The sequence below is a fragment of the Streptococcus sp. CF8_St5-17 genome, assembly GCF_024295665.1.
Taxonomy (GTDB): Bacteria; Bacillota; Bacilli; order Lactobacillales; family Streptococcaceae; genus Streptococcus.
This window is the reverse complement of record NZ_JANCOU010000005.1, coordinates 1-115,343: the sequence shown is the minus strand read 5'-3', so window position 1 is coordinate 115,343 and position 115,343 is coordinate 1. Positions and strand designations below refer to the sequence as shown.

89 protein-coding genes, 2 tRNA genes, 1 other RNA gene, 5 pseudogenes and 1 other annotated feature (1 of these 98 running past the window's edge) are annotated in these 115,343 nt (G+C 38.8%); of the genes and pseudogenes, 71 read left to right on the top strand and 26 right to left on the bottom strand.

Annotation, left to right across the window (positions count from 1 at the left end; all coding sequences use genetic code 11):
* Nucleotides 1-462 carry the end of a DUF389 domain-containing protein gene (locus tag NMM19_RS05730; RefSeq protein WP_254730456.1) on the top strand. It extends 588 nt beyond the left edge of the window, so only the last 462 of its 1,050 coding nucleotides appear in the window; its start codon lies off the left edge, out of view; the stop codon is at nucleotides 460-462.
* A gap of 200 nt (nucleotides 463-662) precedes the next feature.
* Here NMM19_RS05730 and thrS read toward each other — a convergent pair whose 3' ends face one another.
* Together thrS and NMM19_RS05720 are read right to left on the bottom strand one after the other, a co-directional pair.
* Nucleotides 663-2,606 carry a threonine--tRNA ligase gene (thrS, locus tag NMM19_RS05725; RefSeq protein ID WP_254730453.1) on the bottom strand — a complete coding sequence of 648 codons (1,944 nt, stop codon included), beginning with the start codon at nucleotides 2,604-2,606 and terminating at the stop codon, nucleotides 663-665.
* A 316-nt stretch (nucleotides 2,607-2,922) separates the two neighbouring features.
* Nucleotides 2,923-3,294 (bottom strand): hypothetical protein, encoded by a 372-nt coding sequence (locus NMM19_RS05720; RefSeq protein ID WP_178894735.1) that lies wholly within the window; start codon nucleotides 3,292-3,294, stop codon nucleotides 2,923-2,925.
* A gap of 204 nt (nucleotides 3,295-3,498) precedes the next feature.
* Between NMM19_RS05720 and rpsO the strand changes: the two genes are divergently transcribed.
* The 6 genes from rpsO to NMM19_RS05690 all read left to right on the top strand — a co-directional run bounded on the left by rpsO (nucleotide 3,499) and on the right by NMM19_RS05690 (nucleotide 9,326).
* Nucleotides 3,499-3,768 carry a 30S ribosomal protein S15 gene (rpsO, locus tag NMM19_RS05715; protein WP_001018251.1) on the top strand — a complete coding sequence of 90 codons (270 nt, stop codon included), beginning with the start codon at nucleotides 3,499-3,501 and terminating at the stop codon, nucleotides 3,766-3,768.
* A gap of 553 nt (nucleotides 3,769-4,321) precedes the next feature.
* Nucleotides 4,322-5,368: an iron ABC transporter permease gene (locus NMM19_RS05710; RefSeq protein WP_247922176.1), complete on the top strand. Its 1,047-nt coding sequence runs from the start codon at nucleotides 4,322-4,324 to the stop codon at nucleotides 5,366-5,368.
* A gap of 1 nt (nucleotide 5,369) precedes the next feature.
* Complete coding sequence (locus tag NMM19_RS05705) at nucleotides 5,370-6,125, top strand: ABC transporter ATP-binding protein (protein ID WP_254730450.1); 756 nt, start codon at nucleotides 5,370-5,372, stop codon at nucleotides 6,123-6,125.
* Nucleotides 6,126-6,143: 18 nt separating this feature from the next.
* Nucleotides 6,144-7,154: an ABC transporter substrate-binding protein gene (locus NMM19_RS05700; protein ID WP_254730447.1), complete on the top strand. Its 1,011-nt coding sequence runs from the start codon at nucleotides 6,144-6,146 to the stop codon at nucleotides 7,152-7,154.
* Nucleotides 7,135-7,830 (top strand): alpha/beta hydrolase-fold protein, encoded by a 696-nt coding sequence (locus NMM19_RS05695; protein ID WP_254730439.1) that lies wholly within the window; start codon nucleotides 7,135-7,137, stop codon nucleotides 7,828-7,830. The genes NMM19_RS05700 and NMM19_RS05695 overlap by 20 nt, the downstream gene beginning before the upstream one ends.
* Before the next feature lie 152 nt (nucleotides 7,831-7,982).
* Nucleotides 7,983-9,326 (top strand): DEAD/DEAH box helicase, encoded by a 1,344-nt coding sequence (locus tag NMM19_RS05690; RefSeq protein ID WP_254730435.1) that lies wholly within the window; start codon nucleotides 7,983-7,985, stop codon nucleotides 9,324-9,326.
* A 232-nt stretch (nucleotides 9,327-9,558) separates the two neighbouring features.
* Here NMM19_RS05690 and NMM19_RS05685 read toward each other — a convergent pair whose 3' ends face one another.
* The 4 genes from NMM19_RS05685 to NMM19_RS05670 all read right to left on the bottom strand — a co-directional run bounded on the left by NMM19_RS05685 (nucleotide 9,559) and on the right by NMM19_RS05670 (nucleotide 13,358).
* A complete protein-coding gene (locus NMM19_RS05685) occupies nucleotides 9,559-10,797 on the bottom strand; it encodes a site-specific integrase (protein WP_254730432.1) in 1,239 nt (412 codons plus the stop codon).
* Nucleotides 10,797-10,991, bottom strand: a complete 195-nt coding sequence (locus NMM19_RS05680; protein ID WP_254725260.1) for a DUF3173 domain-containing protein — start codon at nucleotides 10,989-10,991, stop codon at nucleotides 10,797-10,799. Before NMM19_RS05680 ends, NMM19_RS05685 begins: the two co-directional genes overlap by 1 nt.
* 259 nt (nucleotides 10,992-11,250) lie before the next feature.
* Nucleotides 11,251-12,642, bottom strand: a complete 1,392-nt coding sequence (locus NMM19_RS05675) for a hypothetical protein (RefSeq protein ID WP_254730429.1) — start codon at nucleotides 12,640-12,642, stop codon at nucleotides 11,251-11,253.
* A 407-nt stretch (nucleotides 12,643-13,049) separates the two neighbouring features.
* Nucleotides 13,050-13,358, bottom strand: a complete 309-nt coding sequence (locus NMM19_RS05670; protein WP_254730426.1) for a helix-turn-helix domain-containing protein — start codon at nucleotides 13,356-13,358, stop codon at nucleotides 13,050-13,052.
* Between the two features lie 182 nt (nucleotides 13,359-13,540).
* On the opposite strand from NMM19_RS05670, the gene NMM19_RS05665 reads away from it, so the two are divergent.
* Entirely contained in the window at nucleotides 13,541-18,574 is a 5,034-nt protein-coding gene (locus tag NMM19_RS05665) for an SEC10/PgrA surface exclusion domain-containing protein (RefSeq protein ID WP_254730423.1), read from the top strand.
* A 148-nt stretch (nucleotides 18,575-18,722) separates the two neighbouring features.
* The gene (locus NMM19_RS05660) at nucleotides 18,723-19,109 is read left to right on the top strand and encodes a hypothetical protein (RefSeq protein ID WP_229102044.1); all 387 of its coding nucleotides are present in this window, start codon (nucleotides 18,723-18,725) and stop codon (nucleotides 19,107-19,109) included.
* 90 nt (nucleotides 19,110-19,199) lie between these two features.
* On the opposite strand, the gene NMM19_RS05655 is transcribed toward NMM19_RS05660, so the two are convergent.
* Complete coding sequence (locus NMM19_RS05655; RefSeq protein WP_254730415.1) at nucleotides 19,200-20,210, bottom strand: site-specific integrase; 1,011 nt, start codon at nucleotides 20,208-20,210, stop codon at nucleotides 19,200-19,202.
* A gap of 943 nt (nucleotides 20,211-21,153) precedes the next feature.
* On the opposite strand from NMM19_RS05655, the gene NMM19_RS08370 reads away from it, so the two are divergent.
* The 3 genes and pseudogenes from NMM19_RS08370 to NMM19_RS05645 form a co-directional block, all read left to right on the top strand.
* Nucleotides 21,154-21,282 (top strand): hypothetical protein, encoded by a 129-nt coding sequence (locus tag NMM19_RS08370; RefSeq protein ID WP_302851387.1) that lies wholly within the window; start codon nucleotides 21,154-21,156, stop codon nucleotides 21,280-21,282.
* On the top strand, nucleotides 21,269-21,655 hold the full coding sequence (locus NMM19_RS05650; RefSeq protein WP_254730412.1) for a hypothetical protein: 387 nt from the start codon (nucleotides 21,269-21,271) through the stop codon (nucleotides 21,653-21,655). The genes NMM19_RS08370 and NMM19_RS05650 overlap by 14 nt, the downstream gene beginning before the upstream one ends.
* Nucleotides 21,656-21,894: 239 nt before the next feature.
* Nucleotides 21,895-22,159 (top strand): annotated as a pseudogene (locus NMM19_RS05645) (helix-turn-helix domain-containing protein); the annotation flags it as partial.
* Between the two features lie 196 nt (nucleotides 22,160-22,355).
* Here the strand turns inward: NMM19_RS05645 and NMM19_RS05640 are convergent.
* Together NMM19_RS05640 and NMM19_RS05635 are read right to left on the bottom strand one after the other, a co-directional pair.
* Nucleotides 22,356-23,432 carry a sensor histidine kinase KdpD gene (locus NMM19_RS05640; protein ID WP_254730409.1) on the bottom strand — a complete coding sequence of 359 codons (1,077 nt, stop codon included), beginning with the start codon at nucleotides 23,430-23,432 and terminating at the stop codon, nucleotides 22,356-22,358.
* Nucleotides 23,417-24,088, bottom strand: a complete 672-nt coding sequence (locus NMM19_RS05635; protein WP_254730406.1) for a response regulator transcription factor — start codon at nucleotides 24,086-24,088, stop codon at nucleotides 23,417-23,419. The genes NMM19_RS05640 and NMM19_RS05635 overlap by 16 nt, the downstream gene beginning before the upstream one ends.
* Nucleotides 24,089-24,859: 771 nt before the next feature.
* Here NMM19_RS05635 and NMM19_RS05630 point away from each other — a divergent pair.
* Genes NMM19_RS05630 through NMM19_RS05620 form a run of 3 tightly spaced genes read left to right on the top strand, consistent with a single transcriptional unit; the run spans nucleotide 24,860 to nucleotide 27,056 of the window.
* Entirely contained in the window at nucleotides 24,860-25,567 is a 708-nt protein-coding gene (locus NMM19_RS05630; RefSeq protein ID WP_254730391.1) for an ABC transporter ATP-binding protein, read from the top strand.
* A 6-nt stretch (nucleotides 25,568-25,573) separates the two neighbouring features.
* Nucleotides 25,574-26,374, top strand: coding sequence for a hypothetical protein (locus tag NMM19_RS05625; protein WP_254730388.1), 801 nt, complete (start codon nucleotides 25,574-25,576; stop codon nucleotides 26,372-26,374).
* Nucleotides 26,367-27,056, top strand: coding sequence for a hypothetical protein (locus tag NMM19_RS05620; protein WP_254730385.1), 690 nt, complete (start codon nucleotides 26,367-26,369; stop codon nucleotides 27,054-27,056). The genes NMM19_RS05625 and NMM19_RS05620 overlap by 8 nt, the downstream gene beginning before the upstream one ends.
* A 379-nt stretch (nucleotides 27,057-27,435) precedes the next feature.
* Here the strand turns inward: NMM19_RS05620 and NMM19_RS05615 are convergent, their stop codons facing one another.
* Together NMM19_RS05615 and NMM19_RS05610 are read right to left on the bottom strand one after the other, a co-directional pair.
* Nucleotides 27,436-28,047: a Fic family protein gene (locus NMM19_RS05615; protein WP_254730382.1), complete on the bottom strand. Its 612-nt coding sequence runs from the start codon at nucleotides 28,045-28,047 to the stop codon at nucleotides 27,436-27,438.
* Complete coding sequence (locus NMM19_RS05610) at nucleotides 28,040-28,228, bottom strand: hypothetical protein (RefSeq protein ID WP_000171300.1); 189 nt, start codon at nucleotides 28,226-28,228, stop codon at nucleotides 28,040-28,042. The genes NMM19_RS05615 and NMM19_RS05610 overlap by 8 nt, the downstream gene beginning before the upstream one ends.
* A gap of 147 nt (nucleotides 28,229-28,375) precedes the next feature.
* Here NMM19_RS05610 and NMM19_RS05605 point away from each other — a divergent pair.
* Nucleotides 28,376-28,649 (top strand): annotated as a pseudogene (locus NMM19_RS05605) (hypothetical protein).
* Between the two features lie 368 nt (nucleotides 28,650-29,017).
* On the opposite strand, the gene guaA reads toward NMM19_RS05605, so the two are convergent.
* The gene (guaA, locus tag NMM19_RS05600) at nucleotides 29,018-30,580 is read right to left on the bottom strand and encodes a glutamine-hydrolyzing GMP synthase (protein WP_254730377.1); all 1,563 of its coding nucleotides are present in this window, start codon (nucleotides 30,578-30,580) and stop codon (nucleotides 29,018-29,020) included.
* Nucleotides 30,581-30,720: 140 nt separating this feature from the next.
* Here guaA and NMM19_RS05595 point away from each other — a divergent pair, with 140 nt between their 5' ends.
* Nucleotides 30,721-31,419 (top strand): GntR family transcriptional regulator, encoded by a 699-nt coding sequence (locus NMM19_RS05595; protein WP_254730375.1) that lies wholly within the window; start codon nucleotides 30,721-30,723, stop codon nucleotides 31,417-31,419.
* A 236-nt stretch (nucleotides 31,420-31,655) separates the two neighbouring features.
* Entirely contained in the window at nucleotides 31,656-32,846 is a 1,191-nt protein-coding gene (metK, locus tag NMM19_RS05590; protein ID WP_254730373.1) for a methionine adenosyltransferase, read from the top strand.
* 44 nt (nucleotides 32,847-32,890) lie between these two features.
* Here metK and NMM19_RS05585 read toward each other — a convergent pair whose 3' ends face one another.
* The 5 genes from NMM19_RS05585 to NMM19_RS05565 all read right to left on the bottom strand — a co-directional run bounded on the left by NMM19_RS05585 (nucleotide 32,891) and on the right by NMM19_RS05565 (nucleotide 37,318).
* Nucleotides 32,891-33,523, bottom strand: coding sequence for a GNAT family N-acetyltransferase (locus NMM19_RS05585; protein ID WP_254730371.1), 633 nt, complete (start codon nucleotides 33,521-33,523; stop codon nucleotides 32,891-32,893).
* A 172-nt stretch (nucleotides 33,524-33,695) separates the two neighbouring features.
* Entirely contained in the window at nucleotides 33,696-33,995 is a 300-nt protein-coding gene (locus NMM19_RS05580; protein ID WP_254730369.1) for a DUF1827 family protein, read from the bottom strand.
* Between the two features lie 63 nt (nucleotides 33,996-34,058).
* Nucleotides 34,059-34,508 carry an NUDIX hydrolase gene (locus NMM19_RS05575; RefSeq protein ID WP_254730367.1) on the bottom strand — a complete coding sequence of 150 codons (450 nt, stop codon included), beginning with the start codon at nucleotides 34,506-34,508 and terminating at the stop codon, nucleotides 34,059-34,061.
* An 89-nt stretch (nucleotides 34,509-34,597) separates the two neighbouring features.
* Nucleotides 34,598-36,847, bottom strand: coding sequence for an ATP-dependent Clp protease ATP-binding subunit (locus tag NMM19_RS05570; RefSeq protein WP_254730365.1), 2,250 nt, complete (start codon nucleotides 36,845-36,847; stop codon nucleotides 34,598-34,600).
* 240 nt (nucleotides 36,848-37,087) lie between these two features.
* Nucleotides 37,088-37,318 (bottom strand): DUF1797 family protein, encoded by a 231-nt coding sequence (locus NMM19_RS05565; protein WP_004253825.1) that lies wholly within the window; start codon nucleotides 37,316-37,318, stop codon nucleotides 37,088-37,090.
* A 205-nt stretch (nucleotides 37,319-37,523) separates the two neighbouring features.
* Here NMM19_RS05565 and NMM19_RS05560 point away from each other — a divergent pair, with 205 nt between their 5' ends.
* The 6 genes from NMM19_RS05560 (at nucleotide 37,524) to NMM19_RS05535 (ending at nucleotide 49,217) form a co-directional block, all read left to right on the top strand.
* Nucleotides 37,524-38,207, top strand: coding sequence for an amino acid ABC transporter permease (locus tag NMM19_RS05560; RefSeq protein WP_254730351.1), 684 nt, complete (start codon nucleotides 37,524-37,526; stop codon nucleotides 38,205-38,207).
* Nucleotides 38,207-38,941 (top strand): amino acid ABC transporter ATP-binding protein, encoded by a 735-nt coding sequence (locus NMM19_RS05555; RefSeq protein ID WP_254730349.1) that lies wholly within the window; start codon nucleotides 38,207-38,209, stop codon nucleotides 38,939-38,941. The genes NMM19_RS05560 and NMM19_RS05555 overlap by 1 nt, the downstream gene beginning before the upstream one ends.
* A gap of 137 nt (nucleotides 38,942-39,078) precedes the next feature.
* Nucleotides 39,079-39,936: a bifunctional methylenetetrahydrofolate dehydrogenase/methenyltetrahydrofolate cyclohydrolase gene (locus NMM19_RS05550; protein WP_302851386.1), complete on the top strand. Its 858-nt coding sequence runs from the start codon at nucleotides 39,079-39,081 to the stop codon at nucleotides 39,934-39,936.
* A 237-nt stretch (nucleotides 39,937-40,173) separates the two neighbouring features.
* Nucleotides 40,174-47,412, top strand: a complete 7,239-nt coding sequence (locus NMM19_RS05545) for an SIALI-17 repeat-containing surface protein (protein ID WP_254730345.1) — start codon at nucleotides 40,174-40,176, stop codon at nucleotides 47,410-47,412.
* Nucleotides 47,413-47,540: 128 nt separating this feature from the next.
* Nucleotides 47,541-48,365 (top strand): phosphate ABC transporter ATPase, encoded by an 825-nt coding sequence (locus tag NMM19_RS05540; RefSeq protein ID WP_254730343.1) that lies wholly within the window; start codon nucleotides 47,541-47,543, stop codon nucleotides 48,363-48,365.
* A gap of 3 nt (nucleotides 48,366-48,368) precedes the next feature.
* Complete coding sequence (locus tag NMM19_RS05535; RefSeq protein ID WP_254730341.1) at nucleotides 48,369-49,217, top strand: NAD(P)H-hydrate dehydratase; 849 nt, start codon at nucleotides 48,369-48,371, stop codon at nucleotides 49,215-49,217.
* Between the two features lie 23 nt (nucleotides 49,218-49,240).
* On the opposite strand, the gene NMM19_RS05530 is transcribed toward NMM19_RS05535, so the two are convergent.
* Complete coding sequence (locus NMM19_RS05530; protein WP_006148859.1) at nucleotides 49,241-49,426, bottom strand: hypothetical protein; 186 nt, start codon at nucleotides 49,424-49,426, stop codon at nucleotides 49,241-49,243.
* A 121-nt stretch (nucleotides 49,427-49,547) separates the two neighbouring features.
* On the opposite strand from NMM19_RS05530, the gene NMM19_RS05525 reads away from it, so the two are divergent.
* From NMM19_RS05525 to pyk, 18 genes and pseudogenes are all read left to right on the top strand, one after another.
* Nucleotides 49,548-52,019 (top strand): bifunctional DnaQ family exonuclease/ATP-dependent helicase, encoded by a 2,472-nt coding sequence (locus NMM19_RS05525; RefSeq protein ID WP_254730331.1) that lies wholly within the window; start codon nucleotides 49,548-49,550, stop codon nucleotides 52,017-52,019.
* Between the two features lie 11 nt (nucleotides 52,020-52,030).
* A complete protein-coding gene (locus NMM19_RS05520) occupies nucleotides 52,031-53,254 on the top strand; it encodes an FtsW/RodA/SpoVE family cell cycle protein (protein WP_254730328.1) in 1,224 nt (407 codons plus the stop codon).
* A gap of 10 nt (nucleotides 53,255-53,264) precedes the next feature.
* Nucleotides 53,265-53,813, top strand: coding sequence for a DJ-1 family glyoxalase III (locus NMM19_RS05515; RefSeq protein ID WP_254730325.1), 549 nt, complete (start codon nucleotides 53,265-53,267; stop codon nucleotides 53,811-53,813).
* Nucleotides 53,814-53,923: 110 nt separating this feature from the next.
* Nucleotides 53,924-54,487 (top strand): HAD family hydrolase, encoded by a 564-nt coding sequence (locus NMM19_RS05510; RefSeq protein WP_302851385.1) that lies wholly within the window; start codon nucleotides 53,924-53,926, stop codon nucleotides 54,485-54,487.
* A gap of 14 nt (nucleotides 54,488-54,501) precedes the next feature.
* On the top strand, nucleotides 54,502-56,448 hold the full coding sequence (gene gyrB / locus NMM19_RS05505) for a DNA topoisomerase (ATP-hydrolyzing) subunit B (RefSeq protein WP_254730320.1): 1,947 nt from the start codon (nucleotides 54,502-54,504) through the stop codon (nucleotides 56,446-56,448).
* Between the two features lie 80 nt (nucleotides 56,449-56,528).
* Entirely contained in the window at nucleotides 56,529-58,256 is a 1,728-nt protein-coding gene (ezrA, locus tag NMM19_RS05500; protein WP_178894765.1) for a septation ring formation regulator EzrA, read from the top strand.
* A gap of 115 nt (nucleotides 58,257-58,371) precedes the next feature.
* On the top strand, nucleotides 58,372-59,766 hold the full coding sequence (gene pgdA, locus NMM19_RS05495) for a peptidoglycan-N-acetylglucosamine deacetylase PgdA (protein ID WP_254730317.1): 1,395 nt from the start codon (nucleotides 58,372-58,374) through the stop codon (nucleotides 59,764-59,766).
* Nucleotides 59,767-59,873: 107 nt separating this feature from the next.
* Nucleotides 59,874-60,004 (top strand) — a sequence feature (ribosomal protein L20 leader region).
* A 15-nt stretch (nucleotides 60,005-60,019) separates the two neighbouring features.
* A complete protein-coding gene (infC, locus tag NMM19_RS05490; RefSeq protein ID WP_006149857.1) occupies nucleotides 60,020-60,550 on the top strand; it encodes a translation initiation factor IF-3 in 531 nt (176 codons plus the stop codon).
* 33 nt (nucleotides 60,551-60,583) lie between these two features.
* Nucleotides 60,584-60,784 carry a 50S ribosomal protein L35 gene (gene rpmI / locus NMM19_RS05485; protein ID WP_003003453.1) on the top strand — a complete coding sequence of 67 codons (201 nt, stop codon included), beginning with the start codon at nucleotides 60,584-60,586 and terminating at the stop codon, nucleotides 60,782-60,784.
* 50 nt (nucleotides 60,785-60,834) lie between these two features.
* Complete coding sequence (gene rplT / locus NMM19_RS05480; protein WP_000124830.1) at nucleotides 60,835-61,194, top strand: 50S ribosomal protein L20; 360 nt, start codon at nucleotides 60,835-60,837, stop codon at nucleotides 61,192-61,194.
* A 105-nt stretch (nucleotides 61,195-61,299) separates the two neighbouring features.
* Nucleotides 61,300-61,533: pseudogene (locus NMM19_RS05475) on the top strand (deoxycytidylate deaminase); the annotation flags it as partial.
* A gap of 109 nt (nucleotides 61,534-61,642) precedes the next feature.
* Entirely contained in the window at nucleotides 61,643-62,074 is a 432-nt protein-coding gene (locus NMM19_RS05470) for a hypothetical protein (protein WP_254730314.1), read from the top strand.
* Nucleotides 62,074-62,193: pseudogene (locus NMM19_RS05465) on the top strand (Hsp70 family protein); the annotation flags it as partial. The gene NMM19_RS05470 and the pseudogene NMM19_RS05465, both read left to right, overlap by 1 nt.
* A gap of 767 nt (nucleotides 62,194-62,960) precedes the next feature.
* On the top strand, nucleotides 62,961-63,341 hold the full coding sequence (locus NMM19_RS05460; protein WP_178894767.1) for a VOC family protein: 381 nt from the start codon (nucleotides 62,961-62,963) through the stop codon (nucleotides 63,339-63,341).
* 206 nt (nucleotides 63,342-63,547) lie between these two features.
* A complete protein-coding gene (locus tag NMM19_RS05455) occupies nucleotides 63,548-63,982 on the top strand; it encodes a hypothetical protein (protein WP_178894768.1) in 435 nt (144 codons plus the stop codon).
* Between the two features lie 157 nt (nucleotides 63,983-64,139).
* Complete coding sequence (locus tag NMM19_RS05450; RefSeq protein WP_254730311.1) at nucleotides 64,140-67,241, top strand: DNA polymerase III subunit alpha; 3,102 nt, start codon at nucleotides 64,140-64,142, stop codon at nucleotides 67,239-67,241.
* Nucleotides 67,242-67,322: 81 nt separating this feature from the next.
* The gene (pfkA, locus tag NMM19_RS05445) at nucleotides 67,323-68,330 is read left to right on the top strand and encodes a 6-phosphofructokinase (protein WP_254730308.1); all 1,008 of its coding nucleotides are present in this window, start codon (nucleotides 67,323-67,325) and stop codon (nucleotides 68,328-68,330) included.
* Between the two features lie 65 nt (nucleotides 68,331-68,395).
* Nucleotides 68,396-69,901, top strand: a complete 1,506-nt coding sequence (gene pyk / locus NMM19_RS05440; protein ID WP_254730305.1) for a pyruvate kinase — start codon at nucleotides 68,396-68,398, stop codon at nucleotides 69,899-69,901.
* A gap of 291 nt (nucleotides 69,902-70,192) precedes the next feature.
* On the opposite strand, the gene NMM19_RS05435 is transcribed toward pyk, so the two are convergent.
* Nucleotides 70,193-70,265: transfer RNA gene (locus NMM19_RS05435), tRNA-Thr, on the bottom strand.
* A gap of 106 nt (nucleotides 70,266-70,371) precedes the next feature.
* The gene (locus tag NMM19_RS05430) at nucleotides 70,372-71,121 is read right to left on the bottom strand and encodes a 1-acyl-sn-glycerol-3-phosphate acyltransferase (RefSeq protein WP_254730301.1); all 750 of its coding nucleotides are present in this window, start codon (nucleotides 71,119-71,121) and stop codon (nucleotides 70,372-70,374) included.
* A gap of 131 nt (nucleotides 71,122-71,252) precedes the next feature.
* Between NMM19_RS05430 and NMM19_RS05425 the strand changes: the two genes are divergently transcribed.
* From NMM19_RS05425 to galE, 5 genes are all read left to right on the top strand, one after another.
* Nucleotides 71,253-73,589 carry a cation-translocating P-type ATPase gene (locus tag NMM19_RS05425; RefSeq protein ID WP_254730298.1) on the top strand — a complete coding sequence of 779 codons (2,337 nt, stop codon included), beginning with the start codon at nucleotides 71,253-71,255 and terminating at the stop codon, nucleotides 73,587-73,589.
* Between the two features lie 101 nt (nucleotides 73,590-73,690).
* On the top strand, nucleotides 73,691-74,368 hold the full coding sequence (locus tag NMM19_RS05420) for a tRNA (adenine(22)-N(1))-methyltransferase TrmK (RefSeq protein WP_254730295.1): 678 nt from the start codon (nucleotides 73,691-73,693) through the stop codon (nucleotides 74,366-74,368).
* Entirely contained in the window at nucleotides 74,355-75,152 is a 798-nt protein-coding gene (locus NMM19_RS05415; protein ID WP_254730292.1) for a Nif3-like dinuclear metal center hexameric protein, read from the top strand. The genes NMM19_RS05420 and NMM19_RS05415 overlap by 14 nt, the downstream gene beginning before the upstream one ends.
* 16 nt (nucleotides 75,153-75,168) lie before the next feature.
* Nucleotides 75,169-76,269, top strand: coding sequence for an FAD-binding oxidoreductase (locus NMM19_RS05410; RefSeq protein WP_254730289.1), 1,101 nt, complete (start codon nucleotides 75,169-75,171; stop codon nucleotides 76,267-76,269).
* A gap of 100 nt (nucleotides 76,270-76,369) precedes the next feature.
* Complete coding sequence (galE, locus tag NMM19_RS05405; protein WP_254730287.1) at nucleotides 76,370-77,389, top strand: UDP-glucose 4-epimerase GalE; 1,020 nt, start codon at nucleotides 76,370-76,372, stop codon at nucleotides 77,387-77,389.
* Between the two features lie 225 nt (nucleotides 77,390-77,614).
* Here the strand turns inward: galE and NMM19_RS05400 are convergent, their stop codons facing one another.
* Entirely contained in the window at nucleotides 77,615-77,818 is a 204-nt protein-coding gene (locus NMM19_RS05400; protein ID WP_178894778.1) for a ferredoxin, read from the bottom strand.
* Nucleotides 77,819-77,863: 45 nt separating this feature from the next.
* Here NMM19_RS05400 and NMM19_RS05395 point away from each other — a divergent pair, with 45 nt between their 5' ends.
* The 6 genes from NMM19_RS05395 to pdxT all read left to right on the top strand — a co-directional run bounded on the left by NMM19_RS05395 (nucleotide 77,864) and on the right by pdxT (nucleotide 81,729).
* Nucleotides 77,864-78,352 (top strand): SAG1386/EF1546 family surface-associated protein, encoded by a 489-nt coding sequence (locus NMM19_RS05395; RefSeq protein WP_254730284.1) that lies wholly within the window; start codon nucleotides 77,864-77,866, stop codon nucleotides 78,350-78,352.
* 8 nt (nucleotides 78,353-78,360) lie between these two features.
* Nucleotides 78,361-79,032 (top strand): (d)CMP kinase, encoded by a 672-nt coding sequence (cmk, locus tag NMM19_RS05390; protein WP_254730282.1) that lies wholly within the window; start codon nucleotides 78,361-78,363, stop codon nucleotides 79,030-79,032.
* A 137-nt stretch (nucleotides 79,033-79,169) separates the two neighbouring features.
* Nucleotides 79,170-79,508, top strand: coding sequence for a zinc ribbon domain-containing protein YjdM (locus NMM19_RS05385; protein ID WP_214261677.1), 339 nt, complete (start codon nucleotides 79,170-79,172; stop codon nucleotides 79,506-79,508).
* A gap of 2 nt (nucleotides 79,509-79,510) precedes the next feature.
* Nucleotides 79,511-80,143, top strand: coding sequence for a Pr6Pr family membrane protein (locus NMM19_RS05380; protein WP_251935471.1), 633 nt, complete (start codon nucleotides 79,511-79,513; stop codon nucleotides 80,141-80,143).
* A 137-nt stretch (nucleotides 80,144-80,280) separates the two neighbouring features.
* On the top strand, nucleotides 80,281-81,156 hold the full coding sequence (gene pdxS / locus NMM19_RS05375) for a pyridoxal 5'-phosphate synthase lyase subunit PdxS (RefSeq protein WP_006153788.1): 876 nt from the start codon (nucleotides 80,281-80,283) through the stop codon (nucleotides 81,154-81,156).
* Nucleotides 81,157-81,729, top strand: a complete 573-nt coding sequence (gene pdxT / locus NMM19_RS05370) for a pyridoxal 5'-phosphate synthase glutaminase subunit PdxT (RefSeq protein WP_254730279.1) — start codon at nucleotides 81,157-81,159, stop codon at nucleotides 81,727-81,729.
* Between the two features lie 33 nt (nucleotides 81,730-81,762).
* On the opposite strand, the gene NMM19_RS05365 is transcribed toward pdxT, so the two are convergent.
* Both NMM19_RS05365 and NMM19_RS05360 read right to left on the bottom strand, forming a co-directional pair.
* Complete coding sequence (locus NMM19_RS05365; RefSeq protein ID WP_254730276.1) at nucleotides 81,763-82,410, bottom strand: hemolysin III family protein; 648 nt, start codon at nucleotides 82,408-82,410, stop codon at nucleotides 81,763-81,765.
* Entirely contained in the window at nucleotides 82,400-82,855 is a 456-nt protein-coding gene (locus tag NMM19_RS05360; protein WP_254730274.1) for a DUF1836 domain-containing protein, read from the bottom strand. Before NMM19_RS05360 ends, NMM19_RS05365 begins: the two co-directional genes overlap by 11 nt.
* Nucleotides 82,856-82,989: 134 nt before the next feature.
* Between NMM19_RS05360 and NMM19_RS05355 the strand changes: the two genes are divergently transcribed.
* The 7 genes from NMM19_RS05355 to trxB all read left to right on the top strand — a co-directional run bounded on the left by NMM19_RS05355 (nucleotide 82,990) and on the right by trxB (nucleotide 87,345).
* On the top strand, nucleotides 82,990-83,490 hold the full coding sequence (locus tag NMM19_RS05355; protein WP_254730502.1) for a GNAT family N-acetyltransferase: 501 nt from the start codon (nucleotides 82,990-82,992) through the stop codon (nucleotides 83,488-83,490).
* Nucleotides 83,483-83,995: a methylated-DNA--[protein]-cysteine S-methyltransferase gene (locus tag NMM19_RS05350; RefSeq protein WP_254730271.1), complete on the top strand. Its 513-nt coding sequence runs from the start codon at nucleotides 83,483-83,485 to the stop codon at nucleotides 83,993-83,995. Before NMM19_RS05355 ends, NMM19_RS05350 begins: the two co-directional genes overlap by 8 nt.
* Nucleotides 83,996-84,007: 12 nt before the next feature.
* Nucleotides 84,008-84,364, top strand: coding sequence for a Spx/MgsR family RNA polymerase-binding regulatory protein (locus NMM19_RS05345; protein ID WP_254730268.1), 357 nt, complete (start codon nucleotides 84,008-84,010; stop codon nucleotides 84,362-84,364).
* 156 nt (nucleotides 84,365-84,520) lie between these two features.
* Nucleotides 84,521-85,321: an amino acid ABC transporter permease gene (locus NMM19_RS05340; RefSeq protein WP_254730265.1), complete on the top strand. Its 801-nt coding sequence runs from the start codon at nucleotides 84,521-84,523 to the stop codon at nucleotides 85,319-85,321.
* Entirely contained in the window at nucleotides 85,321-86,064 is a 744-nt protein-coding gene (locus NMM19_RS05335; protein WP_254730262.1) for an amino acid ABC transporter ATP-binding protein, read from the top strand. The genes NMM19_RS05340 and NMM19_RS05335 overlap by 1 nt, the downstream gene beginning before the upstream one ends.
* 79 nt (nucleotides 86,065-86,143) lie before the next feature.
* Nucleotides 86,144-86,368 carry a DUF4059 family protein gene (locus tag NMM19_RS05330; RefSeq protein WP_254730259.1) on the top strand — a complete coding sequence of 75 codons (225 nt, stop codon included), beginning with the start codon at nucleotides 86,144-86,146 and terminating at the stop codon, nucleotides 86,366-86,368.
* Nucleotides 86,369-86,433: 65 nt separating this feature from the next.
* Nucleotides 86,434-87,345: a thioredoxin-disulfide reductase gene (trxB, locus tag NMM19_RS05325; protein WP_178894788.1), complete on the top strand. Its 912-nt coding sequence runs from the start codon at nucleotides 86,434-86,436 to the stop codon at nucleotides 87,343-87,345.
* 183 nt (nucleotides 87,346-87,528) lie between these two features.
* On the opposite strand, the gene rlmB is transcribed toward trxB, so the two are convergent.
* A complete protein-coding gene (gene rlmB / locus NMM19_RS05320) occupies nucleotides 87,529-88,257 on the bottom strand; it encodes a 23S rRNA (guanosine(2251)-2'-O)-methyltransferase RlmB (protein ID WP_254730256.1) in 729 nt (242 codons plus the stop codon).
* A 44-nt stretch (nucleotides 88,258-88,301) separates the two neighbouring features.
* Nucleotides 88,302-88,913 carry a peptide deformylase gene (def, locus tag NMM19_RS05315; protein ID WP_251935501.1) on the bottom strand — a complete coding sequence of 204 codons (612 nt, stop codon included), beginning with the start codon at nucleotides 88,911-88,913 and terminating at the stop codon, nucleotides 88,302-88,304.
* A gap of 147 nt (nucleotides 88,914-89,060) precedes the next feature.
* Here def and NMM19_RS05310 point away from each other — a divergent pair, with 147 nt between their 5' ends.
* The 5 genes from NMM19_RS05310 to NMM19_RS05290 all read left to right on the top strand — a co-directional run bounded on the left by NMM19_RS05310 (nucleotide 89,061) and on the right by NMM19_RS05290 (nucleotide 94,010).
* The gene (locus tag NMM19_RS05310) at nucleotides 89,061-90,380 is read left to right on the top strand and encodes a CapA family protein (RefSeq protein ID WP_254730253.1); all 1,320 of its coding nucleotides are present in this window, start codon (nucleotides 89,061-89,063) and stop codon (nucleotides 90,378-90,380) included.
* 24 nt (nucleotides 90,381-90,404) lie between these two features.
* On the top strand, nucleotides 90,405-91,232 hold the full coding sequence (locus tag NMM19_RS05305; protein WP_254730250.1) for a Cof-type HAD-IIB family hydrolase: 828 nt from the start codon (nucleotides 90,405-90,407) through the stop codon (nucleotides 91,230-91,232).
* Between the two features lies 1 nt (nucleotide 91,233).
* Nucleotides 91,234-91,869 (top strand): SGNH/GDSL hydrolase family protein, encoded by a 636-nt coding sequence (locus tag NMM19_RS05300; protein ID WP_254730247.1) that lies wholly within the window; start codon nucleotides 91,234-91,236, stop codon nucleotides 91,867-91,869.
* 60 nt (nucleotides 91,870-91,929) lie between these two features.
* Nucleotides 91,930-92,277: a transfer-messenger RNA gene (gene ssrA / locus NMM19_RS05295) on the top strand.
* 398 nt (nucleotides 92,278-92,675) lie between these two features.
* Nucleotides 92,676-94,010 carry an Nramp family divalent metal transporter gene (locus tag NMM19_RS05290; protein WP_254730244.1) on the top strand — a complete coding sequence of 445 codons (1,335 nt, stop codon included), beginning with the start codon at nucleotides 92,676-92,678 and terminating at the stop codon, nucleotides 94,008-94,010.
* A gap of 79 nt (nucleotides 94,011-94,089) precedes the next feature.
* Here NMM19_RS05290 and NMM19_RS05285 read toward each other — a convergent pair.
* Nucleotides 94,090-94,177, bottom strand: a tRNA-Ser gene (locus tag NMM19_RS05285).
* Between the two features lie 161 nt (nucleotides 94,178-94,338).
* Between NMM19_RS05285 and NMM19_RS05280 the strand changes: the two genes are divergently transcribed.
* The 6 genes and pseudogenes from NMM19_RS05280 to NMM19_RS05255 form a co-directional block, all read left to right on the top strand.
* Complete coding sequence (locus NMM19_RS05280) at nucleotides 94,339-95,079, top strand: DeoR/GlpR family DNA-binding transcription regulator (protein WP_225750160.1); 741 nt, start codon at nucleotides 94,339-94,341, stop codon at nucleotides 95,077-95,079.
* Nucleotides 95,076-95,987 (top strand): 1-phosphofructokinase, encoded by a 912-nt coding sequence (gene pfkB, locus NMM19_RS05275; RefSeq protein ID WP_225750161.1) that lies wholly within the window; start codon nucleotides 95,076-95,078, stop codon nucleotides 95,985-95,987. The genes NMM19_RS05280 and pfkB overlap by 4 nt, the downstream gene beginning before the upstream one ends.
* Nucleotides 95,984-97,939 (top strand): annotated as a pseudogene (locus tag NMM19_RS05270) (fructose-specific PTS transporter subunit EIIC). The gene pfkB and the pseudogene NMM19_RS05270 overlap by 4 nt, the downstream one beginning before the upstream one ends.
* A 140-nt stretch (nucleotides 97,940-98,079) precedes the next feature.
* Complete coding sequence (locus tag NMM19_RS05265; RefSeq protein ID WP_368407197.1) at nucleotides 98,080-100,365, top strand: DNA translocase FtsK; 2,286 nt, start codon at nucleotides 98,080-98,082, stop codon at nucleotides 100,363-100,365.
* 326 nt (nucleotides 100,366-100,691) lie between these two features.
* On the top strand, nucleotides 100,692-107,432 hold the full coding sequence (locus tag NMM19_RS05260; RefSeq protein WP_254730238.1) for a SpGH101 family endo-alpha-N-acetylgalactosaminidase: 6,741 nt from the start codon (nucleotides 100,692-100,694) through the stop codon (nucleotides 107,430-107,432).
* Nucleotides 107,433-107,585: 153 nt separating this feature from the next.
* Nucleotides 107,586-115,343: beta-N-acetylglucosaminidase domain-containing protein (locus NMM19_RS05255; RefSeq protein WP_254730235.1), on the top strand; the 7,758-nt coding region annotated here is incomplete at its 3' end.

The window sequence follows — 115,343 nt, the reverse complement described above, 5'->3', positions numbered from 1 at the left end:
ATGAGAAAATCTCCCTTAAGTTCATTTAAAGAGCTAAACATTAAAATGAAAATTGGCTTGATATCCTTGATTGTATTATTGGTTCTTCCAGCAAGCTATTCAGCAGTCACTCTGACGATGGATCAAGCTCGAAAAGAAGGGATCAAACAGTTTGTAGGAAAAGAGTTCTCTAATCATACGGTCATTAATCAAGTCTACAAGTCAAGTAGCAATGAATTAGTCCTGACAGTTGTTGGAGATCCGATTTCAGAAGAAGAATTAGAAACAATCCGCCAAAAACAAGCCTCTTACGGTATTCAATCTGTTCAATTGAAAGTCAATCAAGTCCATAATTCGACAAAATTAGATAGTGAGATGACCAAGGAATTTTATGAAACCATTAACAAGTATATCGATCAAAAACTCTCTGAAAAAGATTCACAAAAAGAACTCGTAAAAGAGAATGAAGCAGACAAGGATTGAGGATATTGAACTTATCTAACTCATGGAAGTAAATCTTATAACTAAAAGTTAGTGGATAGAAAGGATCGTTGACGAGGATACTATTTGTGGTAGTTTTACCAATCACTACTAGCTCAGCTTAATCAAAATATAAAAAAGCAACAACTGAAATAGTTGTTGCTTTTTTAGGTAGCTGGAATTTTTATCCCAGGTTTTATCGTTTATTTCTCAACACGAGATTTATTTGCGATGTCTGCAAGAATCAATTCTACAAATGCATCTACCGACATAGTTTCAGTTTCTTTTTGACCATAACGGCGAACGTTTACGGCTTGCTCTTCCATTTCCTTGTCACCAACGATCAATTGGTAAGGAATTTTTTGAGTTTGTGAAGCACGGATCTTGAACTGCATTTTTTCATTGCGCTCATCCACATCTGCACGGACTCCACGGTCACGAAGTTTCTTAGCTACTTCCCAGGCGTAATCTACGTGTTTTTCGTTAGAAACTGGGATAAGAGTTACTTGGTGTGGTGCAAGCCATGTTGGGAAGGCACCCTTGTAGTTTTCAATCAAGATAGCTGTGAAGCGTTCCATAGTTGAGATAACACCACGGTGAATCATAACTGGGCGATGTTCTTCACCATCAGCTCCGATGTATTTAAGGTCGAAGCGTTCTGGAAGCAAGAAGTCAAGCTGGATAGTAGAAAGAGTTTCTTCTTTACCAAGAGCTGTCTTGACTTGGATATCCAATTTTGGTCCGTAGAAGGCAGCTTCACCTTCAGCTTCAAAGTAGTCAAGTCCCATGTCATCCATGGCTGATTTCAACATACGTTGAGCGTTTTCCCACATTTCATCATTATCAAAATATTTGTGAGTATCTTGAGGGTCACGATATGATAAACGGAAACGGTAATCCGTCAAGTTGAAATCTTCGTAAACATCGATAATCAATTGAAGCGTACGTTGGAACTCATCTTTGATTTGTTCAGGTGTTACGAAAGTGTGACCATCATTAAGTGACATTTCACGTACACGTTGAAGCCCTGTGAGAGCACCAGATTTTTCATAACGGTGCATCATCCCAATTTCAGCGATACGGATTGGCAATTCACGGTATGAGTGTACATGGTGTTTAAAGACCTCGATATGGTGAGGACAGTTCATTGGACGAAGGACGAATTCTTCACCATCCCCCATATCCATAGTTGGGAACATATCTTCACGGTAGTGATCCCAGTGACCAGAAGTCTTGTAAAGTTCAACTGAGGCAATTGGTGGAGTGTAGACGTGTTGGTAGCCAGCAGCGATTTCCTTGTCGACGATGTAGCGTTCCAATTCACGACGGATAGTCGCACCATTTGGCAACCAGAATGGAAGACCTTGACCAACTTCTTGAGAAATCATAAAGAGGTCAAGCTCTTTACCAAGTTTACGGTGGTCACGTTCCTTAGCTTCTTCACGCATTTGAAGGTAGTTCTTCAAGTCTTTCTTGTCAAACCAAGCTGTACCGTAGATCCGTTGCATCATAGCGTTGTCGCTATTTCCACGCCAGTAAGCACCTGCTACATTGAGAAGGTGGAAGATTTGGATATGACCAGTTGATGGGACGTGTGGGCCACGGCAAAGGTCTACGTACTCACCTTGACGGTAGATGGTCAAGCCACCTTCGTCTTCTGAGTGTTCTTCAATCAATTCCAATTTGTATGGATCGTTTTTGAAGATTTCACGCGCTTCATCTTTGGTCACTTCTTCACGAATAGATGGGAAGTTTTCTTTCACGATTTTCTTCATTTCTTCTTCGATACGAGGAAGATCTTCGTTAGAGATTTGACCCGCTTCATTGTCAGTATCGTAGTAGAAACCATCTTCGATAGCTGGGCCGACACCCAAGTGAATGTCTGGGAAAAGGCGACGAGCGGCTTGGGCAAATAAGTGTGCAGCTGAGTGACGCAAGATTGGAAGGGCATCTTCGTGATCAGGTGTCACAATTTCTATGCTTCCATCTTCAGTGATAGCACGAGTAGTGTCAATCAATTTGCCGTTGAATTTACCAGCAAGAGCTTTTTTAGCTAGGGAATTGCTGATAGATTGGGCAATTTCAAAAGTTGTAACGCCAGATTCGAATTCACGAACAGCGCCATCTGGGAATGTAATTTTGATCATGGTTTTCTCCTTATATTAGTTATCCATTATTTCTAAAGCAGAAGTGTTTCTATTTTGCAGTCTTAAATCAAGAAAAACAAAAAGCGACCTCCTCAAAAGGACGTCGCAACGTGGTTCCACCTTCATTTATGTTCCTCAAAAAAGAGGGACACCTCTGATTGGCTTTAACGTGGCCACCGTTTTATGTTTGCATAAAAGTCAGTAGAGTAGTATCAGTTTAGACTTCCTATGCGTTCTCAGCAACCACGCACTCTCTAAAAGAAAGATTCTAAGTGACTTGTCTCTATGCATTATTATAGCATGATTGCGAGATTTTTCAAGGATTTTGTGAAAGTTTTTTGTTTTTCAGTTTTTGAACCAGATACTTGATAGTGGCACCAATAACTGTACCTAGTAGAATAAGAATTTCATAGGCTAGGAAATAAACAATGATAAATTCTCTGAATGGAATAATAGTAAAGCCATAGAGCAAGCAACTACCTAGAAGCCAATAGAGTGAAAAACCAAAACGGTAGCTATAAAGAAGTGAAACTATAAAAATTACAATGGGTGAAAGGATGAATATATTGAGAAGATAGAGACCTGTTAAATCAGGATTTGATAATAGTAGTATAAATAATCCATAAAGTGGACAATAAAAGAAAAATACGACCAGATAGTAGGGAAGATATTTAAAGAATTTACGCATGGTAATCACCTCGTTTTAAAACTATCAGCTTAGATATCCTTCCTATAACTATTATAGCACTTTTGCGGTAAGAATAGTAAATCAGTTGACAAAGAAGTTAGTTATTGGTAGAATAAGAACTGTCGTAAAGACAAATAACTTCTTCTTGGTTACAGGCATGCCAACCTGTCACTCGGATGAAGCCAAATAAAAAGGAGAAACATCATGGCAATCTCAAAAGAGAAAAAAAATGAAATTATTGCACAATATGCACGTCACGAAGGTGATACAGGTTCAGTAGAGGTTCAAGTTGCTGTTCTTACTTGGGAAATCAACCACCTTAACGAACACATCAAACAACACAAAAAAGACCACGCTACATACCGTGGATTGATGAAAAAAATCGGTCGCCGTCGTAACTTGCTTGCATACTTGCGTAAAAACGACGTTAACCGTTACCGTGAGTTAATCAACTCTCTAGGACTTCGTCGCTAATCTGCTTTATTTTCCACTTATATTGCGTTGTCACCTTACCTCTATATACTCAAGTATAATCTTCGGTTACGGTTCCTAGCACTGTAAGGTAAAATAAACCAGATCATCTCCCTTCGGGGAGATTTTTTTGTTTCATTAAAAATTTTGTACAATCTTCGACTTGCCGCCTAGTCTATAAACGTTTTATCCAGTAAGAATCATGATGCTAAGGGCGATAAAAATTAGTATGAAAATAGGGAAAGGACACAGTGTTCGATGAACACAAGGAGTTTCATCTTTTTCACTAGGATTTTAGCCCAAGCTCAAATCGGCCCTCTGAATTCGGGGGCTTTTTATTTTTTGCCAAGTGCTTAGGCCGTGTTCAATCGAGCATATCTTGAAATAAGGCTACTCGATTGGGTAGTCTTTTTGTTTTTTATGGATTTTAGCCCAAGCTCTCTGATTTCAGAGTGCTTTTTTCTATATTTTTCTAGTCTTGTTCCTTATTTGGAAATGTGGTATACTAATTATGAAAATTGTCTAAATTTTTAATATTTGATTAAGGGAGGGTTTCATGCTTTCCAAATTTTCTGGAAGCCATCAAAACCTGCGATATTTTTTTCTCCTTGCTATTTTGCTCGGAGCACTGGGAGTCTCTCTGTTTTTAGCTGTTTCGATGGGGTCAGTTCAAATTAGTTTGAGTGATACCTATCGGATAATTTTGAGTAAGATGGGAGCTCCGTTGGATATAGGAGACATTTCGAAGTCGACACTTGCTATTGTTTGGAATATGAGATTGCCACGGGTCTTTCTAGGTTTGATAGTTGGTGCTGGCCTTTCCATGTGTGGTAGTGTCATGCAGTCAACGGTCAATAATCCAATCGCAGAGCCCTATGTGTTAGGAATTTCTGCTGGGGCAACCTTTGGAGCAACGCTGAGCATTATTCTCGGTTTTAAGGTCATGATTGGTGTTGGTTCTTTCCTTGGAGCGCTTTTGGCAACAGTTGCAGTCTTACTCATTGCTTCCATGCAAGGCAGGATGACAACTTCTAGCCTCATTTTATCAGGGACGGTAGTCAATGCACTCTTTTTGGCTTTTTCAAATTTTATTATCTCAATTGGCGCTAATGCTGACAGTGTCATGACCATCAAGTTTTGGACCATGGGTTCTCTAGCAGGGATCTCATGGGCTCACTTAACCCTGCCAGCAGTAGTCGTGGGAATAGCCTTTTTATTTTTCTCTACCCAATACCGTGTTTTTAATGCCATGATGATGGGAGATGAGGCAGCCTTGACCTTGGGGATTCCCCTACGTTTTTATTGGTATCTCTATGTGGCTATTGTGGCTGTGCTGACAGCTATCTTGGTATCAACCTGTGGAATTATCGGCTTCGTTGGTCTTATTACCCCACATTTGGCGAGAAGTTTGGTGGGTACAAACTACAGAAGGCTTTTTCCGATAGCAACCTTGCTCGGCGCCCTCTTTGTTATCTGGGCAGATGTTCTTGCTCGTGTTTTAATCCAAAATGCTGAGCTGCCGATTGGTATTTTCACGGCCCTAGTAGGTGCACCTTTCTTTATCTACATGGTTGCAAGTAGACGAAGGGAGGTGAAGGTCTGATATGGACTTAATGTGTCAGGATATTCACTTTGGAATCGGAGAAAAAAAGATTCTCAAAGGAGTCTCACTCAAACTGGAGGGCAACCAATTTCATACGATTTTGGGACCCAATGGAAGTGGGAAGACTAGTTTGTTGAAACTCCTCTATCGACAGGAAAAGCCTGATCAGGGCCTGATTTCCCTTGATGGGAAACCCTTGGAACAAATGAGCGTTAAGGAAACGGCAAAACAGATGGCCGTCATCACGCAGTTTAATCAACTCCAGTTTGATTGTACGGTTGAAGAAATTGTTATGCTGGGTAGAACGCCCCATCTCTCTTTCTTACAAAAGGAAAAAGAAAAAGACTTTGCCTTGGTTGAGGATGCTTTGGTCAAGGTAGATCTGCTCGAAAAGAGAAGTCGTCTCTACTCTTCTCTATCAGGAGGAGAGAAACAACGGGTTTTATTGGCACGCACCTTGGCCCAAGAGCCGACCCTCTTGCTCTTAGATGAACCGACCAATCATTTGGATATCAAGTACCAGCTAGACTTGTTAACCATTGTCAAACACCTCCATATCAATGTGTTAGCCGTCTTGCATGATATTCAGCTAGCTTGTCGCTATTCAGACTATCTCTATCTAATGAAAGAAGGGGAGATTGTTTACCAAGGTACTCCAAAAGAGACCATCACACCCGAGTCATTGCAGGCTGTCTATGGCGTTCAAAGTAAGATTACTTGGACAGAAGATCAGCAAGCCATGATTCACTATTTATAAAATTTAAAGGAAATTAACATGAAAAAATCACTCAGTATTTTGCTCCTAACAGTAGCAACCTTATCTTTGGCAGCTTGTGGTAACGCATCTAAAGAAACAGCAACGGCACCAGCTACAACAGAAGCTAGTCAAAAAGCTACTACAGAAACCAGCTATCCTGTAACCATCAAAACTTATGATGCTAAAGGAAATGAAGTCGAACAAGTCTTTGAAAAGGCACCTGAAAAAGTTATTACCAACAACCTTTCAACAACTGAAATCCTACTTGAACTCGGTTTGAAGGATAAAATTGCTGGTATGCTCAATCCTGATAATGCCGTAACTGGTAAATACAAGGATGCCATTGAAGCTATCCCTCATATTGGGGATAAGAAATCAGTCTCACAAGAAACAGTTCTTTCTTATGAACCAGACGCTTTGATGGGACGTAACATGATGTTCTCTGAAAAGTCAATGGGAACGATTAGTGCTTGGAATGAAAATAAAATCCCTGTTTATACGCAAAAAGCCTCACTATCAAATATTCAACAGGATTTGGGAAATATCGTAGAAGATGTGAAGAATCTAGGAACAATTTTCAATGTTCAAGACAAGGCCAACCAATACGCAGAGCAATTGCAAGCTAAAATCGATGCGGTTAAAAAAGCCAACCCAGAAACACAGGGTGAAAAGAAAAAAGCTTTAATTATGGTTGCCTACAATGACGAAACCTTTGGTGCCTACAAGTCAGCCCTTCAAGAAAGCTTGCTTAACCAACTTGGTTATACTAATGTTGCAACAGGAACATCTGGCTTGACCTTGGAAAATCTAGTATCAATGGATCCAGAGTTGATTATCTATGTAACTAGCGATCGCAACAAAAAATTGGATGAAAAAGCAGTGGATTTGATGAAGGCAAACACTGTTTTGGAAAATGTCCCAGCAATCAAGAATCAAAAAATCATGACCATCTCTTACGATGAGTTGATGGACTACGGTCCTGCAGTGATTGATTCACTTGAAAAAATTAATGACTTTATCAAGAAATAAGGAGTTTAACTGGGAAGGAATTCAGGTTAGGGTCAGCCTTCCTTCAAACTATGACTCTAAACAAGCCTACCCAATTGTACTTCTAAACGATGGGGAACTGGACTATTTGTCAGACCTATCTCAATCCGTGATTTTAGTGGGTTTGATCCCAGAAAGCCGTCTGAACGACTTCACACCCTGGCAGGCTAGAGCTTTAAAAGAAAGGGCTCCGGATTTTGGTGGGAAGGTAGAAGCCTATCATGAGAAGCTCTTTCAAGGAATTCTAACAAGTCTAAAAAAAGACTACTTGATAGATGAAAACAAGATTGCTTATGGTGGTTATTCACTGGGTGGTCTTGCAGCTGTCTATAGTCTCTATAGCAATCATCTCCCCTTGGCCTGTATCTTCTCTATCTGTGGTTCATTCTGGTATCCAGACTTTACAGAATTTTGTAGGGAACATGAGCTGATACAGAGTCAAAGTCTGATTTATCTGCAAAATGGTCAGATAGAAGGTGCCAATCATTCTAATCGTCTGTCTAAGGCTCCGATGTTTGCAAGGGAACTACATAACCTGATTTCAGAAGCAGTTCCCTCAACTTATTCCACTTTTGATGCTTATGGACATCATGATGCTCTTAAGGAACGTTATCATCATTTTAGTGATTGGCTAAGAGAACAGTGGGAACTCGAGTAATCTTATAACACTCCTTGTTCATGGTAACTAGGAGTGTTTCTCTTATATGCTGAGTCACTAGAATTTTCAAGTTCTCGTCCTTGACGGAAAGCCATCCCCTGTAATAGACTAAATTATGGTATAATGAATAGATAGATAGAATCGAGGAAATTATGTCATTTACACAATTTAAATTTAAGAAATATATAGAAAAAGCTTTGGAGGAGTTGAAGTTTACGACTCCTACCGAGGTGCAGGAAAAGTTGATTCCTATTGTCCTAGCAGGTCGTGACTTGGTTGGTGAATCAAAAACAGGTTCAGGGAAGACTCATACTTTCTTGTTACCGATTTTCCAACAACTGGATGAAGAGAGCGATAGTGTGCAAGCAGTTATCACAGCTCCTAGTCGTGAGTTGGCGACTCAGATTTACCAGGCAGCTCGCCAGATTGCGGAACATTCTGAAGTAGAAATTCGTGTTGCCAACTATGTTGGTGGAACAGACAAGGCGCGTCAGATTGAAAAACTTGCCTGCAATCAGCCCCATATCGTTATCGGAACTCCAGGTCGTATCTATGATTTGGTAAAATCTGGTGATCTAGCTATTCACAAGGCTAAGATTTTTGTTGTCGATGAAGCTGACATGACCTTGGATATGGGATTCTTGGAGACAGTTGATAAGATTGCAGGAAGCCTTCCAAAAGACTTGCAGTTTATGGTCTTTTCAGCGACAATTCCGCAAAAATTGCAACCATTCTTGAAAAAATACTTGTCAAATCCTGTCATGGAGAAAATCAAGACCAAAACAGTCATCTCTGATACTATTGATAACTGGTTGATTTCGACTAAAGGTCGTGACAAGAATGCTCAGATTTATGAGTTGACTCAAATCATGCAGCCATACTTAGCAATGATTTTTGTCAATACAAAAACGCGTGCAGATGAATTGCATGCTTACCTGACTGCACAAGGCTTAAAAGTGGCTAAGATTCATGGAGATATTGCGCCTCGTGAACGCAAACGGATCATGAATCAGGTGAAGAATCTTGATTTTGAGTACATCGTTGCGACTGACTTGGCTGCGCGTGGGATTGATATTGAAGGAGTCAGCCATGTTATCAATGATGCTATCCCACAGGACTTGTCCTTCTTTGTTCACCGTGTCGGACGTACTGGACGTAATGGTCTGCCAGGTACAGCTATTACCCTTTACCAGCCTAGTGATGACTCTGATATTCGTGAGTTAGAGAAATTAGGAATTAAGTTTGTACCTAAGGTGGTTAAAGACGGAGAATTCCAAGATACCTATGACCGCGATCGTCGTGCCATTCGTGAGAAGAAACAAGAAAAACTGGACATTGAAATGATTGGGCTGGTTAAAAAGAAAAAGAAAAAAGTCAAACCAGGCTATAAGAAGAAAATTCAATGGGCTGTCGATGAAAAACGCCGTAAAACCAAACGCGCAGAAAGTCGTGCCCGTGGACGTGCAGAACGTAAAGCTAAACGTCAAACATTTTAGAATTGAGACAGTAGAACCAAGTGGTTTTACTGTTTTTTTGATACAGGAATTAAGACTTTTGTTGTTAAATTGTTGTTAAAGTAAAATAAAAAGCCTTAGAAATATTGATTTCTAGGCTTTTTTAGCTCATTAACTCTATTCCCACTCAACGGTTGCAGACTCCTTGAGAATTGCTATATAATAGGCTTTTTAAGGAGTTAGTAATTCTTTGGTGGGGTTTTTGGTGGGAATGTTATTTTGAAATTGATTGGTTCCCGTTGAAATTTACTAAGCTAGAAGATGGGAAAGAAACATTAATAATTCCTACCATTTCATTAGTGATAACTTCATCAGCGCCATCCCATAGATGCGAGTAGTGTTTCAAGGTGATTTCAGGAGAAGAGTGTCCTAAACGTTTTGATAGAATAAGTACAGAAGCATTTAATTCATTAATTAGCAGTGATGCATGGCTATGCCTAAAACCCTTCGCTTGGATAGGTTTTACGTGAGCAATCTTGGCGTATCTTTTAATAATCCTTGAAATTGTAGATTTCAGCATAGGCAAGCCATCGTATGAAAAGATAAGATCGTTCTCGTGTCCTAGTCCAATCTTTTTTTGAGCTTCACGCCATTTTTTTAACACATCAATTGTATCTTTATCTAAACTAATCATCCTTCTTCCGTCTTTCGTTTTCGTATAAAAATTACGAGTCCATTCTTTTTTGTTTTTAACAATAAGCATATGATGAACTCGTAAGCGTTGCTTATCAAAGTCAACATCATTCCATTGAAGAGCACAACCTTCATTTACACGTACGCCAGTCATGAAATATACCCAAATCATCACGAAGTTTAAATGTTCATATACATCTTCAATGTAAATTTGCGAAATAACAGCTTCAAATTCGCTCTTAGTCCAATATGGGACATTACTTTTCCCTTTAGGAATTGCATTAGATTGCTTAGAAATGTTTTTTTCCACATATCCCATTTGCAAAGCATAGTCCAATGATTTCCTAAACATGCCAAAGATGAGGCTAGCATATCCTTGTGAATATCCGGCACCATCCTCATCTTGACTAGTCAGTAACCATGTTCGAAACTTCTGGACTTGTTCGAGGGTAATCGAACGAAGTGTAATGTCACCAAAACGATCACAAAGCTGTAAAAGGTTTTTCTCTCGAACTAAAAATGTGCTGTGCTCAACTGTTGTTCTATAATAAGGAATGTAATGTTCCTCCATAAATTGCCGATATTTCATCTGGTAGTTAGAATAACCTTGAGATTGATGATATTCATATTTCAGTCGAGTTAATTCCTTATATGCTTCTGAAGCTGAATTAAATGGATTTCCGTGTTGATCTTTCCTTGATTTCTTTCGTACACGTTTCCCGGTTACTCTATCTATACCAAATTCGGTTTGAATAAAAAATTTTCCGTTTTTGTCAGTATAGACTCCAGGAAATTTAGTTTTCTGTTGATTTTGTGGCATTATTCCTCCTTGTGAAGTGAAACACCCAGAATTTCTTCAACAGCAACGATAGGGACATGCCCTAAACGTCGATTATTATAAAAGGCATATCCCTTTTGTACCATAATTTGCTTAGCTTGTCTAATAATTGTAACGGCAGTATAGGGATTGTAACCCATTTTAATTAAATCTTCTTTGTTCATTGTTTGTTTCATAATTAATAATCCTCTTGAAATTTCTAAATTTTATTGCGATAATAGAAGAAGGTAATAGATATTATTACTAGTATATTTTGAGTTTGTTTCTGACACCGACCAAAGTTTGGAAACAAGCTCTTTTTTTGTTCTAAAAAATTTACACATATCTATTTCCTTTCTCAAATATTAAACTCAAACTGTTTACATATAAATATATGTTCGTTGTTATATCAAGGTTTACAGCCATAAATATAAAAAAGTTATTATTTAATTTACTTTATTTTTTTTTATTCTTTTTATTCATTTTATTATTGTTATTGATATCTAAATATTTATCAGGGAATTCTTTTAAAACATGATTTCTAATTTTATTTTTTTGATTTCTAGTATTAGTTTTTATAATTTCATCGAAAATGTTATTTCTATAATCTAATGAATAATCTTTTAAAACGTGTTTATATGTATGAGCTGATGTAGTATCTTTATGACATCCTAACCCTTTTTCTCTAGCAACTTCTAGTGATTCATAAAGTAGTTTAAATATATCTCGAACGTGCCAAGTAATCATTAATCCAGTCTCGTTTTTTTCAGAATATTTTTTTTCACTATTTTGGAAGGAGTCTATTATTGTTCTTTTGGTTCTACCTTTATTTTTGAAAGGAGAAATATTCGTCAATGCTATAATTTCTTCGTCTAAGACCAAAGGAGACAAAAATCTAAGAGAATGATTATTTACTTGATTTAATAGTTCTTTAATATAATTTTTAGAACCGTATTTGTTATATACATCTTTAATCACTTTTTTAGTTTTTGTACTTGATTCTTCAATTAACTTTATATACACATTTATTGTCGAATGAAGTTTTGATTCCAGATATTCTATCAATTGTGCATCATTCAGTAAATCTAAGGAATTGGTTCCCAAAAATTTTTCTATTTTTTTTTTCTTTAATACTAGTTCAAATCTTTGGACATTAATATTATCTAGTTTTGAACCTTTTCTTCTGATTTGTCTTTTTCTTTTTGCTTTTTCAATTTTATCGTAAGTAACAGTTAATTCTTCATTACTAATCTTAGAACTCAAAATTGGATAGTCATAGTTGTTCTTTTTACTTTTCTCATTTCCAAAATTTGGAGGGTATCCTGATGAAAGACATTTGTGTAGAAAACTTCTGAGCTGTAGGTTTGGAGTTTTATCAAAGGCAATAGTATAAGCGAGCTCAATTTCGAGAAAAAGAGCAGTCGAGTATGTAATGGTAATACCGTAAATTTCTTTAATAAAATCGATTGCATATGCTAATCTATTTTTAATCTCCTTAATACCAACCGTCTCGAAATTTAATCCTCCATGAATTAATTCAATGTAACAATAGGGTGTTTTATAATCTGATGTATCAAAAGAAATAGTGATTTTCCCGAAAAATTCTGATTTAATTTCTAAATTAAGTAACTTTCCATCTATAGTGGTTTTTAGATTACAAGCACTATAATTCATTAAACTCTTCATTTCTATACCCTTTACAGAGAAACCCTGTAGGGATACTTTACATTTATCTATTCCAGCAAAACAAGACTTTGATGAGAAAACCTCTAATATACTATTTTCATTATTGATTTTTTCTTCTAAACGCCTTTGTTTTTCTTCCGGTGTTAATTTTCTTCCAGCCATTCTATTAAGTTCCTTTCATATGGTATTTTGATAAAGTATGTTATTTGAACTAAGTTCAACATCTTTTTCTAAAGATTAGTTAATTTTTTTAAGTTTCCATTTATTTACCTCCTTCTTTCTTATATTGGTTAGTATGCCATAAATCATGCAAAAAACGTCCAAAAACAAAAAAAATTGAATTTTTTTTTTAAACAAAAAAAACACTCAATTAAGAGTGCTTAAAAAACGCGTCGTAACAAGGTTTTGAAGAAAAAAGTAGGCTCTTACCTACTTTAATTTTTTTAGTTTTGAATAAGAATGTTAAGAAAGAAATCAATACTTTCAGTACGATATTTTATTGATGTGACAAGGTTTTGAAGGAAAAAGTAAGTTTTTATCTACTTTATTTATTTTTAAAAAAAATTTTTTTATTTTTCATTAAATTTTAGAATGTTGAGAAAAAGTTCAATAATTTCAGTACGATTGTTATTGAGTTGAATTTTTTCAATCAAAAGTTGAAGATTATCATCTGAAGTTTCGGAAAGTGGTCTAAAAAAATCAGAAGGATCTATATCCATGGCAGATAAAATTTTTAGTAGAGTATCGACAGATAAGTTTCTTCTATTGTTTTCAATTAGATTAATAAAAGGTAAGCTAAGATCACTTTTTTCAGCAAGCTCTTGCTGTGTTAGCTCTTTACTTAGTCGATATTCCCTGACCAATTCTCCAATCTTCATTTACAAATTCTCCTTTTAATTATTGTATATATTTTTTGTTGATATTTATATAAACAATAGTATTCAAAATATACGTTTTTATTTACAATAGTAAATAAAAATGGTATAATGAGAGCGTTTGTAATATTATAAGAAGGGCTTGGATTTGGGGCAGATACGCTTCAAATTTTATGTGGGTAAAAATGAAATCAAGAAAAAGTAAAAATAATAAGAAAAAAATAACCCTTGCTCTAGCGGCAGGAGTTGCTTTAACAAGTTTTTCAACACTATCTGTACAAGCAGATGAACAAGTTGATGTAAAAACAACGGACAATTCAGTAGCTGAAGAAAAACATGTACAAACTTCGCCTACAACTTCCATCACTCAAGTCGAGGGCGTTGAAGTTTCAAATGGAACTGCTCTTGTAACTAAGACTCCAACTCAAGAAGTTGTTGGACAAGCAAAAGAAATCAAAGACCAAGCTGACCAAGCTGTTGAAACTCAAGCTCCTATTGTTGAAAAAGCTAAAGAACAAGAAGTTACAACTTCTGCGACAGAAAGTTCTGCCAAGCAAGCGCTTGAACAAGCTGAACAAAAGAAAAAGGCTGCAACTCCTGAAGCAATTGAAGGGACAAAAAATGCGATTGACGCTTCTAAGAAAGAAGTGACTGCACAAACAGAAAAAATTGATTCCTTGAAAGAACAGCAAGAACAAGTGCAAGGAAAGAAAAATGCACAAGAAGCTGTTGTTAAAGATGCTACGGAAGCTACAAACAAGCAAGCTGAAAAGGTTGCTGGTGCAGAAAAGAAAGTTCAGAACGCTCAAAATGTTCTAAATGGAACTGGTGCTGATAAGGTTATCAAAGAAGAAACAGATGCTAAGAAAGACTTGGGAGCGAAACAAACAATTGTTAAAGGTGCTAAAAAAGCTCTGACTCAAGCGCAAAATGCAGATGCCGCAAAAGCTCGTAATTTAGATGATGCTAAAGAGCTTAAAGCAAAACAAAAGAACACTTTTGACCAAGCGGCTGATGTTCTTTCAAATGCAACTAAAGCTAACAACGAAGCTACATCTAAACGTAATGTTGCTAAACAAAACAAGGACAACGCTCAAGCTGTTTTGGATGGAACTGGTACAACAGCTATCCTAGATGAGCGTAAAAATGCACAATCTGATTTAGCTACTAAAGAAGCGACTCTTCAAGACGCAACTAAAACTTTAGATGATGCTAAAAAGACTGATGCTAAAAAGAAAGAAGATATTGCTGGGTTAGAAAAAGCGAAAACAGATGCCGAACTCACAAGTGCTTCTACGGCAAAAACTCTTCAAGATGCGACTGATGAAGCAAATGAAGCTACATCTAAACGTAATGTCGCTAAACAAAACAAGGATAATGCCCAAGCAGTTCTTGATGGAACTGGCACAAAAGCCATCTTTGATGAGCGTGATGATGCTGAGTCTGATTTAGAAACTAAAAAATCAGAACTTGAAGATGCTACTACAAACTTGGAAAATGCTAAACGTGCAGATGCTAAACGTGCAGAAAAAATTGCTGGAGCAACAACCGTTCTGAACCAAGCTAATGCTACCTTTAAGCAAGCAGAAGGCGATTTGCTTGATGCTCAAACTGCCGCAAACCAAGCTTCTGATGACTTGAAGAATAAGAAAAAAGCTGAAAAGACAGCTCAAGAAACTCTAAATGCTTCTAAAGGAAAGGTGGCTGGAGTTACAAAAGAACGTAACGATGCCAAGTCTGACTTAGCAACCAAAGAAAATACTCTTACAAATGCTACTGCGAACTTGGAACATGCAAAAGGCAAAGATGCTGAAAAAGCTGAACAACTTCGTTTGTTGGATGAAGCTAAAACTCAAGCTGAAGATGAAGAAGCTAAAACTAAAAGAGCTGAAACAAAAGCTCAAGGTGGCGCAAACCTTGCTTCCGCTAAACTTCAAGAAACTACCGCAGATGAAAAAAATGTAAAAGATAGTCTTGCTTCATCTGAGAACCGTTTGCCAGGTGTTACAGAAGAGCGTGACAATGCTAAAGCTGACTTAGATACTAAGCAATCTAAAAAAGAGGATGCTGAACGCAAGTTAGAAAATGCGAAAAAAACAGATGCTCAAAAACGCTCTGACATCCAAGAGTTGAAGACTCTAAAAGGTCAACAAGAAGATACTAAGCGCACAACTGCTCAAGAATTGCTTGATGCAACAACTGATGCTGGAAATGCTGAAAAAGCTAAGAATGAGGCAGATAAAGCTGTTGATACGCTTGAAAAACAAATCTCTGCTATCAAGAATTTGACCATTCCTCAATTGCCACAAAATGTCATTGCGGCATATAAGACTTACTTGAATGATGATAGTGAAGCCAACAAGCATGCCTTGAATAACGCTATCCAAGCATGGTACAAGGGTGGTAAGTATGATTTCGGAAAACCACAATTCGTCTGGAATCCAGAAACGAAGAAAAATGTCTTTACTGGCTGGGACAATAAAAATATTGTTCTTCCAATTGACGACACTCTAGTAGATTTGGATAACATCACTAACGAGCAAATTAAAGCTTTGAGCCACTATTATATCCTCATGGCAAATAACCTCCAAGACCAAATCTGGGGAACACATAATTTTGTTGTTACCAAAGAGTCTGTTCAAGGGGTTAAGAAGATTGCCCAAAATTACGCAAAAGAAAATAAACCTTATAACAGTGGACATAGCTTTGATGCACTTAATAATCACGGTGTAGATGGCGTTCGTTTCAATGGTGAGGTTATGAGTTCAACTTTCAATCTTGGAATTTCAGGTTCTCTCGGAGGAAGAAATATTCAAGAAACTCGTAAAGCTACCATGTCTCAACTCTATCGTGAAGTTTATGATGCAACTCTTGATTTTATGGCAAACGATATCCATGCTAACTTTGGTCACATGGAAGGTATGGTTGGACGCGAAAAACCAGTCGGTAAAAATGCAGTTAGAGGCAATGTTAGCTATACTGCAAATAATGTTGGGCGCATGCACTTCGTCCGTTTTGCAGGAAAAGATGCTCGTACTGTTATTTCAAGCAATCCACAAACTGGAGAACCCACAGAAACTTATGTGGATGAATACTTTGATAATGGTATCGCAAAACCACTCCCAACTCCATTTGACACCAGCAAAATGGAAAAAGCCTTGGCGCAAGCTAAGAAAACTCAGGTTTCTGCCCTTGCCACTCACAACAACGCTCAACGTCGTTTAAGTGCTGCTAAACGTGCAGATGAAACTGCAAAATCTAATCTAGCAACTACTACAAGTCGTCTTAACACCTTATTGAATACACAAGACTTGACACCTAATGCAGAACGTGTTCTTAATACTGCTAAGTCAGAATTAAGCCAAGCTGAATTGCGCAACACAAACGCAAAAACTGCTTATGCAAATCTCACAAAAGAGATTAACAACAAACGTGCTACTTACAAAGAAGCAGAAAAAGCCTTGTCTAAAGCAAAAATCGCAAACAAGGTTGCGCAAGAAAGTCTTGAAAAAGCAACGACTGAGCATAACAATGCAGTTGACAAACTTAACAGCATTAAAGATGCTATTAAGCGTACCAAAGCCATTAAAGACTTGACTCCTGATGCTCAAGCTAAGCTCAATACAGCACAAGCAGAACATCAAGCCGCTGAAAAACGACTTGCAAGAGCTGAGAAAGCCTTGACTGACCTTAACAACGAGATTAAGACGAATAGTGAAGCTCTCGACACAGCTAAGTCAGAATTGCGCCAAGCAGAACAAACTGATAAGGATGCACAAGCTACTCTTAAAGAAGCAACTTCTGTTAAGAATAACGCTTCTACCGCACTTGATAACGCAAAAGATGCTCTTTATAAAGCAAATGCGATTAAAGAGTTGACTCCTGATGCACAAGTTACATTTGACCAAGCACAACTAGCCTACAACACAGCTAAAACTCGTTTGGAAAATGCGGAAACAGCCGTCAACAACCTCAACGCTGACCTTGCAGTGAAACGCCAAGCTTTGGCTGATGCTATTCAAGCTTTGAAAGATGCTGAGAAAGCTAACACGACTGCTCAAACTAATAAAGCTAACGCAGAAAAAGCACACGCTAAAGCAACAAGTACGCTTTCAAACATCCAAAATGCTCTTGCTTCACTCCTTGCGATTAAAGACTTAACACCTAATGCTCAAGCTAAATTTGACCAAGCAACAGTAGAGTACAAGGCTGCTCAAACTCGTTTGGAAAATGCAGAAACAGCCGTTAAAAATCTAAACGCAGGATTGCAAGAAAAACGTAAAGCTTTGGCAGATGCCATTCAAACCTTGAAAGACGCTGAAGGTCTTGTTAAAACTACACAAGCTGAATTGGAAGTGGCACAAGCTACTTACAAAAAAGCTAATAATGAGCTTACAGCTACTCGCAAAGTGATTGCAGAGTTGGAAGCAACTAAGGACTTAACTCCTGATGCCCAAGAAGCTTATGACCAAGCTCTTGAAGCTGAAAAACTTGCAGAGAAACGCTTGTCAGATGCTAAAGTAGCTGTTGAGAACCTAACTGCTGATGTGAAGACTAAACAAGAAGCTTTGGAACAAGCACAAGCTGAACTTGCACAAGAAGAGAAAGTTCTTGAAGAACTCAAAGCAAAACAAGCCGAAGAGGAAAAAGTTCTAGCAACTATTCAAGCTCAACTAGATGACTTGAAAGCTCAAGAAGAAGCTGTTCGTGCAGAGATTACTAAAATCGAAGACAGCATCAAAGAGATGGAAAAACTCCTTGATAGTCTCATCCATGCTTCTGAAAACTACGAAGTTGCAAAAGATGAGTACGAAAAAGCTCTTGAGGCTCACCGCCTAGCTCTTCAAACACTTGAAGTAGAACAAGCTAAACTAAATACTCTTCTCCAAAACCAATTGGATGCCAAAGCTCAGTATGAGGCTGTTCTACTTGCATATCAGAAGGCATATAATAAACCTCAAGAATCATTGAATCATAGACATGATTCTAAGGTAGAGAAACTAGAGCATAAAGTAGAAAATATAGAGCATAAACTGGTAACAGATAAACTTAGAACTGCTCTAAGTAATCCAGCTTATATCTATGTTGGAAATAAACCTAGATATGGTGTCCATACGACTTTACCAAATACAGGTTCAAGTGAAAATATGTTTATGGTAGTTCTAGGAACTATACTTAGTGGAATTGGTCTAGCATTACCACTTAGAAGACGTGATTAACTGGGATATACTAAGTTAAAGTTCTGTTAGAATAGTAAGTTATTTATAAGGGCAGAACGAATACAACATAAAATTTTTAGTATTTTAATTTCTATAAAAAAGATTTAAAATTTTTATTCAATACATTTTAGTATTTTAGGAGGAAAAAATGATGAAAAAAATTATTGTGATAGTAGCTTCTGTACTTGTAGCACTTTTAGTGGCGGGTGGAACGTTCTTTTACCTAAATCAAAAATCTGATCCAGCAAGCCAGTTCGTTGGCTCATGGTATGATAAAGAGCATGATGTTATGATAGAATTTAAAAAAGATAACAGCCTTGAAGTGACTAATGATAAAGATGAAACTAAAGAAGGAACATGGAAAGTAGCTGGTAAATATATCAAATTTACTATCGATGGTGCATCTAGTGCAAAAGCAGAATTGCCTGAAGAAGGTGCTAAAGAAGTGAAAAAACTTGATTTTAAGTTTGATACAGCTAAAACATTACAAAGTAAGTTTCTTATAAAAGATGGGACATTTGAAAAGCAAAAATAACTAAATAGTATTAAAAAAAGGTAGTTCAATAATTTGAACTACCTTTTTTATTTTAAGGAGAGATATACCATTATTTTTTAGAAGTGCTGATTAGTTTGCTTGTGCGATTAACTTATATGCATAAGACTTTTGAAACTCTTCTGGTCGATTGTGTCCGAGAGCCCGAGATACAATTAAACAAGCCTTTCGATCAAGGACAACGCCTTTTAATTCCCCTCGTAGATAAATTTTTTCCTTTTTATCCTTGATGTCTTTTGGGTCTCGTGCGACAAGAAGATAAAGGCGTTTTGCGTATTCAGCACGATATTTGTGAGGTTTTAAAGCAGATGGAACTTGAAATACACGCTTTTTACCAGCTAGCCTAAATTCTTCAACAAGCCTCTCTAATTCTTCTTTGTCTCGCGTAATAATCGGAACCCAACGATCTCGGGCTCCTTTTGATTTATGCTTTTTACCAATGATTTTAAGATAGTATCGACCATCTTCACGTTGATGTAGAGAATCACCTGTAATAGCTTTTAATTCATTTTTACGTAGCCCAGTGGCAGATACGATTGAGAACCAGCGATTATTTGTTTCTTCAGACATCCTGTCGTCATTAGACTTCAAACGATTATTCTTTTTGTCGGCTCGATATCGAATATCTGTTGCAACAAAAGCAGTAGAAGATACACCTAAGACTTTGGCTAATGCTGCTTTGTAGGTTGACTGAGTTGGAGCAGAAAGTCCTAATTTCTTACAATGTTCTAAGTATTGATTTACTAAGTCAATACATCCCTCAATATTGTTAGATTTTTCAAGAGCTTCTAAATCTTCGGCAGTAGTTATTGAGGCAACAAAGGAAGCAAATCTGCTCCAGGACCCAGCGTAGTTATGAAGAGTGCGGTCGGTATGGATTAAATGAATGTCCTCTCCCGTTTTTTTGGATTCATTGCGCTTGATACCCTTTCCTTTTTTAAAGCGCGTGACTAGATTAGTTAGTCCTTTTGATTGGACGAATTGTTTCCGACCCTCAAAAGTTGTTAGAGAATCTATCTGTTGTTTCTTAGCTTTCTCTTTAGCTTCTCGTCGATCAGCACGACTACGTCTCTTCTTTGCCATAGTTCTTTCCTTTCTATATGTATATTGTCTACTTTTAAAGAAGATCTTAAGAAAAATCTTAAGGTCTTTTTTATTCAAGTTGAAGTAGTGCAGTGACTTAAGCTTATATTCACTGATGTAGTATCTTCCCTTTGCTGAGGGCGCTTCTTAATTGATGGCTAAGAAGATAACCAAGTCATTTTACAACATGACAAGTTGACTCAATTCAAATAAGATGTAGAGTTCCATCCTACAGATAAAAATCTGTTGTTTTTTCTTGTTAGTCTTTTTCAGGTTTAATTGCTCTGAATTTAGCGACTGAGCTAAGCTAGTTTTTGTATTTGATTTTTAGACTTTTGTTATTTACTTTCGTTTTTATACTTTGATTTTTTACTTTGTTATGATCAAAAAATTTTTTTTAAACTGCTGTTGACATTACTTTTATTATCTATACATTTATTTTTTATTGGTAAATGAAATACAAAAATTTTTTTTAAAAATGCCATTGACATTTCTTTTAATATCTATACATTTATTTTTTATTAGTAAATGAAATACAAAACTGGTTCTTTCCTAACACAGCTTAAACCTACTGTTTCCACGATAGCTACCTCCTTTCAAACATAAAAAAACGTAGCTATATTAGTTACGTCTCTACTCAATCAATTATTTATATATTATTAGTATGCCATAAATCATAAAATAAAAAAATTAGGATAAGATTTTTTACGTTATTCACTTTTACCTAGTACTGTGTGTTTAGCGTGACTTACACTTACGTTTCTGTCAACGCTAAACACACAGAAAAATTAAAATTGCAAAAAACTGAGGGATGAGAGAAAGAGAAAAAACTACAAAAAAATTTAGAAGTAAACAATACCTTTATCAGTTTTTTTAATTTTTTATTTTTATAATTTGAAATTTATGGCAATCTATATATAGAGAGAAAAAAAGGAGGTTACATATGTATGAAGCATATGCTTTTTTTATTACAGGCCTAGTTTATGAACTTGGCCCTCCAGAGATTGGCATCATTCAATTTATTTTTAAACTCAATAAACAATTAAAGGAGAAAAAATATGCAAATTTATAAAAATTATTTATCTAAAAAAATTTTAGAGACTGTAAATACCGAAATTGAAACAGGAGCGGATTTTGATGTTACTGTTAATTTTTGCCGTGATGAATATAATTTTTATCTAACTTTATCTCGCGAGGGAGAGGAGCTAGAATTTGATTTCATTGATGATAGGTTGAACTTGATTATTTATCACTGTTGCCATGATAAACTTTATTATAGTATTACAGAAATGGATGAGATTTTAAATTTCAAATACGCAATTGATATGTTAGTTGAGTTATTCGTGGCTAATAAATGGTATACGTTTGTACCAGATTTAACTACTCATAATCTATGGGAATTGGTTGAACAGTACAAAACAGGTAAATTAAGAGATTATGAATAGGAAAAGATAACATTTTGTTATCTTCCCATTAATAGGTATATAAAAACAGGCCTAAGCCTGCTCTGTTTTTCGCCCTATTTCTACCAAAGTTTATTCTTTAAGAATAATTAGAAAAAACACAAAGGGTAACAAAAAAGATAATTAAATTGATGAGTTCAGTAAAAAAGTAAATTGCGCCTGTTATGAACTGCACCCCAAAAGTTAGACAGAAAAAATCTAACTTTCGGGGTATTTTTATTATGAAATTAACTTATGAAGATAGAGTTCAAATATATGAATTAAGAAAACAAGGACAAAGCTTCAAACAGCTTCGAAAAGATTTGGTGTGAATGTTTCTGGTCTAAAATACATGGTGATATTAATTGACCATTACGGAATAAAAATTGTCAAGCAAGGTAAAATTGTTACTATTCTCCAGAACTAAAACAAGAAATGATTGATAAAGTGCTACTTGAAGATCGTTCACTAAGAAGTGTAAGTCTTGATTTTGCTCTTTCAAATCAATGAAAAAATCGCCACCTTAAAGAGGAGCTAGAGCATTATCTTTATGAGTACGAGGGACTTGCTAGAAGATTGGAAGAATTTGTAAAAATGTTAAATAGTACTACTAATAAGGCTAATCCAAAATTTCAAGAGAATATTTTGATAGACTAATCTCTATAATTAACATATTGGCATAAAAATATTTGAAAACTAAAGGTTAGACTGGCATACAAATAGTGACAAGAGCACCGTTCTCAAAATTACTCAAATTTACTTGTCCTCCATGAATTTTTGCTACCCGCTTAACAAATGCTAATCCAATTCCGAAATGACTTCCTTTCTCTGAATTTGTTGCCTGTTTGTCTTGATAGAATAGTAACCCGTATTTCTCAAGTAAATTCTCCGAGAATGAAGAATCGCTATTCCATATGGAAATGTAAAATTTATTATCTATTAATTTGTAGTCTACTCTTATTACTGGATAATTGCTTTTTGAATGGTCAATCGCATTATTGATAATATTTAGGATAGCTCGTAGGAATAAATTTAGATTAAGTGTTAAATAGATAGGAGTTGGTAGGTTGTTTGAAAATTGAGTATTAGCCTTTTTATCAGTAATTAGCTTAATTTCTTGTTCAAATAATTCAAGTAAGTAATCCGAAGATAAACTCTCCCAATTGGAAGTATCATTATAGAATGTTTTAGAGTAATTGATAAGCTGGTTAAAGTATCTATTAAGTTGTTGGCTGGCAAGTTCGATGTCTGCTAAACATTGCCCAATATTTCCAGTAATATCCATAGATTGTAAAAATTGAGCATTTCCTTGAATAACTGTTAAAGGTGTTTTCAAATCATGTGCTGCAGCTGATACTTGAAACATCAGTTCCTTTTTTTGCTGTTTTTCAGATTGAATCATTTTTTTAATCGTTGACTGCATTTCCTGAATTTTTTGTCTTGTTTCAATCAGTTCGATTAAAGTTAACTTAGATAGGTCAGGTTCATTTGTATCAACCAGTATACTTTGATTATAAACAATGTTTGTTTCTCGCTTTATCTTTTCTAAAAGATTACTAATATTTTTAGCAATAATTGAAAACAAAATTAGACTAATATAAATCCAAGAAATCGTACTGAAATAGATGGTAAATGCACCTGCATTTTTTTCAGTAATGTTAGAAAATGCAGTAAACAACATTGGTAGCAAATAAAATAGGAAAAGACTAATAAGGAATTGCCTTAAAATCTTAAAATATGTCTGTTTAATCAGTTGGTTAAAAGTCAGAGCGTTACCCATTGATAACCACCTCCCCAGATTGTTTTAATTGGATTAATGTCATAAGGTTTTAATTTTTGCCTTATTTGGTATACATACTCTGTAATTGATCTCCCCTGTGTTTCAGAATCATGAGGATAAAGGTAATCAAAGAGTTCGTCGTTTGAAAATGTTCTATTTGGATTGCTGGAGAGTAACAAAATTAATTGGAACTCTCTTTTTGTAGTGGGAATATGTATATCCATAATTCTAAGTTCTTCTTTAATTTTATCAATTGCAAGAGGTCCAAATTGTAGAATATCACTAGAATCATTATTGCGTACGTCTCTACGGATATGCATCTGTACTCTTGCTACTAGTTCAGGTATGCTGAATGGCTTTGTGATATAGTCATCTGCACCGGACTGTATGCCATATACAATATCTTCTTCTAAATTTTTGGATGTTAAAAATATGATTGGAACAGAAATAAATTCTCGGATATACTTACAGATTTCAATTCCATCGTGGGGCATCATGATATCTAAAATAATTAAATCATAGCCGATAAAATGACAGATATCAATTTCAGGAATAGCAGTTCGTGTCTCCACGACAAAGTTTTTACTCTCTAGAACATTTTTAATGAGTCTTAAAATAGCAATATCATCATCTACGACTAGAACTTTATATTTCACAATTGACTCTCCCTTGAAAATATATTCTAATCATATTGTACCATATTTACCCTCAAGTAATGATATGGGGTGATAATAATCTAAATAATACATTCTTCTTATGGAAATGAGTATATAGTCTGTTACTTCTATCACTAGTATATGACAATGCGATAATCTGGAATCAAAAAATTACATAGAAATCAGAAATTCTGATATTTTTCCGATATTTGTTTTGTAGAATATGAAATGTAGATGACAACTTATCATCTGCCCTAATAGTCACTATGAGGGATTTGGAATTATTCTATAGCATATTTTTCTGAGAGTAGTTCAAAACTCCAAATCAGTAATATATGTGGTAAGTTAAATCAATTTGCTCAGGGTTTAGCAGGTAAACATAGTTGTTACTCGATTGAAATTGCTATAGGGTGATATGAATAATAGGAAGGAGATCATTTTTTTAATTAAATTACCTCCTAAGAAACTATCTAAAATTATTGAGAAATTAAGTAAAAGCACTCAAAGTGCTACTCCAGCGGAAGTAGAACAATGGCGTACATCTATAAATTCAATTAATGTTAGATGTGCAGGGAATGGTTGTCTACAAAGGTCCGTTGCAGTTATACTATGGGGAATAATAGCTAAGCGAACTCCAGATTGGATTTCGTGATTTCAGGTATCACCATTTATAGCTCATGAAAGGGTTAAAATTGATGGGGTACCAATTGGTGAAGAAATAGATTTATATAAATTTCAAAAAATTATATTTGTAAAAGGTGGAAAAGATAAATGATACAAATTGAGAAAATTAGCAAAGGTTTTAGTAGTAAGAGTGTTCTTTCAGAGGTTTCGTTTACAGCAAAAGAGGGAGAAGTAACGGCACTAATTGGGCCAAATGGATCTGGTAAATCAACTTTAATAAAAATATTGCTTGGCTTGATTTCACCAGATGAAGGCAGAGCGACTTTTGATGGAAAAGTTTATGAAGAATTGGGAAAATATCCCTTCAGATATGTAGGTGCATTCCTAGATAATATTCAACCCAACCCAACAAGGACGGCCTATAGTCACTTAAGGTGGATTGCTTTAACTAGTGGTATAGATAAGCAAAGATGTTTAGAATGTTTAAAAATAGTTGGTCTTCAAGATGTTGGCAATAAAAAGATAAAAGACTACTCTCTTGGAATGAAGCAAAGACTGGGGCTAGCTACGGCTATTTTAGCGAATCCTAAGATACTTATTTTGGATGAACCGATTAATGGACTCGATCCAGATGGAATTAGATGGGTTAGAGAGTTTCTAAGAGAATTTGTAAGAGACGATAAAATTGTTTTAATCACAAGCCATTATATGAATGAGTTAGAACTTACGGTTGATAAAATTGTAGGATTATCTAATGGTAAGGTTGTTATTGATGGTAGCAGCAAAAATATTCTTGAAAAATATGGCTCTTTTGAGGAAGCATATTTTAAATCTGTCACAAATGAGATGGGGTAATGCTTTATGAAAAATACGCGTAGTGAACTATACAAAATATTATCATTGCCACTCTTTTGGATGGGTGTAGCAATTGTGATTGGAATCAGTGTATTCTTTACCTTTCAAAATATTCAAGTCATCAATGCGATAGCAAATGGTAATACAGAGATCCTTATGCTTGAAGAAACAACTAGTCAATTAACGAAGTTTCAAACAGTAAGAGATGCTGTATTATCTTCCCCTTATCAATCTAGTATTCTATTTTTTCCAATCTTATTTGCACTGATTCTATCTACGGAGTACAAATTTGGTCAGGAATCATTAACCAAATTACTAACACCAAAATGGCAGACGATTTTAACAGGTCAGATTTGTTCTGGAATTATTGTAGCCAGTACGTTGACAGTTGTTCTATCCCTAATAAATAGTGCAATGCTCTATGTGATGTTAGATGAAACATTGCAAAATTATCTTAGCCTAGGTCTTGTTTTAGAAGTGACGTTAAGAATCATTATCTTTGCCATAACATTGACATTGCTTTCAATGTTTTTAGTAAAAATAACAAGAAAGCCTATTCCATCTGTCATTGTTATTGTAAGTATTCTTATTATAACTTTATCAGGCATATTGAAAGTCGTTTCTCCGACACTTGAAAATTTACTCCCTCTAATAGGTGCAAAGTCATTTGCATTTGGAAGAGTAGAAAATAACAATCCTTCGGAAATGTATGGTTTGTTATTATTATTATCTCAAGCATCAATAATAACTATTTTGATGTATATTAAAGCTTGGTATAAAAATCAGAAGGACAAGAAATATGGATGAAATAGTATATGCTCTTATTTATAAAAAATATAGTTTGAATGCAGTGAAAATACAAATTTTAAGTCAGTTATTGCTTGTTCTATTTACCTGTATTCTTAGTTTGATAACATTTGAAATCAATGATAATTATATTGTGTTATCAATTAATCAAATTTTGGTAATTACATCTTATTTATTTATGATAGGTGGACTGATAAATGGCTCTCTGGAAGTCGAGAATCCAGAATCTAAAATAGTCTATTTATTAACCGGAAACAAGAATAGCAGTACACAAAAAATCATTATTGTTGAGATGATAGACTGTGTATTACAAGCCATTCTATCATTCTTGGTTATCGTAAGTTTCTTCATTTTTAAAGGAACTATTAAAGAAGTTAGCGTAATACAGTTTATCTCTTATCTATTTAGTAGCGTTTTGTGTTTCTTCATTGCATATTATTTAACTTTATTTTTTAAGAGTTCGATGACAGCATTAGCTGCTTTACTGCTATTTCCAATATTAGTTATACCCTATATTGAACGTGTATTTCCTGGAGCTTTACCATATATTTATTATGAAACTATTTCTGAAAGTTTTAAAATATCAGCAATATCTGCTAGTCATATCATATTATTATTGTGGAATTTGATTTTACTACTATTAATATATTTGAAAGTCAAAAAGAGGTTGAAAAATGAATAGTCAAAAACATTCAGAAGTCACGTTCGGAGAATTTTTAAAATATTGATTCAAATTTTATGAAATCAATCAGTAAATATCGTTCTGAAAAAACTTGATATTATGCTATTTTTAGTCCAACTGAAACTCATACTTTCCAAGCCAGGTCATACGATTTATAAGTAAAAGAACAAATAAGAAAGAGGAGCTTCACACTAAAGTTCCTCTTTTTTTTAAATATCCGAATCATTATTCTTATTTCAAAAAAGGTAGAGTTTGAATTAAAATACAGTTCAATATATCGCATTTAACAAAAAGAAAAAACGCTTGAAATCAGCGTTTTTCTTATGTATTGATTCGTATTGAATGCTTACTTCACTTCTGTAATTGTCAAGTATTAAACCTATATTTCTTTTAATATTTTACCAAATAATTCTTCTAACTTCCCTAAGTCTCCATAGACGGTTCCGTCCATATAAAGGTTGTAAACTTCATCATCTTGTTCCACTCGTATTTGTGCAGAATACCCTTTTGATAATGCTAAGGAACGAATAACTTCTCGTTGAGTTCGTCCATTACCTTCTCGAAAGGGATGGAAATAATTAAGATTATCAAGAATTTTTGCTAAATGTTTAATGATCTCATCTTTTGAGTTGGCAGTTTGATAATAGGAGTGAATGAGATGATTTATATAGGTTTCTGCAGCATTAAACGACTGTATCGACATAAAAGGATTACCACTTTTAGAGATATTCACCTTGCGATATTGTCCTGACCAGGCATAAACATCTTGAAACAAATAGTTATGAATGGCTAAAATATTACTCATGGAATAGACTTTAATGGCTTTCAAGCGCAAGTCTGCAAGTCTTTTAGTAACGAATAAGTGTTCATTTCGGTAGGCTTCTTCAATATTTGTAACATTTTGTTTATTGATTAAGACTGTGGAATTTGGATAGGTATATTCGTGATTAGGGTCAATGTACTTATAGCCTTCGTATTGATTTTTAACCAATATTCAATTCCTTTCGTCTATTGACAACATAAGTTTTTAAATCAATCACATCTTGAACAGTAGGTTCATAATTTTCAATCATTGATGATCCAATAGCATACCAGACGGTATCGAAATCTGAAAAATTATCAAAGGGAATCCCTAAAATTGTTAATTCTTCTTTATTTACATCAAGAGTCATGGCACACCTCCTTATATAACGTTACCTTTATTATACCATAAAATCGGTATTTTTACCTAAAGGGATAGAGACTAAAAGATATATTATGTTTAATGTAGATTTATGATAAAATAGTTTTATTATAAAAAGAAATAACAGCGGTATAGCATGGAGCCATATATTACAGAAGCTTTAGTAAAAGCAGGGATTGAATTGGGAACTCTAACATTTAAGGGAACAACAACACTAGTGAATAGTAAAATTCAATCATTAAAGGAAGAACGTAACGCCGATAAATTACGAAATTTTAAAGACTATGCAACTATTAGGATTTAATTACAAGGAGGCAATAGGAGAACCTTTAACGGAGGTTTGCTCAAATGCTATAAGAAATACATTAGGAAGTCTATCATCTAAGAAAAACGTACGTAACAAAAGATAATTGAACCAATGGTGTGAACTTTTTGGTAAAATCTAGCTCAATTTGTGTATTTTTAGGGTAAAATTCACACCATACAACTGAAATTGATTCAAATTAGATGAAATTCTGTTTTCTGTAAATGTGGAAAAACATTGATTTTAAGCGGATATTGAAACTTATTCAAGTAAAAATGTTTCCAACCAGGTCTTAAGAAAGCTCGTAAAGCATCAAATAATAGAAGAATAAAATTTAATATAAAAAAATCCCATCAGAATATTTCTGGTGGGATTTTTGGTGGGGAACCAATCAATTTTGATTTATTTTTAACCTTTTATAACAACTGAAAATGCTGTTAAATCAACCATTTCACTTCAAATCATGTTTATAAATCATTCCCACTCAACGGTTGCAGGTGGTTTACTTGTAATATCGTAGACGATGCGATTAACGTGGTCAACCTCATTTACGATACGTACTGAGATCTTTTGAAGAACTTCCCAAGGAATCTTCGCAAAGTCAGCTGTCATTCCGTCGATAGAAGTGATAGCACGGATAGCGATGGTGTAGTCATAAGTACGGCCATCTCCCATAACACCTACTGAACGAACGCCAGTGTTAACAGTGAAGTATTGCCAAATGTCGCGGTCAAGACCAGCTTTAGCGATTTCTTCACGAAGGATAGCGTCTGATTCACGGACTGTCTCAAGTTTTTCTTCAGTGATTTCACCCATGACACGGATAGCAAGACCTGGACCTGGGAATGGTTGGCGCCATACGATATTATCTGGCATACCAAGCTCAGTACCGAGGGCACGAACTTCATCCTTGTAAAGAGTATTTAGCGGCTCGATAAGTTCAAACTGCATGTCTTCTGGAAGTCCACCAACGTTGTGATGAGACTTGATGGTTTGAGCAGTATCCGTACCTGACTCGATAACGTCTGTATATAGTGTTCCTTGTGCCAAGAATTTCACGTCTTTTAGCTTGCTTGCTTCATCATCAAAGACATAGACAAACTCGTTACCGATAATCTTACGTTTTTGTTCTGGATCAGACACACCAGCCAATTTATCAAGGAAGCGTTTGGCAGCATCAGCTTTGACAATGTTCAAACCAAACTTACCACCAAGCATATCCATAACTTGGTCAGCCTCCTCTTTACGGAGAAGACCGTGGTCTACAAAGATACAGATCAATTGATCGCCGATTGCTTTTTGGAGAAGAACCCCAACAACAGAAGAGTCAACACCACCTGAAAGACCAAGGAGAACACGTTTGTCTCCAACCTTTTCACGGATTTGTTTGATTTGCATCTCGATAAAGTTATCCATAGTCCAGTCACCTTTGGCACCACAGATATTCAAGGCAAAGTTACGAAGGATATCATAGCCGTGAACTGAATGACGAACCTCTGGGTGGAATTGGATACCATAGATTTTCTTGTCTGGATTTTCGATTGATGCATAAGGACAGTCAGCTGATGTACCAGTACGAATGAAATCAGCAGGAATTTCTGTAACAGCATCTCCGTGGCTCATCAAGACAAGTTGTTCTTCTGGAGTTCCAGCAAAAAGAGCAGATTCTGTGTGAGTCAATGTTGATTGACCGTATTCACGGTTACCAGCGTCACCTGCAGGAACAACTTTTCCTCCAAGCTTGTGAGTCAATAGCTGCATACCATAACAGATTCCCAAAATCGGAATTCCAAGTTCAAAAATTTCTGGATCAATATCAAACGATCCTTCTTCGTAAACAGAGTTTGGACCACCTGAAAGTACAATCCCGATAGGATTGATAGCACGGACTTCGTCAGCCGAAATCTTGTGACTTTTTAGTTCTGAAAAGACACCAATCTCACGGATACGGCGTGAGATAAGTTGGTTATACTGGCTACCATAGTCCAGTACGATGATCTTTTCGACATCTTGCAAATCAGTTGAAATGTTGCTCATCTTTTCCCTTTCTTAAAAGAAATATCTTCTTGAATATTCTATCATAAAAGGGTTAGAATTACCAACTAAACAAGTGCGGTTTGACTTTTCCCTATGAGTTACGGTACAATGGAAAAAATAAAGAAAAGAAGTGATCAAGCATGTTACCAGCTTATATGAAAATCCACGACCAAATCAAAAAAGACATCGATGAGGGACATTGGAAGATTGGAGAGAGACTTCCTAGCGAGCGAGATTTAGCTGAGGAATTTGAGGTTAGTCGCATGACCTTGCGTCAGGCTATTTCTCTTCTAGTCGAAGAGGGGGTTTTGGAACGTCGTGTCGGTAGCGGGACCTTCGTTTCAAGTACTCGTGTTCAGGAAAAAATGCGTGGAACCACTAGTTTTACGGAAATTGTTAAAGCTCAAGGGAAAACGCCATCTAGTCATCTGATTTCCTACCGTCGTACGATTCCAAATGAGCAAGAAGTGGCTAAACTAGGTATACTGCCAACTGATAACATCATTCGTATGGAACGTGTTCGTTATGCGGATAAAGTTCCTGTTGTCTATGAAGTGGCATCGATTCCTGAGAAATTTATCAAAAATTTCAAAAAAGAAGAAGTAACCAAGCACTTCTTTCAAACCTTACAAGAGCATGGTTATCGAATTGGTAAATCTCACCAGACCATATATGCGCGTTTAGCAAAAGAAAAGATAGCTCATTACTTAGAAGTTGAAAAAGGGCATGCTATTTTAGGTTTGACTCAGGTTTCTTACTTTGATGACGGAACGGCTTTTGAGTATGTAAAGAGCCAATACGTCGGAGAACGGTTTGAATTTTATCTAGAAAATAATTAGTTTATAACATCACTCTTAAAGTAGAAACTCATCTACTTTAAGAGTTTTTATTTGGTTAAGATTAGAAAACATTTTCCTAATAAGAAAAATAGCAATCATACGAGTATTTTTCAAAGATTCGTGTTATAATAGATAGGTTATATGGTCCCGATAAGGTGGTGGGATTGATTGTAAATACTCTTCCTACCAGTTCTTTGTAACTCTATAACGAATATTTTTTAAGGGGGGACATTTTTATGTCAGAACGTAAATTATTCACGTCTGAATCTGTATCTGAGGGGCATCCGGATAAGATTGCAGACCAAATTTCAGATGCTATCTTGGATGCTATTTTAGAGCAAGATCCAGAGGCCCACGTTGCTGCTGAAACTGCTGTTTATACAGGTTCAGTCCATGTCTTCGGTGAAATTTCAACAAATGCTTATGTCGATATTAACCGAGTGGTTCGTGATACTATTGCAGAGATTGGTTATACCAATACTGAGTATGGTTTTTCTGCGGAGACGGTGGGAGTTCACCCATCACTTGTTGAGCAATCACCAGATATCGCCCAAGGTGTTAATGAAGCCTTGGAAGTTCGTGGAAACGCAGATCAAGATCCACTTGACTTGATTGGAGCTGGAGACCAAGGTCTCATGTTTGGTTTTGCGGTGGATGAGACAGAAGAACTCATGCCATTACCGATTTCACTTAGTCACAAACTGGTTCGTCGCTTGGCAGAGCTTCGTAAGTCTGGTGAAATCAGCTATCTTCGTCCAGATGCCAAATCACAGGTCACTGTTGAGTATGATGAAAATGACCGTCCAGTGCGCGTGGATACAGTTGTTATTTCAACCCAACATGATCCAGAAGTGAGCAATGAGCAAATCCATGACGATGTGATTAACAAGGTTATCAAAGAAGTCATTCCAGCTTCTTACCTAGATGATGATACTAAATTCTTTATCAATCCAACAGGTCGTTTCGTTATCGGAGGACCTCAAGGAGATTCAGGTTTGACTGGTCGTAAAATAATCGTGGATACCTATGGTGGTTATTCACGTCACGGTGGTGGTGCCTTCTCTGGTAAGGATGCGACTAAGGTTGACCGTTCAGCTTCTTATGCAGCTCGCTACATTGCTAAAAACATTGTTGCTGCAGGTCTTGCTAAGAAAGCTGAAGTGCAATTGGCTTACGCAATTGGGGTGGCTCATCCAGTATCTGTTCGTATCGATACCTTCGGTACGGGAACAGTCGCTGAAAGCAAATTAGAAGCAGCAGCGCGTCAAATCTTTGACCTTCGCCCAGCAGGAATCATCCAAATGCTAGATCTCAAACGTCCAATCTACCGTCAAACAGCGGCTTATGGACATATGGGGCGTACAGATATTGATCTTCCATGGGAACGCTTGGACAAGGTAGAAGCCTTGAAAGAAGCTGTTAAGTAACATAAAAAAGATTGGTCTAAGGACCAATCTTTTTTAGTTTATAATTACTTATCTAGTATTTTTACAAAAGCCCAGTTTCCAATTGACTTTGTTCCGTAGTCTAATATCATGGAATCCAGTAATTCATACTTGTTTTTTTCATAGAAACACACATTTTTCTCAGTGCTGGTGATTAAGCCTAGACGTTTGCAACCTTTGGCTTTAAGATAGGGTTCAACACCTTCTTGTAGGAATGCACTCCCGATTCCTTGGTTTTGGATTGAAGCGTTGACTCCTAACATCATCAAATACCAATCAAAGTTCCCAGATTTTTTCAAATGTTGTTCAGAGCGATCGACTAAATCAAGATATTTCAAGAGATTGCGTGGGCTAATAAAACGGAAAAGCTTGACAATCCCATTCAACAAATAAGATAAGATGGAAAAATCCTTTTGTTGTAGAAGTGCGATAGCCAGAATTTCCCCGTCTCGTTCAGCGACTAGACAGGTCTCTCCTTTGATGTAAAGTCTGGTCAAAAGGCTATACAACAATTCTAAGAATGCTGGGTAATATTCTGGTTTCTTTAAATCATCTTTGATAAGAGTCATGAAAGGGTAGTCCATAAAGGCACCAGCCAACACTTTTCCAATTTTTTGATATTCATCTAGCTTGGCTTCTCTGTATACTATTTTTTTCATATCATACTCCTTCATTAAAATCTCTCTATCTATTATAACGAAATTTCTCACATTTTTCGATTGAAATGTGAAATTTTCACAAAAAAGCTTTATTCACAATAATTTATTTAAAGATATAAACAAGAAAAGGTATTAAAAAACCCCGCAGTTTTAACTGTAGGGTAGATTAATTCTATTTTGTAGGGATTGAAATCTCAATCAATTTATCAGAATAGAGGGTTTTAATATTTGCCTTATCAATAGCCTGTTGATTAATTTTACGACTGAGGAAAAATTCTTTGATTATTTCCATTTCTTTTTCACGGATTGCCCGATGTTTATTGGAAATGAGGATTTCGTAATGAAGTGGAGCCTGAGTAAAAATAACATCTGTATTTCCCGCAGAATAAACCTCTACAAGCGTTGCGTCTGTGTTTTCTAGCTGACTTTTAACAAGTTGCGAGTGTGAATTTGTAGTATTGATAAGCTTCATAGGGTTTCCTCCTGTATTTCTATGTCTATTATAGCACTTTTTGGGAAATTTGGTAAAGATAGTTTAAATTTGATGTTGTTTTTTCCAAGCTTCGATCGCCCATTTGTGACTTCCACGTTTTAAGTTAGTAATAGCTTCATCGACTAGGAACCAAGCTAGATGATTGAAGTCTTCGAGAGGTTTTTGGATTTCTTGGTAAGAAGTGGCTTCGTAGAGATAGGCTGGATTGTAGTAGTAGGTATCACGATGGCTGGAATAGAAATATTCATCCGCTTGTCCGTAGTAGGTGCCGATTTCAGCTGTAAATCCTAATTCTTCAATCAATTCTCGCTTGAGAGCTTCAAGGTGATTTTCACCTTCTTCAATTTCGCCTCCTGGTAAGAACCATGCACCATTTGGAGCTTGTACGAGGATAATCTTTTCATGGTTTGCATCAGGTATGACTGCATAAACGCCATATCTATTTTTGTAGGTTACTCCCTCTTTTTTTTCTCCAAATGTTGGATTTGCCATAAATTTCTCCTTCGTGAGTGCGCTTTCTTTCTATAATAGTAAAGAATGTTCTCACTGTCAAGCAAGAACATTCTTTTGTATGTGAGGAACTAGTCGTTTGACTCGACCGTTTCCGTTTTATTTTTGGACTTAATCACGATTTTACCTTTACTTGTCATGACTGCCTTGAGGTCTTTTTCACTTGGATTTTCAAGGTAGTAGTCTGTAATGGCATCTTCGATATAGTCTTGGATGGTACGACGGAGTGGACGAGCTCCCATTTTTGGATCGTAACCAAGGTCTACAAGTTTTTCTTTAACCTTATTTGTTACATCTAAATGGATGTTATTACTTGAGAGACGTTTATTCACATCATCCAACATAAGGTCAACGATTTGAAGGAGATTTTCCTTGCTGAGGGCTTTAAATTCGATAATACCATCAAAGCGGTTCATGAATTCTGGGCTAAAGAAGTTGCCTAATTCTCCAAGGACAGAGTTGGTACGGCCTTCTCGAGTAGCACCAAATCCGACGCTTGCTTCAGCTTTTCCTGTACCTGCATTTGAGGTCATGATTATGATGGCGTCTTTAAAGCTAACGGTACGACCTTGCCCATCCGTTAAACGACCATCATCCAATACTTGAAGGAACATATGCATAACATCTGGATGGGCTTTTTCAACTTCATCTAGGAGGATCAGTGAGTATGGATTACGACGGACCTTTTCAGTCAATTGACCAGCTTCATCATAGCCAACATAACCTGGAGGAGCACCGACCAGTTTAGCAACACTGTGTTTTTCCATGTATTCACTCATATCAAAGCGAATCATGCTGTCAGCAGAGCCAAAGAGTTCGATAGCTAGTTGTTTAGAAAGTTCTGTTTTACCGACACCAGTAGGACCAACAAAGAGGAAGCTACCAATTGGACGGTTTGGAGTGCCTAGACCAACACGGTTACGACGAATTGCCTTGGCAATCTTATCAACAGCATCGTCTTGACCGATAACATGTGCCTTGAGATCATCTGCTAGGTTGATCAGTTGAGACTGTTCTTTTTCTTTAAGGTCGCCAACTGGAATATTGGTCTTTTGTTCAATGATGTGTTCAATCGTCTTTTCACTGATGATTGGAGTATCCTGATCCGTTACCTTTGTCTTTTGCATTTCCTTATATTTGGCAATCTGATCACGGAAGTAGGCGGCTTTTTCAAAATCTTCGTCACGAGTTGCTTGAGCCTTGAGATTTTCCGCTTCGATTAAGCGTTGGTCGATAACCTTTGGATCCACAAAATTCAAGGTTAAGTTCATTTTTGAACCAGCTTCATCTAAAAGGTCAATAGCCTTATCTGGCAAGAAACGATCTTGGATGTAGCGATTAGAAAGAGTAGCAGCGGCTTCGATAGCTCCGTCAGTATAATGAACGTGGTGGTAATCTTCGTATTTCTTTTGAATACCTTTAAGAATAATAATGGTCTCTTCCACAGTTGGTTCATCAACTTTGACAGGTTGCATACGGCGCTCAAGGGCAGCATCTTTTTCGATGATGCGGTATTCATTGAGAGTAGTAGCACCCACTAACTGAAGTTCGCCACGAGATAGAGCTGGTTTGAGGATATTGCCTGCATCCATATTCCCGTCACCAGCAGAACCTGCACCGACAATCTCGTGAATTTCATCGATAAAGAGGATGACATCTTTGCGCTCACGAATTTCTTCCATGAGTTTTTGCATGCGTTCTTCGAACTGTCCACGAATTCCTGTGCCTTGAACAAGACTCACGACATCTAGGCGGATGACTTCTTTCCCTTGAAGTTTGTGGGGAACATCACCATCAACAATTTTCTGTGCTAAGCCTTCGACAACTGCTGTCTTACCAACACCAGGCTCCCCAATCAGTACTGGGTTGTTTTTAGTTCTACGGTTGAGGATTTCAATGACACGGATGATTTCTTCGTCACGGCCGATAACTGGGTCGACATTTCCACGACGGGCAATCTCAGTTATATTGATACCATACTCATCCAAGAGGCCCTTTTCTTGGCTAGGAGGAGGTGTTTGAGCTGGTCCACGATTTTGAGAACCATAACCCCCATTACCACCGTATCCGCCACCTGACTGGGTTGGAGGAACATTATTATTAGAAGAAGGTCTAAAGTTGTTCAGGTCGTTAAAGAAGTCTCCAAATGGATCAAAATCACGATTGTTTAAATCTGTAATGCCTTTGAACAAGCTATTGTTAGGATCTGTTTTGATAATTTTGTAGCAATTTTGGCAAAGATCGATTTGCTTTTGTTGCCCATTAAGATTAGTGTAAAGATGGATCGTTGAGTCATTGATTTTACAATTTTGACAGAGCATACCTCTACCTCGTTTCTTTCTTGGCTTTGACTAAAATAGAAAGGTCAAAAATAGTCAAAGTTCTTTAGTCTCATTATATCATGATTAAAGGGGAAAGCAAGCAAAAAGATTGCTTGTTACAATTAAACATTCCAGGCAATTCTTACTAGACTTTAGTGATAAAAATAAAAATCCCATTTGTCATGCAAAAAGGATTTTCATTGGTCAAAGCAGGAGTATTCTCCAGCCCATATTCAACTATTAGTATAAAAGTTCGTAGATTTCCATCGCAATGAGGTCGATGCTATCAAATGTATATGTTTCACGAGCTTCAACGTCACGAAGTGTGAAAAGTGGTCCATTTTCTTCGTCGTGGTTAAAAGCAACCTCTGCGACAACAACTCCTTCGCGCTCAAAGTTACGTTTTAAATTACCACCATCTTTAGTCATTGCTTCTAAGCGATTGATGATTCTAACCAAATGTGATTCCATTTTGATTCTCCTCCATTTCTTATCTTTACTATTTTACCATAAACAGACTCCACTTGACTAGAAAAAAACTAAGATTTCTCGCTATTTCTATCGTCTTTGAAAATTTATTGAAAATATTAGGAGAAAATGTTGAATTTTTATGCAAAATATGTTATCCTTATACAAGTTTTGAGTTTAAATATTAAAAATAGAAAGTAGAGTATCCATGAATTTTTCTTTTTTACCGAAATACTTGCCATATTTTAACTATGGTGCCATTGTTACGATTATCATTTCTATCTTAGTGGTCTTTTTGGGGACTATTTTAGGGGTAGTGTTGGCCTTTGCACAACGTTCGAAGATTAAACCACTTGCTTGGTTTGCTAATCTATATATCTGGGTGTTCCGTGGGACACCGATGATGGTGCAGATTATGATTGCTTTTGCCCTGATGCATATTAGTGCTCCAACGATTCAAATTGGGATTTTAGATGTTGATCTTACTCGTTTGATCCCAGGGATTATCATTATCTCTATGAATAGTGGTGCCTATGTATCAGAAACTGTTCGTGCTGGGATTAATGCAGTGCCAAAAGGACAACTAGAAGCAGCCTATTCACTAGGTATTCGCCCTAAAAATGCTATGCGCTATGTCATTTTACCACAGGCTATCAAGAATATTTTACCAGCCTTGGGGAATGAGTTTATTACCATTATCAAGGATAGCTCGCTCTTGTCAGCTATCGGGGTTATGGAGTTGTGGAATGGAGCTACTACGGTGTCAACAACCACCTACTTACCTTTAACTCCACTTCTATTCGCAGCCTTTTACTACTTGATTATGACCTCTATCTTGACGCTGGCCTTGAAAGCTTTTGAAAATCGTATGGGACAAGGAGATAAAAAATAATGACTGAAACACTTATAAAAATTGAAAACCTTCATAAAAGTTTTGGAAAGAATGAAGTTTTAAAAGGGATTAATCTTGAAATTAAAAAAGGGGAAGTAGTGGTCATTATTGGACCATCTGGTAGCGGTAAGTCAACCCTCCTTCGCTCTATGAATCTCCTCGAAGAAGCGACAAAAGGAAAGGTTATCTTTGAAGGAGTAGACATTACAGATAAGAAAAACGACCTCTTTGCTATGCGTGAAAAGATGGGAATGGTTTTCCAACAGTTCAATCTCTTCCCCAATATGACAGTTATGGAAAACATTACACTTTCTCCGATTAAGACTAAGGGAGAAAGTAAGGAAGTGGCTGAAAAGAGAGCGCATGAGCTCTTGGAGAAGGTTGGTTTGCCAGATAAGGCCGATGCCTATCCACAAAGTTTGTCTGGCGGTCAGCAACAACGTATTGCTATCGCGCGTGGTCTTGCCATGGAACCAGATGTCCTACTCTTTGATGAACCGACTTCTGCCCTAGACCCAGAAATGGTAGGAGAAGTACTAGCAGTTATGCAAGAACTTGCCAAGTCAGGTATGACCATGGTCATCGTAACACATGAGATGGGCTTTGCACGTGAAGTAGCAGACCGTGTCATCTTTATGGCTGACGGTGTAGTTGTCGAGGATGGAAGTCCAGAGCAAATTTTTGACCAAACACAAGAACAAAGAACCAAGGATTTCTTGAGTAAGGTTTTGTAAAATATCGTTTATTAGAAAAGCTCCAAGGGGGCTTTTTCTTATAGTCTCAGACTATAGGGTATCTTAGGTAAGAAGTGTTAGAATGCAGAACGATTTTTTGTTATAATAGAGGATATTTGTTAGAAAAGAGAAAATACATGACACAGATTATTGATGGGAAGGCTTTAGCAGCCAAGCTACAGGGACAGTTGGCTGAAAAAACAGCCAAATTAAAGGAAGAGACAGGTTTGGTTCCTGGTTTGGTGGTTATTTTAGTGGGAGAAAATCCAGCCAGTCAGGTTTACGTTCGTAACAAGGAACGTTCAGCAATAGCTGCAGGCTTCCAAAGTGAAGTTGTACGTGTTCCGGAAACCATTACTCAAGAAGAATTATTGGAGTTGATTGCCAAATACAACCAAGATCCAGCATGGCATGGAATCTTAGTCCAGTTGCCATTGCCAAAACACATCGATGAAGAGGCAGTTTTATTGGCTATTGACCCTGAAAAGGATGTAGATGGTTTTCATCCGCTCAACATGGGGCGTCTTTGGTCTGGTCACCCAGTGATGATTCCTTCAACTCCAGCAGGGATTATGGAGATGTTTCATGAGTATGGGATTGACTTAGAAGGTAAAAATGCAGTAGTTATTGGTCGTTCAAATATCGTTGGAAAACCAATGGCCCAGTTGCTGTTGGCTAAAAATGCAACTGTAACCTTGACCCACTCTCGCACTCACAATCTAGCCCAAATAGCTTCTAGAGCTGATATTCTTGTAGTAGCAATCGGTCGTGCTAAGTTCGTGACTACTGATTTTGTCAAATCTGGGGCAGTTGTCATTGATGTGGGGATGAACAGAGATGAAAATGGCAAACTCTGTGGAGATGTTGACTACGATTCTGTAGCCCCAGTCGCTAGCCATATTACACCTGTACCTGGTGGAGTAGGACCTATGACCATTACCATGCTGATGGAGCAGACTTATCAGGCTGCTTTAAGAACGCTGGATAAAGATTAATCTCGAGTACAATCATTAATAGGTATTTAAAGAGCAAGTTCTAAAAAGGGCTTGCTTTTTTTTGCTCGATTTCTACTAAAATTCCAGTAAAACTTCTACAAATTATTGAAAAAGTTCTACTATTTTGATATATTAAAAACATCAATATGTATATGCAAAAATAAGTAAGCGTCTAGAGGGAGGTTTATTTTTTGAAGAAAAATGTAATCGCTTACTATAACTTAGAAAGGAACCATAATGGATAAGAGATTTTTTGAAAAACGGTGTCATTTTAGTATTCGTAAGTTTGCAATTGGTGCGGTTTCAGTTATGATTGGAGCTAGTATTTTTGGTCTTCAGGTAGCGCAAGCAGCTGAAACTGAAACGTCAAGTACCAGTGAAGAAACAATTCATCAAGTTCAACCTTTAGATAAACTTCCAGATGATCTAGCTGCAGCCATTGCAAAAGCTGAGCAAAATGGCCCACAAGATAAGGCTACTGAAAAAGAAGAAAATGATGCGGTTGAACCCGCAAAACCAGCAACGGAAGAAAAAGAGCCTGAGGTAACAAGTCCTAAGGAAGAAAAGAAAGCGGAAGTAGTTAGTCCTAAGGAAGATAAAGCTGAAAAACCAGCAACTGCAGTGGATGAAAAAGCGCCTACAGTTTCAGAAGCTAGTTCTGAAAAGCCAGCAGTTTTGGAAGAACATGCTACTGAAGCTAATCAGAATAAACCAGTAACTAATGATAAAGTTAAGGAAGAAAATACTTCTGCAACAGCATTACCTCAAGTCACTAAGGAGAAAGAAAAAGAAGACCAACTTTTACAGGAAAGAAAACAAAATTTCAACAAAGACTGGTACTTTAAATTAAATTCTCAGGGTGATTTTTCTAAGAAAGATGTAGATGTTCATGATTGGTCTAAGTTGAACCTTCCTCATGACTGGAGTATTTATTTTGATTTTGATCATAAGTCTCCTGCCCGAAATGAAGGTGGCCAATTAAACGGTGGTACTGCTTGGTATCGCAAGACTTTCACTGTAGATGAAGCTGCAAAGGACAAAGATGTTCGTATCAATTTTGATGGAGTTTACATGGACTCTAAGGTCTATGTAAATGGTAAATTTGTTGGCCATTATCCTAGTGGTTACAATCATTTTTCATACGACATCACTGAATTTTTAACTAAAGATGGTAGTGAAAATACCATTGCTGTCCAAGTTACCAATAAACAGCCAAGTAGTCGTTGGTACTCAGGAAGTGGTATCTATCGTGATGTGACGCTAAGCTATCGTGACAAGGTGCAAGTAGCTGAAAATGGAAATCATATTACAACTCCAAAATTGGCTGAACAAAAAGATGGCAATGTTGAAACACAAATCCAAAGCAAGATTAAAAACACTGCCAAGACTCTAGCCAAGGTATTTGTAGAGCAACAGATTTTCACCAAAGAAGGAAAGGCTGTTTCAGATTTAGTTCGTTCTGTAACTAAGAATTTATCAGGAAATGAGACAGCAGACTTTAAGCAAACGATTTTGGTTAACAAGCCAACTCTCTGGACAACAAAAAGCTACCATCCTCAGCTCTATGTTCTAAAAACAAAGGTTTATAATGAAGGTCAGCTAGTTGATGTAACAGAAGATACTTTTGGTTATCGTTATTTCAACTGGACAGCCAAAGATGGATTCTCTCTAAATGGTGAGAGAATGAAATTCCATGGGGTTAGTATTCACCATGACAATGGAGCCTTGGGAGCAGAAGAAAACTACAAGGCAACCTATCGTAAATTAAAACTCCTGAAAGATATGGGAGTTAACTCTATCCGTACAACCCATAACCCAGCAAGTCCACAGTTGCTCGATGCTGCTGCAAATCTAGGACTTTTGGTGCAAGAAGAAGCCTTTGATACTTGGTATCGTGGTAAGAAAACGTATGACTATGGACGTTTCTTTGACCAAGATGCAACTCACCCAGAAGCTAAGAAGGGTGAAAAGTGGTCTGATTTTGACCTCAGAACCATGGTCGAACGAGATAAAAATAATCCATCCATCGTCATGTGGTCACTCGGTAACGAAGTGGATGAAGCAGATGGTGGTGAGCGCTCTTTAGAAACAGCTAAGCGCTTGAAAGCTGTCATCAAAGCAATTGATACAGAGCGCTATGTGACCATGGGTGAGAATAAATTTAGTAATAGGTCTACAGGAGAGTTCTTAAAATTGGCAGCAATCATGGATGCTGTCGGTATGAACTATGGGGAACGGAACTATGACGCTGTTCGTAGGGCTCATCCAGACTGGTTAATCTACGGTTCAGAAACCTCTTCAGCAACTCGAACTCGTGATTCCTACTTTGACCCTGCTCATTTACTCAGTCATGACAACCGTCGTAATCGTCATTATGAACAATCCGACTACGGAAATGACCGTGTTGGATGGGGTAGAACAGCTACTGAGTCTTGGACTTTCGACCGTGATCGTGCCGGATATGCAGGTCAGTTCATCTGGACTGGTTTTGACTATATCGGTGAACCAACACCTTGGCATAACCAAGATAATACACCAGTGAAAAGCTCATTCTTCGGTATTATCGATACTGCTGGTTTGCCTAAGAATGATTTCTATCTCTACCGTAGTGAATGGTATAGTGCAAAAGAAAAACCAACAGTTCGTATCATGCCTCACTGGAATTGGACTGATGAGACACTTAGAGAGCGCAATATGCTAGTCAATGGCAAGGTTCCTGTACGGACCTTCTCAAACGCTGCTAGTGTAGAATTATTGTTGAACAACAAGACTCTCGGCAAGAAAGAATTCACCAAGAAAACCACTGCGGATGGTCGACCTTATCATGAAGGTGCTAACCCTGGTGAATTGTATCTTGAGTGGTTGGTGGAATATAAACCAGGCACCTTGACTGCTATTGCTCGTGATGAAAATGGTAAAGAGATTGCGCGTGATAGTGTAACAACAGCAGGAGAACCTGCTAGAGTTCGTCTCACTAAGGAAGAACATGTTATAACTGCAGACGGTAAAGATTTGTCTTATATCCATTATGAAATCGTTGATGAAGACGGCAATGTTGTGCCAACTGCAAATAATCTTGTTCATTTCAATCTTCATGGGCAAGGGCAAATCGTTGGTGTGGACAATGGAGAACAAGCTAGCCGTGAACGTTATAAAGCTCAGAAAGATGGTACATGGCAAAGAAAAGCCTTCAATGGTAAAGGTGTTGTCATTGTAAAATCTACTGAAAAAGAAGGCAAATTCACTCTTTATGCGGATTCTGCAGGCTTGGCTTCTGATCAAGCAACAGTCACAACCGTTTCAGGCAAGAAAGAAAATCGCCACTTTGTCGCTTTTGCCCCTGTTAAGGCAACTACTGATGTCAGCGAAAATCCTAAATTGCCAGAAACTGTGACAGCTATTTATAGCGATGGTAGTGTCGAAGAAAAAACAGTGACTTGGGATATTCCAGACAATCTTCGTGCAAGTGCTGGTGTGAAAAAAGTCCTAGGTAGTGTGGAAGGAATCGAAGCTAAGGCTGAGGCCCTTGTCAAGGTCATTGCCCTTGATAAGTGGTTGCCTAAGGTAGCAACTGTTCCTGTTGGTACAGCTGTTGAAGATTTGGATAAGACTGTTACAGCTGTTTTGTCAGATGGGAATTTGGTTGATGCGGATGTCGTTTCTTGGACCTTGAAAGATCCTGATGCCTTGAAAAAAGAAGGTGGACGTACTGAAGCAACTGGTAAATTAGTAGGTAATGACTATGAGGTGAAAGCGACCTTTATCGCAAGTAATCAGGAAACCGAAAGCACTGTTACAGGTCTCACTGTTGGTGACAAGGCTCTTGCTGACTTTGAATCTGGAAAGACCTATTACCGAGTAACCCTTCCTTACAGTGCTGAGATTCCAAGTGTGGGTGCACAAACTACTGGCTACCAAGTAACAGTTCAACAGGCTTCGGCTGCTAATGATTATCAGGCTTCTGTGTTCTTGAGTAACCCAAAGGGTGATTTGGTTCAAACTTATTTGATTCAATTCGTGAAGGAAGCCCCTGCCTTGACACGCTTGGAAGTAAGTGTAGAAGGTAAAGAAAATGCAACAGAAGATCAAGTCCTCCCTTATCATGTCATTGGACATTACGAAGATGGTTCGCAGAGTGAATTTTCAGCATCAGATATTCACTTGGATGCTAGCTCTACTGATGGTGGACATCTTGAAGTAAACGGACAGAACTTGCTACTTTACACTAAAGGAAGTGTGACGCTTACTCCTCGTATTGACAATCAAACAGAGAAGACACAATCTGTAGCCACCGTAGTGGTCATCAAAGAAAACAAAGTAGCGAAGAAAATTGTTAAGCTTCATCCTGTTTCAATCTCTACAGATATCAATCAGCAACCGAATTTGCCTGCTCAAATCGGAGCAGAATTTGACCAAGGTTTGCCTCGTAAGGTAGCTGTAACTTGGGATAAGGTGGATGAAAAAGAACTCGCTAGCTATCATAGCTTTACCCTTAAAGGGCATGTAGAAGGTACAGACATTGAAGCTACTGCGAATGTGACTGTTGAAGGTTTGCAGGTCGCAGAAGAAATTAGTCTCACTCTTCCTAAAGGTGAAACTGTTCAATTGCCAGCTAATGTACGCGCCTACCATTCTAATGGAACAACTGTTTATAAAGATGTCGTTTGGGACAAGGTTCCAGCTAACTTTAGCCAAACTGAAGGAATCTTTGAAATCAAAGGTCAATTGGTTGGAAGTCATTTGACTACCAAGGCTCATGTTCGTGTTTCTAGTCAAGTTGTTGCTGGAAATAATATTTCGAAACAATGGACTGGTTCTCAATTGCCAGCTGCTATTGTATCCAATACCGGTGGGGATGATTCAGCTAATACTTTGAACGATTTGACGGTTTCAAGAGCCAATACAGATGTCAAGAATCGATGGACTACATGGCAAACAGGTACAGATAATGATTGGGCGTCTATCTTATTTGGTAATTCAGGAGATTTAACCAAACGCTTTGTCGATAATCTCTCAGTTGATTTCTACACAGATGGTGCAATCGGACTTCCAAAAGAATATGTCATTGAATACTATGTTGGTCAAGAAATTCCAGATCTGCCAACTGATGTCAACCATGCTCAAGGAGATGCCAAACATCCATTTAACAATGCTGCTAACTGGAAAGAAGTTGAACATCTCAAAGCACCAGGCCAACTATCCGCAAGCCAAACTAACCACTTTACATTTGACAAGGTTGAGACCTATGCAGTTCGTATTCGCATGAAGAAAGCAAATGGAACTGCCGGTGTCGGTTTGACTGAAATTACAATCCTAGGAAATAAGGTTCCAAGTGCTACAAGTTCAGACATTACGATCAAAGTAGACGGTCATAATCTTGAACATTTCAATCCAGCTAAGACAGACTACCATATTGCTCAAACTAGTAAAGAAATCACTGCAACAGCTAGCAACAATGGTGTAGTAACGATTGTCCCTGCCACGAGTTCAACAGGAGCAACTCGTCTCATTTTGAAGGCAGAAGACGGAACCATCTTGAAAGAATACCGTATCTTCCGCGATGGCGAAAAAGAATCTACACAACCAGCAGCTGCAGAAAATGGTGCTGTGACATTAAATGTTGGTGATAAGCTTCAACTACCTACAGAAGTGACAGTCTATTATCCATCACAAACAGATTGGACAACAGATAAACTAGCCGTAGAATGGGATGCAGTCCCTGAACATGCGACAGACCAAGAAGGTACCTTTGAAGTGCTTGGTCATATCCTAGGAACAGACCTGACAACTAAGATGCAAGTAACCGTTCTTGCAAGAGGAAATCAAGTTATCTCAGAGAATGCAAGCAATAATGCGACTGACTCTAAAGCTTTTGCGTCTACCACAAACGATACCCAGGCCGCTTCTAATGATAGAATCTTCTATATCAACGATGGTCGATTTAATGAAGATGGACGTTGGACCAACTGGTCTCGTACTCCAAAAGACCAAGAGGTATCTGTAGGAGTACTCTTTAAGAAGAATGGTCAGATTACACCTCAATCGGTTGGAAAAGTAGCTATTCAGTTCTTCAAAGACAGTGGTACAGATGCACCAGCGACAATGGTACTCGAAAGATATGTTGGACCAACTTATTCTGAACCAAGCACTATTTCACGTTATGAGGAAAATGCGGATCATCCGTTTAACAAGGCAGATAATTGGCAAGAAATTCCTTATAAGGCATCTAGCGCAATCGAGGCTGGTAAACCAATCGAATTTACCTTTGATCCAATACAGACAACCGCTATTCGCGCACGTATGACTCGCAAATCAACCACTAATGGCCTCGCAATGGTTGAGTTTAGTGCTTATTCTCCAGCTAAAGCAAGTGATTCAAAAACACCTGCAGTGACTATTTCAGTTGCTGGAAAAGCATTGGAAAACTTTGATCCTACTGTTTCAGAATATCGATTGACTTCAAATGGAGCGAAACCAAAAGTGACTGTCCAAACAAGTGGTCATGCTGTAGCGACTGTCGTTGAGTCAAGCCAAGACAATCTTCCAACACTTGTTCGACTTCTTGCTAAAGATGGTAGTCTCGTTAAAGAATATCGTCTATACTTCCAAGCTGGTTCTGAAGCTAGTCATGCAGTAGATGATCAAGCTCTTGTCTTAGATCGTCCAAGTCTGGAAGTTGAGAAATCTGTCATTCCATTTAAGGAAATTATTCGTGAGAATAGTGATTTAGCTAAAGATGAACGTCGTATCGTATCAGAAGGCAAAAATGGAGAAAAAGTAGACTATGTCGAAGTTTTAGGAACAAGTCGTAAAATTGTTCACACTGAAACAAGTGATGCAAAAGATCAAATTGTTGAAGTAGGAGTAAAAGCACTTGTTACAAGTAGCAAGGGTGATGAGCCGGCTCCTGTTCTTGAAATTCCAGAATACACAGCCCCTATTGGAACTGTAGGTGAGGATCCTGCCCCAGTAGTAGAAGTCCCAGAATATAGCGGCTTTATCGGTACTGCAGGTGACCAAGCAGCCCCAATCGTTGAAGTTCCAGAGTTCAAGGGTGGAGTTAATTGGGTCGAAGCCGCTAAAAATGAAGTTCCAGAGTTCAAGGGCGGAGCTAATTGGGTTGAAGCTGCTAAAAATGAAGTGCCTGAATTCAAGGGTGGAGTCAATGCTGTGCAAGCAGATAAGAACGAGCTCCCAGAATACACAGGTCCTTTAGGTACCTCAGGGAATCAAGCAGCTCCAACAATCGACAAACCTGTTGCCGATATTCGAGGTTTATCTGATAAACCTTCAGAAACTCAGGCTTCTGCTAAACAGACCCAGGGTTCACAAGTCCTTGAAAATACTTCAGGGAAAGCAGACTCAGCAAGACTTCCAGAAACTGGTGAAAGTCAATCTGATACAGCAATTTTCCTAGCAGGTCTCAGTCTAGCCTTATCAGCAGCATTCCTAAATGGGAAACGCAAGGAAGAATAATGACTCATAACTCATTATTCTTAAAAGGCTAATCATTATGAAAAAAGGAGAAGACTATATAGTCTTCTCCTTTATTAATTGGGTAGTGAGGTGTATAATGAAAGTAAGAGAATGTGAGGAGAAGGACCATGATTGTAAAAGTTTGTAATGCAGATTTTAGTCTCCAGTGGGATGGGATATATCAATTTGCTCTTGAAAACTATCCTAAGATTAAAGAATGGGAATTGGAGAAGCTAGCAAAGTTTATTGCTTACGAACAGGACCATCATCGTCAGACCATTGTGGAATGTGAGAATCATGAATTAAATATACAAATTCATGATTATTTGCAAGACCATAGCTATTTTCCTCCCTACAGACCAAGTCATCGCCTTGTAGCTTCTACCTATGATATCCAGAGGAAGTTGGTTACTTCCAATTATTGTAGTCATACTTGTACAGTTGAGGCGGCTCAGGATATTTTTCAGACTGGAAAAATCATGTCGGCGGTAAAAGTATTTGGTAAAAGTGGGGCTGAGCTAGTTACAGATAGTCGTAATGCAGCTTCTGATCCAGCAGACTATTTTGACTATATCATGTTCGGATGGTCTAATACGACTTCGGGTTACCGACTCGCTATGGAGCGTTTGTTAGGACGTGCACCGTCTGAGGAGGAATTGCAAGAAAAGTTCATTCCTGGAGTTAGTTTTCATTTTCTTTATGAAGAATTGATTCAAGCACCAGGTTATATATTTGATGGCTATCATGTTGCGAAGGTAAAAGATAGTTTAGATTTGGATACCTTTCTTCATTTGTGTGTTATTCCTTCAAAAGATAAGGCTTGTTTTGAAGGTTTAATTCCTTATCAATTACAAGATAGAGTGATTTACCTAGACTATGAGGGAGAAGGGTTACAGGCTTGGAATACTAAGGTTAATCAAGTACTACATGGTACGGATAAGTTGAAGGAGTAGTGTATGAAAGTCATTGATCAAGCTCTACTGAAAAAAGTAATCATCGAGCGTCCTCGTTCTAGTCATAAGGGAGACTATGGTCGTCTTCTCTTGATTGGGGGAACGTATCCTTATGGTGGAGCGATTATTATGGCTGCCTTAGGGGCTGTTAAAAGTGGCGCAGGCTTGGTGACAGTAGCAACGGATAAAGAAAATATTCCAGCTCTGCATAGTCATCTTCCTGAGGCTATGGCTTTTGACATCGATGATAAACAATTACTGGAGCAACAGTTGCAGAAGGCTAGTATTGTCTTAGTTGGACCTGGACTAGTAGATGATGGGCGTGGAGAAGAGCTTCTCCAAACAGTGTTTTTTCATTTAAAGCAAAATCAGATCCTCATACTGGATGGTGGTGCCCTATCCATTTTAGCGAAGACGAGAATGAAATTTCCTAAAGCCCATCTTGTCTTAACTCCTCATCAAAGGGAATGGCAAGCCTTGTCAGGTTTAGATTTGGCTTCTCAAGGAGTTGAGGAAACAGGAGAGGCTTTGACGATATTTCCTTTAGGGACGATTTTAGTCCAAAAAGGTCCTGCGACTCGAATCTGGCAAGCTGGTCAAGTTGATTGTTATCAGCTGAGTGTTGGTGGCCCCTATCAGGCAACTGGAGGAATGGGTGATACTTTGGCGGGAATGATTGCTGGTTTTGCAGGGCAATTTCCACAAGTTAGTCTCTATGAAAGGGTGACGGTAGCAACATATCTGCACTCAGCAATTGCTCAAGAATTAGCTGAGGACAACTTTGTCGTTCTACCAACCACGATTAGTCAACATATTCCTGCATTCATGAAAAAAATACAAAAAGACACCTGAGTTTTTCAGGTGTCTTTTGATGATTAGAAGAGGCCTTTGACCTTATCTACAAGACCGTCAAGGCCTTCTGATCCTGAGACCAAAGCCTGTGCTTGGCTAAGGTACTCACCGAGTTGATCCTTGTTTTCTTCAACAAATGTTTTTGCTGCAGAAAAATCTTTGTTCTCAATGAGTTCTTTTACTTGATTAAACAAATCTAATGGGTTCATGAGTTCGCTCCTTTTCTACAAATCTATTCAATCATTTTTTTTCAAATCTTACAAGAAACTTGACTCTTCAAATGAAGTTCATGGGTGTCAAATGGTTCAAATTTTGATATAATTTTTAGTGATGAATTTTAGAAATGATCGGTACGTAGTTGTAGATTTAGAAGCAACAAGTACTGGAAGTAAGGCAAAAATCATCCAAGTGGGAATTGTAGTCATTGAAGATGGTGAGATTGTTGAGCAGTATGCTACTGATGTCAACCCTCATGAACACTTGGATTCTCATATAAAAGAACTAACGGGTTTGACTGATAAACGTTTGGCAAAGGCTCCAGAGTTTTCTCAGGTAGCTGGAAAGATTTTTGAACTGGTCAAAGACGGTATTTTTGTTGCGCACAATGTTCAATTCGATGCTAATTTGTTGGCAGAATTCCTCTTTTTTGAGGGTTATGAATTGCGTACGCCTCGTATCGATACAGTGGAGTTAGCTCAAGTATTTTACCCTCAACTTGAGAAGTATAATCTCGGCATTCTTTGCCAAGAGTTGGGGATTCCTCTAGAGCAAGCCCATTCAGCCCTATCTGATGCCCAAGCAACAGCAGAACTCTTTCTTTGTATGAGACAAAAGATGTTTGAACTGCCAAAAGGGTTGTTGGAGCGCTTATTGAGTTTATCAGACAGCTTACTCTATGAATCTTACCTAGTCATCGAGGAAGTTTATCAGAAACAGTCCCTCCTCGTTGAGCACGATTTGGTAGAAGTGCAAGGTTTATTCTTAAGAAAAGAAAAATCAGCTCTTTCTCCGCGAAAACTATCTAAAGATTTCCAGACTAACATTGCCTTGTTGGGTTTGGAGGAAAGAAGCCGACAAGAAGAATTTGCTCAAAAGGTCCAAGAGTTTTTACAAGAGGAAACAATTTCTTTTATTCAGGCTCAAACGGGGATCGGAAAAACCTACGGCTATCTCCTGCCAGCCTTGTCACTTGAAAACGAAGGGGGAATCCTACTTAGTGTTCCGACTAAAATCCTTCAAAATCAGGTAATGCAAGAGGAGGCTAAAAGACTAGAAGAGATTTTCCACATTTCTACTCATAGTCTCAAAGGACCACAGAATTACTTGAAGTTAGATGCCTTTCATGCAGCACTAGAGGAAGAAGAGTCCAATCGTTTGTATACGCGTTTCAAGATGCAACTCCTAGTTTGGCTGACTGAGACTGATACTGGAGACTTAGATGAAATTGGTCAGCTTTATCGCTATCAGCAATTTTTACCAAACTTGGTTCATGATGGAAATCTTCACAAAGATTCTCTCTTTTGGCTAGAGGATTTTTGGAGACGTGGTCAGGAAAAAGCGCGTTCTTGTAAGTTGCTAGTGACAAATCATGCTTACCTCCTTACTCGACTTGAAGATGATCCGAGTCTTTTAGAGGGACGTCTCTTGATTTTGGATGAAGCCCAGAAAATCTTGTTGACCTTGGAAAATCTTTCTCGAAAATCTTATTTGCTAACGGATTTGCTAGATCAACTAGACCAAGCTCTATCAAGGGAAGAAGGCATGCTTGAAAGACGCTTGCTAGAGAGTATTCGTTTTGAGCTTTCTTATCTGCTGGAGCAGTTTCTATCTGGCAAACGGAAGATGTGTCCAGCTAGTAGCATTGACAAGCTCCGACAAGATTTTTCTGAGTTGAATTTACCAGAATTTAAAGACTATCAGAGATTTTTCTCGTCTGAAGGAGAATTTTGGTTATCAGTTTCAGAACTCTCTAGTAAAAAAATCGAGATTACTTCTAGTCGCGATCAACGTTTGCTATTTTCTCAGATATTTCCAGAATCCTGCCAGCTTCTCGGAATCTCTGCAACCCTAGAAATTAGTAGCAGAGTTTCTTTGCCAGAATTGTTAGGATTCCCGCAAGCAAACATTTATTACCTAGATGAACAATTTCAGGAAAATCAGGAAATTTTGTTGGTGAATGATTTTCCGTTGGTGACAGAAATTTCATCTGAGGAATATGCACAAGCAATTGTAGAAGTTCTAGAAGAATTATTCCAGTTTGAAGAACCCATTCTAGTCTTGTTTACTGCGAAAGATTTATTATTGCAGGTATCTGATACTTTAAGAATTCCCCATCTAGCCCAGTACAAGCATGGGGAACCAGCTCAATTAAAAAAACGTTTTGAAAGAGGCGAGCGTGAGCTTTTGCTTGGTGCGGGAAGTTTTTGGGAAGGTGTCGATTTTTCAAGACATCCGCGGGTTATTGAAGTGGTGACTCGTCTACCTTTCCAAAATCCAGAAGATCCTTTTACTAAAAAGATGAACCAAGAGCTCCGCCTTGAAGGGAAAAATCCTTTTTACGATTATCAGCTTCCTATGGCCATTATTCGCCTCAAGCAAGCGATTGGAAGAACCATGCGTCGAGTGGGGCAACGCTCTGCAGTTCTGATTCTAGATAGCCGCATGGCAAGTAAACGTTATGGTAAGCAAATCAGCAAGGCTTTGGCTCGAAGCAATCGCGTTAGAGTCATTAGCAGAGAGCAAATTTATATCAATGTTCAAGATTTTTTACATAAACAACGAAATGAATACCAGAAAGAATGAAGGAGACCGTTATGAAACGTTCATTCGACTCTAGGGTCGATTATAGTTTAATATTACCAGTGTTTTGTTTATTGGTGATTGGAGTTGTAGCTATTTATATAGCAGTTAGTCATGACTACCCAAATAATGTTTGGCCCATACTTGGACAACAACTGGCTTGGATATCGCTAGGGATTGTTTTTAGTTTCATAGTCATGTTTTTTAACACAAAGTTTCTCTGGCAGTCCACACCTTATTTATATGGACTCGGTCTAGCCTTGATGGTCTTGCCTTTGGTCTTCTACAACCCGAGTTTAGTAGCAGCAACAGGTGCTAAAAACTGGGTATCAATCGGTGGTTATACACTTTTTCAACCATCCGAATTCATGAAGATATCCTATATTTTGATGCTGGCATACGTTATCGTAACCTTTACCAAGAAACATAAAGACAAAGAACGAACTATTGGCTTAGATTTCCTTTTGATTCTTTGGATGATCGTTTTCACGATTCCAGTTTTAGTGTTACTAGCCTTACAAAGTGACCTTGGAACGGCAATGGTTTTTGTTGCGATCTTTGCAGGTCTTGTCTTGTTGTCAGGTGTTTCTTGGAAGATTATCATTCCAGTCTTTGTAACAGTTGTATCAGCCATTACAGGATTTTTAGCCATCTTCATTACAAAGGATGGGCGTGCCTTTATGCATCAAATTGGGATGCCGACATATCAGATTAACCGTATCCTTGCTTGGCTCAATCCCTTTGATTATGCCCAAACGACTACCTATCAACAGGCGCAGGGTCAAATTGCGATTGGTAGCGGTGGAATTTTTGGTCAAGGCTTTAATGTGTCTAATCTCCTTATTCCAGTCCGCGAGAGTGATATGATTTTCACAGTAATTGCGGAAGATTTTGGATTTATTGGTTCAGTTGTTGTGGTTGCACTCTATCTACTCCTCATCTATCGTATGTTAAAGATAACCCTCAAATCTAACAATCAATTTTATACCTACATCTCAACTGGATTTATCATGATGCTCTTGTTCCATATCTTTGAAAATATTGGTGCGGTTACTGGTCTTCTGCCTCTGACAGGGATTCCTTTGCCCTTTATTTCCCAAGGGGGATCCGCTATTATCAGTAATCTAATTGGTGTCGGTTTGCTTTTATCGATGAGCTACCAAACCCATTTGGCTGATGAAAAGAGTGGTCGAACAAGATTCAAACGTAAAAAAGTTGTACTGAAGAAAGTGAAATAAGGAGGTCGCTATGCCTAAAGTTGCAGTTATCCTAGCAAATGGCTTTGAAGAAATTGAAGCCTTGACTGTCGTAGACGTCTTGCGACGCGCAAATATCACCTGCCATATGGTAGGATTTGAAGATACAGTGACAGGTTCACATGCCATTCAAGTTCAAGCTGATCGAGTGTTTGATGGTAATTTATCAGAGTATGACATGATTGTCCTTCCAGGAGGTATGCCTGGTGCTGCCCACTTGCGGGACAATGAACAATTAATCACCGAACTTCAAAAATTTGATACAATCGGTAAAAAGGTTGCAGCCATTTGTGCGGCTCCAATTGCATTGAAACAGGCAGGTCTACTAGAAGGTAGAAACTTCACCTGCTATGATGGAGTTCAAGAACAAATTGCTGACGGTCACTACCACAAAGAAACAGTAGTCGTAGATGGAAATATCATTACGAGCCGTGGGCCAGCAACAGCTTTAGCCTTTGCTTACTACCTGGTTGAAACACTGGGCGGAGATGCTGAGTCTCTAAGAAATGGCATGCTCTACACAGACCTATTTGAAAAATAATGAACAAACTGAGGAGAATCTTTCTTGATGGAGAAGATTCTTCTCTTTTTTAATGGCAAAAACCAAGGTAAACATCGCTTTTTTTATAAAAAAATGGTATAATGAAGGGTATGAAATATCACGATTACATCTGGGATTTAGGTGGAACCCTGCTTGATAATTATGAAACTTCTACAGCAGCTTTTGTAGAAACATTAGCAGAGTTCGGGATTGAGCAGGAACACGATAGTGTTTACGAAGCTTTGAAGGTTTCGACTGCCTTTGCTATCGAAAAGTATGCTCCAGGTATTGAAAACTTTCTTGAAAAATATAAGGAAAATGAAGCCCGAGAGCTTGAACATCCAGTTTTGTTTGATGGGATTCCTACTCTTTTAGAGAATATTTCGGACCAAGGTGGCCGTAACTTCTTAGTTTCTCATCGAAACGATCAGGTATTGGAGATTCTAGCGAAAACTGAGATAGCTCCCTACTTTACAGAAGTAGTGACGGCTAGTTCAGGTTTTAAACGCAAGCCTGATCCTGAATCGATGATTTATTTACGTGATAAGTATCATATAACGTCAGGTCTAGTCATTGGTGACCGTGCCATTGATGTAGAAGCAGGCCATGCTGCAGGCTTAGATGCCTATCTCTTTGAGAACGTTGTAGCGTTAAAACAAGCAATAGACATGTAAGAAAAAGGGGAAACATGACAGAAGATATTAAAAACCAACAGGCACAAGATTATGATGCTAGTCAAATTCAAGTTTTGGAAGGTCTGGAAGCTGTTCGTATGCGTCCAGGTATGTACATCGGTTCAACTTCGAAAGAGGGTCTTCACCACCTAGTCTGGGAAATCGTAGATAACTCTATCGACGAAGCCTTGGCTGGATTCGCTAGTCATATCGAGGTCTTTATTGAGCCAGATGATTCGATTACAGTTATTGACGATGGTCGTGGGATTCCTGTTGATATCCAAGAAAAAACAGGACGACCTGCCGTTGAAACAGTCTTTACTGTTCTTCACGCCGGAGGGAAATTCGGAGGTGGCGGCTACAAGGTGTCAGGTGGATTGCACGGTGTGGGCTCATCCGTTGTAAATGCTCTTTCAACACAGTTGGATGTTCGCGTTCATAAAAATGGAAAGATTCATTACCAAGAATACCGTCGTGGACATGTTGTTGCAGATCTTGAGGTGATTGGAGAAACAGATAAAACAGGAACAATCGTTCACTTTACTCCAGACCCAGAAATTTTTACTGAGACAACGACATTTGATTTTGACAAATTAAATAAACGGATTCAAGAGTTAGCCTTTTTGAACCGCGGTCTTCAAATTTCTATTACTGACAAACGTGAAGGACTTGAACAAACCAAGCATTATCACTACGAAGGTGGGATTGCGAGCTACGTTGAGTACATCAACGAAAACAAGGATGTTATCTTTGATACACCAATCTACACAGATGGTGAAATGGATGATATTACAGTGGAAGTTGCGATGCAGTACACAACGGGTTACCACGAGAATGTCATGAGTTTCGCCAACAATATTCATACTCATGAAGGTGGAACACATGAGCAAGGTTTCCGTACAGCCTTAACTCGTGTTATTAATGACTATGCTCGTAAAAACAAACTTCTAAAAGATAACGAAGATAACTTAACAGGTGAGGATGTCCGTGAAGGATTGACAGCCGTTATCTCTGTGAAGCATCCAAACCCTCAGTTTGAAGGACAAACTAAGACCAAACTTGGAAATAGTGAAGTTGTGAAGATTACCAATCGCCTCTTCAGTGATGCATTTTCTGACTTCCTCTTGGAAAATCCACAGATTGCTAAGCGCATCGTCGAAAAAGGGATTTTGGCTGCCAAAGCGCGTGTTGCTGCCAAGCGTGCGCGTGAAGTTACACGTAAGAAATCTGGTTTAGAAATTTCAAACCTTCCAGGAAAATTAGCGGACTGTTCATCAAACAATCCAGCTGAAACTGAACTTTTTATCGTCGAAGGAGACTCTGCAGGAGGTTCTGCAAAATCAGGACGCAATCGTGAGTTCCAAGCCATCTTACCAATTCGTGGTAAAATCCTTAACGTTGAAAAAGCGAGCATGGATAAGATTTTAGCTAATGAGGAGATTCGCAGTCTTTTCACAGCTATGGGAACAGGATTTGGCGCTGAGTTCGATGTTAGCAAAGCTCGCTATCAAAAACTGGTGATCATGACAGATGCCGATGTCGATGGAGCCCATATTCGTACTCTCTTGTTAACTCTGATTTATCGTTATATGAAACCCGTTCTAGAGGCAGGTTATGTTTATATCGCTCAGCCACCAATTTACGGTGTTAAAGTCGGTAGTGAGATTAAAGAATATATTCAACCTGGTGCAGACCAAGAAACTCGCCTACAAGAAGCTTTGGCTCGCTACAGCGAAGGTCGTTCAAAACCAACCATTCAACGTTATAAAGGTCTTGGAGAAATGGATGACCACCAACTTTGGGAAACTACTATGAATCCTGAACATCGCCTTATGGCCCGTGTATCAGTAGATGACGCTGCAGAAGCAGATAAGATTTTTGATATGCTCATGGGTGATCGAGTAGAACCACGTCGAGAATTTATCGAAGAAAACGCTGTTTACAGTACTCTTGACGTATAAAAAAATTGGGAAATAGTTCCCAAGGTTTGAAAAATATGATATAATCATTACAATTGTGTCATGTATAAAAGGAGTTTGATATGTCAAATAATCAGTTGATTATTACTTTGATTGGAATTGCAGTCCTGCTTCTTATTGCTTTTGCAGTAGCAATTTTGCTACGTAAACGAAATGAGAGTAGACTTGCAGCTTTAGAAGAAAGAAAAGAAGAACTATATAACCTTCCTGTTAATGATGAGGTAGAGGTTGTAAAAAACATGCATCTGATCGGTCAAAGTCAGATTGCTTTTAGAGAATGGAACCAAAAATGGGTAGATTTGTCTCTTAACTCTTTTGCAGATATCGAGAATAACCTCTTTGAAGCTGAAGGATACAATAACTCATTCCGTTTCTTGAAAGCTAAGCACCAGATTGATCAAATTGAAAGTCAAATCCAACTTGTTGAAGAGGATATTGCAGCAATTCGTAATGCCTTGTCTGAGTTAGAAAAACAAGAGTCAAAAAATAGTGGACGTGTTCTGCATGCCCTAGATTTATTTGAGAAACTACAAAACACTGTAGCTGAAGATCCTGAAAAATATGGTCAAGCTCTTCCAGAAATTGAAAAACAATTGGAGAACATCCAATCTGAGTTTTCTCAATTTGTAACCTTGAATTCATCGGGAGATCCGGTTGAAGCAGCAGGCATTTTAGATAACGCTGAAAATCATATTTTAGCTTTGACACATATCGTTGAAAGAATTCCAGCGATTGTCACTAAGCTTACTACTGAATTGCCAGAACAACTTGAAGATTTAGAAGCTGGTTACCGCAAACTTTTAGATGAAAACTACCATTTTGTAGAAACTGATATCGAATCTCGTCTTCAACTTCTCTATGAAGCCTTGAAGAATAATCACGAAAATATCCGTACATTGGAGTTGGATAATGCAGAGTATGAAAATACTCAAATCCAAGAAGAAATCAATGCACTTTATGATATTTTCACTCGTGAAATTGCAGCCCATAAAGCTTTTGAGAAATTGGTAACTACCCTTCCTACCTATCTTAAACACTTGAAAGAAAACAATCAGGTACTAGTTAAAGATATCGAACGTCTTGGGAAAACCTATTTGATTTCAGAAAGCGATGTGAATCGAGTTCGTCGTCTTCAAGCTGATATCTCAGCCTTGAATGCTACTATTGAAGAAATGAATAATGCAGAGTCAGAAGTTTCAGAAGCATATTCTGTCTTACAAGAACGTTTGGAAAATCTCCAATCTACATTAAAAGATATTGAAGATGACCAAATCGGTGTTAGTGAGCGTCTCGTTCAAATTGAAAAAGATGACATCAATGCTCGTCAAAAAGCAAATGTATATGTCAACCGTCTGCATACGATTAAACGCTACATGGAGAAGAGAAATCTTCCAGGAATTCCTCAAAAATTCTTGAAACTCTTCTTTGATGCAAGTCACAGTACAGAAGACTTGATGGCTGAGTTGGAACAAGCGCAAGTGAATATCGAATCTGTGAATCGCATCCTTGAGATTGCGACAAATGATATGAATATGTTGGAAGAAGAAACATACAGTATTGTTCAAAATGCAACATTGACGGAACAATTGCTTCAATATTCGAACCGTTACAGATCATTTGATGATCGTATTCAACAAGCTTTCCAAGAAGCTTTGAATATCTTTGAAACAACATTTGATTACCAAGCATCTTTCGAAAAAATCTCTCAAGCATTAGAAGTTGCTGAGCCTGGTGTTACCAATCGCTTCGTTACTTCTTATGAAAAAACAAGAGAAAGTATCCGTTTCTAATTTATAAAAGAATCCTAGATTTTCCTAGGATTCTTTTACTTTTCTTTACCTATTTTAAATATTTCCATGCCATGTTTTCATTGAAATTATAGTTTATATTTGATATGATATGACTATGACAAGAAATAGAAAAAGACGTAAAACAGTTGAAGACAAGAAGCAAAGAAATTTATGGATAATAGTGGCTTTGCTTTTTTTTACAATGGTGGCTTTGCAAGGCATCATAACTTATAAGGTAACAAATAAAAAAGTTTTTGAGGAAAAAATTGAAGCACTGAAAAAGGAAAAAGATGATTCCTATTCACAAGGAAGTCGGAAAGATCATTTTCGTAAGGGGCAGGCAGAAATCATCACCTACTATCCTATGACGGGGGACAAGGTCATTACCTCTGTTCAGGATATCATTGTAAAAGATATTACGGATAAGGTAGAAGATAAAGAACATTTGATTTTTTACTACTCTGAAAAAGATTCTTCCTCTATCAAAGGTGTGGAGAGCCATCTTGTAAAAAAACAGGCCTATGATTTGAGTGATTCTACTGTTGTGGAATTAGAAAATACATCGTTAGATCAGCTTTATCTTAAGGAAGATGGGACCCTGTTTACATTAGATCAGCTCTTTACAGATGCTAGCAAAGCTAAGGAAAAGTTTCTTGAGGATATCAAGTCAACACTTCTTGATAAAAAGATTGAGCAAACACTTGTTGATCAAGTAATAGCCGATTTTACAGCTAGCGATTTATCATCTTGGAAGTTTGCATACAAAGATAGTCAATTGGTTCTTTATCCAATCAAAGTAACCAATAATGTAGAAGAAATAGCTTTGCCTATTTCAGACTTCTTTGATGTTATCCAATCGTCCTATCTAACTGAAAAGGATGCAGAACTTTATAAGAAAGCTCAGGCTGAGAAAAATAAAAAAGTAGTAGCTCTTACCTTTGATGATGGACCGGATGGAAATACAACTCCACAAGCTTTAGATATTCTAGCCAAGTACAAGATCAAAGCAACCTTCTTTGTACAAGGAAAAAATATTGCAGGCAATGAGTCGATTCTTAAACGTATGCAGTCTGAAGGTCATGAAGTTGGAAACCATAGTTGGAATCACCCGGTTTTAACAAAACTGTCATTGGAAGACGCTAAGAAACAGCTTACAGATACCGAAGATGCTATTACAAAAGTTCTTGGCAAAAGCTCTAAATTGATGCGTCCACCATACGGTGCAATCTCAGATGATATTCGTAATAGCCTTGATTTAAGCTTTATCATGTGGGATGTGGATAGTTTGGATTGGAAGAGTAAAAATGAAGCTGCGATTTTGACAGAAATTCAGCGTCAAGCGACAAATGGATCTATCATCCTCATGCATGATATCCATCAAACATCCGTTAACTCATTGCCAAAAGTTATTGAGTATCTGCAAGGACAAGGATATAGCTTTGTTACAGTATCTGAATTGCTAGGTAACCATGTGAAACCACATGAGATTTACTATTCACGGAATCAGTAGAGTCAATACCTAAGGATGTGACTTGAATCAAAATTCCATCAAGAAAAAATAAAAAAGATAAATTTTTATCTTGACAAGTAGGGGAAAACTTGATATTATATACAAGATGAGAAAAGCAGAAGTGAGAACTTCTCGCCTTGCGACTAACGTTGTCTGGCCCCTACAGATCAAGTTTCAGGAATGAAATATAATCATGTAGTGCGGATTTGCGTTAGCAAGTCCGCTCTTGTTTTTCTCTAAAATAAAAAAAGAGGTGAAAACCATAGCAAAGCAAGACTTATTCATCAATGATGAAATTCGTGTACGCGAAGTTCGCTTAATCGGTCTTGAAGGTGAGCAATTGGGTATCAAACCACTAAGCGAAGCGCAAGCACTTGCGGATGAAGCTAACGTGGACTTGGTTCTCATTCAGCCTCAAGCTAAACCTCCTGTTGCGAAAATTATGGACTACGGTAAGTTCAAATTTGAGTACCAGAAGAAACAAAAAGAGCAACGCAAAAAACAAAGCGTTGTGACCGTGAAAGAAGTTCGTTTGAGCCCAGTTATCGACAAGGGTGACTTCGAAACTAAACTTCGCAATGCTCGTAAGTTCCTTGAAAAAGGAAACAAAGTAAAGGTATCTATTCGCTTTAAGGGACGTATGATTACCCATAAAGAGATTGGTGCAAAAGTTTTAGCAGACTTCGCTGAAGCAACTCAAGATATTGCTATCATCGAACAACGTGCTAAAATGGATGGTCGTCAAATGTTCATGCAGTTGGCACCAGCAACTGACAAGAAATAATCTGTCAGAAAGTTAAAAAAAGGAGAAAAAATCATGCCAAAACAAAAAACACACCGCGCATCAGCTAAACGTTTCAAACGTACAGGTTCTGGTGGACTTAAACGTTTCCGTGCTTATACATCTCACCGTTTCCACGGAAAAACTAAAAAACAACGTCGTCATCTTCGTAAAGCATCTATGGTGCATGCAGGAGATTTCAAACGTATCAAAGCAATGCTTACTCGCTTGAAATAATCGCGTATTTGTAAGTAAACAATTCTAGGAAATATTTGGAGGAAATATAAATGGCACGTGTTAAAGGTGGCGTTGTATCACGCAAACGTCGTAAACGTATTCTTAAATTAGCTAAAGGTTACTATGGAGCTAAACATATCTTGTTCCGTACTGCAAAAGAACAAGTAATGAACTCTTACTACTATGCATACCGTGACCGTCGTCAAAAGAAACGTGACTTCCGCAAATTGTGGATCACACGTATCAATGCGGCAGCTCGTTTGAACGGACTTTCATACTCACAATTGATGCATGGTTTGAAATTGGCTGAGATCGAAGTTAACCGTAAAATGCTTGCTGACTTGGCTGTTAACGATGCAGCAGCTTTCACAGCTCTTGCAGACGCAGCTAAAGCAAAACTTGGTAAATAATTATTCATAAGACTGGGAAGATTTTCTCAGTCTTTTTTTCTTGCTGATTTCATGCTATAATGAAAATAATCGTAACTATTACGAGGAGAAATAGAGGATACAAAGGTGATACACAATCGACTAGCATGGGATGAGTATCTTGCAGCACAGGCTTTATTGATTTCGAATCGGGTAACCTGTAATCGTGCTAATGTGGGGGCTGTTCTTGTTAAGGATAACAAGGTCATCGCAACCGGGTATAATGGATTCGTTTCTGGGACAGATCATTTTTTAGAGTATGGTTGCCTCATGGTCGAGGGACACTGTGTCCGGACGATTCATACGGAAGTAAATGCTATTTCAAGAATATCATGAATGAAACACATGAATATCGTGGAAATAGTAGTAAAATTTTGTATAATTGTTTTAAAGAGACCGTGAAAATTAAGATAAAGGTTGGGTGAGAGTCATGACAGATCAACAAAAAAATCCTGAAGTAGATAAAGAAAAAGAGGCATTTGTTTCAGATGAAAGTCTTTTTCAGAACGATGAAATGAAGTCAGAAAAGAGAGTCGGAAATTCTGTAATCCTTTCTATTGCTTTGTTCTTAGCCATTGCTTATATAGTTTTACTTTTATTTGCTCTCTTTGCAATGGGAGCGTGGATTGGTGGCTTTTTGTACTTTTTGGGAATCCATATTATTAGCTTTGTGATAGCAACTATCCTGCTTTGGAATGGAATGGTGAATAGCAATAAAGCAACTCTTTATATCGCAGCAGCTATTTATTTTTTTTCATTTATTGCTGCGGGTGATCCGGATTGGGTGATTAATCATATACCACCGCTTGTGGAAGCGATACTGGTATTTATTGGAACTATATTATTTAAAAATGGAGAGTGATGATAGTAAGTATTGATTTAGGAACGACTAACTCTTTGGTTGGCGTTTATCAAGATGGTCAAGTAAAACTGATTCCAAATGCATTTGGAGAATATTTAACGCCATCTGTTGTTCCGCTTGGACTCATCTCTTGTTTATTATTTATAAGCATTTTTTCTATTGTCGATGGTTTCCATGTGCATCACGGTTTGAGAGTGGCTGTTTCTTTAAACAAGTTGGTTCCACTGGGGCTGTTTCTATCAGCTGGCTTTCTAGTTGCTTTGGCTACCGAAAATGAACTGAGTTTTAGTTTAGTCTTAAACTATCTTTATATTCTAATTTCTGTTATTGCTGTGATTTTCTATACAAAACTGAAATCAGGTTTTCCATCTTCAGTTATAAAAGTTTTCCTTCCAGCCTTGTTAGGGATTCTTGTGTTTTATCTAGTTCCTTATATCCATGTTCGGCTAGCTTTCTTTGATGCTGTTATTCTCAGTGGAGATACATTTAAGATAACGCTGATTTTATTCTTAAATGCCATTGCCTTATCTTATTTCACAAAGGAGCAAAGTTCAAGCGCTGCGGTAATGAAAATTCATATGTTGTATGGTGTCCAGATTTTTATTTTCCTCCGACGTCTATTGATTATCTTGATTGGTCCGGTAACGGATCTACTTGGTAAGCGAATGGAAGTGGATGTTCTCTTGATGAACAATGAGTTTGCATTTTATTTTCTAGAATGGCTCTTCATCCTTATCCTACTTTTGGTTATGCGAAATATTCGTAAGGAAAATCGTGAAAGTATTGATTGAGACTGAAATACAGAGTAGAGACTATCGTTCTAGTTTCTAGTAAATTTTTCTAATTAAGGGTATAATGGAATTAGTAAAAAGAAAGAGGTAATGATATGGCTTCAAAAATGTTACATACTTGCTTGCGAGTAGAAAATCTTGAAAAATCAATTGCTTTTTACCAAGATGCTTTTGGATTTAAGGAATTGCGTCGTAAGGATTTTCCAGACTATGCTTTTACGATTGTTTATCTAGGTCTTGACGGTGATGATTATGAATTGGAGTTGACTTACAATTATGATCATGGGCCTTATGTTGTGGGTGACGGCTTTGCTCACATCGCTCTAAGTACACCTGACCTTGAAGCTCTTCACAAAGAACATAGCGAAAAAGGTTATGAAGTAACGGAACCTAAAGGGCTTCCAGGTGCTCAACCAAACTATTACTTTATCAAAGATCCAGATGGATACAAGGTAGAAGTGATTCGTGAAAAATAATAAAAACTCCTCATTTGTCAAATTGAGTTAGACAATTTCACCTGACTCAGAAAAACCTGATACGGAGTAGTGTAGGTCATTTATGTTAGTCTCAGACAAATGTGAGCGTTTGTCTGAGACTAACATAGATGGCTTTTTTCTATCTAGCTTAATTTGATAATTTGGGATATAATAAAAATAATTAAACAAATTAGTGGGAGAAAAAGATGTCAGACCAAAATCCAAATGTAGAGCTAAACAAAGAAGAAGATAAACTAATTGTAGAAAATAATTCGGTGGAAGATATGAAGAATGGTCCAAAAGCAGTCAAGAAACCCTCGGCTCTTCTATCTTTCTCATTTTATTTGGCACTTACCTATATTCTTCTATTTTTAACTCTTGCTTTATTTACTGCTCCATGGGGAATTGTATTCTTGATTTTTCTAGGTCCTAATTTAATTGCTTACGCTGTAGCAACTGTTTTAACACAGATAGGAATCAAGAAAGTAAATAAAACTGTCTTGTATACAAGTGCAGGATTTTATTTGCTTTCAGGACTTTTAGCATTCGACCCGGATTGGCAGATTTTTAGAATTTTTCCTTTTCTCTCCCTAGCTCTAGTTTTAATCGGGATATTTTTAACGAAAGATACAAGTAACTAAGTTAAAAAAGCTAGGCGCAACTCTTCTTCGAACTTATTTCATATCATAAAACCATAGCTTTTAAGGCTGTGGTTTTTTAGTTTAATGATTAGAAAGAAATTATGTTTCTATTTTTTAAAATGGTATAATAGAGAAAGAATAAGGGAGGTGAGAAAGAATGATTGCCCAACTGGATACCAAAACAGTCTATAGTTTCATGGAGAGCATGGTTTCGATTAAGAGATATGTCAGTCAAGGGAAGGAATATGGCTATTCATCACTTGGAATCATGGATGAAGATAATCTCTATGGAGCTTATTATTTTATCAAAGAGTGCCAAAAGCAAGGGATTCAGCCTGTATTAGGTCTTGAGATGACTGTTCATCATAAAGATGAATGGATTAATCTACGTTTTCTAGCCCTGTCAAACCGAGGTTATCAAAACCTGATGAAGCTGTCGTCTTTAAAGATGACAGGTAAAAAGGAATGGACTGATTTTTCTCCCTATCTAGAAGATATTTGTGTTATTGTTCCCTATTATTCTGCAATTGATTCCTTGGATTTAGGACATGACTACTATATCGGAGTGTATCCAGATACACCTCAGTCGAATTTTTCTCACCCCATTCTCCCACTTTATCGTGTTAATTCCTTCGAATCTGAGGATTTAGAAACGCTTCAAATGCTCAAGGCGATTAAGAAAAATGTGACCTTGCGAGAGGTTGATGTTCAATCTCAACAGGGTTTGTTTTTGCCTGCTGACCGTCTAGAACAGGTTTTTGTAGAGAAGTTTCCACAAGCACTCGAAAACCTAGCAAGATTGACCAAGGGTACTTCCTACGAGATTGATAGTAGTCTCAAACTTCCACGTTTCAATCCAGAGAGACCTGCTGTTGAAGAACTCCGGGAACGAGCTATTCAGGGTCTGAAGCAGAAAGGGTTATGGAATCAAGATTATCAGGCTCGTTTAGAAGAAGAGCTATCTGTGATTCATGATATGGGATTCGATGACTATTTCTTGGTTGTCTGGGACCTATTGCGTTTTGGTCGGTCTCAGGGATATTACATGGGAATGGGACGTGGTTCTGCAGTTGGAAGTTTAGTAGCCTACGCTCTAGATATTACAGGAATTGATCCTGTAGCAAAAAATCTCATCTTTGAACGCTTCTTGAATCGTGAACGCTATACCATGCCCGATATTGATATTGATATTCCTGATATCTATCGTCCAGAGTTTATTCGCTACGTTCGTGATCGATATGGTAGTATCCATGCTGCGCAGATTGTTACTTACTCGACCTTTGGTGCCAAGCAGGCTATCCGAGATGTTTTTAAACGGTATGGTGTTCCTGAGTATGAATTGACGGCCATTACGAAAAAAATAGCCTCTAAAGATACTCTTACGACAGCCTATGAAGGCAATCTAGGTTTTAGACAACTTATTCAGAGTAAGATGGAGTACCAAAAGGCTTTTGAAATTGCTAAGAAGATAGAAGGCTATCCACGACAGACTTCTATCCATGCAGCTGGTGTCGTTATCAGTGATAAAAATCTAACAGATTATATTCCTCTCAAGTATGGAGAGGATATGCTGATTACCCAGTATGATGCCCATGGAGTTGAAGGAAATGGCTTGCTCAAGATGGATTTCTTAGGCCTTCGAAACCTAACCTTCGCTCAAAAAATGCAGGAGCTCTTATATGAAACTCAAGGTATTTCACTAAGAATTGAAGATATTGATCTTGAAGATAAGGAAACCTTAGCCCTCTTTGCTACAGGTAAGACCAAGGGAATCTTTCAGTTTGAACAACCTGGGGCCATACGATTATTGAAACGCGTGAAACCACAAAATTTTGAAGAAGTAGTGGCGACGACTTCCTTGAACCGACCAGGTGCGAGTGACTATATCGACAACTTTGTGGCTCGAAAACATGGTAAAGAAAAGGTGACAGTTCTGGACCCTGTGCTAGAAGATATCTTAGCTCCGACTTATGGTATTATGCTCTACCAAGAGCAGGTGATGCAAGTAGCTCAGCGATATGCTGGTTTTAGCCTTGGGAAGGCCGATATTTTACGTCGTGCTATGGGGAAAAAGAACGCAGCTGAGATGCACCGAATGGAAGAAAGTTTCATCCAAGGTGCACTCGAAAAAGGACACAGCAAAGAACAGGCGCAAGAAGTTTTTGCTGTCATGGAGAAATTCGCCGGTTATGGCTTCAACCGTTCGCATGCTTATGCTTATGCGGCTTTAGCTTTTCAACTTGCTTACTTTAAGACACATTTTCCAGCCATTTTTTATCAAGTCATGCTCAATTATGCGAGTGGAGATTATATTCTCGATGCACTTGAAATGGGATTTGAACTAGTACCGCTTTCGATCAATACAATTCCATATCAGGATAAATTAAAGGATAAGACGGTTTATTTGGGTCTTAAAAGTATTAAGGGAATACCTCGCGACTTTGCTTATTGGATAATCGAGAATCGTCCTTTTAGCAGTGTTGAAGATTTTATCACACGATTACCCAAAAATTATCAAAAGATTAGCCTCTTAACCCCTTTAGTGGAAGTAGGACTTTTTGACGGATTTGATAAAAATCGTCAAAAAATCTTAACCAATCTACCAACTCTATTTATCTTTGTAGAAGAATTAGGTAGCCTCTTTGGGGATTCTAGCTATAGTTGGACAGATACAGAGGACTTTTCAAATATTGAAAAATTCCAAAAAGAGCAAGATTGGTTAGGCGTTGGAATTAGCCAACACCCATTGCTAGTTTTAGCGAAGAATCCTTTGTATCCAATCGTGAGTTTATCTGAGCTTTTCGAGGGACAGACAGCTACAGTGCTCGTTGAGATTCAGTCTATCCGAGTGATTCGAACTAAAAAAGGTGAAAACATGGCCTTTTTGAAAGTTACTGATAGTAAAACAAGTCTTGAGATCACTGTTTTTTCTGAACAGTACCGCCAATTTAAAAATCTCTTGCACGAAGGAAGTTTCTATTACCTAAATGGGAAAGTTCAGGCTAGGGACGGACGTCTTCAATTAGTTTTAAATAATTTAAAAGAGGCAGTGAGTGAGCGTTTTTGGATTCAAGTTTCCAATCATGACCACGATGCTGAAATTTATCATATTTTAGAGCAATACAAGGGACAAATTCCTGTCGTTATTCGCTATGAGGATGAACAAAAAAATGTCCTTTTGCCAGATTATTTTGTAGCAAAAGACGCAAGCTTACAAGAATCTTTAAGTCAAATGACAATGAAAACGATTTATCGTTAAAAATCAATGAAAATAAAAGAATTTTAACTTTAAATATGGTATAATCAGTTAGAATGTTAAAAGAAAAAGGAGCAAAACCAAATGAAACGTATTGCTGTTTTGACTAGTGGTGGAGACGCCCCTGGTATGAATGCTGCCATCCGCGCTGTTGTTCGTCAAGCAATCTCAGAAGGAATGGAAGTTTTCGGTATCTATGATGGATACGCTGGTATGGTTGCTGGTGAGATTTATCCTCTTGATGCTGCTTCTGTAGGAGACATCATTTCACGTGGTGGTACTTTCCTTCACTCTGCTCGTTACCCTGAGTTTGCACAACTCGAAGGTCAACTTAAAGGGATTGAGCAGTTGAAAAAACACGGTATCGAAGGTGTCGTGGTTATCGGTGGTGACGGTTCTTATCATGGAGCTATGCGCTTGACTGAGCATGGATTCCCTGCTATCGGACTTCCAGGAACAATTGATAACGATATCGTAGGTACAGACTTTACAATCGGATTTGACACTGCAGTAACAACTGCAATGGATGCAATCGATAAGATTCGTGATACATCATCAAGTCACCGTCGTACTTTCGTTGTTGAAGTAATGGGACGTAACGCAGGTGATATCGCTCTTTGGGCAGGTATCGCAACTGGTGCTGACGAAATCATCATCCCTGAGGAAGATTTCAAATTTGAAGATATCGTAGCAAGCATCAAAACTGGTTATGAACACGGTAAAAAACACAACATTATTGTTTTGGCAGAAGGTGTTATGTCAGCGGCTGAATTTGGTCAAAAACTAAAAGAAGCTGGAGATACAAGTGACCTTCGTGTCACAGAACTTGGTCACATCCAACGTGGTGGTTCACCAACTGCTCGTGACCGTGTATTGGCATCTCGTATGGGCGCACACGCTGTTAAACTTCTTAAACAAGGAATCGGTGGTGTCGCTGTCGGTATTCGTAACGAGAAAATGGTTGAAAATCCAATTCTTGGAACAGCAGAAGAAGGAGCTTTGTTTAGCTTAACAGCTGATGGTAAAATTGTCGTTAACAACCCTCACAAAGCTGATATTGAACTTTCTGACTTGAACAAGAGCTTGTCATAATCAACTTTAACTAATCTGGTAAAATGACCATTAAAGGTCGAATTATATAAAGGAGTCACAAAATCATGAACAAACGTGTAAAAATCGTTGCAACTTTGGGTCCTGCGGTAGAAATCCGTGGTGGTAAAAAATTCGGTGATGACGGATACTGGGGTGAAAAACTTGACGTTGAAGCTTCAGCTAAAAATATTGCTCAATTGATTGAAGCAGGAGCTAACACATTCCGTTTCAACTTCTCACACGGTGACCACCAAGAACAAGGTGACCGTATGGCAACTGTTAAACTTGCAGAAAAACTTGCAGGTAAAAAAGTTGGTTTCCTTCTTGACACTAAAGGTCCAGAAATCCGTACTGAATTGTTCGAAGGTGAAGCTAAAGAGTACTCATACAAAACTGGTGAAAGAATCCGTGTTGCAACTAAACAAGGAATCAAATCAACTCGTGAAGTGATTGCATTGAACGTTGCTGGTGCTCTTGATATCTATGATGACGTTGAAGTTGGTCGCCAAGTATTGGTTGACGATGGTAAACTTGGTCTTCGCGTTGTAGAAAAAGACGACGCAAATCGTGAATTCATCGTTGAAGTTGAAAACGACGGTGTTATCGCTAAACAAAAAGGTGTAAACATCCCTAACACTAAAATTCCTTTCCCAGCTCTTGCTGAACGTGATAACGCTGATATCCGCTTCGGTCTTGAACAAGGTATCAACTTTATCGCGATCTCATTCGTACGTACTGCAAAAGACGTTAATGAAGTTCGTGCAATCTGTGAAGAAACTGGTAACGGTCACGTTCAATTGTTCGCTAAGATCGAAAACCAACAAGGTATCGATAACTTGGACGAAATCATTGAAGCTGCTGACGGTATCATGATCGCTCGTGGTGACATGGGTATCGAAGTACCATTCGAAATGGTTCCAGTTTACCAAAAAATGATCATCACTAAAGTTAACGCTGCTGGTAAAGTTGTTATCACTGCAACAAACATGCTTGAAACAATGACTGAAAAACCACGTGCGACTCGTTCAGAAGTATCAGACGTATTTAACGCTGTTATCGACGGAACTGATGCTACAATGCTTTCAGGTGAGTCTGCAAACGGTAAATACCCACTTGAGTCTGTTCGTACAATGGCTACAATCGACAAGAACGCTCAAACTCTTCTTAACGAATACGGACGTTTGAACTCAGATTCATTTGAACGTAACTCTAAGACAGAAGTTATGGCTTCAGCAGTTAAAGATGCTACAAACTCAATGGACATCAAATTGGTTGTAACTCTTACTAAGACTGGTCACACAGCACGTTTGATTTCTAAATACCGTCCAAATGCTGATATCTTGGCATTAACATTTGACGAGTTGACAGAACGTGGATTGATGTTGAACTGGGGTGTTATCCCAATGTTGACAGAAGCTCCATCATCAACTGATGACATGTTTGAAATTGCTGAACGTAAAGCAGTTGAAGCAGGTCTTGTACAATCTGGTGACGATATCGTTATCGTAGCAGGTGTGCCACTTGGTGAAGCAGTTCGTACAAACACTATGCGTATCCGCACTGTACGTTAATCAAAAAAATAAAAACCTATCACTTCAAGCGTTCGAACTTGGGTGATAGGCTTTTTTGTTGTGGAATATAAAAGAATTAAAAAAAGCTTTCTGGAAAACCAGAAAGCATGAGAGGCATCTCCATGTGAGAAACCGGTTCACACAATTTCTCAAGGTCCGCTCCTGCGTTAATGACCTCCTTTGCGCAATTGTAGCTCTCGCTACATATCGACTCATCGCAGACTATATTGTACTATAGGGTCAATACTTTGTCAAGAAAAAAACAGTCCCTAAAAAGGAACTGATGAATGATGCTAATTGCCGGGATCGAACCGGCGACCTCATCCTTACCATGGATGCGCTCTGCCTACTGAGCTAAATCAGCTTACCTAGAAAGTATACTATAGATTTAGCCTTTTGTCAATATGTGAATGAGTCTCTAAACAACTAGAAAAAGCCCAAGTTTATTGCTTGGGCTTGTGAAGATTGGACTATTGTAATTGCTCTCTCTTTTTATCTGGATTCCAAACAAAACTTGCTACGAAGGTAAAGAGAATTGTTAGAATTCCGATAACAATTGCTAGAATCAAAGCAGGGATACGGATCAGCCACCACAGTGGGTTAGGTTTTTTATTGTTGTGCCACTGTTTGGTTTCCTCATCCAAGCGTTGAAACTCAGATTGGATGCGGTCTGCAACCATCTCAATTCCCTCATCATTCATCTTTTTAATGTCCGAGATATCGATAGGATTTCCGAAGTTCATATCAATACGTTCACGACTGATGAGTCCTTTTAGTGTCATAGGTCCAGTATAGGTAACTGGCATGATGCGAACCTTAGCCATCTTCGCAATGAGAGCAACACCACCCTTAACATCGTTAGAATGACGGCTACCACTAGGAAACATAATCAGTGAGCGATTGCTCTTTTTAAGAACATTAATTGGATATTTGATAGCAGAAGAACTTGGGTTATCACGGTCGATAGGGAAAGCACCACACATACGAATCCACCAACCAAAGATGCGATTTGAAAAGAGTTCTTTTTTTGCCATAAAGACAAATTGTTTTGGTTTTGTTGCAAAAGCCATATAGACTGGATCCCACCAAGTACGGTGTGGGGCTACAAGGATATAATTTTCATCTAAACTTGGAATTTTTTCAGTATTGTGAAAGTGGGCATTTCCATTGATCGACCATAAAATCAACATAACTAGCCCACGTAGATAAGTATAAAACATGGTGTCTCCTTCAGTTTTCTTTCTTTTATTATACCCTATCATAGTAGGACAGGCAAATGTTTTTTGTAAAGTCTGAAAAGCTCTTTATTTGAAATTAGAATTATTGAAAAAAAAATGATATGATAGAATTTATGGATAAAAATAAAATTATGGGCTTAAGCCAATCAGAAGTTAAAGATCGTCAGAAACAGGGACAGGTCAATGATTTCAAAGCTTCAGCTAGTACCAGTACCTGGCAGATTATAAAGCGAAATGTCTTTACTTTATTCAATGCTCTAAACTTTGCCATTGCCTTAGCGCTCGCTTTTGTTCAAGCCTGGAGCAACCTAGTTTTCTTTGCGGTTATCTGTTTTAATGCTTTTTCAGGGATTGTAACCGAGCTACGTGCCAAACATATGGTTGATAAACTCAACCTCTTGAATAAAGAAAAGATTGCGACTATTCGTGATGGACAAGAGATCGCTTTGAATCCTGAAGAACTTGTTTTGGATGACGTGATTCGCTTATCAGCAGGAGATCAGATTCCAAGTGATGCGATTGTATTAGAAGGTTTTGCAGAAGTCAATGAAGCTATGTTAACAGGCGAGAGTGACTTGGTACAAAAAGAAGTCGAAGACTTGATGCTGTCAGGAAGCTTTCTTGCAAGTGGTTCTGTCCTTGCTCAGGTACATCATGTTGGGGCGGATAACTATGCTGCTAAACTCATGCTTGAAGCTAAGACCGTTAAACCAATCAATTCCCGTATCATGAAATCACTTGATCAACTTGCAGGCTTTACTGGGAAAATCATCATTCCATTTGGAATTGCCCTCTTGCTTGAAGCTTTGGTCTTAAAAGGTTTACCCCTTAAATCTTCTGTAGTTAATTCCTCTACAGCTCTTTTGGGGATGTTGCCTAAGGGAATCGCACTCTTGACCATTACCTCTCTTTTAACCGCTGTTATCAAGCTTGGTTTGAAAAAGGTCTTGGTGCAGGAGATGTACTCTGTTGAAACCCTAGCGCGCGTGGATATGCTCTGCTTGGATAAGACAGGTACCATCACCCAAGGGAAGATGCAGGTTGAGACTGTTCTTCCTTTGACCCAGGCTTATGACAAGGATGCTATTGCAAAAATATTAACCAGCTATATAGCAAACAGCGAGGATAAAAATCCTACAGCTCAAGCTATTCGAAAGCGTTTTGCGGGAGAGGTAGCTTATTCGATGATTTCTAGTCTTCCATTTTCTAGTGATCGAAAATGGGGAGCAATGGAGTTGGAAGGTCTAGGAACTGTTTTTCTAGGTGCACCAGAGATGTTGTTGGATGCTGAAATTCCTGAGGCTAGAGAAGCCCTTGAACGAGGATCTCGTGTCTTGGTATTAGCGCTCAGTCAAGAAAAAGTTGACCATCACAAGCCACAAAAACCATCGGATATTCAGGCTTTGGCTTTGCTTGAGATTCTAGATCCAATCCGAGAAGGTGCTGCTGAGACGCTAGACTATCTTCGTTCTCAGGAAGTGGGGCTGAAAATTATCTCTGGTGATAATCCGGTTACTGTTTCAAGTATTGCCCAAAAAGCAGGTTTTGCAGACTACCATAGCTATGTAGATTGTTCAAAGATTAACGATGAAGAGTTAGTTGCCATGGCTGAGGAGACAGCGATTTTCGGACGTGTCTCTCCTCATCAAAAGAAACTGATTATCCAAACTCTGAAAAAAGCAGGTCATACTACAGCCATGACGGGGGATGGTGTCAATGATATCCTAGCTCTCCGTGAGGCAGACTGTTCCATTGTTATGGCTGAAGGAGACCCAGCAACTCGTCAGATTGCAAATCTGGTCCTCTTGAATTCAGATTTCAATGATGTTCCTGAGATTCTCTTCGAAGGTCGTCGTGTGGTCAATAACATTGCCCACATTGCTCCGATTTTCTTAATTAAGACCATCTATTCCTTCTTGCTAGCAGTTATCTGTATTGCAAGTGCATTGTTGGGTCGTACTGAATGGATTTTAATTTTCCCATTCATTCCCATTCAGATTACCATGATTGACCAGTTTGTGGAAGGATTCCCACCGTTTGTATTAACTTTTGAACGAAATATCAAACCTGTGGAACAAAACTTCCTCAGAAAATCCATGCTCCGTGCACTACCAAGTGCCTTGATGGTAGTTTTTAGTGTTCTCTTTGTTAAAATTTTTGGAACAAGTCAAGGCTGGTCAGCCATTGAAATTTCGACTCTTCTGTATTATCTGCTAGCATCGATTGGTTTCATGTCAGTAGTTAGAGCTTGTTTGCCATTTAGTCTGTGGCGTGTGCTCTTGATTATTTGGTCAGTTGGTGGTTTCCTTGGAACTGCTCTATTTCCAAAACTTCAAAAATTACTTGAAATTTCAACACTGACAGGACAAACATTACCTGTCTATGGCATTATGATGGTCATATTTGCTGTCATTTTCATCCTGACAAGTCGTTATCAAGCTAAAAAATAAAGAAAGGCTGCAATCTTTGATTGCGGTCTTTTTTAGGTACAGGATTGCTAGATAAAATATGGTATAATAAAGGGAAATAGAGTTTTTGAAAGTGAGAGAAGATGATTTCAAAGAGATTAGAAACGGTAGCTTCCTTTGTACCTCAAGGAGCCGTTTTGCTGGATGTCGGGAGCGATCATGCTTATCTGCCTATTGAATTAGTTGAAAAAGGGAATATTGAAGCTGCCATCGCGGGTGAAGTTGTAGAGGGGCCCTATCAATCTGCAGTTACAAATGTTGAGAGTCATGGTTTGACTGAGAAAATTCAGGTTCGTTTAGCCAATGGTTTGGCTGCTTTTGAAGAGGCTGACCAAGTTTCTGTTATCACTATTGCTGGAATGGGTGGTCGCTTGATTGCTACGATATTAGATGATGGTTTGGACAAACTAGCAACCGTTGAGCGATTGATTCTTCAACCAAATAACCGTGAAGATGAGTTACGTAGTTGGTTACAAGAGCATGGATTTCAGATTGTAGCTGAAAGTATCCTAGAAGAGGCTGGCAAATTTTACGAGATTCTAGTAGTAGAAGCTGGTGAAATGAATCTATCAGCAACTGATGTCCGCTTTGGCCCCTTCTTGTCCAAAGAAGTCAGTCCAGTCTTCATCCAAAAATGGCAAAAAGAAGCTGCTAAGCTTGAGTTTGCCCTAACCCAAATCCCAGAAAAAAATCATGAAGAACGTCAAGTTTTAGTAGATAGAATTCAAGCCATCAAGGAGGTGCTCCATGAAAGCAAGTGAAGTGATAAATCGTTATGAAGCCTATTGTCCTCAAGAATTTTCTATGGAGGGTGATAGCCGTGGTTTGCAGATTGGTACCCTAGACAAAGAAATCCAAAAGGTTATGGTTGCCCTCGATATTCGTGAAGAAACGGTTGCAGAAGCCATTGAAAAGGGTGTAGATTTGATTATCGTCAAGCACGCGCCTATCTTTCGTCCAATCAAGGACTTGGTAGCTAGCCGTCCTCAAAATCAGATTTATATCGATCTCATTAAGCACGATATTGCAGTCTATGTTAGCCATACCAATATTGATATTGTTGAAAACGGCCTTAATGACTGGTTCTGCCAGATGCTAGGCATTGAGGCGACAACTTATCTACAGGAAACAGGTCCTGAACGTGGGATTGGCCGTATTGGAACTATTAGGCCTCAAACATTTAAGGAATTTGCTGACCATGTTAAGGAAGTCTTTGGTCTAGATAGTCTCCGTATGGTGTTTTATCATGAGAGTGATTTGCAAAAAACAATCTCAAGAGTTGCTATCTGTGGTGGAAGTGGTCAATCATTCTATCCTGATGCTTTAGCAAAAGGAGCAGATGTCTACATCACTGGAGATATCTATTACCACACAGCTCAGGATATGTTGTCAGATGGCTTGTTGGCTCTGGATCCAGGCCACTATATCGAAGTGCTTTTTATCGAAAAAATTGCAGAGCTCTTGAACGAATGGAAGAAAGAGAATGCTTGGTCTCTCGAAGTTATCACAAGTCAAGCTTCTACCAATCCATTCCATCATATCTAGTTAGAAGGTAAAGACAATGAAAAAAGTTGCCATTGTAGGAGCAGGGATTGTAGGGGCAACGGCCGCCTACTACCTCTCTAAAGAAGCAGATATCGAAGTAACTGTCTTTGATCATGGATACGGCCAAGCGACCAAGGCAGCTGCAGGAATCATCAGTCCTTGGTTCTCTAAACGACGTAATAAAGCTTGGTACAAGATGGCTCGCCTAGGAGCAGACTTTTATGTAGATTTATTAGCTGATTTAGAAAAAACTGGTCAAAAGGTTGATTTCTACCAGCGCTCAGGAGTCTTCCTTCTCAAAAAAGATGATTCCAAGCTCGAGGAACTCTATGATTTAGCCTTGCAACGTAGAGATGAATCTCCCTTAATTGGCGAATTAGCCATTTTGGACCAAGCTGCTGCAAGCAGCCTATTCCCTGGTCTAAAGGGATTTGAGAGATTGCTCTATGCTTCTGGAGGAGCTCGAGTAGATGGGCAACTCCTAGTGAGTCTCTTGCTTGAAGCCAGTCAAGTGAAGGTTGTAAAGAAAGAGGTTAGTCTAACCCCTCTATCATCAGGCTTTCAGATAGACAATCAAGTTTTTGATCAAATTATTTTATCTACAGGAGCTTGGCTTGGTCACATCTTAGAGCCTTTAGGATATGAGGTAGACGTTCGTCCACAAAAAGGTCAACTTAGAGATTATCAAGTGCCACAAGACATGGGAGCTTATCCTGTAGTTATGCCTGAAGGGGAGTGGGATTTGATACCATTTCCAGGCGGTAAGTTATCTCTAGGAGCTACCCATGAAAATGATATGGGATTTGACCTAACAGTTGATGAAAATTTGCTTCAGCAAATGGCTGAGGCAGCGAGTCCATTTTATCCTAACTTAAAAGATACAATGATAAGTGGTGAGCGCGTGGGGATTCGTGCCTATACAAGTGATTTCTCTCCATTCTTTGGACAGGTTCCAAACTTATCAGGAGTCTATACAGCAAGTGGTCTAGGATCTTCAGGCTTAACGACCGGCCCTATTATAGGCTATCATTTAGCTCAAATGCTTCAGGGGAGAAGTGGAGTATTAGATCCGGCTGATTATCCGACCGAAAGATATATTAAAAAGAAACAATCGTAAATCTTTTACTTAGTTTTTACGGTAGTATTAGGAAAGTAAATGACTTTCTCTATCAAAAATGGTAAAATGAAAAAAATAATCCAAGAATTGAGGAAATAAAATGCAAGAAAAAATTCTGGTAACGGGTGGAGCAGGTTTTATTGGAAGTCACACTGTCATTGAACTGGTTCAAGCCGGACACCAAGTTGTTGTCGTGGATAATTTGGTCAATAGTAGTCGTAAAAGTCTTGAAGTAGTTGAAAGAATCACAGGCGTAGAAATTCCTTTCTACGAAGCAGATATTCGTGATACAGATACACTTCGTGATATTTTCAAACATGAAGAACCAACAGGAGTCATCCATTTTGCTGGTTTGAAGGCTGTAGGAGAATCTACACGTATCCCACTTGCCTACTATGATAACAATATCGCAGGAACTGTCAGTCTCTTGAAAGTTATGGAAGAGACAAACTGTAAGAACATCATCTTCAGCTCATCAGCAACAGTTTATGGAGATCCGCATACAGTTCCAATCCTCGAAGATTTCCCACTTTCAGCTACCAACCCTTATGGTCGTACCAAGCTAATGCTTGAAGAAATCTTAACAGATATCTATAAAGCAGACTCAGAATGGAATGTTGTTTTACTTCGCTACTTCAACCCAATTGGAGCGCATGAGAGTGGAGATTTAGGAGAAAATCCAAACGGTATTCCAAACAACCTCTTGCCATATGTGACACAAGTTGCAGTTGGTAAGTTGGAACAAGTCCAAGTATTTGGGGATGACTACGATACTGAAGATGGAACAGGTGTACGTGACTATATCCACGTTGTTGACCTTGCGAAAGGACACGTTGCAGCACTTAAGAAACTTCAAAAAGGTTCAGGACTCAACATTTATAACCTTGGTACAGGAAAAGGTTATTCTGTCCTTGAAATTATCCAAAATATGGAAAAAGCAGTTGGTCGCCCAATTCCTTACCGTATTGTTGAACGCCGCCCAGGGGATATTGCAGCTTGCTACTCAGATCCAGCAAAAGCTAAGGAAGAGTTAGGTTGGGAAGCAGAGCTTGGCATCACAGAAATGTGTCAAGATGCATGGCGTTGGCAAAGTCAACATCCAAATGGATTTGAAGACTAATCATTTGATTAAACAAAAAAGAGGAAGTAAGTCCTCTTTTTTAATACTTTATATGTGCTTGTGTGATAGAAAAACGTCTTAAAAGAACAGTTTATTTATTATTGAAATATTGGAACAATTAAATGTAAAATTGTATAAAATTAGTCTAGCAAAAGACTATAATTTTCTAGAAAATTATGCTACACTAGAGGGAGTGGAAATTAGAAATCTATGGCCCACCAAATTTTAAGATTCATCTATGATTAGAGCACGAGTAGGGCAATTTTTAACGGCTTCTAAAGCATCGTCGCTACAAGGAATTTCTTTCTCTAATTGTTCAGGATCATCGAAAAAACGGACGATACCATTATCATGGTAATCAAATAATTCTGAATAAGTTTGGCAGAGCCCACAGGCGATGCAACGTTCGGGTATAAGTCTAATCTTCATATTTATATTGTAATAAGAAACTAAAAAAATCTCAAGGAGTAAGGTATGGAAAAGGAACCGTGGCAAGAAGATATTTATGAGGAAAACAAGGAAGAGTCGAGAAGTGAGCACCATTCTAGAAGTGGAAAGTGGGCTTTTCTTACAGCGAATAACATTTTAACAACCCTGGCTATCATTTTCTTTATTGTTGTTATAGGTATGATTATTGTTTTAATATACTTATCTTCGGGTGGAAGTGATAGAACATCAGCTTTGAAGGATTTTTATGATTCTGCAAATCCTAAAGTTGAAGAAGTAACTACTGTAACGACAGAAACAACTACGGTAGCTACTACTGAGTCTGGCGAACAACAAAATACTACAGAGGCACATACTGACTCTGAAGGAACAATCACAGTTTTACCAGGAGAGGGTGAAGCAGCGATTGCAGCTCGTGCTGGAATCTCTATTGCTCAACTGGAAGCCTTGAATCCTGGTCATATGTCTTCAGGAACTTGGTTTGCAAATCCTGGTGATGTCCTTAAGACAAGATAGGAGTGACAATGAAAACAATTCAGATTGCTATTGATGGACCAGCTTCAAGTGGTAAAAGTACAGTAGCAAAGATCATTGCTAAGGACTTTGGCTATACTTATCTGGATACGGGCGCTATGTATCGCGCTGCGACTTATATGGCCTTGAAAAACCAAATAAGTCCAGAAGAACCTTCTCAACTCCTTGAATTATTGGAGCAATATCCAATTAGCTTTGGACGTGCTGAAAATGGAGAGCAGCTTGTTTTCGTTGGAGATGTTGAGGTGACAAATCCAATCCGAGAAAATGAAGTAACAAACGCTGTTTCTGCCTTTGCCGCTATTCCAGCTGTTCGAGAGAAACTGGTTGCCCTCCAGCAAGAGATTGCTAAACAAGGTGGTATTGTTATGGATGGGCGCGATATTGGTACTGTGGTCTTGCCTCAGGCTGAATTGAAGATTTTTCTAGTAGCATCTGTAGATGAGCGTGCAGAGCGTCGTTACAAGGAAAATCTTTCAAAGGGAATTGAAACCGATTTGGAAACTTTGAAAGAAGAGATTGCTGCGCGTGATTATAAAGATAGTCATCGTGAAACTTCGCCTCTCAAGCAAGCTGTGGATGCAATCTATTTGGATACGACTGGCCTCTCTATTCTAGAAGTTGTTGAAAAAATCAAATCAGAAGCTCAAAAACGTTTATAAGAAACTTTAAAACGATTAACCAAGTTTGGGTTAATCGTTTTTTATCATGATTTGTCAAATAGTCTGTTTTAAGGTATAATAGTTGCTGTTAAAGAAAATTTGACATTCAAATAATCATAAATGTTTAAGGAGATAAAATGAGTCAACTACCAAATTGCCCAAAATGTAATTCAGAATACGTATATGAAGATGGCACACTTCTCGTTTGTCCAGAATGTGCTTACGAGTGGAATCCTGCTGAACAAGTTGAAGCAGAAGAAGGTATTGTTGCTATCGATGCAAATGGAAACAAACTAGCCGATGGAGATACAGTTACCTTGATTAAGGACCTTAAGGTCAAAGGTGCTCCTAAAGACCTCAAACAAGGAACTCGTGTGAAAAATATCCGTATTGTTGAAGGTGACCACAACATCGATTGTAAAATTGATGGTTTTGGTGCTATGAAGCTAAAATCAGAATTTGTGAAGAAGATTTAATGATGTTACAAAATAAAAAAATTATATTTTATAGCCGTGTTCTTCTATTTATAGCTGCCTTTCTTGGTGTTTATTTGGAGATTACTAAGCATGGCGGTTTTGGGATGTTGCTCTACTATACAGTCCTTTCTAACCTTTTGGTGACACTTTTTACAGGTTATCTGTTGTTAAAGATGCGTAGTGACGATGATAGTTGGCAAAGCCCAGTTATTTTGAGACTCAAAGGTGGTGTCACCATGAGTATCATGATTACCTGTGTCATTTACCATTTTATGCTGGCACCAATCGCGACAGATTTTTACCGTCTGGAAAATTTCCTTTGTCATTATATCGTGCCCCTCTGGTTTCTAGCTGATACACTTTTCTTTGACAAAAGTCGTCAATATAAGTGGTTTGATCCTATTGTATGGACAGTCTTACCTCTGCTATATATGGGATTTGCTATCTTGAACGGTTTAGTTCTCAAAATGAATATCCCAAATTCTAAGGATAATCCTTTCCCTTATTTCTTTTTAAATGCCAATAAACATGGTTGGGGCTTTGTCTTTAGATGGGCAGCTATCATTTTTGTTGCCTACATGGTTTCAGGATATCTGTTTTATCTTGTGAAAAGCATTAAAAAATCAAAGAAATAAAATAGTACCCTATAGGGGTACTATTTTTGTTTGTGACAATTGTACCCGGACAAATGAACTTTTTTAATCTTGTGATGTAGTCATTTCTATTTTACAATAAAAGTGTAGCTACCAATAAAACAATTGAGGAAGAAGAAATGACTGAAAATCGTTATGAATTAAATAAGAATTTGGCACAGATGCTCAAGGGTGGCGTCATCATGGATGTTCAAAACCCTGAGCAAGCAAGAATTGCTGAGGCTGCAGGTGCGGCAGCAGTTATGGCTTTGGAGCGAATCCCGGCTGATATTCGTGCAGCGGGTGGTGTATCTCGCATGAGTGATCCAAAGATGATTAAGGAAATCCAAGAAGCTGTTAGCATTCCGGTTATGGCTAAGGTTCGAATTGGTCATTTTGTTGAAGCTCAAATTTTAGAAGCAATCGAGATTGACTATATCGATGAGAGTGAAGTGTTATCACCAGCTGACGACCGTTTTCATGTAGACAAGAAAGAATTTCAAGTTCCATTTGTTTGTGGTGCTAAAGACCTAGGAGAAGCCTTGCGTCGTATCGCTGAAGGAGCTTCTATGATCCGTACAAAAGGGGAACCAGGAACAGGAGACATCGTTCAGGCGGTTCGTCATATGCGTATGATGAATCAAGAAATTCGCCGCATTCAAAACCTCCGTGAGGACGAGTTATATGTTGCTGCAAAAGAACTCCAAGTACCTGTAGAATTAGTTCAATATGTCCACGAACATGGAAAATTACCAGTTGTCAACTTTGCAGCTGGAGGGGTTGCAACACCAGCGGACGCTGCTCTTATGATGCAGCTAGGTGCAGAAGGTGTGTTTGTTGGCTCAGGGATTTTCAAATCAGGTGATCCTGTTAAACGTGCGGCAGCAATTGTTAAGGCAGTTACAAATTATCAGAATCCTCAAATTCTAGCTCAAATCTCTGAAGACTTGGGAGAAGCCATGGTTGGTATCAACGAGAATGAAATCCAAATTCTCATGGCTGAGCGAGGAAAATAGATGAAAATCGGAATCTTGGCCTTGCAAGGTGCCTTTGTAGAACACGAGAAAATGCTTGATCAACTAGGAGTTGAAAGTATTGAACTGCGAAACCTAGAAGATTTTCAGCAACACCAGAGTGACCTGTCGGGGTTAATCTTGCCAGGGGGAGAGTCTACAACTATGGGGAAACTGTTGCGAGATCAGCAGATGCTCATTCCTATAAGAGAGGCTATTCTCAATGGTTTACCAGTCTTTGGAACTTGTGCGGGTTTAATTTTGCTAGCAAAACAAATCACTTCTAAAGAGGAAAGCCATCTAGCGATTATGGATATAGTAGTAGAGCGCAATGCCTATGGACGTCAGCTAGGAAGCTTTTATACAGAAGCTGACTGCAAGGGTGTTGGTAAAATTCCAATGACGTTTATCCGTGGCCCGATTATCAGTAGTGTTGGTGACAGTGTTGATGTTCTAGCGATTGTGAACAATCAAATCGTTGCGGCACAAGAAAAGAATATGTTGGTAACCTCCTTTCATCCTGAATTGACAAATGATCTTCGCCTGCATCAGTACTTTATGAATATGTGTAAATAAAAAAAGAGGTTGGGATTTTTCCCAACTTCTTTTTTACATGTAATAAACAATAGCAATATATTGGAGAGCAGAGGCTGCTAGGATAAAGAGATGCCAAATCATATGGAAGTATGGTTTCTTTTTAGCGTAGAATCCAGCGCCAACTGTATAGCAAAGGCCACCTGATACCATAAGACTCCAAAACATTGGGCTTGTCTGACTGATGATTGCTGGTAAGATAGCCAATACAAGCCATCCCATGATGAGGTAAAGGATGAGACTGAATTTTTCATTGACCTTCTTGGCAAAGATTTTATAAAGAATACCGAAAATAGTTGTTCCCCACTGAATGGCGATAATCAGATAACCAAACCAATTATTCATCAGGGTTAAAACCACCGGGGTATAAGAACCTGCAATGGCAACATAAATCATGGAATGGTCGATGATACGAAGCACGTACTTATGAGTGGAACCATAAGCCATAGAATGATAAATAGTTGATGATAAGAACATGAGAAAAAGGCTGATGACGAAGATGGAAACACCGATAGACGATAAGAAACCATGTGCCTCATAACTGTAAGTAGATGAAATGGGAAGTAGGATGAGCATGATAAATGCTCCTACAGCATGGGTGACACTGTTGGCAATTTCTTCTCCAAAACTAAGTTGTTTACTAAGTTTGAAACTAGTATTCATTTGTTTCCTCCTCTGGGGTTTCTGTATAGACTAGTGCAAGTGTTTGATGATAGAGTTTGACCGTTTGGCAGCTTGCCTGGATAATGGGATTAGCTGGATCAATATCTTCATTCATATAGTCCACAAAAGCATTGTAAAGTTCTTCTGAATTAGTGTCTGTGTGTAGGGTATTAAGAGTTTGAGCAATTTCTTGGATAGAAAAAACAGACTTGAGAGTGGTAATAGCAATCAATCGCGCGATTTGTTTGCGTTGGTATTTTTTCTTTTCAGGTTTACTGATATAACCGTGTTTGACATAGTTGTTCACCATGGATGCTGTCAAACCTTTCTCCTTGTCAGGAGAGGCAGGAGGACAGATTTGATTGACATAAAGCAGAACCTGGTCCAGATAGAGATTGATACTTGGAATTTCTTCCCATTTTGGATAGGAAAAAGTGGGATTCATTTTCAACTCCTTTTTATCTAGTTTTAATAACTAGATTATAAAATATTAGAAATAATAAGTCAAGTTTCAAGTGCTTGTAGAAAGAAATATTTTATGCTATGATGAGAGAAAATAGTATGAAAAGAGGATAAATGATGGAGATTCGCTTAGCCTTTCCAAACGAAGTTGATGCAATTATACAAGTGATTGAGGGAGCCAAGAAATGTTTGGCAGAAGCTGGTAGCACTCAGTGGCAAAACGGCTACCCAGATGCAGATACCATTATTGAAGATATCATCTCTGGTCAAGCTTATGTAGCCTTAGACGAAGGTGATCTCTTAGCCTATGCAGCAGTGACTAAGAGCCCCGAAAAAGCTTATGAAGCAATTTATGATGGCAACTGGGAGGGAAATGAAGCAGAATACTTAGTATTTCACCGTATTGCTGTTGCTAGAGACTCGCAAGGTCAAGGTGTTGCTCAGACCTTTTTAGAAGGCTTGGTTGAAGGCTTCGATTACCTAGATTTTCGTTCAGATACGCACGCTAAAAACATAGCCATGCAGCATATCTTTGAAAAACTTGGCTTCAAACAGGTTGGTAAAGTTCCAGTAGACGGGGAACGCTTGGCCTATCAAAAATTAAAATCAAATGCCTAAGAAGTATGTAAAGATGCTATACAAGTCACCGATTGGCCCCCTATCTCTGGTAGCAGATGACCATTTTTTGTTTGGGATATGGATTGAAGAAGAGAGCGATTTTGAGAAGGGATTATCTGAAAATGATGTGACTGTTGTTGAGAGTCATCCCATTTTAAATCAAATTACTTCCTATTTAGAAACTTATTTTAAGGGGCAAGATCAAGACTTATCTGGATTACCTTTAGCTCCTGTCGGTAGTGATTTTGAAAAAAGAGTCTGGAACTACTTGCGAGGAATTCCTTTTGGTCAGACAGTTACTTATGGGCAAATAGCTAAGGACCTGCAGGTGGCTTCTGCTCAAGCAGTCGGAGGAGCAGTAGGTCGCAATCCTTGGTCTATCCTTGTACCCTGTCACCGTGTGCTAGGTGCTGGAGGACGTCTGACAGGCTATGCTTGGGGACTCGAAAAGAAGGCTTGGCTTTTGAGGCATGAAGGTGCAAGTTATCAAGAAAATAAAAAATAGAAAGAGAAGAAAATGTTAGAATTTATCGAATATCCAAAATGTACAACTTGTAAAAAAGCTAAGAAAGAATTAGATCAACTCGGACTAGAATATAAAGACGTTCATATCGTTGAAGAGACTCCGAGTGAAAAGGTCATTTTAAACTGGCTCGAAACTTCGGGATTTGAATTGAAGCAATTTTTCAATACTAGTGGAATCAAATATCGTGAACTCGGATTGAAAGATAAGGTTGGAACATTGTCAAACAAAGAAGCAGCCAAACTCTTGGCTAGTGATGGTATGCTGTTAAAACGTCCGATACTAGTAGAAAACGGTCTTGTAAAACAGATCGGTTATCGTCAAACATACGATAAGTTAGACTTGAATTAGTTTTTTTCTATCTCTTCGATAGGTAAAATATATAACCTCCCACTTTTAAAGTATGATACACTAGAAGGTAGATGAAGTCTGATATGCTCGTAGCAAATATTTTTAATTAGAGCATAAGTATGATAGAATGAATCATTATCTTGAGAGGATGTTTCTATGAATGTTACAACGATTTTAGCATCTGATTGGTATCAAAATTTGATGCAATATATTCCAGATGGCAAACTTTTTAGTTTGCGTTCTGTCTTTGATGGGATTCCAAGAATTGTACAGCAATTACCTACAACATTGATGTTAACGGTATTTGGTGCCTTTTTTGGTATCATGCTAGCCCTAGTCTTTGCTATCGTTAAAATCAACCGAGTTAGATTTATTTACCCATTACAAGCCTTTTTTGTTAGTTTCCTAAAAGGAACTCCAATTTTAGTACAACTCATGTTGACTTATTATGGAATTCCATTAGCTTTGAAAGCCTTGAATCAACAATGGGGAACTTCTCTGAACATTAATGCGATTCCAGCAGCAACATTTGCGATTGTGGCTTTTGCTTTTAACGAGGCGGCCTATGCCAGCGAAACTCTTCGTGCGGCAATTCTTTCTGTAAATCCAGGTGAAATTGAAGCTGCTCGTAGTCTTGGTATGACACGTGCGCAAGTTTATCGTCGTGTGATTATTCCCAATGCAGCAGTAGTTGCAACACCAACCTTGATTAACTCCTTGATTGGCTTGACCAAGGGGACTTCCCTAGCCTTCAGTGCAGGTGTTGTAGAAGTCTTTGCCCAAGCTCAGATTTTGGGTGGTGCAGACTATCGTTACTTTGAACGTTTCATCTCAGTAGCTCTCGTCTATTGGGTGGTAAATATCGTTATTGAAAATCTTGGCCGTTTCATTGAAAGAAAAATGGCTATTACAGCACCAGATAATGTTGAGACAGATGTGAAAGGAGAGCTTCGCTAATGATTAAAATTTCAAATTTAAGCAAATCCTTTTCAGGTCAAACCGTTTTGGACCATCTGAACTTAGATATTCAAAAAGGAGAAGTTGTTGCCTTAATTGGTTCTTCAGGAGCTGGGAAATCAACTTTTCTTCGTAGCCTAAACTATCTAGAAACTCCTGATAGTGGTTCTATTCAGATTGATGATTTCAAAGTTGATTTTTCTCAAATTACGCAAGAAGAAATTCTAACTCTTCGTCGCAAACTATCCATGGTTTTCCAACAGTTTAATTTATTTGAGCGTAGAACAGCGCTAGAAAATGTTAAAGAAGGCTTGGTTGTCGTTAAAAAACTATCGGACGAAGAAGCGACTAGGATTGCCAAGGAAGAGTTGGCTAAGGTTGGGCTTTCTGATCGTGAACAGCATTATCCGCGTCACTTGTCTGGGGGACAAAAACAACGGGTTGCAATAGCGCGTGCTCTAGCCATGAAACCAGACGTCTTACTCTTGGATGAACCGACTTCAGCACTGGATCCAGAATTGGTTGGTGAGGTAGAAAGATCGATTGCCAATGCTGCAAAATCAGGTCAAACCATGGTTTTGGTTAGTCATGATATGTCATTTGTTGCTCAGGTTGCGGATAAGGTTTTATTCTTGGATAAAGGAAAGATTATTGAATCTGGAACACCGGATGAGATTATCAACCATCCTAAAGAAGAACGAACAAAAGAGTTCTTTGCTAGTTACAAACGGACCTATATCTGATATAATAGAAGATAAGAAAAACTCAGTTGGCTAAGCTAACTGGGTTTGCTCTTTAAAAATAATAGAAATGAGAGAGAGCATGCTAGTTCAGCTATTTGCTTTGTATTTAGAGAGTTTGGTTTTGACGATTTTACTAGTCTTGGTTGTCTTAGGGATTTGGATTGGTTTAAGAGCTCTATCAGGTGTGGATAAAACTGCTAAGGAGCGTCAGGCTCACCTCTATGATATGATTATGATTGGAGTTCTAACAATTCCAGTATTATCTTTTGCAACCATGAGCATCTTGTTGGTTCTCAAGACTTAATAGTTGTCAAATAGGATTTTATCCGTTAGAATAAGAATAGTTACAACAAGAAAGAAGGAAATAGAATGTACGATACGATTATTATCGGTGCAGGTCCTGCTGGGATGACTGCAGCCTTGTATGCAGCTCGCAGCAATCTCAAAGTAGCTTTGATTGAAGGTGGTCTTCCTGGCGGTCAGATGAACAATACTTCTGACATCGAAAACTATCCAGGTTATGCTAACATTAGTGGACCTGAGTTAGCAGAAAAGATGTTTGAACCTCTTGAAAATCTAGGTGTTGAACATCTCTATGGCTTTGTAGAAAATATTGAGAACCATGGTGATGTTAAGAAAGTAATCACAGACGATGAAGAATTTGAAACTCGCACAGTTATCGTAGCGACTGGTTCTAAGCACCGTCTCCTGGGAGTTTCAGGAGAAGAAGAACTAAATAGTCGTGGAGTTTCCTACTGTGCGGTTTGTGATGGAGCCTTTTTCCGTGACCAAGATTTGTTGGTTGTAGGTGGTGGTGACTCAGCGGTTGAGGAAGCAATCTTCTTAACACAGTTTGCCAAAACTGTAACCATCGTTCACCGTCGTGATGAGCTTCGTGCTCAAAAAGTCTTGCAAGACCGCGCCTTTGCAAATGAAAAAATCAACTTCATTTGGGATTCTGTCGTAAAAGAAATCAAGGGTGAAAACCGTGTGGAGTCAGTTGTCATTGAAAATGTTAAAACAAATCAAGTGACTGAACATGCCTTTGGTGGTGTCTTTATCTATGTTGGTTTAGATCCAGTCAGCGATTTTACAAAAGATTTACAAATCCAAGATGAGTCAGGTTGGATTGTGACAGATGACCATATGAAGACAAGTGTTGCAGGTGTCTTTGCAGTTGGAGATGTTCGTCAGAAAGACCTTCGCCAAGTTACAACAGCAGTTGGAGATGGTGCGATTGCAGGTCAAGAAGCCTATAAATATATTACTGAACACAGTTAAAAAAGAGAGTGGGACAGAAATCGGTAATTCGGTAGAATTCGATTTCGTCGTCCCACCTCCGCACAGTTGAGTAGGGCTGTAAAAGCTGTTGAAATCAGCGTAGTAGAGCCCACTCAACCACTGCGTCTTGCTCGACAATCCAAAGACAATTGAGAGGCTAGGACTTTTGTCCCAGCCTCTTTATTATAATCGATTGCGGAAGACTTCGTACATAAGAATAGCAGCAGCAACGCTTGCATTGAGACTCTGTACATGTCCATTCATTGGAATGGTGATCATCTCGTCCACTTGTTTTTTGATGTTGCTAGAGATTCCCTTACCTTCATTCCCGATAATGAGGGCAATCTTTCCTTTGGTATTCCATTTGTGGCAAGGAGTTCCATTCATATCCGTTCCAAAAGTCCAGAAGCCTTCTTCTTTAAGTTTATCTAAGGTTTGGCTGAGATTGGTTACGCGGGCGATAGGAACGTGCTCAATAGCACCAGTGGCTGTCTTTGCAACTACGGGTGTCACACCAACAGCTCGATGTTTTGGAATGATGACACCTGAAACATTGGTTGCATCTGCCGTTCTTAGGATAGAGCCTAAGTTGTGAGGGTCTGTTAGTCCATCTAGAATCAATAGTAGTGGATTTTCTTCTTGACGAGTCTTAGCAAGAATCTGCTCAAGTTCAGTATAGGCAAATTCAGAAACACGTAAGACGAATCCCTGGTGGACAGCTCCTTCAGTCATCTCGGAAAGTGATTTTTTTGAAGTCCAAGAGATGGATACTTTCTTTTCAGTAGCCAGTTCCTTGACCTTTTCTACATTCTTACCCCGTAAATCATCCTGGAGATAGAGTTTGTTTCCAGTATTTGCTAACAGTGCTTCGGTAACGGCGTGAACGCCATAGACAATATCATTTGTTTTCATGGCTCTATTATAACATAAAACCCCGTTGTCGAACGGGATTTTCTTTATTCCAAAATGAGTAAACCTTCTTTGACTGCGAAAGGATCCTTCTCATTGATACGATCGTAAAACATGACACCATTTAAGTGGTCGATTTCATGTTGAACAACGATGGAGTTGTAGCCTTTGAGTTTGATGCGATGCTTTTCGCCATCCTTATCAAAATAGTCAACAGTTACTCGAGCGTGGCGGATAACATAGCCTGGAACCGCACGGTCAACAGACAAGCAACCTTCTCCCTCGCCTAGGGCAGCGTCTTGTACTGAGTGGGATACAATTTTAGGATTGTACATAATAGCCTGTAAGTCATAGGCTTCTTGAGGTGTTTCACCTTCCTCAGTGATATTTGGTACCAGCACGGCGATGATGCGTTTTGAGATATCTAGTTGTGGTGCTGCAAGACCAACTCCACCACGTAGCCCTAACTTTTCAGCCATAACTGGGTCTTGTGAGTGTTTTAAAAATTGCATCATTTTCTCACCAAGGATGATGTCTTGATCGCTCAATGGGAAAGTTACTTCCTCAGCGACAGCTCGTAGGGTTGGATTGCCCTCGCGGATAATATCTTTCATGTCGATTAAATGTGAAGCTTTTGTAATACGTTCTATAGCAGACATTTTCTCTCCTTCCTTCCATTACAATTACATGATAACACAAAACAGTTGAGAAAGAAAGTCACAGAAGTTGCTAATAAAGGGAAATACCTATTTGTCTGTGGTATAATAAGGTAAGGAGACTTGCATCAAAAAGCAAGGAGAAAAGATATGGAAAAACGTAGTAGAAGAAAACAAAAGCAATCAGGCATACCAGTTGTCAAAGTGTCTATCCAATTTTTCAAAAATTACCGACATTGGAGTAATAAAACTTTTATTGTGGTTTTATTGATTGTTGTTGCTTTCTCGATGGCCTTGACCTTATTAGCCCAAGGGATAAAGGGAGTTCCATTGTGGAATAGTAATGCAACTACAGTGAGTCAAAATTCGGACTCGAAAGAGAAGAATTCTGTAACGGAACAGGAAACAAGTGCTCGAATTATGGCAAACGGTGATTTGCTCTACCATGACATTATTTATATTTCAGCAAAAAAGGCGGATGGGACCTACGATTTTCATGAAAATTTTGAATACGTAAAACCTTGGCTTAAGCAAGCGGACTTAGTTCTTGGTGATTTCGAAGGAACTGTAAATAAAGACCACTATCTTGCTGGATACCCCTTGTTTAATGCCCCAGGTGAAGTTATGGATGCTATCAAAGATGCAGGCTATCAAGTACTAGACTTGGCTCACAATCATATCTTGGATTCTCAGATTGAGGGAGTAGTTTCAACTGCAGATGCTATTGAAAAAGCAGGAATGACACCAGTCGGAGTCTATACTCATGAATCCCGGGATAAGGCGCCTTTAGTTATCAAGGAAGTCAATGGTATTAAAGTTGCTATTTTGGCTTATTCCTATGGTTTTAACGGCATTGAACAAAGCATTTCTCAAGAGGATTATAATCGTTATCTTTCAGATTTAGATGAAGATAAGATGAAGGCTGAAATCGAGAGGGCTGAAAAAGAAGCAGATATCACGGTCATCATGCCTCAGATGGGAGTTGAGTATCAAATTGAGCCGACTGAGGAGCAAAAGAAACTTTACCATAAAATGATTGATTGGGGAGCTGATATTATCTTCGGTGGACATCCTCACGTTGTTGAACCTGCTGAAACGGTTGAAAAAGACGGTGATAAAAAGCTCATCATCTACTCTATGGGAAATTTTATCTCAAATCAACGGATTGAAACCATGCAGGATGTTGAAAACGCTAAATGGACGGAACGTGGAGTCCTCATGGATGTGACTATTAAGAAAAAATCAGGTAAGACGACCATAGAAACTGCCAAAGCCCATCCAAGCTGGGTTAGTCGTACTCCAAAGGGAGGCTATTCTCCAGAAGGGTATCCACTCTATCTTTACCAAACCTATATCTTGGAAGATTTTATAGAGGGAGGAAAATACCGCAGTCAGTTAGATGAGGCTACCAAGGAACGGGTAGACATAGCTTACAAAGAAATGAATGAGCATGTAGGTTTGAAGTGGTAGTTATTTGAACTACAAGGAGACATGATGGAAATTAAGATTATTGCGACAGACATGGATGGAACCTTGTTAGACCCGAGAGGTCAGCTGGATCTTCCTCGTCTAGAGAAAATTATAGATCAGTTAGACCGACGTGGCGTTCGTTTTGTCATTGCAACAGGAAATGAAATTCATCGTATGCGTCAATTACTGGGACATCTGGCAGAGAGAGTAGTTCTCGTTGTTGCTAACGGTGCTCGTATATTTGAAAACAATGAATTACTTCAAGCACAAACTTGGGATGACGATATGGTTGATAAAGCTTTAGCTCATTTCAAAGGCAGAGAATGCCAAAATCAGTTTGTTGTAACTGCTGTGAATGGTGGTTTTGTCAAGGAAGGTACAGTTTTTACAGAACTTGATAAATTTATGACACCAGAGATGATTAAAAAGCTCTATCAACGAATGAACTTTGTTGATGAATTTGACCCTAATCTCTTCGGTGGTGTTCTCAAGATGAGCATGGTAGTTGGTAAAGAACGATCCGAATCGGTTTTACAGGAAATTAATGACTTATTTGATGGGCATGTACGAGCTGTTTCCAGCGGTTATGGCTGTATTGATATCTTACAAGATAGGATTCATAAAGCGTGGGGGCTAGTAGAATTGCTCAAACGTTGGAACTTAAAACCTGAACAAATCATGGCCTTTGGTGATAGTGAAAATGACATTGAAATGTTAGAGTTGGCCGGAATTTCATACGCTATGGAAAATGCAGAAGAGGCTGTTAAGAGAGTTGCGACAAAAGTAGCTCCAGCCAACAGTCAGGCGGGTGTTTACAAAGTTTTAGAGAACTGGCTAGAAAGAGGAGAATAACTTGGCAGTACAGCTATTAGAAAATTGGCTCTTAAAAGAGCAGGAGAAAATCCAAACCAAGTATCGTGAACTCAACCAGATTTCTGTAATTGAACCAGATATCATCTTTATTGGAGATTCTATTGTTGAGTATTATCCCTTGCAAGAATTACTAGGGACAACAAAGACCATTGTGAACCGAGGTATTCGAGGCTATCAAACTGGACTTTTACTAGATAACCTTGATGCCCACCTCTATGGTGATGCAGTGGATCAAATCGTGCTTTTGATTGGGACCAATGACATCGGGAAAGATGTTCCAATGAGTCAAGCATTAACGAATCTTGAAAGTGTAATTCAAAGTATTTCTCGTGACTATCCGCTGTCACAGATTAAGCTAGTTTCTATTATGCCAGTTCATCAAGGGGAAGAATACAAACAGACAGTTTATATTCGCACAAATGAGAAAATCAAGGCCTGGAACCAAGCCTATCAAGAGCTAGCTTCTGCATACATGCAGGTAGAATATGTGTCTGCTTTTGAAGAGCTACTCGATCAGGAAGGGCAACTCAAATCTGACTATACAACAGATGGGCTTCACCTTAGCGTTTCTGGCTATCAGGCTCTATCAGAAACCTTGAAAACTAGACTTTTCTAGACATCTACTTGCATTTTTGCTTTTTTAACCTAGATAAGGTATAATATCTTTATAGTCTTTGGGGTCGTTACGGATTCGACAGGCATTATGAGGCATATTTTGCGACTCGTGTGGCGACGTAAACGCTCAGTTAAATATAACTGCAAAAAATAACACTTCTTACGCTCTAGCTGCCTAAAAACCAGCAGGCGTGACCCGATTCGGATTGCTCGTGTCTGATGATGGGTCTTATTATTAGCGAGATACGATCAAGCTTTGTCTAGCAGTTTGGTAAGAGATTTATAGACTCGCAGTTCCTAGGCTTGAGTTATGTGTCGAGGGATTGTTAAAACAATACATAACCTATGGTTGTAGACAAATATGTTAGCAGGTGTTTGGACGTGGGTTCGACTCCCACCGGCTCCATTGATAATTTACATTGTTTTGTAAATCTTTCTAAAACGTTGTTTTTACAACGTTTTTTATTTTATTCTTTGGTATTCTTTTGCAAAAAAAGAATACAACATTTTGTTGTATCCTAAATATTAAATCAAGTCCTGAATTTTCTTAAGTTTTTATCATATTTTCTGTTATAATTAAGGTGCCTTAAGAAAAATAATGAAAAAACTAAATGTTTTTCATATAGTTTTCATTTTTTGTGTTATAATTAAGGTGCCTTAAGAAAAATATTAAGGTGCCTTAAGAAAAATAATGAAAAAACTAAATGTTTTTCATATAGTTTTCATTGTTTTAATAGTTTAAAGTCAATCTTATTTTTCTCTAATAGAAAATAATGAAAAAGTAGGTTTAGAAAGAGGTAAGTATCTATGTCTTCTCATAAAAAAGTGTCACTCTCTGAGATTAATCAATCTATCGATACTCCAAATAACAATCATTTCTGGCAAAATTTAAAGGCCTTTTTAGGTCCGGGTGCTCTTGTCGCAGTTGGTTATATGGATCCAGGAAACTGGATTACCAGTGTAGTCGGTGGTGCTTCCTATAAGTATAGTCTCTTGTTTGTTATCTTGATTTCATCTCTCATTGCCATGCAACTTCAGCAGATGGCAGGAAAGCTTGGTATTGTAACCCAGATGGACCTGGCTCAAGCAACGGCTCATCATTCACCTAAATGGCTTCGTTATAGTCTATGGGTGATTTTAGAATTAGCCTTGATGGCGACAGATCTGGCAGAAGTTCTAGGTTCAGCGATTGCTCTCAATCTTCTCTTTAAGATTCCGATTATGATAGCCATCCTTTTGACGGTTCTAGATGTCTTTCTCTTATTGCTTTTGATGAAATTTGGCTTTAAGAAGATTGAAGCTATTGTGACAACACTGATTTTAACGATTTTAGCAATCTTTACTTATCTGGTAGCTTTGTCACATCCAAGCTTCCAAGGAATCGTTGAGGGTTATCTACCGAATGCAACCTTATTTGAAAGTCCTTTGCCAGGGCATGAAAGTCAATTAACCTTGGCGTTAGGTATCGTGGGTGCGACAGTGATGCCCCATAACCTCTATTTGCATTCTTCCTTGTCTCAAACTCGGAAAACCAATCACAAGGACAAGAATGATGTTCGAAAAGCCGTGCGCTTTATGACCTGGGATTCAAATCTTCAACTGTCCTTGGCCTTTATCGTTAACTCCCTTCTATTAATTCTCGGGGCGGCTCTCTTTTTCGGCCATGCATCCGAGATTTCTGCCTTCTCTCAAATGTATAATGCCTTGCAGGATTCTACTATTGCAGGAGCTATAGCTAGCTCAACCTTATCAACCTTGTTTGCCTTGGCTTTATTAGCCAGTGGTCAGAATTCGACAATTACGGGTACCTTGACTGGACAAATCGTTATGGAAGGTTTCTTGCATATGAGATTGCCTCAATGGTTCATTCGTTTGGCAACTCGTCTCTTTGCCTTGTTGCCTGTCATGATTGTAGCGGTTGTGTTTGGTCATCAGGAAAAAACCTTGGATCAGTTATTGGTTTATTCGCAGGTCTTTCTTTCAATCGCTCTTCCATTTTCAATCTTCCCTTTGATTTATCTAACTTCTAAGAAATCACTGATGGGCGAATTTACCAATGCTAAATGGAATACCATCCTTGGTTATATTGTTTCCATTATCTTAACAATTCTCAATGTGAAATTGTTATTTGATATTTTCTAAGAAATTCACCCGAGTTATAAAACAAGTATATAAGAAAAAAGATACCCAAGATTTCTTGGGTATCTTTTTTGAAACTAAACGGAAGACATGGGATTCGAACCCACGCACGCTTTAACACGCCTACCGCGTTTCCAACACGGCCTCTTAAGCCTCTTGAGTAATCTTCCATTGTTTACTAACCTAGTCTACCATAAAGCCTTCTTTCTTGCAAATTTATTTAAAGTTGAGGATCCAGTGATAGAAAGTGAAAGAAATTGACAAAAAATGCTTGACTTTGATATTTTTTATGATAGAATGAATAATGTAATCGTTAACAGGAGGTGGGTTCGTGCTAAAAAGCGAGAGAAAAAAGTTGATTTTAGAAGAATTGAGTAAGCATAAAATCGTCTCTCTAGAGAAATTGGTAGGCTTGTTAGATACTTCAGAATCAACAGTCAGACGTGATTTAGATGAATTGGAGTCCGAAAATAAACTTCGTCGAGTGCATGGAGGAGCAGAGTTGCCTCACTCCTTGCAAGAAGAAGAAACCATTCAAGAAAAATCTGTCAAAAACCTTCAAGAGAAGAAGTTGATTGCGCAAAAAGCGGCTTCCCTCATCAAAGAAAAAGATGTTATCTTTGTGGATGCAGGAAGTACGACAGCCTTTCTCATTAAGGAATTGGAGCGAAAAGACATTACAGTGGTAACCAATTCCATTCACCATGCGGTTCAATTAGTGGATAAGCAAATCCCAACAGTCATTATCGGTGGTGGAGTCAAGATGACAACTGATGCCAGTATCGGAGGAGTAGCTCTCAACCAGATTAACCAACTGCACTTTGATCGTGCCTTTGTTGGAATGAATGGTGTAGATGAAGGTTACTTTACAACTCCAGATATGGAGGAGGGAGCTGTTAAACGTGCTATCTTAGAAAATGCTAAGCAGACATATGTTCTAGCAGATTCATCCAAGATTGGTCAGTCTTGTTTTGCTAAGGTAGCTCCTATAAAACGTGCTATTGTCATTACAAGCAAGGGTCACGAGCTCTTGTCAGCTATCAAAGAGAAAACGGAGGTAATAGAAGTATGATTTATACAGTCACACTCAATCCATCTATAGACTACATTGTCCGTTTGGACAAAGTGGAAGTTGGTAGTGTTAATCGTATGGATAGTGATGATAAGTTTGCTGGTGGTAAAGGTATCAATGTTAGCCGTGTCTTGAAGCGTTTGGATATTCCAAATACAGCGACAGGTTTCATCGGAGGCTTTACTGGAAAATTTATCACAGATACTTTAGCTGAAGAACAAATTGAAACGCAATTTGTCCAAGTGGCAGAAGATACGCGTATCAATGTTAAGATTAAAGCCGACCAAGAAACTGAAATCAATGGGACAGGCCCTAATGTTGAGCCCGAACAACTTGAAGAGTTAAAAGCCATTCTTTCAAGTCTGACAGCAGAAGATACAGTAGTATTTGCTGGATCAAGTGCAAAAAACTTGGGTAATGTTGTTTACAAAGAATTAATTGCTTTGACACGTCAGACAGGCGCTCAAGTAGTCTGTGACTTTGAAGGTCAAACCTTGATTGATAGTTTGGATTATCAACCACTTTTGGTCAAACCAAATAATCATGAACTTGGAGCTATCTTTGGAGTCAAGCTTGAAAGCCTTGATGAAATCGAGAAATACGCTCGAGAATTGCTGGCTAAAGGTGCTCAAAACGTGATTATCTCTATGGCTGGTGATGGAGCCCTTCTGGTAACATCAGATGGAACCTACTTTGCTAAACCGATTAAGGGAACCGTGAAAAACTCAGTGGGTGCTGGTGACTCGATGGTTGCTGGATTTACGGGTGAGTTTGTCAAATCAAAAGACGCAGTAGAAGCCTTCAAGTGGGGAGTGGCATGTGGAACAGCGACCACCTTCTCAGATGATTTGGCAACTGCAGCATTTATTAAAGAAACTTATGAAAAAGTTGAGGTAGAAAAAAGATGAAAATTCAAGATTTATTGAGAAAAGATGTCATGTTGCTTGATTTGCAAGCAACTGAAAAAACAGCAGCTATCGAAGAAATGATTCATAGCTTGGTGGAGCATGGCTACGTGACAGATTTTGAAACCTTTAAAGAAGGAATCTTAGCGCGTGAAGCTTTGACTTCTACAGGCTTAGGCGACGGTATCGCTATGCCACACAGCAAAAATGCTGCTGTTAAGGAAGCAACAGTTCTCTTTGCTAAGTCAAACAAGGGTGTTGACTACGAAAGTTTAGACGGGCAACCAACTGACCTCTTCTTTATGATTGCTGCTCCAGAAGGTGCCAATGATACTCACTTGGCTGCCTTGGCAGAATTGTCACAATATTTGATGAAAGACGGATTTGCTGATAAACTTCGTCAAGTAACATCAGCTGATCAAGTCATTGAACTCTTTGACCAAGCTTCAGAAAAAGCTCAAGAACCAGTTCAAGCTCCTGCAAATGAATCTGGTGACTTTATCGTAGCAGTTACAGCTTGTACAACAGGAATTGCCCACACATACATGGCCCAAGAAGCTCTTCAAAAAGTGGCTGCGGAAATGGGTGTTGGTATCAAGGTTTAAACCAACGGTGCAAGTGGTGTTGGCAACAAATTGACAGCAGAAGATATCCGCAATGCCAAAGCTGTTATCATCGCTGCAGATAAGGCAGTTGAGATGGATCGTTTCGATGGTAAACCATTGGTGAACCGTCCGGTTGCAGATGGTATTCGTAAGACAGAAGAGTTGATCAACTTGGCTCTTTCTGGTAATGCTGAAGTATATCGTGCTGCTAATGGAGCGCAAGCTTCAACAGCATCTAATGAAAAACAAAGTCTAGGTGGTGCCTTCTACAAACACTTGATGAGTGGTGTATCACAAATGTTGCCATTCGTTATCGGTGGAGGTATCATGATTGCCCTTGCCTTCTTGATTGATGGTGCTTTGGGTGTGCCACAGGATAGTCTTGGCAATCTCGGTTCCTACCATGAGCTAGCTTCCATGTTCATGAAAATTGGTGGTTCAGCCTTCGGTTTGATGCTTCCAGTATTTGCTGGATATGTTGCTTACTCAATCGCTGAAAAACCAGGTTTGGTAGCCGGTTTCGTAGCTGGTGCTATCGCTAAAGAAGGTTATGCCTTTGGTAAAATCCCTTACGCACAAGGTGGCGAAGCAACTTCAGCCCTTGCAGGGGTATCATCAGGTTTCCTTGGAGCCCTCGTAGGTGGATTTATCGCAGGTGCCTTGGTGCTCTTGGTTAAGAAATACGTGAAGGTTCCTCGCTCACTTGAAGGTGCTAAATCAATCCTTCTTTTGCCACTTTTTGGAACAATCTTGACAGGATTTGTCATGCTAGCTGTTAATATCCCAATGGCCGCAATCAACACTGGTATGAACAACTTCCTTGGTGGTCTTGAAGGTGGATCAGCTGTCCTTCTTGGAGTCGTTCTTGGAGGAATGATGGCTGTCGATATGGGTGGACCTGTCAATAAAGCAGCCTACGTCTTTGGTACTGGTACCCTTGCAGCAACAGTGGCAACAGGTGGTTCAGCAGCCATGGCAGCAGTTATGGCTGGAGGAATGGTTCCACCACTTGCAATCTTTGTGGCAACACTTCTCTTCAAGAATAAATTTACCAAAGAAGAACGTAACTCTGGTTTGACGAATATCGTTATGGGCTTGTCATTCATCACTGAAGGTGCGATTCCGTTCGGTGCAGCAGACCCTGCTCGTGCTATTCCAAGCTTTATCCTTGGTTCAGCAGTAGCAGGTGGACTTGTTGGTCTTGCAAATATCAAACTCATGGCTCCTCATGGAGGAATCTTCGTTATCGCCCTTACTTCAAATGCTCTTCTCTATCTTGTCTCTGTCTTGGTAGGAGCACTTGTCAGTGGTGTCGTTTACGGTTACCTACGTAAACCTATAGAAAAATAATCACAAACACATTTAAATGACTGAACACGGAAGTGGGCAGTCATTTTTTAACCTCTCGAAAAGTTTCTGAAATATGATATAATAGAAGCATGGCAAACAAGAATACAACTAAAACAAGACGAAGACCATCTAAAGCAGAATTGGAAAGAAAACAAGCGATTCAACGAATGCTGATTTCTTTAGCTTTGGCTATCTGTTTAATTTTTGCAGCCCTCAAATGGGGAGCTGTTGGAATCACTGTTTATAACCTGATTCGCTTACTCGTAGGGAGTTTAGCATACTTAGCTATTTTCTCTCTCTTGATTTATCTATTCTTCTTTAAATGGATTCATAAACAAGAAGGCTTGCTAGCAGGTTTCTTCTTTATTTTTGCAGGCTTGCTCCTCATCTTTCAAGCTTATCTTGTCTGGAAGCTTAGCATGGCAAATGCTATTTTTCAAGGAACGATTGGACAAATTTTTAAAGATTTAACTAGCTTTAAAGTGACTAGTTTTGCTGGTGGAGGTTTGATAGGGGTTATCCTCTACATTCCGGTAGCTTTTTTGTTCTCAAATATTGGAACTTACTTCATCGGAGCAATCTTAGTCTTAATCGGTGCACTTTTGATCAGTCCATGGTCAATCTACGATATCGCTGATTTTCTCTCAGCTCGATTTGCTATCTGGATGGAGCGCCATGAGCAGAAAAAACAAGAACGCTTTGTCAAGCGTGAAGAAGAAAAGGCACGAAGAAAAGTAGAAGAACAAGCAAGACTCGAGAAAGAAAGAGACGAGCAGGCTTTGATTGATATGCCTCCTGTAGATATGGAAACTGGAGAAATATTATCAGAAGAACCACTGCACGATTTTCCTCCGCTTCCAGAGGAGGAATGGGTGGAACCTGAGATTATTCTCCCGCAAGCTGATTTTGATTACCCTGAAGAAGGAGACTATCCAGAGGAAGAAGTTTTCTCTGAAGAAGATGATGATGACGAAGAGGTTGAAGTAGGTTTTTCTGCTAAAAAGGCCTTGGAGTATAAGCTTCCAAGCTTGCAACTCTTTGCGCCAGACAAACCAAAAGATCAGTCAAAAGAAAAGAAAATCGTTCGAGAAAATATTAAAATTTTGGAAGAGACCTTCGCAAGTTTTGGTATTAAAGTGACTGTAGAAAGAGCAGAAATCGGTCCGTCGGTGACCAAGTATGAAGTTAAACCTGCAGTTGGTGTCCGTGTCAACCGTATTTCAAACCTAGCAGACGACTTGGCTCTGGCCTTGGCTGCTAAAGATGTCCGTATCGAAGCACCGATTCCAGGGAAATCCTTGGTAGGTATCGAAGTTCCTAACTCGGAAATTGCAACTGTATCCTTCCGTGAGCTTTGGGAACAATCTCAAACAAAACCTGAAAATCTTTTAGAAATTCCTCTTGGGAAGGCCGTTAACGGAACAGCTCGTAGTTTTGATTTGGCAAAAATGCCTCACTTACTTGTAGCTGGTTCTACAGGTTCTGGTAAATCCGTTGCAGTTAATGGTATTATCGCAAGTATTCTGATGAAGGCTCGCCCGGACCAAGTCAAATTTATGATGGTGGACCCTAAGATGGTTGAGCTATCCGTTTACAACGATATCCCTCATCTCTTGATTCCAGTTGTGACCAACCCTCGTAAGGCCAGCAAGGCCCTTCAAAAAGTCGTTGATGAGATGGAAAACCGCTATGAACTTTTCGCTAAAGTCGGAGTTCGAAATATTGCTGGTTTTAATGCTAAGGTTGAGGAATTCAACGCTCAATCAGAGTACAAACAAGTACCTCTACCTTTAATCGTTGTGATTGTGGATGAGTTGGCTGACCTCATGATGGTTGCTAGCAAGGAAGTAGAAGATGCCATTATCCGACTTGGACAGAAGGCACGTGCGGCTGGTATTCACATGATTCTTGCAACCCAGCGTCCTTCAGTGGATGTTATCTCTGGTTTGATTAAGGCAAATGTGCCCTCACGTGTAGCATTCGCGGTTTCTTCAGGAACAGATTCACGTACGATTTTGGATGAAAATGGTGCGGAGAAATTACTCGGTCGAGGGGATATGCTCTTTAAACCAATTGATGAAAACCATCCTGTTCGTCTCCAAGGTTCCTTTATCTCAGATGATGATGTGGAACGTATCGTAAACTTTATTAAGGGTCAAGCTGATGCGGATTATGATGAAAGCTTTGACCCAGGAGAAGTATCTGAGTCAGAAGGTGAGTTTGGTTCAGGAGATGATGGTGGAGATCCACTTTTCGAAGAAGCCAAGGCATTAGTTATTGAAACTCAAAAAGCAAGTGCATCCATGATCCAGCGCCGTCTTTCGGTTGGATTTAACCGAGCCACTCGATTGATGGAAGAATTAGAGATGGCAGGTGTTATTGGACCTGCTGAAGGAACAAAACCTCGTAAAGTTTTACAACAATAAATTGTTTGAAAATAGAATAAAAATTCAAGAAATTACCTTTCGAAATTGGGATAATCTACTCTATTTTTTCGAAGGTAATTTCTTTTTTATGCCTATGATTATAGGTGTTCTTGTAGTAAAAAAACTTTCAGTCTGGTTCGGAATTTAGATTTTACTTTTACTAATTTTAACTAATATAGTATTGATTTTTAAACCGATTTTTGATATATTAAAATGGTTTAAGAAATATTTATATGTTTAAAAAATAAGCGAAAATAATGAAGGGGGTTATTTTTTTAAGACGAAATGCAAACGCTTACTTTTTAAGCAGGAAGGAATAAAAAATAATGGATAAAAGGTTATTTGAAAAACGTTGTAAATATAGTATTCGGAAATTTTCATTAGGTGTTGCTTCTGTTGTCATTGGTGCTACATTCTTTGGAACAAGTACTGTTTTGGCAGATACAGCCCAAACTGGGTCTACCGCAAATATGCCAGCTGATTTAGCAGCTGCTCTGGCAAATGCAAAAGATGATAATGGACATGATTTTGAAGCACCAAAACCTGGAGAAGATCAAGGTTCTCCTGAAGTTACCGAAGGACCAAAAACTGAGGAAGAATTATTAGAGAAAGAAAAAGAAGTTGCAACAAGTTCAGCAACTGAAAATGAACTTCCAAAGGATTTGCGTGAAAAACTCGATAAGGCTGAAGATAGTGGACATTCTGCTTCAAAAGAAGATTTAGAAAAAGAAGATAAAAGTTTAGTTCCAGAAGATGTTGCTAAAACTAAAAACGGTGAGTTAAATTACGGTGCGACTGTTGAAATTAAGAGCGAAGCTGGTATTGGTAGTGGGGTTGTTATCGGAGAAAATCTTGTCTTATCAGTATCTCATAACTTTATCAAGGATGTTCCGGATGGCAATAATCGTAAGGTAGCAGACAACATCGAAAGTGATAAAGATGTGTATACAGTTTCTTATGAAGGTGCACCAGACGTTAAGTTTAGTAAAAATGATGTAAAACACTGGGACCGTGAAGGCTTCCTAAAAGGTTATAAAAATGACTTAGCCATAGTCAAACTTCGCAGTCCACTTGCAAATGCTCCAGTTGAAGTTGCGGATAAACCATCAACTATTAAGGTAGGAGATAAGGTACATGTATTTGGCTATCCAAAAGGAGAGCTTGATCCAATTCTTAATACCACTGTCGAAGATATTAATGACCACGGAGAGGGCGTTCGTGGAATTAGTTACCAAGGAAGTGAACCTGGTGCCAGTGGTGGCGGAATCTTTGATGAAAATGGAAAATTAATTGGGATTCATCAAAACGGTGTATCTGGTAAACGTAGTGGTGGTATTCTTTTCTCACCTGCTCAATTAGAGTGGATTCAAAACTACATCAAAGGTATTGAAACAACTAAACCAGCGGGTCTAGATGCACTTGATAAACAAGTTGAAGATAAAGAAGACAAACCAAAAGAGGACAAACCAAAAGAGGATAAACCAAAAGAGGATAAACCTCAGGAAGAAAAACCAGCTGACAATAAACCTGCAGAAAACAAACCAGCTGAAAGAAAAGAAGTCAAACCAGAATGGAAAACTGTTGATAAGAAGGAACAACAAGGAACAGTAGCAATTCGTGAAGAAAAAGGTGTTCGATACAACCAACTCGCTTCAACAGCTCAAAATGATAACGGTAAAAATCCAGCCTTGTTCGAAAAAGAAGGTTTGACAGTTGATGCTAATGGGAATGCTACAGTTGATTTAACCTTCAAAGAAGAGTCTGAAACAGGCAAGTCTCGCTTTGGTGTCTTCATGAAATTTAAAGATACTGATAACAATGTTTTTGTAGGGTATGACCAAGGCGGATGGTTCTGGGAATACAAGACAAACGGTAGCGGATTATGGTATCAAGGCGAACGTGTCGCAGCACCAGTAAATGGTTCTGTTAATCATTTGACGATCAGTCTCAAATCGGATGGACAACTTAACGCAACAAACAATGATGTCAAGTTATTCGATACTCTTACCTTGCCTTCTGCAGTTAATGACAAATTAAAAGATGAGAAGAAGATTGTTCTTAAAGCTGGAACATACAATAGTAGTGAAAGAACAATTGTAAACATTAAAACAGATGACCAAGAAGGCGTTAAAGCAGACCAAGAAGTCGCTGAAAAAGAAAAAGGCGATGAAGTCGATGATCGTAATGTGAAATACGATACAATTGAGTCTACTGTTTTGAAAGCAGTCATTGACCAAGCCTTCCCTCGTATTAAAGAATATGTCCTTAATGGCAACAAGCTTCCAGGTCAACTTCAACCAATTAATCAAGTTGTTATCAATAAGCATGCCGTAACTCCGGAAGTTACCTATAAAAAAGTAAATTCAACGACTGCCGAGTACGAAATGAAACTTCGTGATGAGGAAAATCTCATCAATGCAGATATGACTGTTCGTTTACAAGTAGTGGGCAATCAACTTCACTTTGATGTGACTAAGATTGTCAACCATAACCAAGTAACGCCAGGACAGAAAATTGATGATGAACGTAAATTACTTTCTTCTATCAGCTTCCTAGGCAATGCCTTGGTATCTGTTTCAAGTGACCAACCTGGAGCTAAGTTTGATGGGGCAACCATGTCAAACAATACTCACGTAAGTGGTGACGACCATATCGAAGTAACCAATCCAATGAAAGAATTGGCCAAAGGTTACATGTATGGATTTGTTTCAACAGATAAACTTGCTGCTGGTGTATGGAGCAACTCACAAAACAGTTACGGTGGTGGTTCTTATGACTGGACACGTTTGACAGCCTACAAGAACACTATTGGTAATGCTAACTACGTTGAAATCCATAGTTCTGAATGGCAATGGGAAAAAGCACACAATGGTATTGTCTTCCCAGCATATACTAAGGAACTTCCAAGTGCTAAAGTTGTCATCACAGAAGATGCCAATGCTGATAATAAAGTAGACTGGCAAGATGGTGCGATTGCATACCGTAGTATCATGAACAACCCTCAAGGTTGGGAAAAAGTTAAAAATATTACAGCCTACCGTATCGCCATGAACTTTGGTTCACAGGCACAAAACCCATTCCTGATGACCTTGGATGGTATCAAGAAGATTAACCTCCACACAGATGGTCTTGGACAGGGTGTCCTCCTTAAAGGTTACGGTAGTGAAGGACATGACTCAGGTCACTTAAACTACGCGGATATCGGTAAACGTATCGGTGGTACGGAAGACTTTAAAGCTCTTATTGAAAAAGCTAAGAAATATGGTGCCCACCTCGGTATCCACGTTAACGCTTCAGAAACCTATCCTGAATCAAAATACTTCAATGAAAATATCCTACGTAAAAATGCTGATGGTAGCTATAGCTATGGTTGGAACTGGCTTGACCAAGGTATCAACATCGATGCAGCCTATGACTTGGCTCATGGACGTATAGCGCGTTGGGAAGAGTTGAAGAAAGAGTTGGGTGAAGGCCTAGACTTCATCTATGTCGACGTTTGGGGTAACGGTCAATCAGGAGACAACGGTGCTTGGGCAACTCACGTTCTTGCAAAAGAAATCAACCAACAGGGTTGGCGTTTTGCAATTGAGTGGGGCCATGGTGGTGAGTATGACTCTACCTTCCATCACTGGGCTGCAGACTTGACTTATGGCGGCTATACCAATAAAGGTATTAACAGTGCCATTACTCGCTTTATCCGTAACCACCAAAAAGATGCTTGGGTTGGTGATTACAGAAGCTATGGAGGTGCGGCTAACTACCCACTTCTAGGTGGATATAGCATGAAAGACTTCGAAGGCTGGCAAGGTCGTAGTGACTACAATGGTTATGTAACCAACTTGTTTGCCCACGATGTTATGACTAAGTACTTCCAACACTTCACTGTTAGCAAATGGGAAAATGGTAAACCAGTAACCATGACTGACAATGGTGGCACTTACAAGTGGACACCTGAGATGAAGGTTGAATTGGTCGATGAGGAAAACAACAAGGTAGTTGTTACTCGTAAATCTAATGATGTCAATAGCCCACAATACCGTGAACGAATTGTTACACTTAATGATCGTGTTATTCAGGATGGTTCAGCCTACTTGACTCCTTGGAACTGGGATGCCAATGGTAACAAGCTTACTGGTGACAAGGAAAAAATGTACTACTTCAATACTGAAAAAGGTGCAACAACTTGGACACTTCCTAGCGACTGGGCAAATGGTAAAGTTTACCTTTACAAACTAACAGACCAAGGTAAGACTGAAGAACAAGAAGTGGCTGTCAAAGATGGTAAGATTACCCTCGACCTTCTAGCAAATCAACCATATGTTCTCTATCGTTCTAAACAAACTAATCCTGAAATGTCATGGAGTGAAGGAATGCACATCTATGACCAAGGATTTAACAGTGAATCTTTAGACCATTGGAAGATTGAAGGTGACGCTTCTAAAGCGACAGTTGTCAAATCTCAAGGTGCAAACCAAATGCTCCGCATCCAAGGCAATAAAGAAAAAGTTAGTCTCACTCAAAAATTGACTGGCTTGAAGCCAAATACAAAATATGCAGTTTATGTCGGTGTTGATAACCGTAGTGATGCTAAAGCAAGCATTACTGTTAACACTGGTGAGAAAGAAGTGACTAACTACACGAATAAGTCACTTGCTCTTAACTACGTTAAAGCATACGCTCATAACACTCGTACTGACAATGCAACAGTTGATGATAGAAGTTACTTCCAAAACATGTATGCCTTCTTCACAACAGGTTCAGATGTATCAAATGTAACCTTGACCTTGAGTCGTGAAGCAGGAGATGAAGCAACTTACTTCGATGAAATCCGTACTTTCGAAAATGATTCAAACATGTACGGTGATGGTCATGATACTGCAAAAGGCGTCTTCAAACAAGACTTTGAAAATGTCGGACAAGGTATCTTCCCATTTGTCATCGGTGGAATCGAAGGTGTTGAAGATAACCGTACTCACTTGTCTGAAAAACATGGTCCATACACACAACGTGATTGGAATGGCAAGAAAGTTGACGACGTTATCGAAGGAAATTGGTCACTCAAGACAAACGGTCTCGTTAGCCGTCGTAACTTGGTTTACCAAACAATTCCACAAAACTTCCGCTTTGAAGCAGGTAAGACCTACCGTATCACATTTGACTACGAAGCAGGTTCTGATAGTACTTACGCCTTTGTAGTAGGTAAGGGAGAATTCCAATCTGGTCGTCGTGGTAGCCAAGCAAGCGACCTCGAAATGCATGAATTACCAAACTCATGGACTGATTCTCAAAAAGCGAAACGTGCAACCTTCCTTGTGACAGGTGCTGAAACTGGCGATACTTGGGTAGGTATCTACTCTACAGGTAACGCAAGTAATACTCGTGGAGATTCTGGTGGTAATGCTAACTTCCGTGGTTACAATGACTTCATCATGGATAGACTTCAAATCGAAGAGATTGTCTTGACTGGTAAGATGATGACAGAAAATGCTGTTAAGAATTATCTTCCAACTGTAGCCATGACTAACTACACCAAAGAAAGTATGGATGCTTTGAAAGAAGCAGTCTTCAACCTCAGTCAAGCCGATGATGACATTAGTCTGGAAGAAGCTAAAGCAGAAATCGATAAGGTCAATGCTCTTAAAGATGCTTTAGTAATGAAGAAAGTAGCTCTTGTGGCAGATGACTTTGCAAGTCTTTCAGCTCCTGCTCAGGCTGGTGAAGGTCTTGAAAATGCCTTTGATGGCAACTTGTCTAGTCTATGGCATACATCATGGGGCGGAGGCGATGTTGGTAAACCAGCAACCATGGTCTTGAAAGAACCAACTGAAATTACAGGCTTCCGTTATGTTCCACGCGGTTCAGGTTCAAATGGTAACTTGAGAGATGTGACTCTTGTTGTTACTGATGAAACAGGTAAGGAGCATACCTTCAATGCAACTAATTGGGCTGATAATAACAAACCAAAAGATATCGACTTTGGTAAGACTATCAAAGCTAAGAAGATTGTCCTAACTGGAACAAGAACTTATGGAGATGGTGGTAATCAATATCAATCAGCTGCAGAATTGATCTTTGCTCGTCCTCAAGTTGCTGAAGCAGGTCTTGACACAAGTGCATATGAAGCAGCCTTGGCTAAAGCTCAAAAATTGACTGATAAGAGCAATCAAGAAGAAGTGGCAAGTGTAGTTGCAAGCATGAAGTATGCAACAGATAACCACCTCTTAACAGATCGAATGGTGACATTCTTTGCAGAATATTTGGATCAGTTGAAGGATTCAACACCAACCCCAGATCCGAAACCAACCCCAGATCCAGAACCAACTCCAGATCCGAAACCAACCCCAGATCCAGAGCCAACTCCAGATCCAGAACCAACTCCAGATCCGAAACCAACTCCAGATCCAGAGCCAACCCCAGATCCAGAACCAACTCCAGATCCGAAACCAACCCCAGATCCAGAACCAACTCCAGATCCGAAACCAACCCCAGATCCAGAACCAACTCCAGATCCGAAACCAACTCCAGATCCAGAACCAACTCCAGATCCAGAGCCAACTCCAGATCCGAAACCAACTCCAGAACCTGAAGTACTATCAAGTAAGGGCGATCAAGAACCACCAGTAGTTGAAATTCCTGAATTTATAGGTGGCGTTAATGCTGCAGAAGCGGCTGTTCATGAAATCCCAGAGTTCAAGGGTGGCGTTAATTGGGTTGAAGCGGACAAGAATGAGCTCCCAGAATTCGAGGGTGGCGTTAACGCAGTTGAAGCAGATAAGAATGAGCTCCCAGAGTTCAAGGGTGGAGCTAATTGGGTTGAAGCGGCTAAGAATGATGTTCCTGAGTATAAAGAAACATTAGCTGCAGGAGACAATCAGACAAGTCCAGTTGCAGAAAAACTTGATCAGAAACCAGCTCTTACACCAACACCTGCTATGCAAGCAGCACAAAAAGAAGCAGATCAGTCTAAACTTCCTGAAACTGGTGAAGACACAACTGAACACCTCTTCCTAGCTGGTCTTACATTAGCAATGTCTGCTCTATTTCTTCAAAAAAGAAAAGAAGATTAAAATATAATAGAGTTTTATACTATGAAAACTCAAACTCCTAGCTTATTGTAATGGAGAAAAACAAACACCTAGAGAGGACCTCTTGGTCCTCCCTTTTTAAAAGGGAAATGATAACGCTTACCCAATTTAAGCGTGGGAAAGGAAATAAAGAAAATGGGAAAACATTTTTTTGAGAGACGGTGTCATTACAGTATACGTAAGTTTGCAATGGGCGCTGCTTCTGTCATGATTGGTGCAAGCATTTTTGGTGCTGGTATGGTTCAAGCAGCAGAAACAGAAGGGCCTGCAGAGACAGAAGGCACGGTAACACAGGTTCAGCCCCTAGATAAGTTACCAGCGGATATAGCAGCAGCTATTGAAAAAGCTGAATCAGCAAAACCAACTGATCCTACTGAAACGAATCCGACTGATACGGAAGCTCAGCCTGAAAATACTGGAGAAGTATCTCCAAAACCAGCAGAAACTCCAGTTCCTAAGGAAGAAGCAACACCAAAACCAGCAGAAACTTCAAAAGAAGAAGCAGCACCAGTAGCTAAACCAGCAGAAAAGCCAGTGACTAAAGATTTGGTTGAAACTCCAGATGTCAATCATTTGGAAAAGGCTACTGCAACAGCTTCAAACCATGAAGCCAACACACCATTTACAGCTGAGAAGGCAATTGATGGAAATCCAGATACTCGATGGGCAACTGACCGTGATGTTGTGAAACCAACAATCGAATTTAAGCTTGAAAAGACAACCTTAATCAAGCATGTGGAAATCGATTGGGATCGTCGTGTTCGTGGTGAACAAAATGACCCAAACATCAAATCTTGGAATCTTTATTATGCAGGTCAAGACGAAGTCAATGGATCAGGTCCTGGAGAATGGAAGTTGGCTCATCAACGGACAGGAACTCCGGTTCTAGATGAAAAAGTTGACTTAAAAGAAGCTGTTCAAGCTAAGTATCTCAAACTTGAAATTACAGATTATCAAGCCGGTACTATGCAATGGAAAAATGTGGGTATCCAAGAAATTCGTGCCTACTCAAACATTCCAGACACCAGCAAACCAACAGATATTCGTCAAGTTACAGAAATAGCGGTTGCTGAAGACGGAAAATCACTTGTATTACCTAAATTACCTGGTCAAGTTAGCTTGATTGGAAGCAATAAGCAAGGTGTTATCGACCTAAATAATAAAATCTACACACCGCTGACAGAACAACATGTCAAAGTGATGGTTCAACAAACGAATGATAACCATACCTTCACAAAAGAATTTGAAGTTGTCATTAAAGGCTTGCATGCGGATGAAGGTGTTGGAACCAAACCTGCAGTTGCCCCAGCAGTTCAACAATGGTACGGCACTGAAGGTAAAACTTCTATTACTTCTGAAACTGTCATTTCAGTAGGAGATTCAGGATTTGACAAGGAAGCTAAGTTCTACCAAACTGACCTTGAAAATCGTGGTTTGGAAGTCGCAACCGGTGATCAATCAGCTCAAAACCGAATTGAATTTAAAAAGGTTGAAGACAAGGGCTATGGTAAAGAAGGCTATGGTATCACCATTAAAGATGGAGTTATCACAGTAGAAGCAGCGACTAATGCAGGTGCATTTTACGCAACTCGTACTCTTCTTCAAATGGGAGAAAATGACCTACAGAACGGTGAAATCCGTGACTTCCCAAGCTTCAGCCACCGTGGTTTTATGCTAGACACAGGTCGTAAGTTTATTCCTTATGACACGCTTGTAGATATCATGCTAAATATGGCTTACTACAAGATGAATGACTTGCAGTTGCACCTTAATGATAACTATATCTTCCTAGAAAAACACTTGGAAGGAAAACATCTTAGTCAACAAGAGGAACTGGACTATGTTCTAAAAAATGCCAAGACAGGTTTCCGTGTGGAAACTGATGTTGTCGGAGAAAATGGTGAAAAATTAACATCAGACGAGCATTATACTAAGGAAGAAATGCAACAGATCATCAAATTGGCTAAAGCTTTGCATATCAACCTTGTTCCTGAGATTGACACACCAGGTCACGCTTTGTCCTTTGTTAAAGTTCGTCCAGACCTTATGTATAAAGGTAGTCTGAGCGATTATAGAGGTAAGCACAATGTAGAACGTGTTGCTATGTTGGACTTGGATAATAAGTACGAAGAAACTCTTGCTTTTGTTAAATCAGTCTATGATAAATTGCTCGATGGAGAAAATGCACCACTTCATGGTGTCTCAACAGTTCATATCGGAACTGATGAGTACTACGGCAGTAGAGAAAGCTATCGTCGCTACGTCAACGATATGATTCAGTACATCAAAGGAAAAGGTTATACACCTCGTATTTGGGGCTCACTTAGTGCTAAGCCTGGTACAACGCCAGTTGATTGGAATGGAGTAGAAGTTGATATCTGGAGTATTGGTTGGCAACGTCCAGCGGCTGCAATTGCTCAGGGTGCCAAGATTATCAATATCACAGATATTCCAACCTATAGTGTCCCAAGCGGAAGCAACAGTCAAGGTGGTTATGGCGATTATGCTAACTACGAAACTCAATACAATCGCTGGACACCAAATGACTTCTCAACAGGTGGAGGACCACGCTTAGAAGCCTCTAATCCAAATATCATCGGTGGTGGTCATGCAGTTTGGAATGACAACATTGACCTCCATGAAACTGGTTTAACTTCATATGATATTTTTAAACGCTTCTTCAAGAGTATGCAATCAACTGCAGAACGCACTTGGGGTTCAGATCGTGCAGCTAAGACCTATGCAGAACGTATCCAACCAACAAGTGTTTATGCACCACGTTCAAATCCAGAAAAAACAATAGAAGATAGCGACCTCTTTACAATTAAACCAGAAACTATCAAGGAATATCTTGCTAAGAATGTGAAGAAAACAGAAGCAGGTTTGAACTTCGAAAAAGATTCTAGCATCGAAGGTTTAGTAGGTGATGTTGGCCCTAGTCACGTTTTGAAATTGGATGTGACAGTGACTGGTGAAGGCGAACAAGTCTTCTCTACAAGTGGGGACAACCAACTTTATCTTGCGGACAAGGATGGCTACTTAGCTTATAAATTTGAACAATTCCATATTCAATTCAACAAGAAACTTGAGAAAAATAAACGTTATCAAATCTCTGTTGTTACGAAACCACAAAAAACAGAAGTTTATGTAGATGGTGAAAAAGTTGAGCGTATTGCAAATCCAGCTCACCCTCGCTTGGCTCACAATAGCTTGGTACTTCCACTTGAAACAATCGGTGGCTTCCAAGGAATCTTGCATAGTGCAGAGTTGTCAAATGAAGCATTTGTAAACCCACGTTTGATTCCAACAGATCACTTCACAGTTTCTGCAACTAGTCAGGAAACACCAGGAACAGAAACAGAAGGACCAGTCGAAAAAGCCTTTGACAATGATCCAAACACCTTCTGGCATTCTAAATGGACTGGACATCAGGCTCCATATACCGTTGCTATGAATTTGAATGCTCCTGAAAAAGTCAATGGTTTGACTTATCTTCCACGTCCTGGTGGTGGTAACGGAGTCGTGACATCTTATGAAATCTATGCTCAAAAAGATGGTCAAATGGTTAAAGTTGCTTCAGGAACTTGGGAAAATAATACTAAAGAAAAAACGGTTAATTTTGCAGCAGTTGAAACCAATAAGGTAGAATTTAAAGTTCTGTCAGGTGTCGCAGGATTTGGTAGTGCCGCAGAAATTCAACTTCTCAAGCCACTTTCTGATAGTGAATCAGAAGAACCAGTTGCTCCAGAAAAACCTGTCACTCCTGAGAAACCGGTGACTCCAGAACAACCAAAAGTTGAAGAAGTAAGCGATGGTACAACTGAACTTGCGGATAGCTTTGTAGCTACAAAACCAGCCAGTGATGATGCGATTGCTGCTGCAGCACAAAGTCAAGACTATCTCAAGAAAGAATACAAGGTATTCCCAACACCACAAAAAGTTACTTACGGTGAAGGTGTCACTAAACTTCAAAAACAAGTCAATCTTGTTATGGGAGACCATCTAGATATTTACACTCGCAACCGCTTGAAGAGTGTACTACAAGATCATCAAATCTCTTATACAAGTAGTCAAGCTGCAGTAGCAGGTGCTACAAATATCTATCTTGGTGTTCATGGTCAACATTCACAGGCTGAAAAAGAAATATCTGGTATTTCTCAAGGACTCTTTGATAAGATTGATGCTTATGCTTTGTCAATCAAGAACAATACAATCTCAATCGTTGGTAAAGATACAGATGCTGTCTTCTATGGATTGACGACTCTTAAACACATGCTTAATGAAAGTGAAGCTCCAGTTTTACGTAATGTAACTGTTGAAGACTACGCTGAAATTAAGAATCGTGGTTTTATCGAAGGTTACTATGGAAATCCATGGAGCAATGCTGATCGTGCTGAATTGATGCGCTATGGTGGTGACTTGAAGTTGACTCAATACTTCTTTGCTCCAAAAGACGATCCATACCACAACAAGAAATGGCGTGAACTTTATCCAGAAGAAAAATTAGCTGAAATCCGTGAATTGGCGCGTGTTGGAAACCAAAACAAGACCCGCTATGTTTGGACCATCCACCCATTCATGAACAACCGTATCCGTTTTGGTAACGATGCTGACTACCAAAAAGATCTTGAAACCATTAAGGCTAAATTCACTCAATTGATGGATGTCGGTGTCCGTGAGTTCGGTATTTTGGCCGATGATGCTCCAAGCCCAGTTGGTGGCTACAATAGCTACAACCGCTTGATGAAGGACATGACAGACTGGTTGACTGAAAAACAAGCAACTTATGTTGGCCTTCGTAAGGAAATGATCTTCGTTCCAGGTCAATATTGGGGTAATGGTCGTGAAGATGAGTTGAAATCTCTAAATGAAAATCTTCCAACTTCAACTTCTATGACCCTTACTGGTGGTAAGATTTGGGGTGAAGTATCAGAAAACTTCCTATCTAACCTTAAGAACAATCTGACTGCAGGTGGTAAGACTTACCGTCCAGTTTCTCTATGGATTAACTGGCCATGTACAGATAACTCTAAACAACACTTAATCTTGGGCGGCGGTGAGAAATTCCTTCATCCAAATGTGGATCCTAGTCTCCTTTCAGGTATCATGTTGAACCCAATGCAACAATCTGAGCCTTCGAAGATTGCCCTCTTCTCAGCAGCTCAATACGCATGGAAACAATGGAAATCTGAAGACGAGGCTAAGAAAGTAAATGATATTGCCTTCAACTTTGTTGAAACAGGCAAATTTACTGACAGTGAAACATCTGTTGCCTTCCGTGAACTTGGTAAACACATGATTAACCAAAACATGGATGGTCGTGTTGTGAAGTTAGAAGAGTCTGTTGAGCTTGCACCAAAATTAGATGCCTTCATGGCTAAGCTAAAAGCAGGTCAAGATGTTAGCGCAGAGCGTGCAGAATTGCGTGCAGAATTTGCAAAACTGAAAGCAGCAGCTCAACTTTATAAAGCGTCTGGTGACGAAAAGATGCGTTCTCAAATCCATTACTGGTTGGATAACACTATTGACCAAATGGATGCTTTGAGTGCTTTCCTAGATGGATCAGAAGCTATTAAAAACAATGATTCTGCTAGACTTTGGGATAGCTACTACAAGGGCTTGAAGCTTTATGAACAGTCTCAAACTTATACTTTCCATTATGTAGACCATGATGAAAAAGCTGAGTTGGGTGTACAACATATCCGACCATTCTTGCTTGGTCTTCGTGAAATCCTTGCAACTGAAGTTCAAAAAGCCTTGCATCCAGACCAAGTCATTAGTACTTTTATTACGAACCGTACAGGTGTAGAAGGTGGACTTGCTGAAGTCACTGATGGTGATTTAGGAACACATGCCCTTATCAAATCACCAAACAGTATCCAAACTGGTGATTACATTGGTTTGAAATTTAACAAGGCTGTTCCAATCCAAAACTTAACATTTGCAATGGGAACTCAAGCAAATCCACGCGATACCTTTAACAATGCTAAGGTTGAGTATCTCAATGAAAATGATGAGTGGGTAACACTTTCAGAACCAAGCTACACTGGTAATGAGCCTCTTCTTAAATTTGAAAATCTCAATATCAATGCTAAAGCTGTTCGAATGATTGCAACTTCTGATCGTGAAAATACTTGGTTTGCTGTACGAGAAATCGCTGTGAACCGTCCTGTGGAAGTAAGTCGTCCTAAACAGGCAGCCACAGTGACCATCAGTCCAAATCTCATGTACAAGTACAATACGACAGTTGCTTCCATTACAGATGGTCGTGATAATACTGAAGCAATGCTTGCAAATGCTGATCGAACTGATACAACTCCAGTCGATGGTTGGGTTCAACTAGACTTGGGTGGAGTCAAACCTGTAACTAAGGTTCGCCTCGTTCAAGGATCAGGAGATAAATTGGCAGAAGGTGTTCTTGAGTATTCTACAGATGGTACTTCATGGCAAGAATTGGATCGTTTGACTGGTGAACAAACCAAAGAAATTGAAACTCCAATTTCAGCTCGCTACATCCGTGTTCGTAACACCAAGAATATCAATCTATGGTGGCGTATCGCTGACTTCTCAGTTGAGACACGTGCTGGTAATAGCGAGATGACAGACACCAATGTTGAAAGTTTGAAATCAACTCCAGTATATGACAGTCTCGGTCGTTATGACATGCAAATTCCAAGTGGAACTAAGCTTCCAGCTCATAGCTACTTGGGTATGAAGCTAGACCGCCTACACCAAGCTGAAAGCATTCAGGCTATTGGTATTGGAAATCCAGCCCTTGACTTGGAATACTCTCCAAATGCACAAGAATGGTATCCAGCTAGCCAAGTAACTGATAAGTCCTTGGTACGTTATGCTCGTTTGGTCAATAAGACCGACCAAGAACAAGCAGTGACAGCAACATCTCTATTGGTTAAGACAAAAGAAGTCCAACCAACTAAACTGGATTCTACATCTATGGGAATCGATGCCCATTATGGTGCAAATGATGTTCGCAAGATCAAGAATTTGGATCAGTTGTTTGATGGTGTTTACAATAATTTTGTAGAGTTCTCTGACTATGCACGTAAAGATGGTCACATTACCTTGAAACTTGGTAGTGAACGTGAAATCAAGAAGATTAGAGCCTACATCCAAGACGGTACGAAGAACTATCTTCGTGATGGTAAGATTCAAGTCAGCCAAGACGGTAAGACTTGGACAGACGTTGTGACAGTAGGTGATGGTGTCGCTAATGAAATGCGTGATGATTCATTGACAGATGGATGGACACATGATTCTAAGATGCCTGGAAATCGCTACATCGAGGGTGAACTTGCAAGCCCAGTTAAAGCTAATTATCTCCGTGTTCTCTTCACTGCTAATTACGATGCTCGTTTTGTTGGATTTACTGAGTTGGTTATCAATGATGGCGAATTTGTGAAACCAATTAACGACCCAACTGTTCAAGGAAATAGTGGAGAAAGTCGAGGCAATCTATATACAAATCTTGTAGATGGCAAAGTCTTGACAAGCTATAAGGCTGAGAAAGAACAAGGTGAGCTTGTCTACCACTTGTCAGACCCAACAGACGCTAACCATATTCGCCTTGTTTCAAGTATTCCTCAAGGAGTGAAAGCTCGTGTGCTTGCTCGTACTCTGAAAACAGACAGAGACGGTGCTTGGACAGATTTGGGAGCAATTACTTCAAGCTTCCAAACATTTGCAGTGAGAGATAAGGCTCCGTTACTTGATGTCAAACTCATTTGGGAAGGTGGCAAACCAGAGTTCTATGAAATGACGACATATTATCAAGAACTTTCAGAAGAACCTGAGCAACCAACTCCAGATCCAGAACCAACTCCAGATCCAGAGCCAACTCCAGATCCAGAGCCAACTCCGAACCCAGAGCCAACT

Excerpts from the sequence above, each read along its gene's own strand:
- thrS (WP_254730453.1), bottom strand. The coding sequence starts at position 2,606 with ATGATCAAAATTACATTCCCAGATGGCGCTGTTCGTGAATTCGAATCT.
- NMM19_RS05720 (WP_178894735.1), bottom strand. The coding sequence starts at position 3,294 with ATGCGTAAATTCTTTAAATATCTTCCCTACTATCTGGTCGTATTTTTC.
- rpsO (WP_001018251.1), top strand. The coding sequence starts at position 3,499 with ATGGCAATCTCAAAAGAGAAAAAAAATGAAATTATTGCACAATATGCA.
- NMM19_RS05710 (WP_247922176.1), top strand. The coding sequence starts at position 4,322 with ATGCTTTCCAAATTTTCTGGAAGCCATCAAAACCTGCGATATTTTTTT.
- NMM19_RS05705 (WP_254730450.1), top strand. The coding sequence starts at position 5,370 with ATGGACTTAATGTGTCAGGATATTCACTTTGGAATCGGAGAAAAAAAG.
- NMM19_RS05700 (WP_254730447.1), top strand. The coding sequence starts at position 6,144 with ATGAAAAAATCACTCAGTATTTTGCTCCTAACAGTAGCAACCTTATCT.
- NMM19_RS05695 (WP_254730439.1), top strand. The coding sequence starts at position 7,135 with ATGACTTTATCAAGAAATAAGGAGTTTAACTGGGAAGGAATTCAGGTT.
- NMM19_RS05690 (WP_254730435.1), top strand. The coding sequence starts at position 7,983 with ATGTCATTTACACAATTTAAATTTAAGAAATATATAGAAAAAGCTTTG.
- NMM19_RS05685 (WP_254730432.1), bottom strand. The coding sequence starts at position 10,797 with ATGCCACAAAATCAACAGAAAACTAAATTTCCTGGAGTCTATACTGAC.
- NMM19_RS05680 (WP_254725260.1), bottom strand. The coding sequence starts at position 10,991 with ATGAAACAAACAATGAACAAAGAAGATTTAATTAAAATGGGTTACAAT.
- NMM19_RS05675 (WP_254730429.1), bottom strand. The coding sequence starts at position 12,642 with ATGGCTGGAAGAAAATTAACACCGGAAGAAAAACAAAGGCGTTTAGAA.
- NMM19_RS05670 (WP_254730426.1), bottom strand. The coding sequence starts at position 13,358 with ATGAAGATTGGAGAATTGGTCAGGGAATATCGACTAAGTAAAGAGCTA.
- NMM19_RS05665 (WP_254730423.1), top strand. The coding sequence starts at position 13,541 with ATGAAATCAAGAAAAAGTAAAAATAATAAGAAAAAAATAACCCTTGCT.
- NMM19_RS05660 (WP_229102044.1), top strand. The coding sequence starts at position 18,723 with ATGATGAAAAAAATTATTGTGATAGTAGCTTCTGTACTTGTAGCACTT.
- NMM19_RS05655 (WP_254730415.1), bottom strand. The coding sequence starts at position 20,210 with ATGGCAAAGAAGAGACGTAGTCGTGCTGATCGACGAGAAGCTAAAGAG.
- NMM19_RS08370 (WP_302851387.1), top strand. The coding sequence starts at position 21,154 with ATGTATGAAGCATATGCTTTTTTTATTACAGGCCTAGTTTATGAACTT.
- NMM19_RS05650 (WP_254730412.1), top strand. The coding sequence starts at position 21,269 with ATGCAAATTTATAAAAATTATTTATCTAAAAAAATTTTAGAGACTGTA.
- NMM19_RS05640 (WP_254730409.1), bottom strand. The coding sequence starts at position 23,432 with ATGGGTAACGCTCTGACTTTTAACCAACTGATTAAACAGACATATTTT.
- NMM19_RS05630 (WP_254730391.1), top strand. The coding sequence starts at position 24,860 with ATGATACAAATTGAGAAAATTAGCAAAGGTTTTAGTAGTAAGAGTGTT.
- NMM19_RS05625 (WP_254730388.1), top strand. The coding sequence starts at position 25,574 with ATGAAAAATACGCGTAGTGAACTATACAAAATATTATCATTGCCACTC.
- NMM19_RS05620 (WP_254730385.1), top strand. The coding sequence starts at position 26,367 with ATGGATGAAATAGTATATGCTCTTATTTATAAAAAATATAGTTTGAAT.
- NMM19_RS05610 (WP_000171300.1), bottom strand. The coding sequence starts at position 28,228 with ATGACTCTTGATGTAAATAAAGAAGAATTAACAATTTTAGGGATTCCC.
- guaA (WP_254730377.1), bottom strand. The coding sequence starts at position 30,580 with ATGAGCAACATTTCAACTGATTTGCAAGATGTCGAAAAGATCATCGTA.
- NMM19_RS05595 (WP_254730375.1), top strand. The coding sequence starts at position 30,721 with ATGTTACCAGCTTATATGAAAATCCACGACCAAATCAAAAAAGACATC.
- metK (WP_254730373.1), top strand. The coding sequence starts at position 31,656 with ATGTCAGAACGTAAATTATTCACGTCTGAATCTGTATCTGAGGGGCAT.
- NMM19_RS05585 (WP_254730371.1), bottom strand. The coding sequence starts at position 33,523 with ATGAAAAAAATAGTATACAGAGAAGCCAAGCTAGATGAATATCAAAAA.
- NMM19_RS05580 (WP_254730369.1), bottom strand. The coding sequence starts at position 33,995 with ATGAAGCTTATCAATACTACAAATTCACACTCGCAACTTGTTAAAAGT.
- NMM19_RS05575 (WP_254730367.1), bottom strand. The coding sequence starts at position 34,508 with ATGGCAAATCCAACATTTGGAGAAAAAAAAGAGGGAGTAACCTACAAA.
- NMM19_RS05570 (WP_254730365.1), bottom strand. The coding sequence starts at position 36,847 with ATGCTCTGTCAAAATTGTAAAATCAATGACTCAACGATCCATCTTTAC.
- NMM19_RS05565 (WP_004253825.1), bottom strand. The coding sequence starts at position 37,318 with ATGGAATCACATTTGGTTAGAATCATCAATCGCTTAGAAGCAATGACT.
- NMM19_RS05560 (WP_254730351.1), top strand. The coding sequence starts at position 37,524 with ATGAATTTTTCTTTTTTACCGAAATACTTGCCATATTTTAACTATGGT.
- NMM19_RS05555 (WP_254730349.1), top strand. The coding sequence starts at position 38,207 with ATGACTGAAACACTTATAAAAATTGAAAACCTTCATAAAAGTTTTGGA.
- NMM19_RS05550 (WP_302851386.1), top strand. The coding sequence starts at position 39,079 with ATGACACAGATTATTGATGGGAAGGCTTTAGCAGCCAAGCTACAGGGA.
- NMM19_RS05545 (WP_254730345.1), top strand. The coding sequence starts at position 40,174 with ATGGATAAGAGATTTTTTGAAAAACGGTGTCATTTTAGTATTCGTAAG.
- NMM19_RS05540 (WP_254730343.1), top strand. The coding sequence starts at position 47,541 with ATGATTGTAAAAGTTTGTAATGCAGATTTTAGTCTCCAGTGGGATGGG.
- NMM19_RS05535 (WP_254730341.1), top strand. The coding sequence starts at position 48,369 with ATGAAAGTCATTGATCAAGCTCTACTGAAAAAAGTAATCATCGAGCGT.
- NMM19_RS05530 (WP_006148859.1), bottom strand. The coding sequence starts at position 49,426 with ATGAACCCATTAGATTTGTTTAATCAAGTAAAAGAACTCATTGAGAAC.
- NMM19_RS05525 (WP_254730331.1), top strand. The coding sequence starts at position 49,548 with ATGAATTTTAGAAATGATCGGTACGTAGTTGTAGATTTAGAAGCAACA.
- NMM19_RS05520 (WP_254730328.1), top strand. The coding sequence starts at position 52,031 with ATGAAACGTTCATTCGACTCTAGGGTCGATTATAGTTTAATATTACCA.
- NMM19_RS05515 (WP_254730325.1), top strand. The coding sequence starts at position 53,265 with ATGCCTAAAGTTGCAGTTATCCTAGCAAATGGCTTTGAAGAAATTGAA.
- NMM19_RS05510 (WP_302851385.1), top strand. The coding sequence starts at position 53,924 with ATGAAATATCACGATTACATCTGGGATTTAGGTGGAACCCTGCTTGAT.
- gyrB (WP_254730320.1), top strand. The coding sequence starts at position 54,502 with ATGACAGAAGATATTAAAAACCAACAGGCACAAGATTATGATGCTAGT.
- ezrA (WP_178894765.1), top strand. The coding sequence starts at position 56,529 with ATGTCAAATAATCAGTTGATTATTACTTTGATTGGAATTGCAGTCCTG.
- pgdA (WP_254730317.1), top strand. The coding sequence starts at position 58,372 with ATGACAAGAAATAGAAAAAGACGTAAAACAGTTGAAGACAAGAAGCAA.
- rpmI (WP_003003453.1), top strand. The coding sequence starts at position 60,584 with ATGCCAAAACAAAAAACACACCGCGCATCAGCTAAACGTTTCAAACGT.
- rplT (WP_000124830.1), top strand. The coding sequence starts at position 60,835 with ATGGCACGTGTTAAAGGTGGCGTTGTATCACGCAAACGTCGTAAACGT.
- NMM19_RS05470 (WP_254730314.1), top strand. The coding sequence starts at position 61,643 with ATGACAGATCAACAAAAAAATCCTGAAGTAGATAAAGAAAAAGAGGCA.
- NMM19_RS05460 (WP_178894767.1), top strand. The coding sequence starts at position 62,961 with ATGGCTTCAAAAATGTTACATACTTGCTTGCGAGTAGAAAATCTTGAA.
- NMM19_RS05455 (WP_178894768.1), top strand. The coding sequence starts at position 63,548 with ATGTCAGACCAAAATCCAAATGTAGAGCTAAACAAAGAAGAAGATAAA.
- NMM19_RS05450 (WP_254730311.1), top strand. The coding sequence starts at position 64,140 with ATGATTGCCCAACTGGATACCAAAACAGTCTATAGTTTCATGGAGAGC.
- pfkA (WP_254730308.1), top strand. The coding sequence starts at position 67,323 with ATGAAACGTATTGCTGTTTTGACTAGTGGTGGAGACGCCCCTGGTATG.
- pyk (WP_254730305.1), top strand. The coding sequence starts at position 68,396 with ATGAACAAACGTGTAAAAATCGTTGCAACTTTGGGTCCTGCGGTAGAA.
- NMM19_RS05430 (WP_254730301.1), bottom strand. The coding sequence starts at position 71,121 with ATGTTTTATACTTATCTACGTGGGCTAGTTATGTTGATTTTATGGTCG.
- NMM19_RS05425 (WP_254730298.1), top strand. The coding sequence starts at position 71,253 with ATGGATAAAAATAAAATTATGGGCTTAAGCCAATCAGAAGTTAAAGAT.
- NMM19_RS05420 (WP_254730295.1), top strand. The coding sequence starts at position 73,691 with ATGATTTCAAAGAGATTAGAAACGGTAGCTTCCTTTGTACCTCAAGGA.
- NMM19_RS05415 (WP_254730292.1), top strand. The coding sequence starts at position 74,355 with ATGAAAGCAAGTGAAGTGATAAATCGTTATGAAGCCTATTGTCCTCAA.
- NMM19_RS05410 (WP_254730289.1), top strand. The coding sequence starts at position 75,169 with ATGAAAAAAGTTGCCATTGTAGGAGCAGGGATTGTAGGGGCAACGGCC.
- galE (WP_254730287.1), top strand. The coding sequence starts at position 76,370 with ATGCAAGAAAAAATTCTGGTAACGGGTGGAGCAGGTTTTATTGGAAGT.
- NMM19_RS05400 (WP_178894778.1), bottom strand. The coding sequence starts at position 77,818 with ATGAAGATTAGACTTATACCCGAACGTTGCATCGCCTGTGGGCTCTGC.
- NMM19_RS05395 (WP_254730284.1), top strand. The coding sequence starts at position 77,864 with ATGGAAAAGGAACCGTGGCAAGAAGATATTTATGAGGAAAACAAGGAA.
- cmk (WP_254730282.1), top strand. The coding sequence starts at position 78,361 with ATGAAAACAATTCAGATTGCTATTGATGGACCAGCTTCAAGTGGTAAA.
- NMM19_RS05385 (WP_214261677.1), top strand. The coding sequence starts at position 79,170 with ATGAGTCAACTACCAAATTGCCCAAAATGTAATTCAGAATACGTATAT.
- NMM19_RS05380 (WP_251935471.1), top strand. The coding sequence starts at position 79,511 with ATGTTACAAAATAAAAAAATTATATTTTATAGCCGTGTTCTTCTATTT.
- pdxS (WP_006153788.1), top strand. The coding sequence starts at position 80,281 with ATGACTGAAAATCGTTATGAATTAAATAAGAATTTGGCACAGATGCTC.
- pdxT (WP_254730279.1), top strand. The coding sequence starts at position 81,157 with ATGAAAATCGGAATCTTGGCCTTGCAAGGTGCCTTTGTAGAACACGAG.
- NMM19_RS05365 (WP_254730276.1), bottom strand. The coding sequence starts at position 82,410 with ATGAATACTAGTTTCAAACTTAGTAAACAACTTAGTTTTGGAGAAGAA.
- NMM19_RS05360 (WP_254730274.1), bottom strand. The coding sequence starts at position 82,855 with ATGAATCCCACTTTTTCCTATCCAAAATGGGAAGAAATTCCAAGTATC.
- NMM19_RS05355 (WP_254730502.1), top strand. The coding sequence starts at position 82,990 with ATGGAGATTCGCTTAGCCTTTCCAAACGAAGTTGATGCAATTATACAA.
- NMM19_RS05350 (WP_254730271.1), top strand. The coding sequence starts at position 83,483 with ATGCCTAAGAAGTATGTAAAGATGCTATACAAGTCACCGATTGGCCCC.
- NMM19_RS05345 (WP_254730268.1), top strand. The coding sequence starts at position 84,008 with ATGTTAGAATTTATCGAATATCCAAAATGTACAACTTGTAAAAAAGCT.
- NMM19_RS05340 (WP_254730265.1), top strand. The coding sequence starts at position 84,521 with ATGAATGTTACAACGATTTTAGCATCTGATTGGTATCAAAATTTGATG.
- NMM19_RS05335 (WP_254730262.1), top strand. The coding sequence starts at position 85,321 with ATGATTAAAATTTCAAATTTAAGCAAATCCTTTTCAGGTCAAACCGTT.
- NMM19_RS05330 (WP_254730259.1), top strand. The coding sequence starts at position 86,144 with ATGCTAGTTCAGCTATTTGCTTTGTATTTAGAGAGTTTGGTTTTGACG.
- trxB (WP_178894788.1), top strand. The coding sequence starts at position 86,434 with ATGTACGATACGATTATTATCGGTGCAGGTCCTGCTGGGATGACTGCA.
- rlmB (WP_254730256.1), bottom strand. The coding sequence starts at position 88,257 with ATGAAAACAAATGATATTGTCTATGGCGTTCACGCCGTTACCGAAGCA.
- def (WP_251935501.1), bottom strand. The coding sequence starts at position 88,913 with ATGTCTGCTATAGAACGTATTACAAAAGCTTCACATTTAATCGACATG.
- NMM19_RS05310 (WP_254730253.1), top strand. The coding sequence starts at position 89,061 with ATGGAAAAACGTAGTAGAAGAAAACAAAAGCAATCAGGCATACCAGTT.
- NMM19_RS05305 (WP_254730250.1), top strand. The coding sequence starts at position 90,405 with ATGGAAATTAAGATTATTGCGACAGACATGGATGGAACCTTGTTAGAC.
- NMM19_RS05290 (WP_254730244.1), top strand. The coding sequence starts at position 92,676 with ATGTCTTCTCATAAAAAAGTGTCACTCTCTGAGATTAATCAATCTATC.
- pfkB (WP_225750161.1), top strand. The coding sequence starts at position 95,076 with ATGATTTATACAGTCACACTCAATCCATCTATAGACTACATTGTCCGT.
- NMM19_RS05260 (WP_254730238.1), top strand. The coding sequence starts at position 100,692 with ATGGATAAAAGGTTATTTGAAAAACGTTGTAAATATAGTATTCGGAAA.